Source organism: Mesorhizobium sp. LNHC209A00 (assembly GCF_000502915.1).
Classification (GTDB): domain Bacteria; phylum Pseudomonadota; class Alphaproteobacteria; order Rhizobiales; family Rhizobiaceae; genus Mesorhizobium.
The window spans coordinates 400272-511696 of sequence record NZ_AYWT01000002.1 but is presented as its reverse complement, the minus strand read 5'-3'; the positions used below and the strand labels follow the sequence as shown (position 1 = coordinate 511696).

Below are 111425 nucleotides of genomic sequence, written 5' to 3'. Positions count from 1 at the left end.
GGCCACGGATGCATTGCGTATCAAGGATTTCATGTTCAACCTCCCGTTTTGGTCAGTCGTAGGACTGACCGGACTTGCACAGTAAATTGTCTTGCACACTAAATTGTCTTGCTCACCTGAATTGCCGTCCGCGGCGTGGACGCCCTCCTCCTCAAAGGGGTTCCCCGGCACTGAAAAGAATGACGTCGTTTCCAGCCACGGCCACGGACTTTAGACACTCATTCCCCGTTCGTAAATAGTCCGATTTGTCTGACATATCACATATCTGAGACATGGTTCGCGGAAGTTATATCCGCTCTCCGTCGGGCCGTTCACGGACACCCCCGTCACCAACCGGACCAATGTGGCCGGAGGCGAGGATTGACGGTATAGCGCATCCTTGTATTAGTAAATACTATTAGCAAACGACCGGTGCGGTGGCGCTTGGGTGTCATGCCGAATCGATCTGCCGACGCTGCGATGGCCGATCGTACGCAGCCAAAGCCTTTACGACCTCTGGTTTTGCGAGGGCTCGAGCCTTTGGGACGGGGATGAGCTTCAAGGATGGTAATAATTATCAGTAAGATCGATGCCGGTATGAATCGGAAGCGTCGCCTCATCTTGTCGGCCCGGCGAGCTGAAGCTAGACAGGCTGGGGATTTGGGGGGGATATGAGCGAGACGACGGACCGGGCCATCAGGAAGCTCCGCAAGGCGGCGGCAAAGCCCAAGGGCCGCGTCACCATGACCGATATTGCGAGGGCCGCCGGCTGCTCGCAGGCGACGGTTTCCTTCGTGCTCAACAATTCGCCTGGCATTCGCCTGTCGCGGCAGACGCGGGAGCGGGTGATCGAGGCGGCGCGCGCGCTCGGCTACAGCGCCCCCGCCTTCTCCGCGCTGAAGCCCGTTGCGGCTTTCGAGGGGGCTTTTGATGGCTCGGCCTTCGAGGGAATCGACGGCGTGATCGGCTTCGCCGTCGACCAGCTCGCCACCAGCCCGGAAGCCGTGGTCGCCATCGAAGGCGCGCGCCAGGCCTCGTGGAACGCCGGCAACGTGCTTCTGGTGGCACAGACCATGGGCGACGCCGTAATGGAGCCGCGCGCCATCTCGGCGCTGACCAGGCGCGGCATTTCGGCACTGATCTACATGACCATCTTCACCCGCGAAATCACGGCGCCCGATTTCCTCTACGGCCTCGAGATCCCAGTCATCCTGCTCAACTGCTATACCGCGGACTATGCCTTCCCCGCCGTGGTGCCCTCCGAGATCGCCGGAGCCCAGAGCTCGACCCGACACCTGATCAGCCATGGCCACCGTCGCATCGCCACCATCACGGGCGAACCCTGGATGCAGGCAGCACAGGACCGGCTGAAAGGCTACCGCCGCGCGCTCGCCACCGCCGACATCCCCTTCGACCCGGAACTGGTGGTCGAGGGCGACTGGTCGGCCAGCGCCGGCTACGCCGCGACCGTGACGCTACTGACGCTAAAGGATCGCCCGACCGCGATCTTTTGCCAGAACGACCGCACCGCGATCGGCTGCTACGAAGCCCTTAAGGAAGCCGGACTGCACATTCCCGCCGACATCTCGGTCGTCGGCTATGACGACGAGGAAATCGCCCGGCATTTGTTCCCGCCGCTGACGACGTCGATCCTTCCGCACATGGCCATGGGCCAATGGGCGATCGAGCAGCTGGAAGCGTCTGCGATAGTGGGGCGGGGGCGATATCCAATCACCAAGCTGGAATGCCCGCTGGTGGAGCGCGAGAGCGTGGCGACATTCAAGGGCGTCGCATAAAACACCGGCCCTTCCCCTGTCCTGGGATGCTGGCATCAACCGTACTCCCCCCTATCTTGGCTTCATCCTGATAGAGGTCTAGCCTGGACCCACAGCCAGGGAGGCGCATATGACGTCGAGTTTCACCGTTCATGACGCATCCGGCTATGAGCAGCTCATGGGCCGCTGGAGCCGAAAGCTCGCGCCCAGCTTCATCGGCTTCGCCGGGCTCGCCCCCGGCGAAAAGATCCTCGATGTCGGCTGCGGCACCGGCAGTCTGACGTTCGAACTGGCGAAATCCGCCGAACTCGCGGCGATCGCGGCGATCGACTTTTCGCCTGTCTTCGTCGAGGCGGCAAAGCGGCGCAACACCGATCCGCGCATCGAGATCCAGCAGGCGGACGCCACCGCCTTGCCATTCGCCGACAATGCGTTTGACCGCGCGCTGGCGCTGCTGGTGCTTCACTTCGTGCCGGAAGCCGGCAAGGCGGTTGCCGAAATGCGCCGGGTGACGCGGCCGGGCGGGGTGGTCGCGGCCGTGGTGTGGGACCATCTCGGCGGCATGGCGGGCATGCGCATGATGATCGACACGGTCGCCGCGCTCAGCGAGAGCGGTCGCCAGCTGCGCGGCCGCTATTGCTTCCAGCCGATGATGCAGCCCGGCGAAATGAAGCGGACCTTCATCGAGCAGGGGCTGGCCGATGTTACCGAAACCGAGCTGATGATCCGTATGGATTACCAGGACTTCGCCGATTATTGGGCGCCGATTTCAGCCGGCGAGGGCCCGCTCGGCAAATACATGACCACGCTCGAAGCAGCCGAGCGCGAACGCACCGAGGCTGCCGTCCGCGATGCCTATCAGGCCGGGCGACCGGACGGCCCGAGGTCGTTCGCCAATGTCGCCTGGGCGTGCAGAGGCGTGGCGCCCTGACCGCCCAGAGGGCGAAGCGCCTTTGAACCGCGATCAGGCCTGCCGAGCAACCAGATCGGCATAGCGCTGCAGGTAAAGCGGCCAGCCCTGATCGCCGGCGACGCTGTCGCGCACACCTTCCCAGCCCTGGCCATGGCGCTCCAGGTTGCGGTGCTCGATCTCGACGCGGGTACGCTCAGCCGTTTCGGCGGTGAACCGCACTTCCCACTCGCTGGTCTTGGCCGGGTCGGTCTCGATGCGCCATTGCGGGCTGATGTCCCAGCTCAAGAGCACGCGGTTCGGCGGCTCATAGGCCAGCACGCGCGCCCAGCGGCACTCGCTGCCATCGACGCCGCGGTCATAGACGTGACCGCCGACGCGAGGCTCGAACACCGTCTCGGCGATCTGGGCTGCGAGCAGATTGTGCTCTGGCGGTTTGAAACTGCCGAAATCCTCGGTGAAGACCTTGAAGGCGCGCTCGATCGGCGCCTCGACGACGACGGATTGTTTCACGGAGGCGATGGGAATCCGGGTGTTCATGGTCACTCCTCTGGTGGGGTCTCGACGGCCAGCTTGTAGGTCGCGAGCGTCTTGCTCCAGAACCGGTCGAGCCAGGCGCGCATCTGGCCAAGCCCGTGCGGATCGATATGGTAGACGTTGCTGGCGCCCTTCGGCTCCGCGCGCACCAGCCGCGAATCGCGAAGCACCTTCAGATGCTGCGACACCGCGGACTGCGATACACTGACCTGCCGCGTGACCTCCGCCACCGAGCGCGGCCGCTCCGCTATCAGCTCAAAAATCTGCCTTCGGGTCGGATCGCCCAGGGCGGCAAGCTGTGCGCTATCAACAGTCATGACTTATGATTAGTGTAGACTGATGATTTAGTCAAGCGACGGTGGCTGGCGGCCCGGTGCGGCGGCGAGAAATTTCACCCGAGATAGGGATCGCAGTTCATTCCGGTGGAAGGAGTTGCGCCGAAGGTCGAAACCACGCGGGCATAAAACCGGCCGCGCCGTCTATCCCTTGCGTTCTTCAAGGCTGTTGCCGCCGTCGACCACCAGCAAGGCGCCGTTGATATAGCTGGCGCTCTCGGAGGCCAGGAACACGACCGCCGCAGCGACCTCACCGGGCCGGCCGGCGCGGCCCGGCGGCGCATGCAGGGCCGCTATCCGTTCCGCCTCGCTCGACGCGCCGGTCTCGATCCAGCCGGGCGCCACTGCATTGGCGGTGACCCCGTGGCGCGCCACTTCCAGCGCCAATGTCCGGGTCAGGCCGACCATGCCGGCCTTCGCCGCGGAATAGGCGGCGGTGCCCTGGTAGGAGACCAGCGGCCCGGTCACCGACGCGACGTTGACGATGCGCCCATACCCCGTTTCGACCATCGCCGGCAGAAACGCCCTGGTGACGAGAAACGCCGTCTTCAGGCTGGTCTCGATGCCCCGGTCCCACTCGGCCTCGCTCATCGTTAGGAACGCCTTGTCGACGGACGGCGAGGCCAGCGAGCCCATGCCGGCATTGTTGACCAGGATATCGATAGCGCCGACCTCGGCCCGCAGCCGCCCCACCTGCGCGGCGATGGTGAGATCGGCGACCGCGGCCGTGGCATCGACACCCTCGCCGCGAAGCTCGCCAGCGCGCTCCAGCACCCGCGCGCTGGCGCCGGTCAGGAAAACCGCATGCCCGGCTTGGCCAAACTGGCGCGCAATGGCAAAGCCGATGCCGTCAGCCGCGCCGGCGCCGGTGATCAGGACACGCCTGGTGATGGTTGTGGCGGTTGTGGCCAAGTCTGGCTCCTAGGGAAGGGCGCTGACGCGGTGGGGGCTATGAGGCGTCAATAGGCCCAAACATCCTCGGTTGTTCAGCTTTGATTTTGGCCCTCTCTATCGACCTGGTTCGGCTTTCGCAACGCCTTCAGCAGAGGTCCGCGACGACGGCATTGCCGCGGCCGCGGTGAGAGCCTGCTTGGCAGGCAGCTCCAATTCCGACACAGCTCCGCCCCCCTTGGCGCGTTCTGGCGTTTAGCATTAGCTATTCCTGCTCAGATGCATTCAGGGACAAGGAACACATTCCTTGCCAGTCAAGTGAATTAGCTGAAACTAATCTCCGTCCCTTGCGTTCTTGCCGTCTCGTCTAGTGGCAGGGTGGTGCTTGGCAGGATTCAGAAAATTCCAGTGTCGGCGGTGTCTCGGCGCCGGGAAGGTATTCGACTGCGGAAAATGGTTGGCCTCGAACGGCACTTGTTGCCCGCATGGGGCTCACCGACCGGGCTGCAAAGGTTCTACTATCAGATGCCCGGTATGTCGCGGCAGCGGTCTGCAGGGCCCGGAACTTACACCTCCAACAGATCGGTAGGGACTGCGGCGAGAGAAGGGCGGCAGCCATGTTTCATGGTTCACCATTAACATAGGTGATTTCACCCAAGCAGCCTTCGGTCTTTCCTTGAAAGAGGGCAGAGCGGGCGCGCATCGGGGAGCGCAAAAATGATAGCATTCGGTGGCCGAGCCGGAGGAAGTTTTGAAGCCGCGATGATCGTAGTCATGGTCTTGGCTGCAATAGGAATAATCCTAGTCATAACCACTGAGATTTTCTGAGGCGGTCAAGGTTCGCGGCGTCCGAAAACGCTTTTGTTTATCGGCTTTGAAGGCGAAAGGCGCTGCCGGCGTAACGCCCTTGTTGGCGCAATGAGCACCATGGCCGGCTTGCCGGCCTCTCGCTGCGCGCCGATGATGGCCAAAAGCCCGCCACCTTCGCGGCAGCGGGGCCAGTCCAAACAGATATGAAAACAGTGCACGGCCGAAACGCCGCGCTTGAACTCTACGGGCCGGAGCTACTCTCAAGACCGAGGCGCTCGCCCACCAACCCCTGGGGGGATATCCCGCCCGTCGGCTGCCGGAACCAAAACCGAGATGGGAGATTTCCGGAGACAAAACCCGGAGCAACCATCATGCTGATCGGAGACTTCGACACGGAAACTGTGAAGCGCAGTGCGTTGTACAGAGACGCCAAGCTCGCAATGCTCACCCACCAGGTGCTGTATCGCATGGAGCTTACAGGAACCGCGGCTGGCGGAGTCGAGCACGCGCTGGCAGAGTTTGCTCAAGCCAACCAGGCCGCCTTCGATGCTTCAAGCAGCTCGCTCGCAGCTTTCCTTCATTTGGAACCCAATCAGACCTTGGGAATGTGAACAGCACCTGGCTTGTCGGCGGGCGGTATAGCAGCTTCCGGCTTTCCAGATGCTCCTCAAGCAACCGCTTGCGGAAAGTTGCCTTGGGGCAAGCGAGCCTCGTCTGCCATCACCACTGAGAGCCAGAAGGCGGTTCCAATACAGAGCAGAAGTACACGCAGCGAAGGGAAGTCGGCTGCGTTTGCCCCAACTTGGCTTCGTCAGGCTGTTCCCCCCGGGAAAGATGAGAGCCCGCCACCTTCGGCAGCGGGCTCCTGCGATAGCGGTGCTGTCAGCCGGACGTGGTTGGCCGAATGAGAGCGAAAGGTCCCGGACCTGCCGTGACCTTGGACAGCCGCTGGCGTTTGATGAGAACGGGTTGTTCGTATGTCTTCTTCATCCCTGCTCCTTTGGTGCGGACCTGACTTGCCAATCGCTGTGGGCCCGCCTCACTGGCGGCGAAGCGGGCCCGGCCAAGTCTTGCGAGACCTGACCGGCAGCGAGGGAAGCTGCCGGCATTCGAACCAGCCGAGGAACAGCAGGTTCCCGAATGTCGCATAAAAAGGCCGCCCGCCGGAGCCAGCGCACAGGTCGTGGAAAGGAGGCGATCGGAGTAAGTGGCCGACATGCAGGCTCGAACCACTCCAAAATCCCTTCGGGCCAAAAGTGTTACCCATGTCTCCGGTATGAACCGTAACCCATGTGTCCGGAATGGACCTGCGGAATTTGGCGCACCCGACAGGATTCGAACCTGTGACCTCTGCCTTCGGAGGGCAGCGCTCTATCCAGCTGAGCTACGGGTGCTTTCAGGACGAAGAGCCCGGAAAACGCACCAGCCGGCGAACCGGCAAGTCACGGCTTCTTAGCGGAAGCGGGCGCGGGCTTCAACGGGCAATTGGCGGCGTTGCGAACTTGGCTTGGGTAGCAGAGCGTTCGCCCAATGCGCGGGCACCACCCCTCACTGCTCTACCGGGCTCTTCACCGGCCGCCGCCCCCGCACCGCCCGCTTTGCCTTCTTCGCGCTCGCCAGTTCGTGCATTGCATCCAGCTGCATCTGCTGCATCTCGGCCAGTCGCGTCCATTGCCGCGAGATGAGGTAATCGAGCTTTTCGTGCAGGTGGCGGACTTCCAACTCGGCCTTGAGGTTCACCCGGTAGTCGTTGAAGGAGCGCAGCCGGTCCTTGGCCTCCGTCCGTCTCTGGCTCATCATGATGATCGGCGCCTGGACCGCGGCGATGCAGGAGAGCAGCAGGTTGAGCAGGATGAAGGGGTAGGGATCGAAGGCGCCCGCCATGCCCGCGATCAGGTTGATGCCGATCCACACCAGGAGCACACTGGCGAACGAGATCAGGAACCACCAGCTGCCGCCGAAGGCGGCCATGTTGTCGGAAACCCGGTCGGCGAAGGAGCGGTGCTCCTCGAATTCTTCTTCGCTGTTTTCCGAAATCGTGTCCTGCCGGGCGATCGATTCCACCACCTGGCGGTCGAGCTCGGAGAATTCGCCGTGCTCCTGCTGTAAGAGCTCCTCCATGTAGCGCATGCGGTAGCGGCCGAGCTCCTCGCGGCTGATGCGCGCGCCCTTGGGCAGGTCGGGGTGGTCCGAATGAATGCGATCGGCGAGGCTCGGGCGCAGCGTGTCGATGCGCACAAGGTCGCGCTTGCGGAATTTGCGGCCCGAGATCGCCGACGGCTTCTTCTTCGGCTTCAGCCGCGATGCGCCCGGGCCTGATGGCTCGGAATCCGGCACTTCGGGCGTGTCGAAATGCTCGTCGGAAACCTCGTGCAAATCCTCTTGCGTGGTCGGCGCCTCGAAATACTCGCCGCCGCTGTCGTTCTCATTGTCGGCCGACTTCTGCTCGGATGCCTTGGGTACGGTGCTCATGATGGGCTCCTGCGCTGTAAGTTAGGATACGCTGAGGCGACGGCGCTTATCCACTGTCGGATTCGCAAGCCTATGCCACGTCTTCCGCACGATTGCGTGACAGTCGCAAGATGGTAGCCGGCTGCGAAGTTTCGCGGGCACCAAGGCACGACTTGGGACGGCGGCCGGCCCTTCGCAGGCTCCCTGCCCCTTGGGCGTTCAGACCCTTCAAAAGGTCCACTGGACCTTTTGATCCGCTCAAGGGCGGACCGTGTGTGCACCGTTCGTCGTTCCAAAAGCCAGGCAATTGGCTTTTTGTCCGCTGCGCGGATCACGCCTCACCTCACTGCTGTTCGGCGAACATCAGCCTGGTCTTGGTGTCGGCCATGGTGGGCGACAGGCTGCGCTGGATCAGCGCTTCGACATGGTCGTTGCGCTGGCGGGCGCTGTCGGCGCCCATCACCACCACGATCAGCTGGCGGCCGTCGGCGTCGTAGGAGGTGACGATGTTGAAGCCGGAAGCCCTGATATAGCCTGTCTTGATGCCGTTCACGCCGCGCACGCGGCCGAGCATGTCGTTATGGCCGCGCACCAGCCGGCCGCGAAACATGAAGTCGCTTTCGGAGAAATAATGGAAGTGCTGCGGGAAGCGCCGCTGCAACGACATGCCGAGCACCGCCATGTCGTGGGCGGTCGTCATCTGGCCGTCATCGGGCAGGCCCGATGCGTTGCGGAAGGTGGTGCTGCTCATGCCGAGCTGGCGCGCCTTGGATGTCATCATGGCGGCGAACTGGTCTTCCGAGCCGCCGAGATATTCGCCCACCGCCACGGCCACGTCATTGGCCGATTTGACGACGATGGCGCGGACGGCGGAATCGACGTCGATCGTCTCCCCGCGCCGGAAACGCATCTTGGTCGGCGGCTGCGAGGCGGCGTGGTCCGAAACCGGGATCTGCGTTTCCTTGGTGACGCGGCCGGTCTCCATCGCCTCGAACAGCAGATAGAGCGTCATCATCTTGGTCAGCGAGGCCGGATAACGCTGCGCCGTCGAATTGACCTCGAACAGCTGCTTGCCACTCTTTCCATCGACGACGATGGCCGCGTATTTTTGCGGTGGCGCCGGCACGGCCAGAACGCTGTCGGGCGGGGCCGTGGTCGAGCAGCCGGCCATCAGGGCCGCCAGGGCCAGGACAGCGAGGATTTTCTGGAAGAGCGGAAAGAGACGCGGCAAGGACAAGGGCTGGACTGTTCTGGCGATGCTGTTGCTGAGATAAGGCGAAGCTAACGTAACCCGGCGGGTGCGTCCATTTGGTTAATGCCGGTTAGCCCAGGGAATGTCGAGTGCCGGCGGCCTGTTTCCCCACCCGCCAAGGCGCGGGAGAGGAACCAAGCCTTGCCACCGCCCCGAAATCGCCCGTTTCCTGTCTTTCCTTGCCAAAGCTGCGCCTGCCGTGGGAAGGAGCGTGGCATCCGGCTAGGGGGGCTCGCAAAATGGCTGACATTGGGGCTGGCGCCGCGCCGTCATTGATCAGGGCGTCGCTCAGCCGCACCGGCAAATGGGCCGGCAGCATCGCCTTCATCGGCGGCGCCGTTTCCGACATCCTCAACCCGCTGGCGCCGTTCGCCGCCTATATCGCGCTGGCCGCCTCGATCGCGGCCGTCATCATCGCCATTGCCATCGTGCTCAGGCTCGTGCTGGCGGCCAGGGCACTGCCGGCGCTGGTGTTCGCCACCAGTGCGGCCGCGGTTGCCGGCGGCGTCTACGCCGTGCAGAAGGAGACCAATTCGCAGAACGGCATCATCGCCAGCCTGGTGCCGGCGATCGCGCAACTGCAGCAGTCGACGGGCATCGTCGCCGAAAAGGTGGCTAGGATCGAGCAAACGGTCACGCAAACCCAGAAGACCGTCGAAGAGGTCAAGAAATCGACCGACACGGTTGCCCAGAGAACCGATCAGATCGCCTCCGCCCAGCAGCAGCAAGCTGCCCAAGGCGCCGAGACGCAAAGGACCGTCGAAGCGGTCAAGCAAACGACCGAGACACTCGTAGGCGGCCAGCAGCAGCAAGTGGCCCAGGCCGAAAAGCTTCAGGCGACGACAGAGCAGATCGCCGCCTCGATCGACACGATCGCCAAGGCGTTTGCCACCTTGGCCGCGCAAGGCGGCGCCATCGCCGAGCCGAAGCGGCCGGACGAATTCTACCACAATGCCCGCGTCTACGAGCTCTCGGGCGACATGCTCAACGCGCGGCGCTCCTATCTCGCCTTTGCCGGCTTCGATGTCGACGCCATCGATCCCTATACGCGCTTTGCCACGCTTCTGCGGGTCCAGGACGGCAAGGCCGGCGCTCGCGAGGTGTTCGGCCAACTCGCGGAGAAAGCCAAGGCGCCATCGATTAAGCTCGTCCACCTGCTGCAGTTCGACGATACCCAGCGGCTCGACAAGCTCAACGCCTTCATTGCGACCAATCCGGACTATGCACCGGCCTATTTCATGTTGGCGCAGGAGTTCTCGGAGGATCGGCTCGGCAGCCAGACGCTGGCCGACAAGCGCAGCGAAGCCCAGGCGCTGACCAAATTCGTCTCTTACGAGAAGGATGGCGGGCTGCTCGGATATTTCGTCGACCAGACCCAGCTTGCCGACTGGCTGGACCGCGGCCGCGGCCGGCTGGCGGCCCTTGGCGACGTGCTCGACCCCGCCCGCTTCGCGCCGTCGCTGACGCCGATGCGTTCCAACCAGGGCTGGTCGATGACCATTTCGCTGCCCGAGCCGGCGACCGCGATATCTTGGCGTCTTGGCGGCGCCGGCCCCTTCACCGACACCGGCCTGCTGGCGCTCAACGACCAGCGGACTGGCAAGCCGATGCCCAATCCGAGCTTCGAATTGCCCGACAGCACGGCGCAGACCACGATCGCGATCAAATATCTCGACATCAGGGGGCGCGAGACCGGCCCGTTCGACATAAGCTTCGACCCGGATGCCGCCCTGCAACAGGGCAACAAGCAGATCCTCGACCAGTTCTGGACGTCATGGATCGCCTTCGACGCCAGCGGCAACCATGGGTTGGTCTATTTCACCCAGATGCTGTCCTACCGCTGCGCCATCAAGGAGGTGCATTACAGCCTGAACGGTGCCACGCTCGACAAGATCCTTCCAATGCCGCCCTGCAATGCCAGGGATCCCTACGCCATCCCCGATGATTTCGAGCCCTATTTCAAGGTCACCGAAAGCGTGACCTCGATGTCGGTGCAGGTGACCTATACCGACGGAACGAAATCCCCGGTGCGCGACTACAAGCGGCAATAGGGCTCGCACTTTCCGACGAAGGCCAGCGCAAAACCAATGCAAAATACGCGCCCACGCGCTTGCGCGGTGCGCCGAACCGGTTCTTCTTGGCACCCGTCAGATTCGGGTGAGAGAGCCATGGATACAGTCACGATCAACGCCAAGGGCATTTCGGTTTCGCTGGACCTCACGGTTGGCCACATCGCCGACATGGTCGTCGAGAGCGGCGCGCGCCGGTTGAAGCCGCTACACCGTGCACCCTGGGTCGACGCGGGCGAGACGCTGCCTCCAGACCTGTCGCGGGGCACCGTCCGGCTCTCCGGCGACTTTCTCTGCGCGCCGTTTTCGCGCAGCGATGTCGAGGAGGCACCGCTGCATGGCTGGCCGGCCAACAGCGCCTGGGATGTGGTCGACAGTGGCGCGACGGATAGTGGCTGGCGCGCGGTCTTCCGGCTGCGCCACAAGGTGATGGGCGCCAGCGTCGACAAGATTTTCACGCTGCGCGACGACCATCCTTTCCTCTACCAGGAACATCTGTTTTCCGGCGGGTCCGGCGCGATCTCTGTCGCCCATCACCCGATGACGGCAATGAAAGGTGGCGGCAGGCTGGCTTTCTCGCCGAAGCGGTTTGCCGCCACGCCAGCCGATCCGCTGGAGCCGGACCCCGCGCGCGGCCGCTTCATGCTGGCCTACCCCGGTCGGTCGTCGGACCTCGAGCATTTCCCTGCTGCCGGCGGCGGCACGCTCGATCTGACGGATTACCGTATGGATCACCGGCGCGAGGATTTCCTCACCTTGGTCGAGACCGACCATGGCGGTCCAGGCTGGACCGCGCTGGCTCGCGAGGCCGAGGACGATCTGGTGCTGGTGCTGAAGAACCCGGCCGAACTGCCGGTTACCATGTTGTGGTTCAGCAATGGCGGGCGCGACTACGCGCCGTGGAGCGGCCGCCATCTCGGCGTGCTCGGCATCGAGGATGGGCGCACCGCGGTCGGCCACGCCGCCTCGCTTGGCGACAACTGGCTGAAGCGCGAGGGCGTGGCGACCGCATTCGCGCTTGGCGAGGATCGCGGCGTCTCGTTCCGCCATGTCATCGGTGCGTTGCCCCTGTCGGGTGGCGAGCCCCCGCGCGCGATCACCACCGCGGGTGGCAGCCTCCGGTTGGCTGGCGCGCCGGCATCGGAAGTCCCGTTCGATAGTGAATTTCTTCGTATCGGCCAGCCAGCGGCACGCTGAAGACGAAGCCGTAAGGGACTAATCGCGGTCGCCAGTGCTGACTCCACGACCGGTCGCTCTAAATCGTGCAAATCGCGGTTTGAAATTCAAGCGACCGCCGACAAGATGCGTCAAAATCTTCGGAAGGAGCCGAAAAATGTCCGAAATCGCCCACCTCGCCGCTACCATCTTCAAGCGCGCCGGCAAGGCAAATCGCTTCATCGTCGCCATTGCCGGGCCGCCGGGCGCCGGCAAATCGACACTGTCGGCAAGCCTGCATGACCTTTTGCCGGAAGGCGCGGTGGAGGTCGTGCCCATGGACGGCTTCCACTATGACGACATCGTGCTCGAGCGGCGCGGTCTGCGGGCGCGAAAGGGCGCGCCCGACACATTCGACTTTGGCGGCTTTGAGACGCTTTTGAAGCGCATCCGCGCCGGCGAGGCCGAGATCGCCATTCCGGTGTTCGACCGCGGCATGGAATTGTCGCGCGCCGCCGCGGCGATTGTCGGCGCTGAGACCAAGTTCATCCTGGTGGAAGGCAATTACCTGCTGCTCGACGAGGAGCCGTGGTCGCGGCTGGCGCCGCTGTTCGATTTCTCGATCTTCGTCGACGTGCCGCGCAAGGAGCTCGAACGCCGCCTGATGGAACGCTGGCACGAGCATGGAGATTCCGAGGCGGATGCGCGCGCCTGGATCGCCTCCAACGACATGCCCAACATCGAACGCGTGCTTGCGCGGCGCCGGGCGGCCGACCTGGTGTTTGGTTAAGCCGTTATCCAGATCAACCTGGGTTGATCTGGATTTAACCGTTCAATTTTCAGTATTTTTCGACGGGAACCTTAAGACTTACAACGCGTTATCCCGATCAGGCAATCATGCCAGAAGAGGGATTCCGTCCCATGGCAACAAACGCGAAGAAGCCCACCAGGGGTAAGTCGGCGCAACCGAAGGCGCCGCAGTCGACGGCTGGGGCCGGCCCGGCGATCGCCCAGCGCTCCAAGGATGCGAAGGCCTTCGGCAAGGCGGCCCCGAAAAAAGTCGTGCCGGGGTCGAAAGCGACCGCGCCGAAAGCGGCCGCCAAGCCCGTCCAAGCGAAGAAGCCGGCCATGGCCGGCGGATCGAAAGCTAGCGGCGGCTCAAAGGTTCGCTCCGCGGCCAATGTCGCCGCCGGCGCGGTCGTCGCCACGGCGCGGGGCGTGGCATCCCTTGCCGCCTCCGTGGTCGGCAGGGGCGGACCCAAGGCGAAAGCAAAGTAGGTTGCTCCTTCCCGAGGGCTGATGGGTTCAGCCTCGCGCCGGAATGGTCAGGCCTTTCTGCACCGCCGGCCGCGCCAGGCCGCGCTCCAGCCACGCTGCCAGATTGGCGAAATCGTCGAAGCCGACCAGATCGCGCGCTTCGTAGAAGCCGATCAGGTTGCGCACCCAGCCGAGCAGCGAGATGTCGGCGATGGTGTAGTCATTGTCCATGATCCACTTGCGGCCCTTCAGCCTGACGTCGAGAACGCCGAGCAGGCGCCGTGATTCGTCGCGGTAGCGCTCCAGCGGTCGCTTGTCGGCGATCTCCCGGCCGGCGAATTTGTGGAAGAAGCCGACCTGGCCGAACATCGGCCCAACAGCCGCCATCTGGAAAAAGACCCACTGGATGGTCTCGTAGCGCCGCGCCGCGTCGACAGGCATGAGCAGGCCGGTCTTTTCCGCCAGGTAGAGCAGGATCGCGCCGGATTCGAACAGGCCGATTGGCGCGCCGCCCGGTCCGTCGGGATCAATGATCGCCGGGATCTTGCCATTGGGATTGAGCGACAGGAATTCTGGGGTCCAGCTCTCGTTCTTGCCAATGTTGATCAGATGCGGCTCATAGGGCAGGCCGATTTCCTCCAGCGCGATCGATATCTTCACGCCGTTCGGCGTCGTTGCCGAATAGAGCTGGAGCTGGTCGGGATGCTTGGCCGGCCAACGGCTTGCGATCGGAAAGGCGGACAGGTCTGCCATCGGGAACTCCTGAGCGGGGGATTCGCACCAAGCGGCGCGATATTGGCGGGTCGGCCAAGAACTAGGGCCGCGGCGAGGCCGGATCAATATGGCGGTGACGCTTTCACCATGCACGGACAGTCACCCGATTCGGACCGCGCGAACGGTGGGGATAGCGCGGCCAGGTGGTAACCGCCCGGAGGTCAGATTGCCTTGAAGGCCAGCACCGCGTTGGTGCCGCCAAAGGCAAAGCCGTTGCTGATGGCGGCGCGCACCTTGCGCTCGCGCGCGACATTCGGCGTCACGTCGAGATCGCAGTCGGGATCGGCCTCGCGGTAATTCGCCGTCGGCGGCACGACGCCTTCGCGGATCGCCATGACGCAGGCGATCATCTCCAGCCCGCCCGAGGCGCCGAGGCAATGCGCGTGCATCGACTTGGTCGAGGAGACGGATAGCGCGCGCGCATGGTCGCCGAAGACGCGCTTGATCGCGAGGGTTTCGATCTGGTCGTTGGCCTTGGTGCCGGTGCCGTGTGCGTTTAGGTAGTCGATATCCTCGGGATTGAGCCCGGCATCCGCCAGGCAGAAGCGCATCGCCGCTTCCGGCCCCTCGACGGTCGGCGCGACGATATCGGAAGCATCGGCCGAAAGGCCGGCGCCGGCGATTTCAGCCAAAATGGTGGCGCCGCGTGCCATCGCATGGTCGTAGCTTTCCAGAACCGCCATGCCGGCGCCTTCGCCCAGCACCAGCCCCTGGCGGTCGGCCGAGAACGGCCTGCATGTGTCGGGCGAAAGCACACGCAGCGCCTCCCAGCCCTTCAGCACACCCCACACCAGCGGCGCATCGGTGCCGCCGGCCACCATCACGTCGGCGCGGCCGAGCCTGATCTGGTCGACCGCCGATGCGATGGCATGATTGGCCGACGAACAGGCCGAAGTGACGCCGAACACCGGTCCGCGCAAACCCAGATGCATGCTGACCTGACCGGCGGCGGCGCCCGGCATGACTCTTGGAACGGTGAAGATGCCGGCGCGATTCTTGCCCTCGATCAGGATGGCGCGATAATTCTCCTCGACGGTCTCGAAGCCGCAGACGCCAACACCGACAATGGTTCCCATCCGATAGGTGTTGTCCGCATGCGGGACCAATCCGGACTGCCGCATGGCTTCTTTCGCCGCGAGCACCGCCAGCAGGCTGAAGCGATCCATCGACACCAGTTGCTTGCGCTCGATGCCGTGATCCGGCAGTGCTTTGATCTCGCAGCCGGTCTTGACCTTCAGGTCGTGCAGGAAGGGATTGTCGATCGGGCCGATCGCCGACCGGCCGGCCCGCATCTCGGCCCAGATTGCCTGCGCATCGGTGCCCAATCCGCACAGTCCACCGATGCCGGTAATGACGACGCGCTTCAGCATTCGGTCAGGCTTTTTTCGCGATCAGAGCGCGAACGGCCTCGACCATGTCGCCGACGTTCTTCAGATTGCTCCAGGCATCGACCGTGTTCATCTCGATCTCGATGCCATATTGCTCTTCGAGGTCGAAGATGATCTCGGTCAGCTCCAGCGAATGGATCCCGAGCGCCGTCAATTCGGTTGTGGTGGTGATTTCCTCGCCGCCCGGCTCGGCATGGGCCTTGATCTTCTCGATGATGTCCGCTGCCAGCTGGTCAGCCATTCGGTTTCTTCCCCACTGTGTCGTTTCCCGACGCCAACTGAACGGCGCCTTCTTGTCCTCGATATCAGGCCGCGATCTTCGCCTTATCCCTCCGCCAAGCGTCGCCTGACCGTACCAAGGTGGCTCCCTCTATAGAAACGGAAACGTCATCAAGCAACAAGCTATATGTCGACAAAAGCGCCGCAGTGCTTAACCTGACGGCGTGGATACGATCGAAAATAGCAAGTTTTCAGGTCAGCTGGCCCAGCGCGCGGCTGGCAAGGCGCAGCTTGGTTGCGCCAGCATCGACGGCCGCACGCGGCTGCGGCGCCTCTATCAGGACGGCTCCGCCAAGATAAGGCTGCCATACGTTTCGGCCGGCCCGCTGGAGGCCGTCCTGATCAACACCGCCGGCGGACTGACCGGCGGCGACCGCCTCGGCTGGGAGGTCGATGTCGGCCCGCATGCCAGCGCTGGGATAACGACCCAGGCCTGCGAAAAAGTCTATCGCGCCGCATCGGACCATGCCGAAGTCCGGGTCAGACTGACCGTCGGAGAGAACGGCAGCATCGCCTGGTTGCCGCAGGAAACCATCGTCTTCGATCGCGCCGCCTTTGTCCGTACGTTGGACGTCGAGCTTGCCGCATGGGCCGAGGCGCTGGTGCTGGAAGCGACCGTCTTCGGCCGCCAGGCCATGGGCGAACGTCCCGCACAGGGTACTTTTCGCGACCGCTGGCGTATCCGCAGGGAAGGAACCCTCATCCACGCCGAGGATTTCCGCATCGGACCTGATATCGCCGACATCATGGCCCGTCCGGCGATATCAAATGGCGCGATCGCCGTGGCCACGCTGCTGCTGGTGTCGCCGCGAGCGGAAGCCTTGCTCGATCAGGCTAGGGAGATCATTGGCGATCGGGGTGGTGCCAGCGTCTGGACGGTGAAGACATCTGGCAAGCTTCTTGCGAGGCTTTACGCCGAGGACGGCTACCAGCTGCGCCAGCGGCTGGTCCCGCTCGTTGGATTGCTCAATGGAAAAGCGGGGCTGCCCAAATTATGGTCACTGTGACTGTATCCGCATCATTTCAGGATGACGCATGAACCTGACGCCAAGGGAAAAGGACAAGCTGCTGATCGCCATGGCGGCGATCGTGGCGCGCAAGCGGCTGGAGCGCGGCGTCAAGCTCAATCATCCGGAAGCGATCGCGCTGATCACCGATTTCGTCGTCGAGGGCGCCCGCGATGGCCGCCCGGTGGCCGATCTGATGGAGGCCGGCGCCCATGTCGTCAGCCGCGCCCAGGTGATGGAAGGCATCGCCGAGATGATCCACGACGTACAGGTGGAAGCGACGTTTCCCGACGGCACCAAGCTGGTGACCGTGCACGAACCGATCCGGTGAGGAGAGACAGGCATGCTTGAACTGCGCCCGAACTGTGAGTGCTGCGACAAGGATCTGCCGCCGGAAGCGACGGATGCGCGGATATGCACCTTCGAGTGCACCTTCTGCGCCGGCTGCGTCGAAAACGTGCTTGGTGGCGTCTGCCCGAACTGCGGCGGCAATTTTACGGCGCGGCCGATCCGCCCCGCCGCGATGCTGAAGAAATATCCGGCTTCGACCAAACGCGTGCTCAAGGCCGAGGGCTGCGGCCCCCGCAAGGCCGCGTGACACCGCAAAACGAAAGGCAAGTAAAATGATCCCTGTCAAACGCCTGTGCCTCTCGGCCATCCTGCTCGTGGCGGCGGCGATCCCTGCCTACGCCCATGTCGGCATCGGCACCACCTCCTCCGCAATGGCCGGCTTCACGCATCCGTTGTCGGGCCTCGACCATATGACGGTGATGCTCGCCGTCGGTCTGTGGGCGGCCCTCAAGGGCGGCAAGGCGATCTGGGTCTGGCCGGCGGCGTTCGTCGGCGTCATGTTGGGCGGCGCGGCTCTTGGCATGGCCCATGTGCCGCTGCCCTTCGTCGAGCCGGGTATACTGGCCTCCGTCGTGGCGCTCGGCCTGCTGGTGGCGCTGGCGGTCGATCTGCCCGTTTCGGCCGGTGTCGCCATCATCGGCCTGTTCGCGCTGTTTCACGGCCATGCCCATGGCACGGAAGTGCCCGAAAATGCCGGCGGCCTCGAATATATGGCCGGTTTTGCCGTAGCCACCGTGCTGCTCCATGCCATCGGCATCGCCGTCGGGCTTGGCCTCGGCATGAGGTCACGCGGCGTGGCCCGCATCACGGGCGCCGCCTGCGCGGCGATCGGCGTCGGCCTCGCCTTCGGAATCGTGTGAGGTCCCATGATCCCAGGCGAAATCATCCCCGTTCAAGGCGACATAGAGCTCAACAAGGGTCTGCCGACCATCATCCTGAAAGTGGCCAACAGTGGCGACCGACCGGTCCAGGTCGGCAGCCACTACCATTTCTACGAAACCAATGAGGCGCTGAAATTCGATCGTGAACGGGCGCGCGGCATGCGCCTCGACATAGCCGCCGGCACCGCCACGCGTTTCGAGCCGGGGCAGGAACGGGATGTCACGCTGGTGCCGCTTGGCGGCAAGCGTGAAATCCATGGCTTCCAGCAGAAGGTGATGGGCAAGCTGTGAGGGCTTTTTATGCGTGGCGCGCAGGGCCAGTGGGCGGCTTCAGGGCATGCATGAACGCAAGCTCCGCGCGCGGCTCAGCCCGATGGCTTGGCGGCCGCATAGATGACGATCTTTCCGGGATCATAGAACTCCACGGCGAGAACGTCCTGCGCAAGCACGCGCCGAGAATCGAGAGCATTGAAAAGCAGGGCGTTCGCCTCGATCTCCTTGCGCAACTCGCTGACATCGTCCAGATGCTGCCGAACCTTGTTCTCGATGGCTGGCGGCGGGCCGCCTTCGCTGCGCGCCGCGTCGGTGAGGAACACGATATCGACCTTGTCGAGTTTGGACGTCTTGCGCACCGTGCTGATGTTTTCGCGTGTGCGGTCGATCGCCGAACTGACTTTTCCGATTTCAGCTGTCGCCTTGGCCTCTTCCTGGTTGACTTGCGATCCGACGATGCGGTCGACGGTCTCCGGACTTTTCAGGCCCTGCGCGTTGAGCGCCGCCTGTGGTACACTCGCCGCCAGAAACGCTGCCGCGGCAATGACATGCAACCATCGCGCATGGCATCTGGCATCGGGCAGGGCGTCGAGGGTCATCGTTCGCTTTCGCAGTTTGCTTCAAGAGCTTTGGAACGAAACGCCCCCAGCCCTGTCACGGTTCCCTGTCGGGTTCGGTGGGCGGACCGGATACCGGTCCGCCGCGCCGGTTGGTCAGCTGGCTTTCTTGGTGATCAGGGTCAGCGCGCCGTTCGGCTCCATGCTGGCCGCGACCACCTGGGCCGACGTCATTCCCTTGGCCTGGAGGGCGGATTTCACCTTGGGGGTGGCATCGATCGAACTGCGCAATTTCTGCAGGCCGGCGTCGCCACGCTGCGCGATGACCTGGTTGACCTGCGTCTGGGTGTCCTTCGGCAACTCGCTGATGTCGATCACGTTGACGCTCTGGATCGCCGGCGCGGCCTGCTGACCCCCGGGCGCGGCTGGAGCCGGCGTAGAGGGAGCGGGTTGTTGCGCGGGCTGTTGCTGGGCGCTGGCGGCACCCGCCAGCATCAGGCTGGCGGCGGCTGCAAGAATTGTCGTTTTGCGCATGGATTTTCCTTCCATCGATTTGGCAAACGGTCGTTTTGGGGTGACCCTTCAACCTCAACCGCCAAATGGGTTCAGAAGGTGTCGCCTAACGGGTCGTTGCGTGACCATTGGAGGGCGGCAATGTGCAGCCCGGCTTCAATCACACCGCATTTCGGGAGCAACCGCTGATGGCCAGACTAACGCGTGCCGCCTACGCCCAGATGTATGGCCCGACGGTCGGCGACAGGGTGCGCCTCGCGGACACCGAACTCTTCATCGAGGTCGAGAAGGATTTCACCATCCATGGCGAGGAGGTGAAATTCGGCGGCGGCAAGGTCATTCGCGACGGCATGGGTCAGAGCCAGGTTTCCCGTGCCCAAGGTGCGGTCGACACCGTCATCACCAATGCGCTGGTGATCGATGCCAGCGCCGGCATCTTCAAGGCCGATATAGGCTTGAGGGATGGCCGCATCGCGGCCATCGGCAAGGCCGGCAATCCGGATACGCAGGATGGCGTCACCATCATCATCGGCCCCGGCACGGAAATCATCGCGGGCGAGGGCAAGATCCTGACCCCGGGCGGCTTCGACGCGCATATCCACTTCATCTGCCCGCAGCAGATCGAGGAAGCGCTGATGTCTGGCATCACCACCATGCTCGGCGGCGGGACCGGCCCAGCGCACGGCACGCTGGCCACGACCTGCACACCGGGGCCATGGCACATGGCACGCATGATCCAGTCCTTCGACGCGTTCCCGATGAACATTGGCCTGTCGGGCAAGGGCAATGCCTCGCTGCCGGCCGCTCTCGAGGAGATGGTGCTTGGCGGCGCCTGCTCGCTCAAGCTGCACGAGGACTGGGGCACGACGCCGGCGGCGATAGACTGCTGCCTGTCGGTGGCCGACGATTACGACGTGCAGGTGATGATCCACACCGACACGCTCAACGAGAGCGGCTTTGTCGAGAACACGGTGGCGGCCATCAAGGGCCGCACCATCCATGCCTTCCACACCGAGGGCGCCGGTGGCGGCCATGCGCCTGATATCATCAAGGTCTGCGGCCTGCCCAACGTCATTCCGTCCTCGACAAACCCGACGCGGCCCTACACGGTCAACACATTGGCCGAGCATCTCGATATGCTTATGGTCTGCCACCATCTGTCGCCGTCGATCCCCGAGGACATCGCCTTCGCCGAAAGCCGCATCCGCAAGGAGACCATCGCGGCCGAGGACATCCTGCACGACATCGGCGCCTTCTCGATCATCTCGTCGGACAGCCAGGCCATGGGTCGCGTCGGCGAGGTGGCGATCCGCACCTGGCAGACGGCCGACAAGATGAAGCGCCAGCGCGGGTCATTGCCGCAGGAGACGGGCGACAACGACAATTTCCGCGTCCGCCGCTACATCGCCAAATACACCATCAATCCGGCCATCGCGCATGGCCTGTCGAAGGACATCGGCTCGATCGCGATCGGCAAACGCGCCGATCTGGTGCTGTGGAACCCGGCCTTCTTCGGCGTCAAGCCGGACATGGTGCTGATCGGCGGCATGATCGCGGCCGCCCCGATGGGCGACCCCAATGCCTCGATCCCGACGCCGCAGCCGATGCACTACCGGCCGATGTTCGGCGCCTATGGCAAAGCCCGCACCAATTCGTCGGTGACCTTCGTTTCGAAGGCCGCACTCGAGTCCGGTTTGCACGGCCGGCTCGGTGTCGACAAGCAGTTCGTCGCCGTCGAAAACACGCGCGGCGGCATCGGCAAGCACTCGATGGTGCTCAACGACGCCACGCCGCAAATCGAGGTCGATCCGGAAACCTACGAAGTTCGCGCCGATGGCGAACTCTTGACCTGCGAGCCGGCGACCGTGCTGCCGATGGCGCAAAGGTACTTTCTGTTTTGATCGGAGCGATATGCAGCCCTGAGTGATTCGTTGCGATTTTCGCAAACTGGGGCATGATGTTCCCATGAATAAGATTGATCGCCTTCGAGCATCAACACCGTACGAAACGGACTTCGTGCAATGGTGCGCTGAGCAAAGCCCACTGCTGCGCGAGGGGCGCTTTGCCGAGCTTGGATCGAGAGAATCTGGCTGAGGAGATCGAGAGCTTGGGGAGGGGCGACAGACGGGAAATCCGCAGCAGGACGGAGGTATTGATTGCGCACCTCCTGAAATGGGAATTCCAACCAGCCCACAGATGCCACGGTTGGCAAGCATCGATAACGGAACAGCGTATCTGGATTGGTAATATCATCAAGGACAGCCCAAGCCTTCGCCGCTATCCTTCGCAGGTTTTCGACGAGGCATACCGCGACGCTTTACCTGTGGCGGTAAGAGAGACGGGCTTAAGAAAACCCCATCTCCCGAGCGAACCGCCATTTACAGCCAAACAGGCGCTTGATGGCGATTTTGCCCGGACGGCCCGCTTTCAATGGACAGCTTTCTGCGAGATTAAGCTCGCCGCATTTGCTTGTTAAGGTCGATGGCAAGCGAAATAGCCTCCGCCCACGATATCTTCCCGCATATCCGCATCGTCATGGGCATGGTGATCGGGCTCGGCGTCGCGCGCCTGCTGTCGGGGGTAGCGCGCATCGTCCAGCATCCCGCCCAATACCGGCTCTATACGGTGCATCTGGCCTGTGTCGCTTCGGTGCTGCTGATGCTGGTCCATTTCTGGTGGTGGGAGTTCGGCCTCTATGCCATCGAAACCTGGATCTTCGGAAAGTACCTGTTCATCATTTTCTACGCGATCACCCTGTTCCTGCTCTGCGCGTTGCTGTTTCCGGATTCGATGCTCGACTACACCAGCTACGAGGATTTCTTCTATTCGCGCCGCGCCTGGTTCTTCGGACTGCTGGCGGCAACCTATCTGCTCGACGTGATCGACACGCTATTGAAAGGTCCGGAGCATTTCGCCCGCTTCGGCAACGAATATCTGTTCCGAACGCCGGTCTTCGTAGCACTGTGCATCGTCGCGATCCTGGTGCGTGACCGCCGTTTCCACATCGCCTTCGTCGCGGCCGCTCTGATCTACCAGATATCGTTCATCCCGCGGCTGTTCGACACGATCGTATGACATCAGCCGATGGTCTAGAGTTCCCGGGGAAAGGCAGGGTTCAACGATGTACAAGGCCATTGGATCGCGCGGATCCCGGGTCAGCCGCGTCCTCTGGATGCTCGAGGAACTCGGGCAGCCCTACGAATTCGTCGAGGTCAAGCTGCGCTCTCCGGAAGCCTATGCGCTCAATCCGTCGGGCAAGGTGCCTGTCCTCACCGACGACGAGCTGACGGTGACGGATTCGGCGGCGATCTGTGTCTATCTCGCCGACAAGCACGCAGACAAAGGGATGGGCGCCAATCCCGGTTTCGCTGGCCGCGCCGAAATGGATTCCTGGATGCATTTTGCCCAGAGCGAGTTCGAGGCGCCGCTGTGGAACAAATTGCGACACCGTTTCCTCCTGCCCAGGGACGTGCGGGTCGATGTCGGTCCTGCCGCGGCCTTTGACTTCGCCATGGAGGTCAAGGCGCTGGAGCGCCGGCTCGGCGACAAGCCCTTCGCCCTCGGTGACCGCTTTTCCGCCGTCGACGTGCTGCTAGGCGACATGGGCGGCTGGGCACGTGCCGGCCGTTTCCCGATCGAGTCCGAGCGCGTCAACGCTTATCTCGACCGCGTGCTGGCGCGGCCCGCCCGTGCGCGGGCGCAGGCCAATGCATCGGCCCCAAAATCGGAATCGGTTTTGGGAAAGCACGATGCATAGATTCAAAAGTATTAGAGCGTCCTTTGCGCGTCCAAGAGGACGCGCGGCGCTCTAACGGAGGCTCGACGAAATGAAGCTCAACCTCAACACCGACTTCACTAAATTCCCGCGCGCCGTCTCGGTGCTGACCGCTGGCAGTGCGGGGGCCACGGTACCATCCGGCCGCGCGGTTCTGGCCCATGACGAGCGGCATCTGCGCCGCCGGGCCATCGAACTTGCCGATGGCGGCAAGGTGCTGGTCGACCTGCCCGAACCTGTCGCCTTGAACGACGGCGACCGGCTGGTGCTGGAGAATGGCGGCCATATCGAGATCATCGCGGCACCCGAAGAGGTCTATGACATCCGCGCCCGCGACGCCGTGCATCTCGCCGAACTCGCCTGGCATATCGGCAACCGCCATCTCGCCGCGGGCATCGAGGCGGACCGCATCGTCATCCTGCGCGACCATGTCATCAAGGCCATGCTGGAGGGGCTTGGTGCCACGGTGGACGAGGTTTCCGAACCGTTCAAACCGGTGCGCGGCGCCTATTCCGGCCATGGTGGTGGACATGGACATGATCACGGCCACGATCACAGCCATGCCGAGGCGCATGCCCATAGCCACGGTGAGGCACACTCCCATTCACACAGCGAATCGCATTCCCATTCGCATAGTCATGCCGGCCACCACCATGATCATGACTGACCAGCCGTCCGGCATTGCCCTGCTGCGGCTGATGGCGTGGCTGTCGCCGGCCTTTCCGGTCGGCGGCTTTGCCTACAGCCATGGCCTCGAGCGCGCGGTGCACGATGGGCTGGTGGCCGATGCCGCCGGCCTTGCCGGCTGGCTGGAGACGCTGGTCGAGATGGGCTCGGGCTGGAACGATGCCGTGCTGTTCGCCGAAAGCTGGCGCCGCTCCCGCGAAGGGGGCGATCTGGCCGAGGTTGCCGCACTGGCCGAGGCACAGGCCGGCTCGCGCGAGCGCCACGCCGAGACCATGCTGCAAGGCGCGGCCTTCCTCAAAGCAGCCGCCGCCTGGCCCAATGCCGTGCTGGAGCGCTTGCCGGCGCAATGCGCCTACTGCATCGCCGTCGGGGCTGTCGCCGGCGGCAATGGCATTGCGCTGCACGACGCGCTGTCCGCCTTCCTGCAAGCCTTCTTCTCCAACCTCGTCCAGGCCGCGATCCGGCTCGGCATGATCGGTCAGAACGAGGCGACGACGCTGCTCGCGGGTTTCGAGCCGCTGGCGCTCTCGACCGCTGCCCGCGTGTCCCGCTCGACATTGGACGACCTTGGCGGCTGCGCCTTCGTCTCCGACGTCATGGCGATGAAGCACGAAACCCAGTATTCGCGATTGTTCCGCTCATGATCCTCCTCGCCTTCGTCCTCTCCTTCGTCCTGCTGCTGATCACGGCACTGCATGTCTATTGGGGCATAGGCGGCGTCTGGCCAGGCAGGGACACGGCGTCCTGCGCCCACGCTGTCGTCGGGTTTCGCGGCGTCGACGAAATGCCGACGCCGTTCGCCAGTTTCGCCGTTGCCGCGTGCCTCGGCCTGGCAACGCTGTGGCCGCTGGCGCTCATCGGTTTCTTTGCCTCGCCGTTTCCCAAGCAGGGCCTCGCAGCCACAGCGATGCTGATCGGACTGGTGTTCCTGGGGCGCGGCACTGCCGGTTTCACGCCCTGGTGGCGCCGGCTCGCGCCGCAACAGCCTTTCGCGCGGCTCGATACCAGTCTCTATTCGCCGCTGTGCCTGTTGATCGGGCTCGGCTTCGCCGTTCTTGCCATCATGGAGTTCCCGATATGACACAACCCAACGGCCCACTTCGTGTTGGCATTGGCGGCCCCGTCGGCTCCGGCAAGACGACGCTCACCGAAAAACTCTGCAAGGCGCTGCGCGACGAGTTTTCCATCGCCGTCGTCACCAACGATATCTACACCAGGGAGGACGCCATGATGCTGGCCCGGCTGCAGGCGCTGCCGGAGGACCGCATCGTCGGTGTCGAGACCGGGGGCTGCCCGCACACCGCCATCCGCGAGGATGCCTCGATCAATCTGCAGGCGATCGCCGAGCTCAACCGCAAATTTCCCGACCTCGACATCATCTTCATCGAATCCGGTGGCGACAACCTTGCAGCCACTTTCTCGCCGGATCTTGCGGATCTCACGCTCTACGTCATCTCGGTCTGCCAAGGCGAAGAAATCCCGCGCAAAGGAGGCCCGGCGATCACGCGGTCCGATTTCCTGGTTATCAACAAGAGCGACCTAGCGCCCTATGTGAACGTCAATCTCGATGTCATGGAGAGCGACGCCGGCCGCATGCGCGGCAAGCGACCGTTCGGCTTCACCGATCTTTCGCGCGGCAAGGGCCTGCGGGAGGTGATCGATTTCATCGTCGAGCACGGCGGACTGCGAACCGTTGGCGCCGCAAGCACGGCGGCATAACCGACTTTCTGCACCAAGCGAAAGCGGTTGCGGGCACCAGCGGCGCGCGGCATTCTGGATCAAACCGGAGGATCTTTTACGATGAGCATCGCCCGCCTGCAGAAGGAAACGTTGACCAACCTGCCCTTCTACGAGGAGCGCGTCGACCTCGCCTGCGCCTTCCGCTGGACGGCGCGGCTCAACATGCACGAAGCGGTGGCCAACCATTTCTCGCTGGCGGTCAACGACGACGGCACCAGGTTCCTGATGAACCCGAACCAGGTGCATTTCTCGCGTATCAAGGCGAGTGACCTGATCGAAATCGACGCCAACGACCCCGAGACGCTTTCCGGGCCGAATGCGCCAGACCCGACGGCATGGGGTCTGCACGGCGCCGTCCATCGCAATGTGCCGCACGCGCGCTGCGTCATGCACGTCCACTCGATCCACGCCACCGTGCTGGCCTCGCTTGCCGACTCGACGCTGCCGCCAATCGACCAGAATTCGGCGATGTTCTTCAAGCGTCATGTCGTCGACGCGCATTATGGCGGGCTGGCCTTCGAGGAAGAGGGCGAGCGCTGCTCGCAGCTTCTCGCCGACCCCAAGGTCAAGGTGATGGTGATGGGCAACCATGGCGTGCTGGTCATCGGCGACACCGTCGCCGACGCCTTCAACCGCATGTTCTATTTCGAGCGTGCCGCCGAGACCTATATCAAGGCGCTGTGGACCGGCCGGCCGCTGCGCACCCTGTCCGACGCGATCGCCGAGAAGGCGGCGAGCGAGATGGACGACTATCCCGGTCAGGCCGAACGTCATCTCGCCGAGTTGAAAGCGATCCTCGACGAGCAGGAGCCGGTGTACCGGAACTGAAGGCTACAGTCCGAACTGAGCCCGCAATTCCCCGGCGCTGTTGATGACAACGGCGCCGGGCGGTCCTTCCATCGGCTTTTCAGGCCAGAAGATCGTCGTCATTCCCGCCGCCAGGCCCGCCATGGCGCCCGGCCAGCTGTCGTCGACCGCGACGGCGTGCGCGGGATCGACGTCGGCCAGATAGGCGGCGCGAAGGAAAGGCTCTGCGTGCGGCTTGCCTTCCCGCACATCGTTGCGGCTGATCGTCTTCATGCCGGGGTAGGTCAGCCCGACCATATGCAGATTGGCGTCGACGATCATCCGATCCGAGTTTGAGACCACTGCCTGCTGCACGCCGAGCGCGCGCAACTCCTTGAAGACCTCGATGGCGCCTGGGCGCGGCTTCAGCCCTTCGACTAGCGGCAGGTAATGCTCATATTTGTGAACGATCCATTCGTCGAAGGGCAGTCGCAGGCCGAACTCGTCGCGCATCATTTCGTAGACCGGCCAGGCAGCGACGCCGAGCACGCGCTCATGCAGATCAGCCGGTGGCGTGAGGCCGGCGTTGCGCATCGCTGCGATGAGGGCTGCCTCGTGCAGCGGTTCGCTGTCGACCAGCGTGCCGTCCATGTCCCAGAAAACCGCCTTCGGTGTCATGAAGCGCTCCTTTTTGCGATCCCTTAAAGGGTTTGCGCCGTGAGATAAACCTTTGGCTGCAATTGAACATGCTTCCAGATGGAAAAACGGACCCGCCGCGCTTTCTCCGATAGGAATGCTGGCGGAGAACCACCGCCGCTTCGGTGCAAGCATTTGCTCTTGAGATTGACAATTGCGCAGGCGATCATTCCCTGCGAAACTGATACGACCGCCTGATGATGATCGGCGGTTTCGGGAGGCAGGACGTGAATACCCGGCAGGACAGCGGCAGCAACAGGCTGGACGACGCCGCGCGCGCCGGCTGGCTCTATTATGTTGCCGGCAACACACAGGACCAGATAGCCGCCACGCTCGGCATCTCGAGGCAGACGGCGCAGCGGCTGGTGTCGCTGGCGGTGTCGGAAGGCCTGATCAAGGTCCGCGTCGATCATCCGATCGCCAACTGCCTGGATCTTGCCGCGCGGCTGAAATCGCGCTTTGCGCTCGACCTGGTCGAGGTGGTGCCGAGCGATCCCAATTCATCCTCCACCACCATCGGCATCGCCGAAGCGGCGGCCGCCGAGATCGAGCGGCGGTTGCGGTCCCCGACGCCGATCGTCATGGGCATCGGCACTGGACGCACGCTGAAGGCGGCGATCGAACAATTGCCGCCGATGGAATGCCCGCAGCACAAGGTGGTGTCCTTGACCGGCAACATCTCGCCCGATGGCTCGGCCGCTTTCTACAACGTCATTTTCACCATGGCCGACAGGGTCAAGGCGCGGTCCTTCCCAATGCCGCTGCCGGTCATCGCCTCCTCGCCACAGGAGCGCGAGATGCTGCTCGCCCAGCCGATGATCCAGCCGACACTGGTGCTTGCGGCGGAGGCCGACGTCACCTTCATCGGTATCGGCGACCTTGGCCCGAAGGCGCCGCTCTACGAGGATGGCTTCATCTCCGAAAGCGAACTGAAAGCCTTGCAGAAAGCCGGCGGCGTCGCTGAAATCGTTGGCTGGGTGTTTGATCGCGAGGGCCGCATGATCGACGGCATTACCAATGACCGGGTGTCGTCGGCGGCGCTGCCGTCGCGCGAGAAGTCGCTGGTGATCGCGCTCGCCATGGGCGAGCGCAAGCTGCCCGGCATCATGGCGGCGGTCAACCGACGGCTGGTCAACGGGCTCATCACCGACGAGCGGACGGCGGCCGCCCTGCTGGCCAGCATTTGACGGCTTCGCGATAAAGCCAGCAAGGCTATTGGTGCCGGCCGAAAGGATCGTTGCCATCGAGGAAACCGAGGTCGCGCTGCAGATGCGGCGACAGGTCCCTGATGTCGAGATGCGCCCTTTTTCTGGTCGCGAACCAGCCAAATCCGTCCGCAAGCCACGAAATCCAGCGATGATCGGGAGCGGGAATGCATTTTTGCTGCGCCATGGTCATGATCGTCAACCTTCGTTATCCTGAACCCGAATGACGGGTTGAGGATGAATGTCGGCCTTGCCGGCCGCTTTTGCCAATCGAACGTCGATAACGACCCATAAGGAGGTTTTATGCCTGACCTCAGCGCGCCACAGGTTTCGCAGCTGCCGCCATTGCAGGCGATCCGGGTGTTCGAGGCGGTGGCGCGGCATCTTTCCTTCACCAAGGCCGCCGGGGAGCTCGCCATGACGCAGGCGGCGGTCAGCTATCAGATCAAGGTGCTGGAGGATCGCGTCGGCGCTCCGCTGTTCCTGCGCCGGCCGCGACAGATCGAACTGACCGAAGCCGGCCAGCGCCTGGCGCCGGCGGTCAGCGAGGCCTTTGCCATTCTTAGCCAAGCCTACGCCGCCGCGCGCGGTGGCGCCGACGGGTTGTTGTGCGTCACCACGGTGCTGACCTTTGCCTCGAACTGGCTGGCGCACCATCTGGGCGCATTCCAGATCGCGCATCCGTCCCTTGCCGTGCGGCTCGACACGTCGAGCCGGCTGACCGATTTCGCCCGCGAGGATGTCGACCTCGCCATCCGTTCGGGCGGCGGCAAATGGCCGGGGCTGGAAGCCCACAAGCTGCTCGACGCCGATTTTACGCCGATGCTGAGCCCGAAGCTCGCGGCGAGCATCGGCGGCATCAACGAGCCGGCCGATCTGCTCAAGCTGCCGATCCTCGACCCAAGCGACATCTGGTGGACGCAGTGGTTCGAGGCCGCCGGCGTGCACAGCCACGACCTTGCCAAGCGGCCCGGCAGCAGCATGGGCGCGCAAGCCTACGAAGCCAACGCGGCCATATCGGGCCATGGCGTGGCGATCCTGACTCGGGCGCTGTTCAAGGCCGAACTCGCCGACGGCCGGCTGATCCAGCCATTCGACCTGGTCGGCGACGACGGGCACGCCTACTGGCTGGTCTACCCCGAGGCGCGCCGCAACGTGCCCAAGATCCGCGCCTTCCGCGACTGGCTGCTGGCTGAGATCGCCTGCTGACCGGCACATAAGCTGACGTCAGACCGGGGCATCAAACGATAGCCGTTCGAGAGGCTTTGACCCCGCTGCCTGGACGCCAGCCGCAGCAATCCGAGCGCTGTCGCCGAACCTCCGCCCCATTCGCCGGCCGTGTGCTGCGCTGCAGCATCGAATCCGGCTTGACATAATTAAGACTAAGTGAGTAATTGCTCACAACCAAGGCAAATGCTCAACTTGGTTTATGGGAGGAATTTGATGAAACTTCGCTTGCTCACCCTGGGCTTGTTGTCGGCCAGCACGCTTGCATTCGCCGCACACGCCGAATCCATCACCATCGCCACCGTCAACAATGGCGATATGGTCCGCATGCAGAAGCTGACCGACGACTTCACCAAGGCTAACCCGGACATCCAGCTCAACTGGGTCACGCTCGAAGAGAACGTGCTGCGCGAGCGCGTCACCACCGACATCGCCACCAAGGGTGGCCAGTATGACGTGATGACCATCGGCACCTACGAGGTTCCGATCTGGGCCAAGCAGAGCTGGCTCCTGCCGCTCGACAAGCTCGGCGACGACTATGATGCCAAGGACATCATTCCGGCCATTGCCGGTGGCCTCTCGGTCGATGGCAAGCTCTACGCCGCGCCTTTCTATGGTGAGAGCTCCTTCGTCATGTACCGCAAGGACCTGATGGAAAAGGCCGGCTTCAAAATGCCTGATGCCCCGACCTGGGACTTCATCAAGCAGGCGGCCGACAAGATGACCGATCGCACCAGTGGCGTGAACGGCGTCTGCCTGCGCGGCAAGGCCGGCTGGGGCGAGAACATGGCCTTCCTGACGGCCATGTCGAACTCCTTCGGCGCCCGCTGGTTCGACGAGAACTGGAAGCCGCAGTTCGATCAGCCGGAATGGAAGAAGACGCTGCAGTTCTATGTCGACCTGATGAAGGCCGACGGTCCCGAGGGCGCCTCGTCCAACGGCTTCAACGAAAACCTGGCGCTCTTCCAGCAGGGCAAGTGCGGCATGTGGATCGACGCCACCGTCGCCGCCTCCTTCGTCTCGGACCCGAAGAACTCTACTGTCGCCGACAAGGTCGGCTATGCACTGGCGCCGGATAATGGCTTGGGCAAGCGCGGCAACTGGCTGTGGGCGTGGTCGCTGGCGATCCCGGCCGGCACGCAGAAGGCAGATGCCGCCGAGAAGTTCGTGTCCTGGGCGACCAGCAAGCACTATGCCGAGCTCGTCGCGTCGAAGGAAGGCTGGGCGAACGTGCCTCCAGGCACACGCTCCTCGCTCTATGCCAATCCCGAGTACCAGAAGGCGGCTCCGTTCGCCAAGATGACGCTGGACTCCATCAATGCCGCCGACCCGACGCATCCGACCGTCAAGCCGGTGCCCTATGTCGGCGTGCAGTTTGTCGCCATCCCTGAATTCCAGGGCCTTGGCACCACCGTCGGCCAGCTCTTCTCGGCGGCTCTTGCCGGCCAGTCGAGCGTCGACGATGCGCTGAAGCAGGCCCAGGACGCCGCCACCGCGTCGATGACCGAGGGCGGTTACATCAAGTAAGGCTCCTCCCGGTGCCGAACGCCGGTCACCTCCTTGACCGGCAACGGCCGCCCGAAACCCAGTTCGGGCGGCCGCCTTTCCAGAGCCTGTGAAAATTCAGCCTGATCCTTGAAGGGTGACCGTCATGGCTACTCAGCAGACCCGTTCGCTTGCCCGATTCATGATGGCGCCTTCCGTGGTGCTGCTGTTCGTCTGGATGATCGTGCCGCTGGTCATCACGATCTGGTTCTCCTTCCAGCAGTACAATCCGCTCAACCCGATGCGCGACGGGTTCGTCGGCTTATCCAACTACGCGCTGTTCTACTCCAATCCGGCCTTCCTGCAGTCGATCCTCAACACGCTTGTCCTGGTGGTCAGCGTGCTGCTGATCACGGTGATCGGCGGCATCCTGCTGGCGCTGCTCATCGATCAGCCAATGTGGGGCCAGGGGATCGTGCGCATCCTCGTCATCTCGCCGTTCTTTGTCATGCCGCCGGTGGCCGCATTGGTCTGGAAGAACATGATCATGCATCCGCAATATGGCGTGTTCGCCGACATAGCGCGCTTCTTCGGGGGACAGCCGATCGACTGGTTCGGCCAGCATCCGATGACAGCGATCATCATCATCGTCGCCTGGCAGTGGCTGCCTTTCGCGACATTGATCCTCTTGACCGCGTTGCAGTCGCTCGACGGCGAGCAGAAGGAAGCCGCTGAGATGGACGGGGCCGGCTTCATCAGCCGCTTCATCTATCTGACGCTGCCGCACATGTCGCGGGCGATTACCGTTGTCATCCTGATCCAGACGATTTTCCTGCTGTCGGTCTACGCCGAGATCCTGGTCACCACCAATGGCGGTCCTGGATACGCCTCCACCAACCTGCCCTTCCTCGTCTACCAGAAGGCGTTGCTGGAATTCAAAATCGGCCAGGCATCCGCGGGCGGCGTGATCGCCGTCATTCTCGCCAACATCGTCGCCTTCTTCGCCATGCGCGCCGTCGGCAAGAATCTGGACAAATAAGGGAGGATACGATGGCACGCTCAGTCACCACCCAGCACAAGACAATCGCGACAATTGCCGCCTGGGCCGTCGCGCTGCTGATCTTCTTCCCGATCCTCTATACGATCATCACCTCGTTCAAGTCGGAACAGGAAGCGATCCAGGGCTTCAACCTGATCCCGTCCGGGACCTTCGAGAGCTATGCCGAAGTCCAGGCGCAGAGCGGCTATTTCAAGTTCTTCCTGAACTCGGTGCTGCTTTCGGTCGGCTCGACCATCCTGGCGCTGTTGGTCGCCATTCCGGCGGCCTGGTCGATGGCGTTTTCGCCGACCAAGCGGACCAAGGACATATTGATGTGGATGCTGTCCACCAAGATGATGCCGGCGGTCGCCGTGCTGTTCCCGATCTACTTGATCTTCCGCAATCTCGGCCTGCTGGACTCGCGCATCGGCCTGATGATCATGCTGATGCTGATCAACCTGCCGATCGTGGTCTGGATGCTCTACACCTACTTCCGAGAAATCCCGGGCGAAATCCTGGAAGCCTCGCGTATGGACGGCGCATCCTTATGGGGTGAAATCTGGTACGTGCTGACGCCGATGGCGGTGCCGGGCATCGCCTCGACGATGCTGCTCAACATCATCCTGGCTTGGAACGAGGCGTTCTGGACGATCCGGCTGACCACCACGGAAGCCGCACCGCTCACCGCCTTCATCAGCTCCTTCTCCAGCCCGCAAGGCTTGTTCTGGGCCAAGCTTTCGGCCGCCTCGACGCTGGCCATCGCGCCGATCCTGATCATGGGCTGGTTCAGCCAGAAGCAGCTGGTGCGCGGCCTGACATTTGGCGCGGTGAAGTGACGGAAATTGCCTGAAGCAATCGGCGAAAAACAGCCCTCGGGGAGGAAACCATGGGAAACATCACGCTCAAGAACGTCTCCAAGTCCTTTGGTTCGACGTCCATCATCCCCGGCCTCGACCTGGTGATCGAAAACGGCGAGTTCGTCGTTTTCGTCGGCCCGTCGGGTTGCGGCAAGTCCACGCTACTCAGGCTGATCGCCGGACTTGAGGACACCAGCGGCGGCACCATCAACATCGATGGCCGCGACGTCACCGGCGAGGCGCCAGCCAAGCGCAAGCTTGCCATGGTGTTCCAGTCCTATGCGCTCTACCCGCATATGACGGTGGCCAAGAACATCGCCTTCCCGCTGAAGATGGCGGGCGAGGACCAGGCGACCATCGACAGGAAGGTGAAGGACGCGGCGCGCGTGCTCAACCTCACCAATTACCTCGAACGCCGTCCCGGCCAGCTCTCCGGCGGCCAGCGCCAGCGCGTCGCCATCGGCCGCGCCATTGTGCGCCAACCCTCGGCCTTCCTGTTCGATGAGCCGCTGTCCAACCTCGACGCGGCACTGCGCGGCACCATGCGGCTGGAGATCAGCGAACTGCACCATCAGCTCAAGACCACGATGATCTACGTGACCCACGACCAGGTCGAGGCCATGACCATGGCCGACAAGATCGTCGTGCTCAACGCCGGCAACATCGAGCAGGTCGGCTCGCCGATGGAGCTCTACAAGACGCCGAAGAACCTGTTCGTCGCCGGCTTCATAGGCTCGCCCAAGATGAATCTGATCGAAGGCGCGCCGGCTGGCAAATATACCGCCAAGACCATCGGCATCCGGCCCGAACATATGCAGATCTCGACCACGGCGGGCGACTGGAAGGCGACGGTCGGCGTTGCCGAGCATCTGGGCTCCGACACGTTCCTGCACGTTCAAGCCGACGGCGTCGGGCCGCTGACGGTGCGTGCCGACGGCGAACTGGCGGTTCGCCATGGCGACACCATCTATCTCACCCCTGACCAAGCCAAGTTGCATCGCTTCGGCGCTGACGGCAAGGCGATGGCCCAGTGAGGATGGGCCAGTGAGGATGGGCCAATGAGGATGGGCCGGTGAGGATAGGACAGTGAGGCTGCAAGGCAAATCGGCGCTGATCACGGGATCGGCGCGAGGCATCGGCAGGGCTTTCGCCGAAGCCTATGTGCGCGAGGGCGCCACTGTCGCGATCGCCGATATCAACCTTGAAGCCGCGCAGAAGACGGCCGCCGCGATCGGCGACAATGCCTATCCCGTGAAACTCGACGTCACCGATCAGGCATCCATCGATGCCGCGGTGAAGGCGGTGGAGGACAAGGCGGGCGGTCTCGACATCCTGATCAACAACGCCGCTCTGTTCGACCTGGCGCCGATCGTGGAGATATCTCGGGCGAGCCATGAAAAGCTTTTCTCCGTCAATGTCGCTGGCACGCTGTTCATGCTGCAGGCAGCCGCCCGGTCGATGATCGCGCGGGGCAAGGGCGGCAGGATCATCAATATGGCAAGCCAGGCCGGGCGTCGCGGCGAGCCGCTGGTCGCGGTCTATTGTGCCACCAAGGCCGCGGTCATCTCCCTGACCCAGTCGGCCGGGCTCGATCTGATCAAGCACCGCATCAACGTCAACGGCATCGCGCCCGGCGTCGTCGACAGCGATATGTGGGACGAGGTCGATGCCTTGTTCGCCAAATACGAGAACCGGCCGAAGGGCGAGAAAAAGCGGCTGGTCGGCGAAGGCGTGCCTTACGGCCGCATGGGCAAGCCGGAAGACCTGGCCGGCATGGCCGTGTTCCTCGCCAGTGACGAGGCCGAATACATCGTTGCCCAGACCTACAATGTCGATGGCGGCCAATGGATGAGTTGAAAAGAACGATTTGAGGGGGACGGCGCCTCTTTCTTTCCTCCGGAGAAGGCGCCGCGGGGGCGGGTGAGGGGCCGCATGCTGGAACACCAGGTGCGGCCCCTCACCCTCGCCCTCCCGAAGGAGGCGAAACAGTCGGGCTGCAAATCGGCCAAAGGGTAAAGCAGATGACCGTGAAACTTTCTTCCTCGAGCCTCGCCGGGCTTCCGCCCAAGGTCGCAGGTCCGAACTATGACCGCTCGGCGCTGAAAGCCGGCATCGTGCATTTCGGTGTCGGCAATTTTCACCGCTCGCACCAGGCCGTCTATCTCGACGACCTGTTCGGTCAGGGCATCGGTCATGATTGGGCGCTGGTCGGCGCCGGCGTGTTCGACGGCGAGAAGATCGGCCGCGGCAAGCTTGAAGAGCAGGACTGGCTGACCACCGTGGTCGAGCAGGACGAGGGCCATATGAGCGCCCGCGTCACCGGCGCGATGATCGATTTCCTGATGCCGGGCGATGCCGGCGCCATCATCGATCGGCTGGCCGACCCGGCGATCAGGATCGTTTCGCTGACCATCACCGAAGGCGGCTATTTCATCGACCCGGCTTCCGGCGTCTTCAACCCGACCCATCCCGACATCGTCGCGGACGCGCAGCCGGGCGCCACACCAAAGACTGTGTTCGGCATCATCCTGGCCGGGCTGGTGCGACGCCGCGAGGATGGTATCGTGCCGTTCACCGTGATGTCCTGCGACAACATTCCCCACAACGGCCATGTCACGTCGGATGGCGTGATCGGCCTTGCCCGCCTGATCGACGAGGATCTGGCGAACTGGGTCAGCGACAAGGTCGCCTTCCCGAACGCCATGGTCGACCGCATTACGCCGGCAACCAGCGACCGCGAGCGCAAGATCCTCGCCGACGATTTCGGCCTCGAGGACAATTGGCCGGTGTTCTGCGAGCCGTTCCGGCAATGGGTGCTGGAAGACCATTTCACCGATGGCCGCCCGGCGCTGGAAAAGGTCGGCGTGCAGTTCGTCAAGGACGTCGCCCCTTATGAGCTGATGAAGATCCGCATCCTCAATGGCGGCCACGCCACCATCGCCTATCCGGCCGGGCTGATGGACATCCACTTCGTCCATGAAGCGATGCAGGAGCCGCTGGTGCGCGGGTTCCTCGACAAGCTCGAGCACGACGAGATTATCCCGACCGTGCCGCCGGTGCCGGACACGGTGCTGGAAGACTATTACCAGCTTATCGAGAAGCGCTTCTCCAATCCCAAGATCGGCGACACGGTGCGCCGGCTCTGCCTCGACGGGTCCAATCGCCAGCCGAAATTCATCATCCCGACCATCGCCGACCGCCTGAAGGCCGGCAAAGGCGTTGCCGGACTGGCGCTGGAATCGGCCCTTTGGTGCCGTTACTGTTTCGGCACGACGGACAGCGGCGCCGTCATCGAGCCCAACGACCCCAGCTGGGACCGGCTGAAGGCAACGGCGAAGGCGGCAAAGGACGCGCCCGCCGCGTGGCTTGCGATGGACGATATCTATGGCGATGTCGGCCGCGCCGCCGCCTTCGTCGAGGCCTTCGCCCACGCGCTCAACGTGCTCTGGGCCAATGGCACGCGCACCACGCTGACGCGCTATCTCGCCAGCAAGCTCTGAGAGCCAGCCGGCATCATGACGCCTGAACTGGTCATCTTCGACTGCGACGGCGTGCTGGTCGACAGCGAGGCGCTCTCCGTTTCGGCGCTGCTCGGCATGATCGAACTCGCGGGCGGCAGTCTCGGCGAGGACGCTGCCTACGAGCATTTCCTAGGCAAGAGCATGAAAAGCGTGCGCGAGATCCTCAGCCGCGACTTCGGCCTGGAGATCACCGATCAGCATCTCACCGCCATGCGTGTCGACCTCATGCGAAAGTTTCGCGAGGAGCTGAAGCCGATCCCCGGCGTCAAGGAGATGCTGTCGAACCTCGGCCTGCCGTACTGCGTCGCCTCTTCCGGCACGCTGGAACGCATTCGTTACGCGCTCGATGTCACCGGTCTGCTGACGCTGATGGAGCCACATCTGTTCAGCGCGGCCATGGTTGCCAAGGGAAAGCCGGCGCCCGACCTGTTCCTCCACGCCGCCGCGACTATGCGAGCCCATCCGCGCGGATGTCTCGTCATCGAGGACAGCCCGGCCGGTGTCGCCGCCGCACGCGCGGCAGGCATGCGCGTCCTTGCCTTTACCGGCGGCGCGCACGCCGGCAATCCGGGATTGAAAGCGCGGCTTGCGTCGACCGAACCGGACTTTATATTCGCTGACATGCTGCAATTGCCCGATCTGATTGCAGGCCTGGGAGCGAGAGTTAGAGCATCTTGACGAAACAGTTTGTCTGCGCGGTCGATGTCGGCACCGGGAGCGCTCGCGCGGGCATTCTCGACGCCAGTGGCGCCTTGCTCGGCCGTGCCGAGCGGCCGATCGCCATGAACCAGCCGAAGCCCGATCATGCCGAGCACGATTCGCGCGATATCTGGACCGCCGTCTGCACAGCCGTGCGTGCAGCGCGGGAAAAAGCCGGCGTCGCAGCCGGGGATATTGCCGGTATTTCCTTCGATGCCACCTGTTCTCTGGTCGTGCGGGACAGGCAAGGCGGCCAGCTCAGTGTGTCGACGAGCGGCGATAAGCGCTGGGACACCATTGTCTGGCTCGACCACCGCGCCATCGCCGAGGCCGACGAATGCACGGCGAGCGGCCACGAGGTGCTGAACTATATCGGCGGCGTCATGTCGCCCGAGATGGCGACGCCGAAGCTGATGTGGCTGAAGCGAAATCTACCGAAGACATGGAATGAAGCCGGCTATCTGTTCGACCTGGCCGATTTCCTGACCTGGCAGGCAACGGGCTCGCTGGCCCGCTCGCAATGCACGCTGACAGCGAAGTGGACTTATCTGGCGCACCAGGACATCGCATGGCAGCGCGACTTCTTCGAACTCGTCGGCCTCGACGATCTTTTTGACCATGGCAATCTGCCCGAAAAGGCAAGCCCGGTTGGCGTCGATATCGGCCCGTTGACAGCGCAGGCAGCGGCGGAACTCGGCCTGACCGAGAACTGCCGCGTCGGCGCAGGCGTCATCGACGCCTATGCCGGGGCGCTTGGCGTGCTCGGCGGCTTTGCCGGCGACGACCAGAATATTGGCCGCCATCTGGCGCTGATCGCAGGCACATCCTCCTGCGTCATGGCGATGTCGCCCGACCCGCAGCCTTTCGCCGGCGTATGGGGCCCTTACTACGGCGCCGCGCTGCCGAAGCTGTGGTTGTCGGAGGGTGGCCAGTCGGCGACCGGGGCGCTGCTCGACCATATCATCCGCTGGCACGGCGCCGGCGGCGAGCCGAACGCGGCCATGCATGCCAGGATCGCCGCGCGCGTCGCCGAACTGCGCGCCGCCGAGGGCGAGAACCTTGCCCCCCGATTACACGTGCTCCCGGATTTCCACGGCAACCGCTCGCCTCTCGCCGACCCGCACGCCGTCGGCGTCGTCAGCGGGCTGACGCTGGATTCGTCTTTCGACAGCCTGTGCAAGCTCTACTGGCGCACCGCCGTCGGCATCGCGCTCGGCGTGCGCCATGTGCTGGAGGCGCTGAACGAGAACGGCTACCTGATCGACACGCTGCACGTCACCGGCGGCCACACCAAGAACCCGCTCTTGATGGAGCTCTATGCCGACGCCACCGGCTGTACGGTCGTCGAGCCGCTGGCCGACGAGGCAGTGCTGCTCGGCACCGGCATGGTGGCGGCGACCGCCGCCGGGCTGTTCCCCGATCTCAACGCCGCCTGCCTTNCTGCCTTGCCATGCAGCAGGGCGGCAAGACACGCGCCGCCAACCCGGCGGCCGGCGCCCGCTTCGATCGCGACTACCGCATTTTCCTGGAAATGCACCGGCAGCGGCAGGTGCTCGACGCCATCCGGTAGGTTTTGGCGCTCTATTGCTTGCGCAGGGACGCGCCCGATGTCGCGTCGAACAGGTGGATCGCTTCCTCCTCGAACGCATAGCGGACGGGAGCATGCAGCACAGGGCATTCGCGTGCCGGAACCAGAGCGCTGATCTCCTTGCCGCCGGAGCCGAAGGTCACCAGCGCGTCATTGCCATGGAATTCGATGAGATCGGCAGTGCCTTGCAATATGCCGGCGGCGCCGGCGCCGGCCGTCTTCAGGTCCGGCGGGCGGATGCCCAGCACGGCGCGACCGCCCGGCTGGAGATGAAAGCCCGCCCCGTCTATCGAAAGCACCGTTCCAGCGCCGGTCAACGTCCAGCCGTTGCCGGCCCGGGCGGCCGTCACATCGACAAAATTCATGTTCGGCGTGCCGATGAAGCCGGCCACGAAAATATTGCCCGGCCGCCGGTAGATTTCCGCTGGCGAGCCGATCTGCTCGATGACGCCGTCCTTGAGCAGCACGATGCGGTCGGCGAGCGTCATCGCCTCCAGCTGGTCATGGGTGACATAGACGGTTGTGGTCTTCAGCGATTGGTGCAGCCGCGCGATCTCGACGCGCATATGGTTGCGCAATTTGGCGTCGAGATTGGACAAGGGCTCGTCGAACAGGAACACCTTGGGCGTCTTGATCATGGCTCGGGCGATCGCCACGCGCTGCTGCTGGCCGCCGGAAAGTTCGGCCGGCTTGCGGCCGAGATAGGGATCGAGCCCCAGCGTCCTAGACACTGCTTCTACCCGCTTGCGGATCTCGGCCGCCGGCACCTTCTGGCGCCGCAGCCCGAAGGCGATGTTGTCGAAGATCGTCATGTGCGGATAGAGCGCGTAGTTCTGGAACACCATGGCGATGCCGCGATCCCCCGGATCGAGGTCGTTGACCACCTTGCCTCCGATCGAAACCTCGCCGCCGCTGATGTCCTCCAGACCCGCCAGCATCCTGAGCAAGGTCGACTTGCCGCAGCCGGACGGGCCGAGGAAGACGACAAATTCGTGCTCTTCAATGCTGAGGTTGAGATCGCGGATGACCGTGGTGGCGCCATAGGCCTTGTCGACATGGGAGCAAACGATCGCGGACATTGTCAGCCCTTTTCGCCTGTAAGCAGGATCTGCAGCTTGACGTCCTGCGGGTTGCCTTCGGCGGCCCGTTCGAACGCCTGGATGCTGTCGGCGAAATCATAGGTGCCGGTGATCAGGGGCTTGAGGTCGACCTTGCCGGAGGCGATGAGTTGCAGGGCGCGGTCGAAGATGTTGGCATAGCGGAACACCGTCTCGATGCGCACTTCCTTCGAGATCGCCGCCGGCACGTTGAGGGTCACCGGCTCTACCGGCAGCCCGACCAGCACCACCGCGCCACCTGGCCTCACGACATCGAACAGGTCGGCGAAAGCCTTGGGGCTGCCGCTCGCCTCGAAGACGATGTCGGCGCCCCAATTGTCGGTCGCGGCCGCGACGGCATCGACCAGCGACTGCTCGCCGATGTTGACCGGCACGATGCCGGCATATTGCGCTGCGATCTTCAGCTTGGGCGCGGAAAAATCGGAAATCAGCACTTTCGAACAGCCGCCGGCAAGGGCGGCAAGCGCGATCATGATGCCGATCGGGCCGCAGCCGACGACGACGGCGACATCGCCCGGAACGATCCGGGCGCGGCTTGCAGCCTGCATGCCGATGGCGAAGGGCTCGACCATGGCGCCCTCGGCGAAGGAGACATTGTCGGGCAGCCTGTAGGTGAAAGCCGCCGGGTGCACCGCATAGGGAGCAAGAATGCCATGCACCGGCGGCGTCGCCCAGAAGGTAACGTCAGGGTCGACATTGTAGATGCCGAGTTTTGTCGCGCGCGACGACAGGTTCGGCACGCCGGGCTCCATGCAGACGCGGTCGCCGACCTTCAGACTCCTGACATTGGGGCCGACCTCGACGATTGTGCCGGCGGCCTCGTGGCCGAGCACCATCGGCGCCCGCACGACATAGCTGCCGATGGCGCCATGCGTATAATAGTGCACGTCGCTGCCGCAGACGCCGACCGTGTGGATGGCGATCCTGACATCGTCGGGTCCGACATCGAGTGGCAACGCGATCTCGCGCAGCGACAGTTCGCCTTTTTTCTCAAGTACCAAAGCCCGCATCGGGTCGTCCTCACTTCAAGTCTTTTTTTGCCGGAAAACGGAATTCAGGAAACCGCTGAGCACGCCGAGGAAAAGCAGCGGCGGCAGCGACAGGAGCACGACCGAGGCGTTCAAGATTCCCCACGGCACGTTCATGCCTTGCTGGGAGAGTTCGGACGCGACGATCGGCAAGGTCTTTGCGTTGGAACTCGACAGCATCAGCGCGATCAGGAACTCGTTCCAGACCAGCACGAAGCTGAAGGCAACCGCGCCGATCAGCGAACGGGCAGCCACGGGTAGCGCGATCCGCCAGAACACCGCGTAAGCGCCGTAACCATCGACGAAGGCGGCTTCCTCGATTTCTTTCGGCACGGCCTGAAAGGCCGGAATGGCCAGCCACATGATCACCGAGATGGTGAGCAGGGAATAGGTGACGATCAAAGCCGGCAAAGTGTCGTAGAGGCCGATTTGCAGCCAGATCACCATCAGCGGGATCGCCACCGCCACCGGCGGCAGGAAACGCAGCGACAGCACGAAGAACTGGATGTCGCCGGCCCAGCGGTTGGGATAGCGCGCTACGGCGTAGGCCGCGGGCAGGCCAAGCACGACGCCCATCAGCACGGCCGTGCCGCAAGCGATGACCGAATTGTAGAGGCCGGTGATGACGCTGTCGCGGCCAAGGATGTAGCTGATATTGGCAAGCGTCGGCGTGAACACAAGGCGGGGAACGCGGGTGATGATGTCGACGCTGTTCTTCAGTGAATTGAGCGCCGTCCACAGCAGCGGGAACACGGCCAGAAATCCGGCGAAGGCCAGGACGGCCTTGGCGATGATGCGACCGGCCTTCATGCCTGCACCCGCTTCCACAGCATGGTGAAGGTGATGACCGTGGCGATCATCATCAGCACGGCCATGGCCGAGGCGTAGGAGACCTTGCCGGACTCGATGAAGCCTTGCGAGAAGGCGTACATGTCGAGCGTTTCGGTCGCCACGCCGGGGCCGCCGCGGGTCATCACATAGATGAGGTCGAAGGAGCGCAGCGACTCGATCATCTTGACGAACATAAGGCTGATCAGCGGCGCCTTCAGCATCGGCAAGGTGACGTAGGCGTGGATCTGCCAGCGCCGGGCATGGTCGAGCCTGGCCGCCTCGATCGGCTGCGGCGGCAAGGTCTCCAGCAGCTTGAGCACGATGACGGCGAAGAACAGGCCCCATTGCCAGACATCGACCGAGGCGACGGCGAACAGCGCCGTCGCGGGCTTGGACAGCGGGTCGAAGATCAGCCCGCCGGTTAGCAGCCGGTAGGGGTAGGTGGCGATTCCGTAGAGCGGATGGTAGGCGAACTTCCACACGAAGGCGGCCGAGACGCGCGGCAGCAGCACCGGGATGATGAACAGCAGGCAGTAAAGATTGCGCAGGCGCGGCGACGCGACCTCGAACATCAACACGCCCAGCCCAATGGCCACTGCCATTGTCGCCACGACGGTGACGATCTCCCACTTCACCGACACCCAGACGGCGTTGACGAAGCGGCGGTCGGAGAATAGATCCAAAAAGTTCGAGAACCAGACCCAGGAATAGGCCGTCGAGCTCAGCTCGCGGTTCTGCAGGGCGATGATGACCGCGTAGAGCGTCGGCACCATCGACAGGACCAGCAGAATGACCAGTGTCGGCACGACAAAGGCGACCGGCAGGGATGAACGTCGAGGCATTGGTCTCAGGCCTTGCTGTGTCTTTGATATCTGGACGTGACTGGTGGGCCCTCCTGCGACGCACAGGATCCAGCAGTCCCGAGACTGCCGCGAACCGCGCGCCGCAAGAGGGAGGGACCTACTTCTTCACCAGCTCATTGGCATAGGCCTCGAGCTCGTTGAGGCTGCCCTTGACGTCGGTGCGCGTGCCGGCGATCAATTCCTCGAGGATGATGCCCCAGCGGTCGCCGAGATCCGGCCAGCGTGGGTCCTGCCAGAAGTTCACCGCCGTCACCTTGCCGGTTTCGGCAAGCGCCTGGCCGAGATCGGCGCCGTAGATATCGGCGAACTCCTTGCTGGACAGGATGCTGGTGCGGTTCAGCTCACCGAATTGGTGGGCGTCGAGCCGGCGCTTCTCGTTTTCCTTCGACGTCGCCCAAGCGATGAACAGGCCGGCGCATTTCTTCGAAGCGTCGTCGGCATTGGCTTTTGCCGCGATGGCAAGGCCATGGCCGTAACCGCCGCCGGGGAGTGGCGAGGGCGGCGGCAGGAAGCCGATCTTACCGACCACTTGCGAGGTTTTCGGGTCGACCGCCATGCCCGAAAGCGGCGTCGATTCGACGAGGATCGCGACCTGGCCCGACAGGAAGGCGCCGGTCGATTCGTCCCAGCTGCCGGTCTGCGTGCCGGGTGCCGAATCCTTGAACAGCTTCAGATAGGTCTCGGTCGCCTTGACCGCGGCCTCGGAATTGAAGGCCGGCTTGTCGCCATCGAACCACTTGCCGCCATAGGCCTTGAAGAACGGCATCCAGCGCCAGACATTGGCGCCCGAGCCGCGTGCGCCGCGCAACGCGATGCCATACATGCCCTTGTCGGCATTGGTCAGCTTCGGCACGTCGGCGATCAGCTCGTCCAGCGTCTTGGGCGGCTGGATGCCGGCGGCCTCCAGCACGTCCTTGCGGTAGACCATCAGGTCGCCGCCGCCGGTCAGCGGCGCGAACCAGACCTTGCCGTCATAGGTGGCAACCTTCTGGCGGCCTGGGTCGAAGTCGGCATAGTCGTAGTCAGCCGGATAAAAATCGGTCAGCGGCACGATCCACTTCGACGAGGCGAAAAGCGCCACATTCGCTTCATCGACATAGTAGACGTTGTAGTTGCCGACTGTGGACGCGTCCGCGCGCGACTTGGCGCGGCGATCGTTCTCGTTAAGATAATCAATCTTGAAGCCCGCGCCGGAGAGCTTCTCGAACTCGGCCTTTGAGTCCTCCAGAAGCGTCAGGCCGTCGCGTGGCTGCGCCAGCACCTTGACCGGTGCCGAACAGACCGGCGCCTGCGCCAAGGCTAGGGTTGAAACGGTAGCGGAAAGCACGAAAGCTGCGCCAAGGCTGGCAGCGAGCCGAACTGGTTTCATGATCTTTTCTCCTCCAGGAATACGTGGCGGGAAACGCAGGTCCTCGGGTTGCGCGATCCTCACCATCGCCCGAACGACATGCCACCCATCGCCAAAATGCGCGGTTGCGATGGGCCAAGCTAGAAGCCCCGTTGCAGCAGACCTGTACTTTTATGCATTGTGCAGCGCAAAAATCGGCGTCCACATACGGGGCGCGTCACACGAGTATCGATCTGGTCCAAAATGGTGATTCAGGATGCGCTTATGCGCGCATCGCCAGACGCTGCCGCGACAGCTTGCGATAGGATGTCGGCGTCATCTTGTGCTTGCGCAGGAAGGCGCGGTTGAAGTTGGAGATGTTCATGTAGCCGACCTGGAAACAGATGTCGGTGATCGGCACATCGGTGTCGGCCAGCAGCTTGCACGCCTGCCATAGCCTGAGCTTGGCAAGATGGTCGCTGAACGAATTGCCGGTGTTCTTCTGGAAGAACCGCGAGAAGGTGCTTTCGCTCATGCCGGCCAGCTCGGCCACGTCAGGCAGCTTCAGGTCCTCGGCGAAATGTTGGAACAGATAGGTCAGGGTGCGCTGGATGATGTCGAGCGAGGCGGCGTCGAGAACCGGCTGGAAGTTCGGTGATGACAACAGCTCATACTCATCGGTCCGGGCCAGCAGGTCGACCAGTTCGAGGAACAGGCAGAACCGGGCCAGCCCATGCACCGTACCCATCCGCTCCATCAGCGCGGCGCCTTCAAGCGCGGTCCCGCCGTGGAAGACCATGCCGCGCAGCGACCGTTCCAGGAACGGCTCCAGTTCGCGCAATTCCGGCAGCATGTCAGCCGATCCACGCAGCCGCTCGGGATCGAATTGCAGCACGATGTCGCGACCCTCGATCAACTCGCCTGGCTGCACCGCGGTGACCCAGTCATGCGGCAGGCCGCCACCGACGATGGTGAGGTAGCCCGGCCCGAACTCGCCAATATGGTCGCCGACCAGGACCACGCCGGAGGATTTCCGCAGCAGGTGGATCTCGTATTCCGGGTGGAAGTTCCAGACATTGCGCTCCCAGGGATAGTCGTCCAGCCGCCACAGGAAACTGTCGCTCACCTCGGTGACGATATGCTCGAAGGAAGGCGCCGTGCGCGGGATCGCGGCCGTGTTCTTTCTGGGTTTGAACGCCATCCTGCCTCCCACATTCGCCGTTGCCGAGTTTTTATCCGTAGCAGCCCGGGCCGGCAAGGGAGCGAGGCGACGCCTCCCGGCAATGGCGCTGGCTCAATCTGTTCTCGCGCCCCCTCCCTTGCCTTCATGTCGCATTTCGTTCAAGAGACGGCGCAAACGCCGCGAAACCGAAGGTTTTGCCGTTTGCAATGCGGCTTCCGGCTCTTTGCCGACGCGCCGCAACCTTGAAAGAGCAGGACAATGTCCGCGATCGAAGCCGGCGCTCGCGCGCCGGAAAATCTTTGGCGTCAGGAAATCAGGGCGACGCTGGCGCTGGCCTGGCCGATGGTGCTGACCAATCTCGGCCAGACGGCGATGACCGCCACCGACGTCATGATGATGGGCCGCCTCGGCGCGGACACGCTGGCCAGCGGCGCGCTGGGCGCCAACCTGTATTTCATGCCGCTGATCTTCGGCCTCGGCCTGATGCTGGCGACTTCGCCGATGATCGCCACCGAGCTTGGCCGCCGCCGCTATTCCGTGCGTGACCTGCGCCGCACCGTGCGCCAGGGCCTGTGGCTTGCGATCCTGATCTCGGTCCCGATCTGGCTCGTGCTGTGGCAAGGCGAGGCCATCCTGCTGGCCATGGGCCAGGAGCCGGCGCTGGCGCGTCAGGCCGGCATTTACCTGCGCTGGCTGGAGTGGGCGGTGCTGCCCTTCTACGGCTACATCGTGCTGCGTTCGTTCATCTCGGCGCTGGAGAGGCCGGGCTGGGCGTTGGTCATCGTCTTCGTCGCCGTGGCTTTCAATGTGTTCGCCAACTGGGTGTTCATGTTTGGCAATCTCGGTGTTCCGGCCATGGGCATCGCCGGCTCGGGCCTTGCCACCTCGCTGTCCAGCACGCTGATGTTCGCCGGCATGGCTGTCGTGGTGATGTGGGAGAAAAAATTCCGGCGCTATCACCTGTTCGGCCGCTTCTGGCGATCCGACTGGCCGCGCTTCAAGGGCCTGCTGCGGCTCGGCCTGCCGATCGCCGGCATCCTTGCTTTCGAGGTGACGATCTTCAATGCCGCCGCCCTGCTGATGGGCCTGATCGACGCGGATTCGCTGGCCGCGCACGCCATCGCCATCCAGATCGCCTCGATTTCCTTCATGGTGCCGCTCGGCCTCAACCAGGCGGTGACGGTGCGGGTCGGGCTTGCCCATGGCGCCGGCAATCCAGAAGGTGTGTCGCGTGCCGGCTGGACCGCCTTCGTCATCGGCGTTTCCTTCATGGCGCTGATGGGGCTGGTGATGGTGCTTTGGCCGCATCTCCTGATCAGCGCCTTCATCGACCTTGGCAATCCTGCCAATGCCAGGGTGATCGCGCTTGCCGTTTCGTTCCTGGTTTTCGCCGCCCTGTTCCAGGTCTTCGACGGCGCGCAGGCGGTGGCTGCCGGCATGCTGCGCGGCCTGCACGACACCAAGGTCCCGATGATCTATGCCGCGATCGGCTATTGGGGCGTCGGCCTGCCGCTCGGCGTGCTGCTCGCCTTCCATTTCGGCTTCCGCGGCGTCGGCATCTGGATCGGCCTGTCTTCGGGGCTGGCCGTGGTGGCGGCGCTGCTTCTGGCCCGCTGGCTGCGGCGCGACCGCATCGTTCCGTCAGGCGCGTTCGGACATTGATCCAGGTGGCCGGTTGCCAGCCTGCCGTCATGTCCTAAAATTGCCGCTCACTAACCGGCGCCTTCAGATCGGCCCACGGACGCCCGCTAAGAGATAGGCCCTGAGCGGAAACGTTTCCACCAAGAGACAAACGACCGAGGAGAATTATCATGAAGGCAATTGTGGTGACGGACCAGGCTGCGGGAACGGCCGGGATGAAGCTGGTGGAGCGGCCTGAGCCGCGGCCAGCGATAAACGATGTCGTCGTTCAGGTTCATGCTTCGGGATTCGTCCCGACCGAGCTGGCATGGCCCTCCACCTGGACCGACCGCCGCGGCCTTGACCGAACACCGTCGATCCTTGGGCACGAGCTGGCCGGAGTTGTCATCGCACTCGGCTACGGCACAACGGGACTGTCGGTAGGTCAGAGAGTGTTCGGCCTCGCCGACTGGCATCGCGATGGAACGCTCGCGGAGTATGTAGCCATGGAAGCACGCAACCTAGCGCCGCTGCCGGGCGACGTCGACTTCACGGTGGGCGCGAGCCTGCCGATCTCGGGTCTCACCGCGTGGCAGGGACTCTTCCACCATGGCCGCCTTCAGGCGGGGCAGAGCGTCCTCGCGCACGGTGCGGCCGGCGCGGTCGGGTCGATGGTGACGCAACTTGCACGAGAGGCCGGCGCCTATGTCATCGGCACTGGACGCGCCTCCGACCGTCAGACGGTGCTCGACTTTGGCGCGAATGAGTTCGTCGACCTCGAGAACGACGCCCTCGAAGATGTGGGCGAAGTCGCTCTCGTATTCGATGTGATCGGCGGGGAAATCGGCAAGCGGTCCGCCGGCCTGATCCGAGCCGGAGGAACACTGGTGTCCGTCGTCGGACCGACAGAGGCGCGGCCTGCCGACGGCTTGGCGGTCGACTTCGTTGTCGAGTCCGATCGTGCCCAACTGAGCGAGATCGTCCAGCGGGTGCGGGACGGACGACTGCGGACAAACATTGGCAACGTTTCGACCCTCAACGACGCCGTAGCCGCATTCAACCCTACCGAGCGACGCACTGGGAAGACGATCATCCGCGTTCGTCCGTGATTTGAAATGGCGAAGAGGCAAGAGTCCTCCTCCGGCCGCTGAAGCATCCAGCATGATCGAATGGTCTCAATGGGCATCCGAACGGTAAACACCGGGAGTTTGCGGTCGCCGTCGAGGTTGCTCCACGCAACATGCTCTCGGCTCAGCGAGCCGCCGCTCGTTGTTCGAGCCGCCGCGCATACTGCGTCAGCGGAAAGCATAGGGCGAAAAAGATCAGCGCCACCAGCCCATAGACCTTGAACGGTTCGAAGGTAGCGTTGTTGATGGCGTTGGAGGTTCGCACCAATTCCTCGAAGCCGATGATCGAGGTCAGCGCGGTCGACTTGATCAGCTGCACCAGGAAACCGACCGTTGGCGCGCGGGTGATCGCGAACGCCTGCGGCAGGATGATCAGCCTGAGCTCCTGCAGATAGTGCAGGCCGAGGCTGGCGCCGGCATCCCATTGGCCCAATGGCAGCGCATCGACGCCAGAGCGCCAGATTTCGGCCAGATAGGCGCTGGCGAAGAAGGTGAGGCCGAGCACCGCCGCCGTCCACGGCTCGATACGCAGGCCGAGCATCGGCAGGCCGAAGAACATCAGGAACAGCTGCATCAGCAACGGCGTTCCCTGGAACAAGGCGATGTAACCGCAGGCAACGCGCCGGCTCCATTTATTCTCTGAGATCCTCAGGAACAGCACCGCCATTCCGACCAGCGCGCCGCCGACGAAGGCGGCCAGCGACAAAAGTACGGTCCAGCGCGCGGCAAGCAGAAGGTTGCGCACGATGTCCCAGAGGGTGAACTCGATCATGACACCCCAGCTCCGAGCGCGCGGCGGCCGCCTGCAACCAGCAGCCGCCGCAAGGCCATCGACATCAAGAGATAGACCAGCGTCACGACGAAATACGTCTCGAAAGAACGGAAGGTGCGCGCTTGCAGCATGTCGGCCTCATAGGTCAGCTCGCGTACAGCGATCTGCGACACCACGGCTGATTCCAGCATCATGATGACGATCTGGCTGGTCAGCGCGGGGTAGATGATCTTGAGCGCCTGCGGCAGCACGATCTTGATGAACAGCTGGCGCGGCCTCAGCCCGAGCGCCAGGGCTGCTTCCGTCTGCCCGTGCGGCACCGCGTCAAGGCCAGCGCCGACGATCTCGATCGTGTAGGCGGCCATGTTGAGCGTCATCGCCAACATGGCGGCCAGGATCGGATCGAGCCTGATGCCGAGGCTCGGCAGGCCGAAGAAGATGAAGAACAGCTGCACCAGGAACGGCGTGTTGCGCATCACCTCGACATACCAGCCGATGGCCCGGCGCAGCAGCGCCGGGCCGCTTCGCCGCCCGGCGGCACCGAGGATGCTGAGCAGCGTGCCCGCAAGCGTGGTGACGGCGATCAAAAGGATCGTCGTCGCCGCGCCGTGCGCGATGTCGCCCACGGCACCTGGAAGCCAGCCGAAGGCCACGTCGACTCAATCCTTGAGGTTGTCGGGGTTCAGCGGCGTCTTCAGCCAGGCCTTCGAGCTTTCGTCCAGCTTGCCGTCGGCCAGCATCTTGGCAATGGCGTCGTTGACCGCCTTCTTCAGGGCGTCCTCGTTCTTGTTGAGGCCGATATGCGACGGCGAGGTCAGAAGCTGGAACTTCTGCTCCGGCTTCAGCGCATCCTGCTTGGCCAGCACCTGCGCGCCGACATCGTTGCCGACGACCATCAGCTGGGTCTGGCCGGAGATGAAGGCCTGGATCACCGAATTGTAGTTATCGAAACGCTTGATGTCCGCCGAGGCCGGTGCTGCTTCGGTTAGCGAGGTGTCTTCCAGCGTGCCGCGATTGACGGCGATCGACTTGCCGGCAAGATCTTCCTTGCCTTTGACTGGCATTGCCGCCGGACCGATCACCGCGATGTAATAGGGCGCGTAGGCAGCGGCGAAGTCGATGACCTGCTCGCGCTCTTTCGAGTAGCCGACGCTCATCAGGATGTCGACGCGATGGTCGTTCAAATAGGGGATGCGGTTCTGGCCGGTGACGGCAACGGTGTTGAGCTTCACCTTGAGCGTGTCGGCGATGTACTGCGCCACATCCATGTCATAGCCCTTGAGGCTCATGTCGGCACTGGCTGAGGAGAAGGGCGGGAAATCGGCGAAGACGCCGACATTGATGGTGCCGGCCTTGGTGATGTCGGCCAGCGCGTCGGCATTGGCGGCTTGCGGGGCGAAGCCCGCTAACCCCAGGAGCAGAACGGCGGCGATGGATGATTTGAGGTGGATTGTCATTGTCATTCCCCTTCTGGAAGCTTTTGATTGTTTGGGTCGGGCGCCGGCTCCAGTGCGGCGGCCGCCTTTCTTTGTCAGGCTCCCTTGCCTGATACTGCCGGGCTGAACACCATCAGGCTCAGGATCTCGAACAGCACCTGCGCGCCGGCGTGCGCGGTGTTGGTGGTGGCGTCATATTGCGGCGCCACCTCGACGACATCGCCGCCGACAATGTTGAGGCCTTTGAAGCCGCGCAGCAGTTCGAGCACTTCGCGCGTCGTCAGGCCGCCGACTTCCGGCGTGCCGGTGCCCGGTGCGAAGGCCGGATCGACGCTGTCGATGTCGAAGGAGACATAGGTCGGCCCGTCGCCGACTATTCTGCGCGCCTTCTCGATGATGGCGGGAATGCCGAGACCNAGACGTGTGCTCTTCCGATCTCCTCGGCATGGACAACGGTCATGCCGGACTCGTAGGTGAACTCCCACAGATATTCGGCCGAGCCGCGGATGCCGATCTGGATGGTACGCGTCGGATCGAGCACGCCGTCCAGCACCGCGTTGCGAAACGGGCCGCCATGGTGGAATTTGGTCAGGTCGAACAGGCCGCTGGTATCGCAATGGGCATCGATGTGGATCAGCCCGACCGGCGCCTTCTTGCCGACCGCCTTCAGGATCGGGTGGGTGATCGAATGGTCGCCGCCGACCGACAACGGGATGACCCCGGCGTCGACGATCTGGTTGATGCGCCGCTCGATATCCTCATGGCTGGTCTCCAGCCGGTAGCGGCTCTGGAACGGAACGTCGCCGATGTCGGCGACCCTGAGTTCATGCGTCGGCGCGCATTCCAGCACGTGATTGTAGGGGCCGATGCGCTCGATCGCCCGCAAGGCGCGCGGCCCGAAGCGCGAGCCCGGCCGGTTGGTGACGCCGAGATCCATCGGCACGCCCGTTATCGCCACCTGCAGATCGCCGAAGTCCGGATTGTCAGCCGATATTTCGCGGTAGGGCGCGGCAAGGAAGGTCGGGATGCCGGAATAGGGCGCCAGCCGCGTGCCGCTCTTGGAAAAGATTTTGTCGGCGACCTTGCGGAATTTCGGGTCGAACATCTCGCCGCCATGGCTTTCGCCATATTTGCGACGCAGCGCATCGAGCTTGCCGCGATCATATCCCATATCCGCTCCTCCTCGGCTGATGCAGTCGTGCCGGCGGTGACCTCGGGCGAACCGACCGTCATCCGGCCGGGCCGTTGTCCCGCCGGCTGGCTGCAGATTTCACGTCTTGATGTTGTCTTGGGGTAAAGTGTCCGGCAGCCGCTTTGAAAAAGCAATTGATATTGTTAGGGTGGCTCCTGTGAGAAAAGCTCACAATAAAGCCGAGCATTCATGGCCAAGCGCCTGCCACCTCTCAACCCGCTGCGCGCCTTCGAGGCCACGGCCCGCCATGCCTCGCTGACCAAGGCGGCGAGCGAACTGAATGTCACGCACGGAGCCGTCAGCCACCAGATCAAGGCGCTAGAGCAATCGCTTGGGGTCAAGCTGTTCGAGCGCGTCGGCCAGCGGGTCAAGCTGACCCCGCATGGCGCCGAACTTTTGCCGGCGGTATCGGTCGCCTTCGACGGCATCGCCGCCGCCACCCAACGTCTGACGCGGCCGGCAAGCAGCGGCGCGCTGTCGGTGTCCTGCGTGCCGGCCTTGCTGCTCTTGTGGATGACGCCGAGGCTGGGCAGCTTCACCGCGCAATATCCTGACATCCAGCTGACGCTCATTCCCTCCAACGATCCCAGGGATATCCGGGCGCCGCATATCGATGTCTGCGTGCATTATGGCGATGGCAGCTGGACCGATTGCTGGATGCGCAAATGGTCGGGCCTGGAGCTGTTCCCGGTGGTCAGCCCGACGCTGATCAACAACCGGCCGATCCGCAATGTTCGCGACCTCGCCGACCATGTCTTGCTGCATGGCGACGATGGCCGCGAGTGGCACACCTGGCTGGCCGCCGCCGACGCGCTGGAGCTGGAGCGCGGCCGGCGCCATCATCTCGGCGATGCACGCATGACGACGGAAGCCGCCGTCCATGGCCACGGCGTGGCGCTGGGCGACTCGGTGACGGCAAGCGCCCTGCTGGCCAGGGGAATGCTGGTCGCGCCGTTCAGCCTGTCGGTGCCGGCGGTCGACGATTTCTATGTCGTTTGCCGCAACGAAATGCGGGCGACGCCGATCGTGCAGGTGTTCATCGACTGGCTGTTCGCCGAGAAGGCCGGGGATGACGGCCGCGCCGACGCTCCGGTCGCGGGCCGCCTCGTCACCCGCCGCAAACGTCCCGCGCTCAAGGTGATGGGCGGCAAACCCTCGTAGCCGCACGCAGGGCGTTCTTTTTGTCGGGCCAGCCTGAAAGCGGGCAGCGTTTTTGCGAATTCGATGCTATGAGGCCTGTCGCGATTGTGGTTGGCAGGCAGCGAAGGCGGTGACGAGATATGGCCAGGACCGATATTGCGCGGCGCGTCTATAACCACACCTGGAAGCTCGACCCGATCGTGCGCAGTTTGCTCGACACCGACTTCTACAAGCTTTTGATGCTGCAGATGATCTGGGGCATGTACCCCAAGGTCGACACCACCTTCTCACTGATCAACCGCACCACCTCGGTGCGGCTCGCCGACGAGATTGATGAGGGCGAGCTGCGCGAACAGCTCGACCATGCCCGCACCTTGCGCTTCTCAAAGAAGGAGATGATCTGGCTCGGCGGCAACAATTTCTACGGCCGCAAGCAGATTTTCGAGCCGGAGTTCCTCGCCTGGCTGGAAGGCTTCCGGCTGCCCGGCTATGAGCTTTCCAAGCGTGACGGCCAATACGAGCTCTCTTTCTCCGGCCCCTGGATGTACACCACGCTTTGGGAGATCCCGGCGCTCGCCATCATCAATGAATTGCGTTCGCGTGCCGCTTTGCGATCGTTCGGGCCTTTTACGCTCGACGTGCTCTATGCCCGCGCCAAGGCCAAGATGTGGGCCAAGACCGAACGGCTGAAGGCGCTGCCCGGCATCCGCATCTCGGATTTCGGTACCCGCCGGCGCCATTCCTTCCTGTGGCAGCGCTGGTGCGTCGAGGCGCTCAAGGAAGGCATCGGCGAAGCCTTCACCGGCACCTCCAACGTGCTGCTGGCCATGGACAACGATCTCGAAGCGCTCGGCACCAACGCGCATGAACTGCCGATGGTGTTCGCGGCCCTCGCCAATTCGGAAAAAGAGCTGAAGCAGTCGCCCTACAAGGTGCTGCAGGACTGGCAGCGCTACTATGGCGGCAATCTCTTGATCGTGCTGCCCGATGCCTTCGGCACCGCCTCGTTCCTGCGCGACGCGCCGGACTGGGTCGCCGACTGGACCGGCTTCCGCCCCGACAGCGCGCCGCCGATCGAGGGCGGCGAAAAAATCATCGATTGGTGGCGCGAGAAGGGCAAGGACCCCAGGCAGAAGCTGCTGATCTTTTCCGACGGCCTCGAGGTCGAGACCATCGAGGAGACCTACCGTCATTTCAAGGGCAAGGTGCGCATGTCTTTCGGCTGGGGCACAAATCTGACCAACGACTTCGAAGGTTGCGCGCCGACGCAGACCAACAGCCTCGACGCCATATCGCTGGTCTGCAAGGTCACCGAAGCCAATGGAAGGCCGGCGGTGAAGCTGTCCGACAATCCGGCCAAGGCGACGGGCGATCTCAAGGAGATCGAGCGGTATTTGAGGATTTTTGGGCAAAAGGATCGCGTGGAGCAACTCGTCAAGGTTTGAGGGATGGGCGGACTCTTGGACAGTTCGAGTTCCGCCGTAGAACGCCTCCGTCTGCCGTTTGCCTTGTCGTTCTCGGCCTTGTGGCTCGTCTCCCCCACTCCCGCCTTCGCCCACGCCTCCGACCGTGGCCACGTCCTGCTCCTCCCCACCGGCTACTACATTATCGGCGGCGCCTTTGCCGTCGCCGCCAGTTTCCTTGTCTTGGCATTGCTGCCGCCCGACACCGTCGACCGTTTCTGGCGCCGACGCCTACCGCTATTCGCCTTCGGTGACAGCGTCCGCGCCGCCATCAGCCTGATCTCATTTGCCGGCTTTGCAATTCTCCTGGCCGCTGGCGTCCTCGGCAGCCGCGACCCGCTCTCCAACCCGCTGCCACTGGTGATCTGGACGCTGCTATGGGCCGGCCTGACACTGCTGCAAGGCGTGTTCGGCGATCTCTGGTCGTGGCTCAACCCTTGGTACGGCCCATGGCGGCTGCTGTCGCGGCTGATCGGCGGAAGCGATGACGGGTTCAGGCCACTTCCGCAATGGTTTGGCTGCTGGCCGGCCGTTATCCTGTTTCTAGCCTTCGCCTGGTTCGAACTCGTCTATCCCGCTCCTGACGATGCGGCGCGGCTGGCCTTTGCCGCCGGCCTCTACTGGCTGTTCACCCTGCTGGCCGCGCTGGTGTTCGGTTACGACAAATGGAGCCGCAGCGGCGAATTCCTCGGCCTGGTCTTTTCGATGGCGGCGCGTTTCGCGCCGATCGAGCGCGGGGACAAAGGCCGTCTTGCGCTGTGCTGGCCGGGCGCCAAACTGCTTCAGGCCGAGCCGCTGCCCGCCAGCGGCATCGCCTTCCTGCTGCTTGCTTTGTCCTCGGTCTCCTTCGACGGCCTGTCGAAGACTTTCTTCTGGCTCGGCCTGTTCGGCATCAACCCGCTCGAATTTCCGGGCCGCACGGCCGTGATCGGCAGTGGGACGCTCGGGCTCGTTGTGACATTCGCGTTGCTCGCGGCGGTGTTCCTGCTTGCCGTCGTGCTCGGCCAGCGTCTTGCCCGCGGCGACAAGCCTTTCGCCCAGGCAGCGGGCATGCTGGTGTGGTCGATCGTGCCGATCGCGCTCGCCTACCATGTCGCGCATTATCTGACGGCGCTGCTCGTCGACGGCCAATATGCGCTGGCCTCCCTGTCCGATCCCTTCGCGCTTGGCTGGAACCTGTTCGGCACCGCCGACATGCAGGTCGAGGCCGGCATCGTCGCCGGCGCGGCGTCGGCATGGTGGCTGTGGAATGTCCAGGCGGGCGCCATCATCCTTGGCCATGTGCTCGCTGTCCTCGTCGCGCACGGCTTTGCCTGGCGCCTGCATCCCCAGCCTGCCCGCGCCGCGCTCAGTCAGTTTCCGCTCACCGTGTTGATGATCGCCTACACCATTTTCGGTCTCTGGCTGCTTGCCACGCCGACAGTCGGATGAGACAAGCCATCTCCTGTGAGCCATGCCCCACGGAAAGCTCGCTTGCCAGACCAAGGCTTTGGTGATTTAGTTTGTACACATGCAATTTTGCATCCTCTTGCCGAGGATGTTCGAGCCGCCTTATCGTTGGTCAAAACACAAAAACAGGGGAACGAACGTGACTGACAAGAACGGATTTTTCGATCTCTCCAAAACCACACTCACCCGCCGTACCACGCTGAAGGGCCTCGCCGCCGGCGCTGGCCTCGCCATGGCGCCCGGCTTCGTCCGCTATTCCCAGGCACAGAGTTCGGCGCCGATCAAGATCGGCTTCCAGTCGCACCGTACCGGCATTGGCGCCGCCTACGGCCGCTGGTACGAGAAGACGACCGCCGCCGCGATCAAGGCGATCAATGCCGCCGGCGGCATCAATGGCCGCCAGGTCGAGGTGATCATCGAGGATGACGGCACCGATCCCGGCCGCGGCGCCGAAGTGGTCGGGAAGTTCGCCACCCAGCACAAAACCGACATCGTCTTCGGTACGCTGTTCTCGCATGTCGTCATTGGATCGGCGCCTGCCGCCGGCGAAAACAAGATGCCCTACTTCGTCGTCAGCGAAGGTCACCACGTCGCCTCGACCAAGCTCAACCGTTATGTCTTCCAGCCCGGCATCACCGACGTGAAGAGCCAAATCCAGTCGATGGCGCCATGGATCGCGGCCAATGCCGGCAAGAAGGTGACGCAGATATTCCCCGATTTCGCCTTCGGCTATGACCATCGCGACTACCTGCCGCCGGCGCTGAAGGCGCAAGGCGCCGAGGTGATCGCGCAGATCGCCATTCCGCCGACGGAATCGTCCTTCACCAAGTACTTTCCGCAGATCCCGCCCGAGACCGAGGTGATCTACCACGTCATGGTCGGCCCGGCGGTGCTCACCTTCGTCAAGGAACTCGGCGAGTTCTACGGTTCCAACCGGCCGCAACTCTTCGGCTTCATCGATTCGCTGGAAGCTGTCGACATCAACAGCCCCGGCCTCGAATTCCTCGACGGCAGCCATTTCTGGGAAGGTTCGCCGCGCTACGCCCAGTCCGACGACACCGAAGCGCAGAAGGCCTATCGGGCCGCTGTCGGCATCGACGACAACGGCGCCGCCGTCGGCGACGCCAAGGACGTCTCCACCGCCGCGCACATGTTCGGCTGCTGGGAAACGCTCTACGTCGTCAAGAAGGCGATGGAAGACGCCGGCTACAAGGGGCCGGAAGACCGCGCCAAACTGGTCGAGGCGACCGAGGCGCTGAAGGAATTCGCCGAAGGCCCGGAGCATCCGCAGGGTCCAAAAACCTTCAACGGCAAGATCCACCAGTGCTTTGGCATCCAGAACATCTCCAAGGTCGAGGGCGGCAAGCTGAAGGTCGTGCACAAGACCAAGATCGAGGACGGGCTTTACGAGGCCGAAGGGGATTACACGACGCAGGCGCTGTGAACTCATTCCAGCCAGCGTGAGCGCCAGGCCACCTCCCTCTACCCTGCCGGGCCGGGCAGGGCAGAGGGAGGCGCTTCGCGCCACCTATCGGGCGTGTAATCGATGCACTTCGGACCCCACCTTCTCCTCGCAACCCTTGAAGGCCTCGTCACCTCGGCCGTGCTGGCGCTGACGGCGCTGGGATTGTCGCTGGTGTTCGGCGTCATGCGTGTCGTCAACGTCGCCCATGGCGAGTTCTTCATGCTGGGCGCCGTGCTTGCCTGGGCGATCACATCGGCAATTGGCGGCCATCCGGCTCTTGGCTTCCTGGCGGCGCTGGTTATCGCGCCGCTGATCGTCGGCGCCATCGCGCTGGTCGCCGAACGGCTGGTGCTGCGCCGGCTCAACTACAATCCGGAAGCCACCATCGTCGCCACCATCGGCATGCTCTACATCATCCAGCAGCTGGCGCTGACCTTCTATGGCCCCGAAGCGCGGCCCGTGGAGCCGCCATTCAGCTATCGCATCCTTCTGCCGTGGTTCGGCTATTCCGGCTACAAGCTGTCGATCATCGCCGCATCCGCTCTTCTGCTGATCGCGACATGGCTGGTGCTGACGCGCACCAGGATCGGCCTTGTCATGCGTGCCACGCAGTATGACAGCGAGACGGCGCAGGCCTTCGGTATCCCGGTCGGCCGCGTCTATGGCGGCGTCTTCGCGCTCGGCGCCATGCTGGCGGCGATCGCCGCGGTGCTGATCGTGCCCATCAGCCAGGCGCACTACCTGATGGGGCAGGATCCGCTGCTCTTGTCCTTCATCGTCGTCATCATCGGCGGCCTAGGCTCGTTGCGCGGCACGGTCGTCGCCGCCGTGCTGATCGGCCTCTCCGACGGCATCATATCGATGTTCTTCTCGCCGACGCTGGCCAAGATCATCGCCACGCTGCTGGTCGCCATGGTGCTGGTGTTCCGGCCGCAAGGCCTGTTCGGGACGACATCGCGATGAGCGAAGCTTCGCCGGCAAAGGCCTATGCGCTGCATCTCGGCGTGATTGCCCTGCTCTTCATGCTGAGCTTCCTCTTGCCTGGCTATTACCACGGCCTGCTCGCCCGCATCATGGTGCTGGCGGTCTTCGCCATGGGCTACAACATGCTGTTCGGCTATGTCGGCCTGCTCAGCCTCGGCCATGCGATGTTCTTTGGCGCCGGGCTTTATGGCGCCGGCCTTGCCGTCATCCAGCTCGGCTGGAGCGTGCCACTGGCGTTCATCGCCGGCATCGCCTGCGGCGCGGCGTTGGGGCTGGTGATCGGCCTCCTGGCGCTGCGCACCACGGGCGTCGCCTTCATGATCGTCACCATGATGTTCGCGCAGGTGTTTTATCTGGCCATCCTCTATTTCGCGACCTGGACCGGCGGCGATCAGGGTCAGGTGGTGCCGCAATCGGCGCGTGTTCTCAATCTCGGCGCCACCTCGCTCGATCTCACCAACCCGACCGTACGCTACATGACGGCGCTCGGCTTGTTTTCGCTCGTGCTGCTGATCACGCTTGCTGTCGTCCGGTCCAGATACGGTCGCGTGCTGATCGCGATCCGGGAGAATGAGGAACGCACCAAGATGCTGGGCTACGACACCTTCTCCGACAAGCTTGCCGCCGTTGTCGTCTCCGGCACGATCTGCGCGGCGTCCGGCGCCGCCTACGCACTGCTGTTCGGCTATGTCGGGTCGAGTTTCGCCTCGGTACAGTATTCGATCCTGCCGCTGCTGTGGGTGCTGCTCGGCGGTGCGGCCACAACGCTTGGACCACTGATCGGCACGGTGTTCATGTACTATGTCATCGACGTCACCAGCGGCTACACGTCGGCCTACCTGCTGATCGTCGGCATAGCACTCATTCTGCTGGTGCTGTTTTTCCCGAAAGGCATTCTCGGCACCATCCGCCAGCGCTGGCTCGGATGGCTGCCATGACGCCGCTGCTGACCACGAAGGGCCTGTCGCGCAGCTTTGGCGGCCTGCATGCGGTCGACAATGTCGATTTCACCCTGATGCCGGGCGAGATCCGCGCCGTCATCGGTCCGAACGGCGCCGGCAAGACAACCTTCGTCAGTCTGATCAGCGGCCGCATCCAGCCGTCTTCGGGCGCGATCGTCTTCGACGGCGCCGATATCACCAGCCAGCCGGCCTATATCAGGGTGCGCCAGGGAATCGCCTATACGTTCCAGATCACCAGCGTCTTCGCCAATCTCAGCGCCTACGACAATGTCGCGTTGCCCGTGCAACGGACCCTGAGCGATGGGCGCTCGAAAGGCGCGGTGGGCGCGGGCGTCATGTCGGCCCTCGAACGCACGGGCCTGGCCGACCGCGCCCATATGCCGGCCGGTCAGTTGTCATATGGTCACCAGCGCCTGCTGGAGGTGGCGATGGGCTTGGCGCTCAAGCCGCGGCTGCTGATCCTCGACGAGCCGACGCAGGGGCTCGCCGACAGCGAGATCGACAATTTCATCGCGCTGGTGCGCGACATCGCCAAAGGCGCGACCGTGCTGCTGATCGAGCACAACATGCCGGTCGTGATGCAGCTTGCCGACCGCATCACCGTCTTCAACGCCGGCAGGATCCTGGCCGAGGGCACACCCGAAGCCATCCGCGAGAACGCGGCGGTTCAGGAAGCCTATCTGGGAACGGCACCATGACTGAGGCGAGCAAGGCCGAATCGCTGACGATTTCCGGGCTCGATTGCTTCTATGGCGAGGTCCAGGTGCTCTATGGGCTCGACCTGGTGCTGAACAAGGGAGAGGTGCTGTGCCTGTTCGGCCGCAACGGCGCCGGCAAGACGACGACGCTGAAGGCGATCATGGGCCTGGTTCCGGTGCGTGCCGGCTCGATCAGGCTCGCAGGGCAGGAATTGACCGGCCTGCCGGCGCATGAAGTGCCGAAGGCTGGTGTCGCCTACGTGCCACAGGGCAGGCGGCTGTTCGCCGAGATGACGGTNTGATGCCGTCGATGATCGCCAAGATCCGCGAGACGGTGTCGAAGCTGCGCGAGATGGAGGTCTCCACCATCCTGGTCGAGCAGCGGGTCGATGCCGTGCTGTCGGTCGCCGATCGTGTCTGCTTTATTGAAAACGGCCGCAACCGCGAGACGGTCGATGTCGAGGCCCTGCGCGTCGACCCGTCCGCGGTCCGGCGCTATGTCGGCGTGGGTTGATCAACCGAAAAACAGAAAACCCGCGACCAAGAAGGTCGGGACCAGCACCAGCCCGGACCACAGCATATACCCAAAGAAGCCCGGCATCTTGACGCCGCGATGCCTGGCAATGGCATAGACCATGAAGTTCGGCGCGTTGCCGATATAGGTGTTGGCGCCCATGAACACGGCGCCGGCCGAGATCGCGGCAAGTGTCGAGGCGAACTCCGTCATCAGGTGGCGGGGATCGCCGCCCGCCAGCTCGAAAAACACCAGATAGGTCGGTGCATTGTCGAGGAAGGACGACAATGCACCGGTCAGCCAGAAATAGGCGAGGTCGTTGGGCGTGCCTTGCGCCGACGTGACGAGCGCGACCAGCGGCGCCAGCGCACCGTTGTGGCCGGCCCTCAAAATGGCGACGACCGGGACGATGCAGATGAAGATGCCGGCGAACAATTTGGCCACTTCCGCGATCGGACTCCAGTTGAAGCCGTTCGCCTCGCGGTGGCTCTTGTAGGAGAGCGGAAGCGATAGCAGGGCCAGCGCGAGGATGATCACGTCGCGGACCAGGTTCTGCAGTTCGAGACCGACGCCGAACACGGAAAAACTCACGCCCGGCTTCCACGCCGCCGACAGCAGGATGGCGCCGATCACACCGGCCAGCAGCTGGAGGTTGGCGAGGCCGCGCAGGCGCACCTTCGTATCGGGTGTCGGATCCTTGATCTTCGGTGCGCCAGCCTCGCGCCGGTGCAGGATGAGGTCGATCGCCAGGAACGCCGCCAGCACGACGAGGCCAACGAACAGCGTCTCTCGGTAGAGGTTGGTGGTCGTCCAGAAGAAATCGACGCCGCGCAGGAAGCCGACGAACAGCGGGGGGTCGCCGAGCGGCGTCAGCGAGCCGCCGATGTTGGACACCAGGAAAATGAAGAAGATGACGACATGGGCATTGAAAGGCCTGTTGTCGTTGGCGCGCAGGATCGGCCGGATCAGGATCATCGAGGCGCCGGTCGTGCCGATCACCGAGGCCAGCAGCGCCCCGACGATCAGCAGCCCGGCATTGACCAGCGGTGTGCCGTGGATGTTGCCGGCAAGCAGGATGCCGCCTGAAATCGTGTAAAGCGCAAACAGCAGGACAATGAACGACATGTATTCCGTGAGCAGCGCGTGCAGAACTGCCTCGGTTGCCGCGGGAGCACCGAAGGCAATCGCGAGCGGCACGATCACCAGCGCCGCCCACAAGCCCGCGATCTTACCATAGTGATGTTCCCATACATGGTGGAACAGCAGCGGCCCGGTCGCGATCGACAACAGCAGCCCGGCAAAAGGCAGCGCCCACCAGAAAGACATGGCGGCGCCGGGCAGGCCGTGCTCTTCGGCCGCGAAGGCCTGTGATGGAAACAGCATCGCGACGACGATCGCGCTGCCCGCCCCGGTCGCTATCGGCAAGTATCCCCTTCTGCCCGCCACGAGTCAGCCCGATGTGTGATCTTCGAGCGTCACGCCGGCATCGCGCATCTTCGCCAGCATTGTCTCGATCGATCCGTTGAGATCGATGCCACGGCAGGCATCGAGCCTGACCGTGGTTCTAAACCCTAGTTTGACCGCGTCCAGCGCCGAGAACGCGACGCAGAAATCGGTCGCCAGGCCGACCAGGGTCAGTGTGTCGATGCCGCGCTCCCGCAGATAGCCGGCGAGCCCCGTGGGCGTCGCGTGATCATTCTCGAAGAAGGCGGAATAGCTGTCGATGGCGGGGCGAAAGCCCTTGCGGATGACGAGTTCGGCCTTGGTCCAGGCAAGGCCGGAGTGGAAATCCGAGCCGAGACTGCCCTGGATGCAATGGTCCGGCCACAGCGTCTGCGGACCATAGGGCATCTCGATCGTCGAATAGGGCTGCGACCCCGGGTGGCTGGAGGCAAAACTGGAATGGCCGGCCGGGTGCCAGTCCTGTGTTAGCACGACATGGTCTGTTCGCCGGATCATGTCATTGACCAGCGGCACGATCTCGTCGCCGCCCGCAACGGCCAGCGCGCCGCCCGGACAAAAGTCGTTCTGCAGGTCGATGACTACGAGCGCTTCGGCCATGGGCTTCCTTCCTGTCAGGCTGGGGTCGGGCTTCGAACGAGGCACCCGGCGAAAGAAAAAGCCGCTGGCGCGACTGGAGGAGAAACTTGACCAGATGGCGGGCCGCGTCAACCTCCAGCGGCATAACAAATGCGTGGCGATGCCAGCCAGACGGGTGCCGGCGCAAACTCTGGCTTTGACAATTTCCGCCGTCTTGATATCATTTGCATACGAATGAATTTACCGGTCAAAGCCGGTAAAGACCATCTCTGGGCAAGCGCCTTGGGAGGGCCAATTTCGGGGAAGGCCTACCTTATCGGGAAGGCCCACCTGTCGGGAAGGAAAGCGTGATCCGTTACGCGAAACCCACCACGGTCGACGAAGCACTCGCGCTGCTTGGCGGGGACGCTTGGCGTATCCTTTCGGGTGGCACGGATTTCTATCCGGCGCAGGGCAGCAAACCATTTCGTGACAATGTCCTCGACATCAACGGCCTGACAGCGCTACGCGGCATCGCCGAGACCGGCAGCCACTGGATCATCGGCGCGCGCACGACATGGGCCGACATCATCCGCCATCCCTTGCCACCGGCCTTCGCGGCGCTGAAACAGGCCGCGCGGGAAGTGGGTTCACCACAAATCCAGAACGTCGCCTCCGTCGCCGGCAATCTCTGCAACGCCTCGCCGGCCGCCGACGGTGTGCCGGGGCTGCTGGTCCTTGATGCCGAGGTCGAGCTGCGCTCGGCGACGGCGACGCGCCATCTGCCCTTGTCGGCGTTCATCCTCGGCAATCGCCGTACGGCTTTGCGGCCTGGCGAGATGCTGACGGCCATCCACGTGCCGAAACCCGCCGGCACATCGGCCTTCGTCAAGCTCGGGGCGCGGCGCTATCTCGTTATTTCCATTGCCATGGTGGCGGTGCGTCTGGCTGGCGAGAATGGCACTGTCGCGCAGGCGGCCGTCGCCGTCGGCTCGTGTTCCGCCGTGGCGAGGCGGCTTGCCGGTGTCGAGGCGGCGCTGCTCGGGCTTCCCCTGGACGCCGGGCTTGTTGCCGCGGTCCGGTCGGCGCCGATGGCTGAACTGCAGCCGATCGCCGATGTGCGCGGCAGCGCCGAATACAGGCTCGACGCGGTGCGCGAGATCGTTGCGCGCGCCGCGCTTGAGGCCGCGCGCAAGCCCTCGGACGACAAGGTGGCCTGATGAGCATGGATCGCGCCGATATCGCCTTCGCGGTCAATGGCGCCGCCGTTTCGGTCAACGTGCCACCGCTGCGCCGGCTGTCCTCGGTGCTGCGTGACGAATTGCGGCTGACCGGCACAAAGGTCGGCTGCGACGCTGGCGACTGCGGCGCCTGCACGGTGCTGGTCGACGGCGATCCCGTCTGCGCCTGCCTGATGTCGACGGCCTCCGCTGCCGGCACTATGGTGACGACGGTCGAGGGCCTCGCCAATGGTCACCTGTCGGCGCTGCAAGCCTCGTTTCTGGCGCATGGCGCCGCGCAATGCGGCATCTGCACGCCGGCGCTGCTGGTCGCGGCGTCAGCGCTGCTGGACACGAAACCCAGGCCGAGCGAGACCGAGGTGCAGGATGCGTTGGGCGGTATCCTCTGCCGCTGCACCGGTTACCGGAAGATCATCACCGCGGTGATGGAGGCTTCCCTCCAGACCGCGAGCCTGGACTTCCGTCTGCCTCGGTCCGGCCACGCCATCGGTGCGTCGCCGGTAAGGCTCGACGGTGTGCCAAAGGTGACCGGTGCCGAGAAATTCGGCGGCGATTCCTTCCCAGCCGATGCGCTTGCGGTGCTGGTGATCCGCTCGCCGCATCATCATGCCGGCTTCGCCTTCGGCGACATCGATGGCTGGGCAAGCAGCCATCCCGGTATCATGGGCGTTTTCACGGCCGCCGATATCCCGGGAAAAAACTGCTTCGGCGTTATCGGCCCGTTCGCCGACCAGCCGGCGTTGGCCGAGGGCTTTGCCCGGCTTCGCGGCGAGGCTGTCGCGCTGGTCGCCGGCGAGCGCGAGGCGATCCTCGATCTGGATCTGTCGGATTTCCCTGTCCGCTGGACCGAACTGCCGCATGTGCTCCAGCCAGGCGATGCGCAGGCCGAAGGTGCGGCGCTGATCCATGAGAACCGCCCGGCCAATTTGCTGACCAAGGGCTTCGTCGAACGCGGCGATCCCGAGTCGGCACTTGCCAACTCGGCCTTTACCGTCAGCGGCACGATCGACACCTCCTATGTCGAGCACGCCTATATCGAACCGGAAGCCGGCTATGCATATCTCGACGGCGACACGCTCGTCGTCGTCGCCTGCACGCAGGCGCCTTACATGGATCGTGACGACACGGCGAAAGTGCTCGGCCTTGCCGTCGACAAGGTGCGCATCGTGCCGACCGCGACCGGCGGTGGCTTCGGCTCCAAGCTCGACGTTTCCCTGCAGCCGCTGATCGGCCTTGTCGCGCTGAAGACCGGGCGGCCCGCGGCCCTTGCCTACACCCGCAACGAATCCATGATGTCGACCACGAAGCGCCATCCGGCACGGATGAGAGCCACCGTCGGCGCAGATGCCGAAGGCCATGTCATAGGCATGATCTTCGAAGGCGATTTCAACACCGGCGCCTATGCGAGCTGGGGGCCGACGGTCGCTAACCGCGTGCCGGTGCATGCCTCCGGCCCTTATTTCACGCCGAATTACCGCGCCGAGGGCCGCGCCATCCACACAAATGGGCCGATTGCCGGTGCCTTCCGTGGCTTCGGCGTGCCGCAGGCGACGATCATGCAAGAGACGCTCTATGACGAGCTCGCCGGCAAACTCGGCATGGATCGGCTGGATTTTCGCCTGAAGAACTGCCTTCGGAACGGATCCGAAACGGTTACCGGGCAGCTCCTGGACTCCGGCGTCGGCATTGCCGAATGCCTCGAAGCGTTGCGGCCGCCTTGGGCGCGGGCGACAGCCGATGCCGATGCTTTCAACAGCGCCAATCTGGATAGAAAACGCGGCGTCGGCGTCGCTTCGTGCTGGTATGGCTGCGGCAACACCTCGCTGCCCAATCCGTCGACCATCCGGGTCGGTATAGCGGCTGACGGCGCGGTTATCCTGCATCAGGGCGCGGTCGATATCGGCCAAGGATCCAACACCGTCATCACGCAGATCTGCGCCGACGCACTCGGCCTGCCGCTGGAAAAATTCAAACTGAAGAGCGCCGATACGGCGATCAGTCCCGACGCCGGCAAGACCTCGGCCTCGCGCCAGACCTTCGTCACCGGCAAGGCGGCCGAGAAGGCAGGACGCGCCCTGCGCGAAAAGATCCTGCGCTTTGCCAATGTCTCGGACAAGGCTTCGCTTGAACTGGATGGCTCGGCGATCGTCATCCGCGAAGGCGAGGCGACACGAAGCATCGATCTTGACGCGCTCGACGTGGATGCGGACGGCTTCGTCTTCCGTGCCGAGGAGACCTATGACCCGCCAACACTGCCGCTCGATGCCAAGGGCCAGGGCAAACCCTATGCGGTCTATGGCTATGGCGCGCAGATCGCCGAACTTGAGGTCGACCTCAGGCTTGGCACGGTCAAGCTGATCAGGATCATCGCCGCGCACGACGTCGGCAAGGCGATCAACCCGCTGCTGGTCGAGGGCCAGATCGAGGGCGGTATCGCGCAAGGCATCGGCATGGCGCTGATGGAAGAATACATTCCCGGCCGCACCGAGAATTTGCATGACTATCTCATCCCGACCATCGGCGACGTGCCGCCGATCGAGACCATCCTTGTCGAGGTGCCCGATCCCGAAGGGCCGTTCGGCGCCAAGGGCCTGGGCGAGCACGTGCTGATCCCGACGGCGCCGGCAATCCTCAATGCCATTCGTCACGCCACCGGCGTGCTGGTCACCAAGGTGCCGGCAACGCCCAGCCGCATCCTGGCGGCCATCCGCGAGAAGGAGGCACGCGCATGAGCGAGCTTGCCGAGCGTTTCGAAACCCATGATCCCGGCGAGAAGCTGGTGGCGGAAAAGATCCGCTGCGACGCCTGTCCGGTCATGTGCTACATCGCTGACGGACGCACCGGCGCCTGCGACCGCTATGGCAATGTCGCGGGCCGCATCGTGCGCATGGACCCGCTGACCATCCTCGACCACGCTGCCGAGACCGGGGCTGCCATGGTGCCCTTTGTCGCCGAGGGCGAGCAGTGGGATGGCGAACTCATCAACACCGGCCGCCGCTTCGTCACGGCAATCGGCGCCGGCACAACCTATCCCGACTACAAGCCCGCTCCCTTCATCGTCAGCCAGGAGGTGGAAGGCGTCGATCTCGTCACCGTGGTGACCGAAGGCATCTTCTCCTATTGCGGCGTCAAGGTGAAGATCGATACCGACCGTCATATCGGACCCGAAACAGCTATTGTGCGGGCTGAGGGCGAAGCCATCGGCCATGTCACGACGGGAGAATATGGCTCGCAGATGCTGTCGCTGGGCGGCGTGCATCATCTGACCGGCGGCTCCAAGGCGGAAGGCCGCGCCACTTGCGATGCCCTGCTCAACCTGTGCAACAGCAAACCGGTGGAACTCACCATCGACGGCGGCGCCACGGTCATCGTCCAAGCCGGCAAACCGCCCGTCATTGACGGCAAGCAGGAACACCGCATGCGCGTCGGCTGCGGTTCGGCCACCATCGGCATGTTCGCCACGCAATGGCGCGGGCTGGTCGACGAGGTGGTGGTGGTCGACGACCACATCACCGGCGTCGTTTCCGAACACCAGGCCGGCAAGGTGTTGGGCTGGCAGGATACCGGCATCAAGATCGTCGGCCGCCGCTCGACACCGGGCCGCTATTTCAAGGTCTCCGAGCCCGGCCTCGGCTGGGGTGGCACCTCCATCTCAGATCCGCTGTCGATCCTCGGTGAATGGAACGCGAAGAAGGGCGCGCGCCCGGGCCTGTCGCTGCTGATGGTTTCGACCACCGGTGAGCAGTTCGCCTATTACGAGCTCGACGACGACTTGAAACCGGTCGAACAACCGTTTCCGGAGCGGCTGCAAAAATCGGTCAACCTGATCGAGGACAATTGCGAGCCGGCTTTGTGCACCGTGCTGTTCATCGGCGGCGCCGGCGGGTCACTGCGTGCCGGCGTCACCGAAAACCCGGTCAATCTCACCCGTTCCGTGCAAGGCCTGAAAACCTACGTCACGGTCGGCGGCGCGCCGGTCTATGTCTGGCCGGGCGGCGGCATCACGCTGATGGTCGATGTCACCAGGGTTCCGCCAGGCGCCTTCGGCTATGTGCCGACGCCGGCGCTGGTGGCCCCGATCGAGTTCACGCTGCGTCGCGACGACTATGTCAGGCTAGGCGGCTACGAGGCCGAAATCCGCAGCGTCGCGGATATTGTCGCCAAGGGCGGCGAATACCTCAATCCCCGGCGCGGCACCGGTGCCGTGGCCAGCAATCCATGGCCGCCGCTGGCGCAGTTGCGCCGCGCGGGCTCGGATGGGGCCGGCTGATGGAAGGCCCGCAAGCGCATTGGCTGCAGGACGGCAAGCGGCTGCATCTCAACCATGGGCCGATCGACCTGATCGTCGAGGCCTTTGGCGAGGCTGACGAGTGTCGCGCCGCCTATGCGCAAGCCGTCGCCCGCTTCCAAACGATCCTGATCGAGTTGGTCGAGGAGCTTCCCGAGCTGCGCCTCCCGGCATTTTTCTTGGCGCCGCGAACCTTCGCCGGCCCGACGGCGCGTCGCATGGAAGCAGCCGTCATTCCCCTGGCGGAATGCTTCATCACGCCGATGGCCGCCGTCGCCGGATCGGTAGCCGACGAAATGCTTGCCGCGCTGCTTGCCGGCCGCAAGCTCGACCGCGCCTACGTCAACAATGGCGGCGACAGCGCCCTCCATCTCGACAAGGCTACGTCGATTGGCTTGGCGGTCGCCGGTACCGGCAACGGCATGGCCGACCGGATCACGATCCGCGCGCAGGATGGCGTGCGTGGTGTCGCAACCAGCGGCTGGCGTGGCCGCTCCTTCTCGCTTGGCATCGCCGATGCCGTCACCGTGCTCGCGCGCACCGGCGCCGAGGCCGACGCGGCGGCGACGCTTATCGCCAACGCCGTCGACCTGCCCGGCAATCCCGCCATCAGGCGCACTCCCGCACGCGACCTGTCGCCCGACAGCGATCTTGGCGCGCGGCTGGTGACACAAGGCGTCGGCACGCTTGCCTCTGGCGAGGTGGCGCGGGCGCTGGACAATGGCCTCGCCGTCGCCGAAGATTTTCGCCGGCGCGGCCTGATTGCCGCATCGGCGCTGTTTCTCGGCGGGGAGGTCCGTATCAGTGGCTCCGTTGCACTCGGCCCGCCCAACAAGCATGAACCGGAGGAAGTTGCCCATGCCTGAGTTTCCGATCCGCAAGATCGCGGTGCTGAGCGAAGAAATTTTTCACGACGGCGGACCGGCCGCTGCGGTGCCGCGCCGGCGCGCCGCCGCCATGGCAGTGGTCAAGAACCCTTTCGCCGGGCGCTATGTCGAGGAACTGCAGAGCGCCATGGACGATCTGAAGCCGCTCGGCCTGCTACTCGCCGACCGCTTGATCGCGGCGCTCGGCGGCGACGTGAAACAGATCGACGGCTACGGCAAGGGCGCCGTTGTCGGCAGCGCAGGCGAGCTGGAACACGGCGCGCTGTGGCATGTACCCGGCGGTTACGCGATGCGCGAGCGGCTGGGCGATGCCAAGGCGATCGTGCCTTCGGCCAAGAAGGTCGGCGCCTTCGGATCAAAGCTCGACGTGCCGCTCGGCCACATCAACGCCGCCTATGTGCGCAGCCATTTCGACGCAATGGAAGTCGGCATCAGCGACGGCCCGCGTCCTGACGAGATCCTGTTCTGCCTCGCCATGACCTGCGGCCCGCGCATCCACAACCGCATGGGTGGCCTCGCCGCGGATGACATAAAAGCCTGGGACGGGCTGCGGTGAGCGGCGAGGACAACCTGCTCAAGCTGGTCGAGGCCGAAGAGGCCGACGATCACGACTACCTCCTGCAGGAACAGGTCGGCTTCATCCTGCGCAAGGCGCACCAGCGCCATGTCTCGATTTTCGCCGCCCGTATCGCCGATCTGACGCCGCCGCAATTCGCCGCACTGGCCAAGCTGCGCGATGTCGGCGAGACCTCGCAGAACCAGCTTGGCACGTTGATCGCCATGGATGCCGCGACGGTGAAGGGCGTCATCGACCGGCTGAAGGCGCGCGGCCTTGTCGAGCTTTCCAGGCATGAGGTCGACAAAAGGCGCCTGCTGGTCAATCTGACGGCCGAGGGCCGCGACGCGATCGAGCGGCTGATCCCGCTTGCCCGGGAAATCACACAGGAAACGCTTGCGCCGCTCACGAACAAGGAAATCGCCACCTTCATGAAGCTGCTGGCGAAGCTGGCGTAGATCGGCCGGCGGCGAGGTCCTTTCCTCTCCCCCGTCGATCGGGGGAGAGGAAGGTGCCAAGCTGTCCCTCGGACCAAGAACATGGACCTTGGGCCGGCGCTTATCTGCGGCGAAAACTCACAGACCGTTGTCCTTCAGCACCTGGGCGGCGTTTTCCTTGGTGATCTTCTGCGTCGGCAAGGTGATGGTCTTTTCCACCTTCTCGCCGTTGAGGAACTTGATCGCCTGGCGCAAGCCTTCCGCGCCCGGGGTGACATAGGTGAAAGTCGCCGTCAGCTCGCCCTTGTTCACCATCTGCACGCCTTCGTTGGGCAGGCCATCGATGCCGATGAACTTGATGTCCTTCTCGCGGCCGACATCCTTGGCGGCGAGATAGGCGCCGTAGGCCATCGGGTCGTTGTGGCCGTAGACGAGATCGATCTTCTCGTTGGTCTTCAGCGCGTTGGCCATCAGATTGTAGGCCTGGTCCTGCTTCCAGTCGCCCGATTGCTGGTCGAGCAAATATTTGATGCCCGGTTCCTTGTCGGTGAATTCATGGAAGCCGTCATGGCGGTCATGCGCCGGCTGGGTGCCCATGCCGCCCCAGATCTCGACGACATTGCCTGCTGCCTTGCCCTTGCCACCGAGCAGTTCGACGGCGTATTCGCCGGCCGCCCGCCCGATCAGGGCATTGTCGCCGCCGACGAACTGCGTGTAGTCCTTGGTGTCGACATTGCGGTCGAGCACGAAGACCGGGATCTTGGCGTCGATCGCCTGCTGCACGACGCCGGTCAGGCCGGCGGATTCTTTCGGCGAGACCAGCAGCGCGTCGACTTCCTGGCGGATCAGGTTCTCGACGTCGGCGACCTGTTTCTCAGTCTTGTCCTCGCCGTCGGTGATGATCAGCTCGACCTCCGGATGCTTGGCGGCCTCGGCAATGATGTCCTTGTTGAACTGGGCGCGCCAGGGCTCGATGGTGGTCACCTGCGAGAAGCCGATCTTCCACTTCTTGTCCTGGGCGAAGGCATGGCCGGTGGAGAGCAGTGCCGTGGTGGTCAGCAATGCCGCGCCGAGTGCAGCAAGCTTCAGCATGTCACGTCGTTTCATTTCTTGTTTCCTCCGAGATTGAGAGACGGTGTCTCTTGCGACGGCCGTTTTGCGGCGGCCGTTTCCTTGTGCGCTGCTCCGGGCAGGCGCAGATAGGCCATGAGATCGCCGGCATTGCGCTCCTGCACGAGCACGGTGCCGATGATGATCATCCCCTTCAGCACCAGCTGAAGGTTCGAATTGATGTTGTGGAGCTGCAATATGTTGGACAGCAGCCCGAAGATCAGCACGCCGCAGAAGGTGCCTATCAGGCTGCCGCGTCCGCCCATCAGGCTGGTGCCGCCGATGACCACGGCCGCGATGGCGTCGAGTTCCAGCCCGGCGCCGGCATCCGGCTTGCCTTGCCGGTACTGCGCCACGTAGAGCACCGCTGCGATCCCGGCGAGCAGGCCTGATATGGCATAGGTGGCGATCTTGACCCGGCCGGCGGCGATGCCGGAGAGCCTGGCCGCCTCCTCGTTGCCGCCGATCGCATAGACATAGCGGCCGAACGGCGTGAAGCGCAGGACCGCGCCATAAATGACGATGGCGCCGAGGAAGAACAGGCCGGGCATCGGGATGACGCCGAACACCAGCGAGCGCAGCATCTCGAAATCGGCGGTTGCGTTGGAACCGGTATAGACCGGCAGCACGGCATTGTTCTGGCCAGCGGTGAGCCGGGCGATGCCGAGCGCCGTCACCATCATCGCCAGCGTGACGATGAACGGCTGCAGCCGACCGCCGACGATGATGAAACCGTTGATGGCGCCGAACAGCAGGCCGACGCAGGGCGCCACCAGCAGCACGCCGAGAACGCCGAATTTGGGCTCGATCTGCGGCAGCAGGTACCACAACGAAAGACAGCACAGGACGACGCCGACGGTTGCCGGCGTGACCAGGCCGCGAACGGTGTCCAGCCTGACATCGCGAACGGCGGCATCCGCCCCGGCGCGGGACTTCTCCACATTGAGGAAGATGAAGCGCGTGATGACGAAGCCGAGGCACAGCGCGACCAGGGCGACGGTCGGCACGCCCAGCACGACGCCGGGCGTCACGCCCGGAACCGTCAGCAGCATGGCGCACACCACCGAGCAGATGGCCATCAGCGAACCGACGGAAAGGTCGATGCCGCCGGTTATAATGACAGCCGTCATGCCGGTGGCGATCAGCCCGGTGGTCGACACTTGCCGCAGCACGTCGAGCAGATTGCCGTAGGAGAGGAAGATGTTGTTGCCTTTGGAGCTGACCGGCGAGCCCAGCACGCCAATCAGGAAGATGGCGATCAGGCCCCAGTAGAGCTTGGTGCGGGATAGGAGTTTCAGTGCGGTCATGCGGCGGGTCTCGATAGGGTCCGGCGCGGTGCCGCGAGGCGCATGATGGCCTCCTCGCTCGCCGCGTCGCGCGAAAGGATGCCTGTCTGGCGGCCGTCGGACATGACCAGGATGCGGTCGGAAAGATGCAGCAATTCCGGCAGCTCGGAGCTGATGACGGCTATGGCTAGGCCCTCTCGCGCCAGCCGGAAGATGAGGTCGTAGATCTCGCGTTTGGCGCCGACATCGATGCCGCGCGTCGGCTCGTCGAGCAACAGCACCCTAGGCCTGGTCGCCAGCCACTTGCCGATGACGACCTTCTGCTGGTTGCCGCCCGACAGCGTGCCCGCGGGCTGGTCGATATCCCGGCAGCGGATGCCGAGGGCCTTGACCGCCTGCCGCGTCAGCCCCTGCTCTCCGGCCAGCGAGCGAATGCCGAAGCGCGCCAGCGCGCCGACCAGGGGCAGCGCCACATTGTCCGATATCGAGGCCTGCAGGTGCAGGCCTTGCGTCTTGCGGTCCTCGGTCACCAGCGCGATGCCGAGGCGTCTTGCATCGCGCGGCGAGCGGATATCCACCGGCTGGCCATCGAGCCGGATCTCGCCGCCGGCACGGCCATCGCTCGAGCCGAAGATCGCTTCCATGATCTCGGTGCGGCCTGAGCCCAGCAACCCGCCAATGCCGAGGATTTCTCCGGCGGCCACATCGAAGCTGACGCCGCCGATCACCTGCCGCCAGCCTTGGCGGTCGGGCTTCGACAGCGACAGGTCGCTGACCGAAAGCACGGTCCTGCCGCCAGGGTCCCGCTCACCTTGGGAGGATGCGAGCAGGTCCCGTCCGACCATCGCCGAAATGATGGCGTTTTCGTCGAGTTCGGCCATCGGCCGCGTCAGCACATGGCGTCCGTCGCGGAAGACGGTGACGCGACCGGCCAGATGCATCACCTCGTCGATGCGGTGCGAAATGTAGACGATGGCGACGCCGCTATCGGCAAGCTGGCCGATGATGCGGAACAGCCGCTGGCATTCGGCCGGCGACAAGGCCGAGGTCGGCTCGTCCATGATCAGGATGCGCGCCGACATCGACAGCGCCTTGGCGATTTCGACCAGTTGCTGTTCGCCGACACGCAAGGCGCCGACGCGAGCGTCCGGATCGAGTTCGATGCCGAGCCGCCGCAGGAGGGCGCTTGCCGCGCGGCTGCTCGCCTTGCGGTCGACGATCAGCCCGGCGATCAGCTTCTCACGGCCAAGAAAGATGTTGTCGGCGACGCTGAGCTCCGGCACCAGGTTGAGTTCCTGGTGGATGATGGCAATGCCGGCATCCTCGGCGTCGCGCACGCCGGCGAAGCCGACCGGCCGGCCATCAACGCTGACCGTGCCTTCATAGCCGGTATAGACGCCGGAGAGGATCTTCATCAGTGTCGATTTGCCGGCACCGTTCTCGCCCATCAGGGCGTGGACTTCGCCGCGTCGCAGTTCGAAGCCGACATCGACGAGCGCGGTGATGCCGCCAAAGCTCTTTGAAATATGCTCGGCGCTCAGAACGATGTCCGGCCGATCCGATGCCGCATTGCGCTTCGAAGAAGGGGAACTGCTCTCTTGCATGACAATGGCGGCCTCCCTTCCGTCGTCGTCAACTCTAGGCAAACGCTAATCTAAACGTTTCGATAGTGTCAAGCCGATATCAGGTGCCAGAAGTTTGATGCATTTCGATTCTTGCTTAAAAAGAGAGGATTCCGTAGGTATTGGCGGCAAAGGGGTGACGAAACGTTTCGAAAATGACTGCGTCAGGGCGAAAAAAACACCGCAAATCCACCGCGCCCACCATGCTCCACGTGGCTGAAGCGGCGCGTGTTTCGGTCGCCACCGTGTCGGCGCTGATCAATGGTACGGCGACCGTCAGCCCGGAGCTCAGCCAGCGTATCGAACAGGCAATCCGCGATATCGGCTACAAGCGCAACGCCATCGCCCGCAGCCTGAAGATGGGCACGACCCGCACCATCGGCCTGACCGTCCCGCACATCACCAATCCGTTCTTCACCGCCGTCGTTTCGGTGATCCAGCAGGCCTTCGACCGTGCCGGCTATGCCGTCATGCTGTGCTGCACCGACGAGGATTTGAACACCCAGGACGACCAGATCAGGCTGCTGCTCGACCGCATGGTCGACGGGCTCATCGTGGCCCGCGTCGGTGACGGTGCGATCCTCGAGCGGATCGTCGTCGACGCCAATGTGCCGGTCGTGTTGCTGGACCGCCTGTGCGAGGGCGTCGACACCGACGCCGTGGTTCTCGACAACCAGCGCGCGGTGTTCGATGCCATCACCTATCTGATCGATCTCGGCCATCGGCGGATCGGCTACATTACCGGCACCTCGGATATTTCACCCATGCATGACCGGATGACCGGATATTGCGAGGCGCTCCAGGCCGCCGGCTTGCCGGTGGCCGAGGAGCTGGTTCGCTCCGGCAATTTCCACGAGATCGACGGCTACAACGCGACCATGCAGCTGCTGTCGCTGCACGACCGGCCAAGCGCCATCTTCTCGGCCAACAACCCGATGGTGATCGGCACGATGAAGGCGATCCGCGACATCGGCCTGTCCTGTCCGGAGGACATTTCTGTAGCCTGCTTCGACGATTTTCCCTGGTCCGACGTGTTCCAGCCGCAACTGACGACGGTGGCGCAGCCGGTTCAGGCGATCGGCGAACAGGCGGCCAATCTGCTGCTCGACCGTCTCGCCGGCAACAGGGACGCGCCGCCGCGCAAGCTCGTCCTCAAGGGCCGTTTGATGATCCGCAATTCATGCCGCCCGCTTGGGGCGGTGGTGCAGAGCTTGAGTGCCTGAGCATGACGCCGAAAGGGTGAAGCGGTTTTCGGGTAATTGATCAGGGCGTGAAGACACCGGAACACAGTTCCTGCAGCTTCGAAAACACGCCTTTGCCGCCGGTGATAATTTGTGTCCCGCTCTGCAACACCGTCTTCGGATCCGCCTTCAGGATCGTGCCGCCGGCCTCCTCGATCAGCAGCATGCCGGCGAGGCAGTCCCAAGGGTTCATGTGTTCCTCCACATAGCCAAGCAGCCGGCCCGAGGCGACATAGGCAAGCATCAGCGCGCCTGACGCGTTGCGGAAGAAGACGCCGCCCTCGGCCAGGATCTTCTTGATCAGCACGGCGATGTTCTCGGCTTCGGCCCGGTTTGAGAAGCCGGTGCCCACCGAGCCCTCTTCCAGGCTGGTGGCCGCACTCGTCTTGATCGGCCTGCCGTTGACAAAGGCGCCGCCGCCCAGCCTTCCGTGGAAGGTCTCGCCGGTCGCGGGCTCGTGAATGACGCCGACGATCGTCTCGCCATCCCTTGCGCAAGCGATCACCACGCACCAGGCCGGAATGCCGCGTACGAAATTGGCGGTGCCGTCGATGGGGTCTATGACCCAGGCATGGCCGGTCGAGCCGGCCACCGAGGCGTGCTCCTCGCCGATAATGCCGTCTTGCGGATAGTCGGCGGCGATTGCAGCGCGGATGAACAGCTCGACCTCGCGGTCGGCCTGCGAGACCAGGTCCTGATGGCCTTTGCTCTCGATGGTCAGGCTGTCGAGATCGCGGAAATATTTCAGGCCGAGTTCGCCGGCGCGCCGCGCCAGGTCGATGGCAAACTGCTCGCGTCTGTCGAGATCATGGGGCAAGGCAAGGCTCGCTGCTGCAAAGGATACCCCGCACTTAGCAGAGCATCGACGTCGGCAAAAGCTCTAGGCCGCCTGTTCAAGCCGCTTGCGACAACGATCTGTGCGCCTCCGCCAAAATCTCGAAGGAGCGCACGCGAGCGGCGTGGTCTGATATCTGCGCTGTGATCATCAGCTCGTCGGCGCCGGTGCGCCGCACGAACGCATCGATGCCTTGCCGGACTGTTTCCGGTGAGCCGACGACGGCGCAGGACAGCGCCTGGCTGAGCATGGACTTAGCCATGGGGTCGAGATCCCGGTCATAGTTCTCGACCGGTGGCGGCAATTTTCCCGGCCTGCCGGTGCGCAGATTGACGAAGGCCTGCTGCAGCGAGGAGAACAGCAGCCGCGCCTCGGCGTCGGTGGGTGCCGCAAAGACGTTGAGGCCGAGCATGACATGCGGCTTTTCGAGCTGCTCCGACGGCTGGAAGCGCGAGCGGTAGATGTCCAGCGCATGATCGAGTTCCGCCGGCGCGAAATGCGAGGCGAAAGCGTAGGGCAGGCCGAGCATGGCGGCGAGTTGCGCGCCGTAGATGCTGGACCCAAGAATCCAGATCGGCACCGTCTGGCCCTCGCCGGGCACGGCGCGCAGACGCTGGCCTTCCTCTGCCGGCAGGAAATAGCCCATCAGCTCGACGACATCCTGCGGGAAATTGTCGGCGCCGGCCTCGAGATTGCGGCGCAGCGCGCGCGCCGTGTTCATGTCGGTGCCGGGAGCGCGACCGAGGCCAAGGTCGATGCGGCCGGGAAACAGGGCGGCGAGCGTGCCGAATTGCTCGGCGATCACCAGCGGCGCATGGTTGGGCAGCATGATGCCGCCGGCGCCGACACGGATGGTTTTGGTGCCGCCGGCGACATGGGCGATGACGACCGATGTGGCCGCACTGGCGATGCCTGGCATGTTGTGATGTTCGGCCAGCCAGTAGCGTTTGTAGCCGAGCCGCTCGGCGTGGCGGGCGAGATCGAGCGAATTGGCGAGCGATTGCGAGGCATCGCTGCCTTCGACGATCGGCGACAGGTCGAGAACGGACAGTTCGGTCATATACTGGTCTCCACGATCTTCTTCTCGCGCACCCGGGCCTCGAAGGCCTTGCGGTCGGGAATGGTGATGCCGAGTTGGCCTTCCAGCGTGTCGGCAAGTTCGGCGGCGGTGGCGATCTGCTTCTGCTCGGTGCGGCCATCGATGTGATGGATCGACAGGCGATTCCCCCGCAAGCCGTAGCGCCGGTCGGGCGCGGCGCGGGCCGCTATGACGGAGGTGAGGAAATGCGATGCTGGGTTGGTCGACAGGAAGTAATTGGTGACGGAATAGTCGACCTCATAGTTCGGCTGCAGGTCGAAGCGATACAGCGAGCGCCAGTCGCCGCCGATCGAGGCCTGCAGGCGAAAATGATCGCCGGCCTCGACAATGCGGAATGTCTCGTGCGGCGTTTTTTGTTCGCGGCCGGGCTCCAGCAGCAGAGGCGCCGTAAGCGTCAGGCCGCCGAATCCGACGTCGGCGATATAGGTGTGGCCGTCGAGCTCAACGCGCAAAAGCATGTGGCTACGCGCCGTGATGGCGTCGTCGCTCTGACCCCAAAGCACACGCGCGGCAAGGCCGCCGACCTTGAAGCCGAGCGCCTTCAACGCGTGCAAGAGGAGGAGATTGTGCTCGAAGCAATAGCCGCCACGCCCACCAAGGACGATCTTGCCCTGCAGCGAGGCGGCATCCAATCGGACCGGCCGTCCCAGAAACGGATCCATATTCTCGAACGGGATCGCCTGCGGATGCAGGAAATGGAGCGTCTTTAGCGTGTCGAGCGAAGCTTCCGTGGAACCGGCGTGGCCGATCCGGGCGAAATAGGCTTCGAGGTCGAAGGGAACGTCGTTCATCGGGAAGGCACCGGGCACTGATCGGCCGGATATAGGCATTCGATCCCGCCGTCGCAAACCGTGCGCCGGTTATCCGGCTGCCGCGACGTCCTGCTCGTCGGCTTCGTCCTCAACGACCGCCGTGTGTTGTGCGGCGAGAAAATTGCCGACGTGACTGAGGCTCTCGAAATGATCGCAGAACACCTTGACGACGACCAGCAGCGGCACCGCCATCAACGCGCCGACAAAGCCCCACAGCCATGACCAGAATGCGATGGCGATGAAGATCGCAACGGCGTTGATCTCGAGCCGCCGCCCGACCACCATCGGCGTCACGAACTGGCCTTCGATGATGTCGCACAAAACCAGGAAGGCAGGCGCCAACAGCGCATAGGCGATCGTGTCGAAGGTGATGAGCGCGATGACGGTGACCAGGACAAGCGTGATCATGGCCCCGACATAGGGCAGGAAATTGAGCAGGGCGGCCGCCGCGCCCCAGACCAAGGGATTGGGCATGCCGAGAGCCCACAGGCCGAGGCCGATGACCGTGCCGAGGCCGGTGTTGATGATGGTGACGGTGAGGAGATAGTGCGAGATTTCCCGCTCGACGTCGTAGACGACGCGCAGCGCCCGCTTCTTCTCGGTGAGGCTGGCGAAGGACTGGATGATCTTCTCATAGAACATCGTACCCGAGGCGAGCAGGAACAGCGACAGCACGAAGATGATCGTCAGGCTTGTTCCAGCCGACAGGATGTTGCTCGCCGCCGACGAGAAGAAGCCGGACTGCGCTACCGCGACCTTTTGCACGCCCGGTTCCTGCGTTGTCTCGGTGAGCCCTTCGATCTGGTGCGCAATGTCCATGATCCTCTCGAGAGGCCGTCGCAGCTGCGCCAACCGCTCGGTCAGCTGCTGGCCGATGGACGATGTGTTGTTGATGAGATCGATAATGGGCCCACTGAGCACATAGCCGGCGCTCGCGAAGACGAAGATGGACACAAGCACCAGAAGCGTCGCCGAAACCACTTCGGGAATGCCGCGCTTGCGCAGCAGTCTTACGATCGGGGTCAGCGTCAGCGCCAGCAGGAAGGCCAGGATGACCGGCATAAAAAAAGCGCGCGCGAAATAGAGCGCATAGACGGTCATGAACAGGAAGATACCGATGAGCAACGAGCGCATCAGGCGCGTATCGGCACGCGCCGCCACACGCGACTCTTCAGCTTCGGCAACGCCTGCGCCCAAAGCGGCGGGTTCGGCCTTCATCGCGATCCCCTCGGCGGGCACATCACAACTGATGCAATCCGCAGACGGAAACGCCAGCGCTGCTTCAAGGTTCCGTTAGCCGGCACTGATGGCGTGGCCGCCGTCGAGCGGGGGCGCCGTCAAGATAGCTCAAACCGTCGGCTCGGCTGCGAGCGTTCCACGATTACATGCCGTGTAATTGAGTCCGGGCAGGCGACGGGCCTAGTACGGGAGCAGGCCTTCGCAACCCAAGGGCTCGCAAGGCCGGCGCGGCGAGGATGTCGCCGGCTCGGTTACGCCCTACCCCTGAAAGAGGACATCACGATGCAAAGATTTACCCTTCAAACAGCCGAGTCGGCGCCGGAGAAATCCAGGCCCGCGTTGAAGGCGCTCGAGGAGAAGTTTGGCTTTCTTCCGAACGTCATGGCGACGATGGCCAACAATCCGGTTCTCCTCAACGGTTTCGTCAGCAGCTTCGGCAGTTTCCACGGCGGGAGCTTCGACGAGATCGAAAAGCAGGTGCTGCTGCTGACCAACGCGGTCACCATCAAATGCCCCTGGACCGTCGCCGCGCATTCGACATTCGCCATCGAGGATGGGATTGCGGAAAGCGAAGTCAAGGCGATCCGGGATGGCAGGTTGCCGACGGACCCGAAATATGCGGCACTCTCGGCCCTGACGAGGGCACTGATCGAAAACAAGGGAAATGTGAGTGACGCGGACATCGATGCGTTTACTTCGGCGGGCTATTCGGAAGCCCAGATCCTGGAAGTGGTAACCGGTGTCGGCGTCTCCACCATGGCGGCAACCACCACCAACATGGCCGGCACGCCGATCGAAGAGCGCTTCCAGCCGCAGGCATGGTCTCCCGCCGCCGTGATTGCCGCCTGACCCGATCGACGGCGCATGGATCTTCTGGTGCATGCGCCGTCAAGCGATGCGTTATCGCATGGCGTGTATCGTTCGAGGGACTGCGAGGACAGCGGGATATGAGGATCAATTCCAGAACGGCCATGACACCCGACCTGGGCACGCTCTTGCGTTACTGGCGCGATGTGCGTGGCAGAAGTCAGCTTGATCTATCCCTCGATACGGGCATTTCGCAAAGACAGATCAGCTTCATCGAAAGCGGACGCAGCGTTCCCGGCCGTGAGACCTTGATGGCGATCGCCGGGGTGCTCGATGTCCCTTTGCGCGAGCGCAATGCCCTGCTTTTGGCGGCAGGCTACGCGCCGATGTTCCCCGAAGGCGCCTGGAACTCCATGGAAATGAAGAGCGTCACCGATGCCCTGACGCGCATCCTGCGCCAGCATGAACCCTATCCGGCGCTGGTCATGGACCGGTACTGGAATGTGCTGATGACCAACGAAGCCGCACCGCTCTTCTTCGGCTGTTTCCGCGACATGGCCGCTCGGGAAAGGCCGCGCAACATGCTTCACCTCATGTTCGATCCCGAAGGCATGCGCCCGTTCGTCGCCAATTGGCCTGATGTGGCGCGGAGCCTGTTCGAGCGGGTCTATCGCGAATCCATTGGCCGCGTCGTCGACGAAAAGACCAGGGAGTTGCTGACGGCGTTGCTCGCCTACCCGGACGTGAACAGCGATTGGAAAAATCCGGTGGCGATCGGCTTCATGCCGGTCATTCCGCTTGGCTTCATCAAGGACGGTCGCCGCCTGGACTACTTTTCGATGGTCACCACGGTCGGCACCCCCCAAACCGTCGCCGCCCAGGAACTGCGCATCGAGTGTATGTTCCCAGCCGACGAGGCGACCGAAATCCATCATGCCGCGATGATGGATGCGGCAGCGCATGGGATAACGCTATAAGCCTGCCCACCGCGAGCGGATGGAATGAGGCCCTGTTCTCGCGGGCCTCATCACGTTCACGCGACAGGCGCCGCCACGGGCGGGGCGGCCTTCGCCGTTTCCTTGCGCACCATCGGCGCCACCTTGGTGCCGTAGAGCTCGATCGCCTTCATGATCTTGGCGTGCGGCATGGTGCCGATCGCCATCTGCAGCAGGAAGCGGTCGTTACCGAACACCCTGTGCTGGGTCACGATCTTTTCCGCCACCTGCTCCGGATTGCCGACGAACAGCGCGCCGTCCGGACCACGCGACTGGTCGAAATGCGCACGCGATGTCGGACCCCAGCCGCGCTCACGGCCGATGCGGTTCATCACTTCGGCCTGGGGGCCGTAGAAGTCGTCCGCCGCCTGCTCGGTCGTCTTGGCGATGAAGCCATGCACGTTGATGCTTGTGGCCAACCCTGCCGGATCGCTGCCGGCGCGCTTGGCGGCCTCACGGTAGAGGTCGAACAGCGGCGCGAATCGCGCCGGTTCGCCCCCGATGATGGCAAGCGCCAGCGGCAGGCCGAGCGCGCCCGCCCGAGCGGCCGATTGCGGCGTTCCGCCAATGGCGATCCAGACCGGCAGCCTGTCCTGGAAGGGCCTGGGATAGACACCGCGATCGTTGATCGGCGCGCGCAGATTGCCCGACCAGGTAACCTTCACCTGATCGCGGATGGTCAGCAGCAGGTCGAGTTTTTCGGCGAACAATTCGTCATAGTCTTCGAGATTGTAGCCGAACAGCGGGAAGGATTCGATGAACGAACCTCGCCCGGCCATGATCTCGGCGCGGCCGCCCGACAAAAGGTCGAGCGTGGAAAACTGCTGGAAAACGCGCACCGGATCGTCGGAGGACAATACGGTCACCGCACTGGTCAGCTTGATGCGCTTCGAATGCTCCGCCGCTGCGGCCAAAGCCACGACCGGTGCCGAGGCGGCATAGTCCGGCCGATGGTGTTCGCCGAGGCCGAAGACGTCGAGCCCGACCTGGTCGGCGAGTTCGATCTCCTCGATCAGGTTGCGCAGCCGCTCATGCGGGCCGATGGCGCCCGGACCCGGCTGCGGGCTGACGTCGGCGAAGGTGTAGAGACCGAGTTCCGTTAAGTGTCATCCTGCTNGAGCATGATGTCGTCCGAAAACCGCTTCATCCTTTCGGCATCATCCTTCAGAGGTAACGACGCGTCTGTCGCGCCGCCAGAGGCTGGCTGGTGAACAGTGCATGTCGATTTCGGCGGAAAATGCGTCTCCCGGGTGCAACATCCCGGAATTTCATGGCTGGCATACCGTTTTGGCGCTTGAACTCCCGGTTTTCGCGCGTATGTAAGCGTCGCGAATAGACTTCAAGGAAGTGGACTTGGCTATCTACAGGGAAAAAGACATTTTCGAGCGGCGCAACGCCGCGACCGAGGCAAAGAAGGCGCTTCTGGAGCGCTTCAAGTCAAAGCCGGCAGCAGACGATCCCGCGGTGCTCGCACGACAGGCCGAACGCAAGGCGATCCTTGCGGCTCGTGAGATACGCGAGGCCGAGAAGGCCAAGCTGAAGCAGGAAAAGCTGGCACGCGAGGCGATTGAGAAAGCCGAGCGTGAGGCAGCAGCCGAAGCTGCGCGCATTGCCGCCGAAGAGGCCGCGCAAGCCGATGCCAAGCTTCGGGAAGCTGAAGAGAACGAGCGTATCTCTCGTTTGCTTGCCGACGAAGCCGAGCGCAAGGCAAAGCGCGACGCACGTTATGCGGCTCGCAAGCAGCGCACCGGCAGGACACCGCCCGGCTTTACGGGTCGCTAAGAGCGCACTCGTGTCGATCGATGATCAATGGGGACGCGCCGAGGCGCGGCCCTTTTTCGCGTTTGTCGTGTTGCCCACGGGAAGCCTCCCTGCATCCAGGGATGTCGATTCATGGATGTGATCTCGGTCGAGATAATCAGCCGGTGGACAGGGCCGTTCAGGCCGCGAATTTCAGCCCCATAATACCGCAGACGATCAAAGCGATGCAGCCGAGCCTGATCGCCGTCGCGGGCTCGCCCAGCAGCCAGATGCCGAGCAGCGCCGTGCCGACGGTGCCGATACCGGTCCACAGCGCATAGGCGGTGCCGACAGGCAGCGTCTTCAGCGCCAGGCCAAGCAAGGTCAAACTGACGATCATGGACGCGATCGTGAGCACGGTCGGAACAAACCTGGTGAAGCCGTCGGTGTATTTGAGCCCGATCGCCCAGCCGATTTCGAACAGGCCTGCGAAGAACAGAAGAATCCATGACATCGGAACGCTCCATCCAGAACATCCGGCCGAAAGGTCCTCGAATGCTCAATCACACAATGGGCGGGCCGTCCCAGCCGGATTTCGGGAAATGCGAGGTCGTCCCCGCATCGTCGCTATAGGGCGTCTGAACGCCCAATCAACAACTCACCGGCGGCATGTCGGACGCCGCCGGCGAAATCCATGCATGCTTTGCGATATCTACTTTTCCTTGATCCTCATCGCCTTGACCGGCGGCGCCTTCAGGGCCGGAGCGGCTACAGGCTTCTTGGCGTCTTTCTTTGGTTTGCGGGCTTCCTTGCCTGCCTTCATCGCACCTTTAGCCATGATTCGTTCCTCCAGTTGCGGGAAGCGGAGTGAAACAAGACAAAGGCCGGACTGCAAGAGGCGAGTGCCTGCTGCCGGCGCCGGCAGGCCGCTTTCAACCGATTTCTAATTTGCTCGTAAACCCCGGCTGTCCATGCCATGCTTGTCTTCGCACTGCAGCATCGACCCGTGCACCGCCGGGTGATCGTCAGGCAGGCCGGTCAGGACGACAATGCGGATCCATATCGGCTGTGAGATGAGCTTCGACTTTCCCCAGGAAACGCCGCTCATCGCAATGCTCAATGTCCACTATTCCCGCGCCTCCGATCTTGAGCGCCCGGATTTCCTGACCTCCAACCCGCCAGTGCCGATCGAGAGTTATCGCGACAGCTTCGGCAACTGGTGCAACCGGCTCGTCGCCCCGCCCGGGCGTTTCACTTTCGGTACGGATGCGGTAATCCGCGACTACGGCACATTCGAGATGCGCGAGTTGATGGCGTGGCAGCACGAGGTGCGCGACCTGCCGGCTGAAACGCTACTGTTCCTGCTGCCCAGCCGGTTTTGCGAAAGCGACCTCTTGGCAAGCGAGGCATGGCGGCTGTTCGGCCACATGCCATCAGGCATCCCGCGCGTGCAGGCGGTGTGCGATTTCGTCCACAACCACATCGTCTTCGACTACGGCAACGCACGAGTGACGCGCACCGCCGCGGAAGCCTGGCGCGAACGGAGCGGCGTGTGCCGCGATTTCGCGCATCTTGCCGTCACATTCTGCCGGGCACTCAATATCCCGACGCGCTATTGCACAGGCTACATCAGCGACATAGGCATGCCGAAGCCTTGGGCGAGCATGGACTTCTGCGCCTGGATGGAGGTCTATCTCGGCGGCCGCTGGCACGCTTTCGATCCGCGCAACAACGCGCCACGCATCGGCCGTATCCTGATCGCCTCCGGCCGCGACGCGGCGGATGTGCCGCTGACCCACATTTTCGGGCCAGGGTTGCTTACGGGCTTCAAGGTGTGGACCGACGAGGTCCAGGAATAGCTGGCCTTCCCGCCAGCCGGTTTCGAACACATTGAACGGCCCGACGATTGGCGCGTTGTGGTGGCTGTGCAACTCCGCGGCAGAGCCGCTACACTGTCTCGAAGAGGATAGAAGCTGCATGGCAGGGCACGGCGGCTCCAGAACGGTCATCTACGCGGCGCTCGCCGGCAATCTCGCCATAGCGCTGACCAAATTCGCCGCAGCCTTTTTCACCGGCAGTTCGGCCATGCTGTCGGAAGGCGTGCATTCGCTGGTCGATACAGGCAATGGCGGCCTGCTGCTCTACGGCATGCACCGGGCGGCACGCCCCGCGGACAGCTCGCACCCGCTCGGCCATGGCCGTGAACTCTATTTTTGGAGCTTCATCGTCGCCCTTCTGGTCTTCGCGCTGGGCGCCGGCGTGTCGTTCTACGAGGGCATCATCCACATCATGGCGCCAGAGCCGGTCGCCAACGCTAAAGTGAACTACATCGTTCTCGGCCTGTCCTTCGTGTTCGAAGGCAGCTCCTGGCTGGTGGCGCTGAAGGAATTCCGCAAGCAGAAGGGCAAGCTCGGCTGGCTGCAAGCTGTGCAATCGAGCAAGGATCCGAGCGTCTATACGGTGCTGTTCGAAGACAGTGCGGCCCTTCTCGGCCTGGCCGTCGCCTTTGCCGGCATATTGGCGGCGGAGATTTTCGAGATGCCCGAGCTCGACGGCGCCGCCTCGATCGGCATCGCGCTTATCCTCGGCACGACGGCAATCTTCCTGGCGCGTGAAAGCAAGGGCCTGCTCATCGGCGAGCCGGCCTCACCCGAGGTGCAGAGGAAGGTGCTGGCGATCGTCCAGCAGGATCCGGCGGTGCAGCGGGCGAACGGTGTGCTGACGGTGCATATGGGCCCGGAAGAAATCGTTGCCGGCCTGAGCATCGAATTCGAGGACCATTTGTCGGCGCCGGAGATCGAGGCCTGTGTCGAGCGCATCGAGGCGCGGTTGAAAAAAGAGATGCCTGAGATCTCGCGGCTGTTCGTCAAGCCGCAGACGTCAGGCACCTGGGAAAAGCGGCGCAAGCTGATCGAATCCGCGTCCGGATAGAATTCGAGTACGAACTTTTCCGACATCGCAGTCCACTTTTGGGGATTCTGGCCTCTGGACCAGCGCCCCGCCGTTGCCTCGTGTCCCCGTGCCGCTAAAATCAGCCGATCGATGTTGGAGGAATGACGATGAAGATCGACGGCGGCTGCCATTGTGGCGCCATCACCTATGAGGCGGAGGTCGACCCGGAAAAGACTTCGATCTGCCATTGTACCGATTGCCAGCAACTGACCGGTACGGCATTTCGCGTCACCGTTCCAGCGACAGGGGATCATTACCGGATCACCAGCGGCGAACCGAAAATCTACATCAAGACCGTGGCGAGCGGTGCCAAGCGAACGCAGGCTTTTTGTGCCGACTGCGGCTCGCATCTTTATGCGACATCGGTCGGCGACGGTCCGAAGGTCTATGGGATCAGGGTCGGACCTCGCGGCAGCGCCAGGACCTGGTCCCGAGACACCAGAAATGGCATCGCTCGGCGCTGCACTGGCTTCCGGAATTCGAGGGTATGACGACGGTCGAAGAGCAGTAGCGTTCAGTCGTCGCCTTCGACGACCCTCAACCTCAACTGCCCGGTCTTAGAATCGGCAACGCGCGGTGCGGCCTCCACCTTGGTGGTGCCGCCGCGCGGGGCGTCGGGCTCGCCTTCTCCGAATTCCAGCGCCTCGATCTTCTGGCCACGCTTGGTCACTTTCGAGGTCGAGACGAGTATGTCTTCGATGTCCTTGGCCGACTGGCCGAAATGGCCCTGCAATTTGCGCACGCGCTCGTCGACACGCTGGACGTCTTCCATCAGCCTGATGACTTCGCCCTGGATCAGATGCGCCTGCTCCCGCATGCGTGCATCCTTGAGGATCGCCTGGATGACCTGGATCGACAGCATCAAGAGCGAAGGCGAGACGATGATGACGCGGGCACGGTGCGCCTTCTGGACAACCGCTTCGAAGTTCTCGTGTATTTCGGCGAATACCGATTCCGACGGCACGAACATGAAGGCTGTGTCCTGGGTTTCGCCCTGGAGCAGGTATTTTTCCGAAATGTCTCGGATATGGACCTCGATATCGCGGCGAAAGGCCTGGGCCGCGACCTTCTGCAGGTCGGCGTTATCGGCGGCCCGGATCGCATTCCACGCTTCCAGCGGAAATTTGGCGTCGATGGCTAGCGACGGCGCCCCGTTCGGCATTTTCACCAGGCAGTCCGGCCGGCTGCCGTTCGACAGCGTCGCCTGGAATTCGTAGGCGCCGTGAGGTAGGCCGTCGGCGACGATCGCCTCCATGCGCGACTGGCCGAAAGCGCCGCGCGTCTGCTTGTTGGAGAGGATCGCCTGCAACTGCACGACCTGGCCGGCCAGCGACTGGATGTTGCCCTGCGCTGTGTCGATGATCGCCAGCCGCTCCTGCAGTTTCGCGAGGCTCTCATGAGTGGACTTGGTCTGCTCGGTCATGGTCTGGCCGATGCGGCCGGTCATGGCGTCGAGCCGCTGGCCGATGGACTGCGTCAATTCGGCTTGACGGGCGCCGAACACTTCGGCGATGGCGCCCATGCGGCCCTGCATCTCGGCCTGGGATTGGAGAATGCCGGCCATCCGCGCCTCGGCGTCGCGGGCATGGTCGGCGGCCTCCGCGGCGGCGGCCGCGCGCGCCTTGGCCGACCGCCACAGCGCAACGACGAGCGTCACGAACAAGCCGAGAAACAGCAACGCGCCGAAGGCCAGCGCGTGGCCAAGCGTGATTGTCGAGGCGCCGAGCCGTGCGACGGGCTCCGAAAGGATGGTGCTCAGATCATTCATGTGGACAGCATAGCCGATTCGGCGGTCTGGCACAGATCAAAACGTGAACGACGCGCAGGCGAACCGGTTGACGCCTTTCTATTGAGGTCTTAGGTGAAACGCCATGCCGATCAAGCCGCTTATCATTCTCCCCGATCCCATCCTGCGCCAGGTCTCCAAGCCGGTGGAGCGCGTCGACGCGCCCTTGCGCAAACTGGCCGACGATATGCTGGCGACCATGTATGACGCACCCGGCATTGGGCTGGCGGCAATCCAGGTCGGCGAGCCGCTGCGGATGCTGGTGATCGATCTCGCCAAGGAAGACGAAACCCCGGCGCCACACGTCTTCATCAACCCGGAAATTCTCGAAAGCGCCGACGCGCGCTCCGTCTACGAGGAAGGCTGCCTGTCGATCCCGGATTACTATGCCGAGGTCGAGCGCCCGGCTTCGGTGCGGGTCAAATATCTCGACCGCGACGGCAAGCTGCAGGAGATCGAGGCCGAAGGGCTGATGGCAACCTGCCTGCAGCACGAGATCGACCATCTCAACGGTGTGCTGTTCATCGACCACATCTCGAAGCTGAAGCGCGACATGGTGGTGAAGAAGTTCAAGAAGCTCGCCAGGGATAAGGCGCCGGGCAAGCTGGTGGGGTAGGGCAATGCCCCTTCGCGTCATCTTCATGGGCACGCCGGAGTTTTCGGTGCCGACGCTGCGCGCCATCGCCGAGGCCGGCCACGAGATTTCAGCCGTCTACACGCAGCCGCCGCGCGCCGCCGGCCGGCGCGGGCTGGAACTGACGCCGTCGCCGGTGCAGCGCGAGGCCGGGCGGCTTGGCATCGAGGCGCGCACACCGACCTCGTTGAAGAGCGAGGCCGAGCAGGCCGCTTTTGCCGACCTGGGCGCCGATATCGCCGTGGTCGTCGCTTATGGATTGCTGTTGCCCAAGGCAGTTCTGGAGGCGCCCCGGCTTGGCTGCGTCAACGGCCACGCATCGCTTTTGCCGCGCTGGCGTGGCGCCGCGCCCATCCAGCGCGCCATCATGGCTGGAGACACGCAGACCGGCATGATGGTGATGCGCATGGAGGCGGGGCTGGATACCGGTCCGGTCGGATTGGTTGAAAAATGCGCCATCGGCCCCGATATGACAGGCGGCGATCTGCATGATCGGTTGATGAGTGTCGGCGCTGCCCTGATGGTGGAAGCGTTGGCGCGGCTGGAACAGAACACCTTGGCATTTACCGCGCAGGCGGCCGAAGGGGTGACTTACGCCAGGAAAATCGATAAGTCCGAGACGCGCGTGGAGTGGACACGGCCCGCGGCCGAGGTTCACAACCATATTCGTGGCCTGTCGCCCTTTCCCGGCGCCTGGTCCGAGATTGAAATTGGCGGCCGCATGGAACGGCTGAAACTGCTTCGCTCGACGCTATCCGAAGGCGTGTCGCCTTCGGAAGATTTGGGCGAGTCGGGAGGAATTCTCGATGACCGGCTGACGGTCGCCTGCGGAAAAGGCGCGGTCAGGCTGGTCGAAGTTCAACGTGCGGGCGGAAAGCCCGCCGCCGCGTCGGAATTCCTGCGCGGAGCCAAGATCGAAAAAGGACTGAAATTCTCATGAGCATGATGTCGATACGCGCGGCGACGCCGCGGGACCGCGAGGCCATTCGCCTCGTCGAGGAACACGCTTTCGGCCAGCAGACGGAGGCCGGCCTGGTCGACGCGTTGGTGACCGGCGGTGACGCCGTCGTCGAACTGGTGGCGGAAGAAGACGGCCAGGTCGTTGGCCACATCCTGTTTTCGCGGCTGTTCGTGCGCCACGGCGGCAAGAGCTTTGCCGCCGTGGCGCTTGCCCCGCTGGCGGTGGAGCCGTCCTTTCACGGCTCCGGCATCGGCGGCGCGTTGATCCGGGAGGCCCATATCCGGCTCAAGGAGGCTGGCGAGACGCTGGCCGTCGTGCTGGGCGACCCGGCCTATTACGGCCGTTTCGGCTACAGCCATGCCCGTGCCGGGAAGTTCGAGAGCGAATACCAAGGCGAGGCGCTGCAGGCGCTGGCCTGGGGCGACGCTCCTGAAGCCGGCAGGCTGGTCTACGCTTCCGCCTTCACCGCTCTCGCCGCCTAGGCGAGAGCGTCGCCGTCCCGGAATGCCGCGTTTTCGCCTCGATATCGAATATGACGGCAGCCTGTTTGCCGGCTGGCAGCATCAGGCCGACCAGCCTTCGGTGCAGCAGGCGATCGAGCAGGCGATCGAGAATTTCTGCGGCGAGGCGGTCCGGCTGCGCGCCGCCGGCCGCACCGATGCCGGCGTGCATGCGAGCGCGCAGGTGGCGCATGTCGACCTTGCCAAGGCGTGGCCCGACGACAAGGTGCGCGATGCCGTCAATGCACACCTGCAGGCGGCCGGTGCGCGCATCGTCATCCTGAAGGCCACGATCGTCCCGGATGATTTCGATGCCCGTTTCTCCGCCATCGGTCGGCACTATCTCTACCGCATCCTCAATCGGCGGGCGCCCTCGGCGCTGGAGAAGGGTAAGGTATGGTGGGTGCCGAAGCGGCTCGATGCCGCCGCCATGCACGAGGCGGCGAAGCTCCTGCTCGGCCGACACGACTTCACCACCTTCCGCTCGACGCAGTGCCAGGCCACCAGCCCGATCAGAACATTGGAGCGGCTCGACGTGAGCCGAACGGGCGATGATCTCATCGAGGTGAGGGCATCGGCACGATCCTTTCTGCACAACCAGGTGCGCTCGATGGTCGGCTCGCTGAAGCGGGTCGGCGACGGCGGCTGGACATCGGGCGACCTCAAGGCGGCGTTGGAAGCGCGAGACCGCGCAGCCTGCGGCCAGGTAGCGCCGCCCGACGGGCTTTTTCTCATCGGCGTCGATTATCCGGGGTAGAACCCTGGTTCTATCCAGGATAAAGCCCGGAAAGGCTCTGGGCCCCGACATCGTCGGGCACGGAGATGCCAAGCAGCATCTGCAGTCCGAACAGCACCAGCAGCGAAGCGACGAACATGCCGACGAAAACGGCGGTGCCGAAGGCAGCGCCCCTGCCGATCGTCGCGTTGGTCATGCGCCAGGTCAGCACCATCGACAGGGAAAATAATAGCAGCGACACAAGGCTCGAGACTTGGCTTGTCGAGGACAGGAAGAGCCTGATCAGCGCCGAAGGCAGCATCAGCCAGGCGGTGATCGCCGAGGCCCAGTTGCTGGCGACGACATAGTGGACGAAGCGCCCGCCGATGCCGGCGCGCCGCGCCACCAAGGCGAGCGCCACCAGCGGCAGCACCCAGGAGCCGATATCGACCGTCGCCAGTCGCACCAGCATGCTGAAGCGGCCGGCGAAGGCATCGGGATCGCCGATCTCGTTGGCGATGCCGACCCAGCCGACGATCAGCGCCGGTGCCGCGACGATGATGGCGAAGAACGAATTCCAGAAGCCGTCGGCCGTCAGGTCGAGCAGGCGCAGGCCGTCGGCCTTGCCGAGCATCAGCCGCCAGGCGCCGGTCAGCGAAGCTTGGGTTTCGTCCGCCGAAAGCATGCTGATCAGCCCTGTCCGAACCAGTCGTCGATGAAGCGCTGGTAGATCCGCGTCAGCGTTTCCAGATCGGCGATGGCCACGCGCTCGTCCACCATGTGCATGGTCTTGCCGACCAGGCCGAATTCGACCACCGGGCAATAGTCCTTGATAAAGCGCGCATCCGATGTGCCGCCGGAGGTGGATAGCGCCGGCTTTTTGCCGACCACCGCCTTGACCGAGCCGCTCAACGTCTCGACTAGCCTGTCGTCGCGGGTCAGGAAGACATGGCTCGGCCGGTCGCGCCAGACCAGCTCATAGTCGACTGGGGTCTTCTTGCCCGGCCGGTATTTCTTGCGCCCAGCCGCCTGATCGAGGCGGTTGTGGATTTCCGCCTGGACCGTCTCGGCCGTCCAGCTGTCGTTGAAGCGGATGTTGAAGGTGGCGGTTGCCTTGGCGGGAATGACATTGGTGGCCGGGTTGCCGACATCGATGGAGGTCACCTCGAGGTTGGTCGGCTGGAAATCCTTGGTTCCCTTGTCGAAGGCGGGATGCAGCAAGGCGTCCACCAGGCTCATCAGGCCCCGCACCGGATTGTCGGCAAGCTGCGGATAAGCGGCATGGCCCTGGCGGCCATTGACGGCGATGCTACCCGACATCGAGCCGCGCCGGCCGATCTTGACCATGTCGCCGAGCGTGTCCGGATTGGTCGGCTCGCCGACGATCGAGGCGTCCCATTTCTCGCCTTTGGACGCGGCCCATTCGAGCAGCTTGACCGTGCCGTTGATGGCCGGCCCTTCCTCGTCGCCGGTAATCAGCAGCGAGACCGAGCCCTTCGGGCCACCATTCGCCTCGACGTTGCGCGCCACCGCGGCAATGAAGCAAGCAATGCCGCCCTTCATGTCGACCGCGCCACGGCCATACATTTCGCCATTGGCGATGTCGGCGGCGAAAGGCGGATGCGTCCAGGCGGCTTCGTCGCCGACCGGCACCACGTCGGTATGACCCGCGAACATCAGATGCGGGCCATTGCCGGAGCGCCGTGCATAGAGGTTCTCGATGTCGGGCGTGCCGTCTTCGGAGAACACCGGCCGATCGACCAGGAAGCCGAGCGGCTTCAGCATCGCCTCCAGCGCGCTCAGTGCGCCGCCTTCGGCAGGTGTCACCGAGGCACAGCGGATGAGAGAGGCAAGGTTTGCGGCGGGGTCAGTAGGCAGCGTCATGGCAAAAGCGATAGTCGAAAGCGAATGGCCTGTCACGGCCAGACATAGGGCCAAGCCAATGGCCGACGATACCGCCGACATTATGGTTTTCATGTCGTATAGTTCTGGCTGACGCGGAGTAAGAGATGGCAAACGGCGAAAAGAGGATCGTCATTGCCGGCGCCGGCAGCATTGGCTGTTATGTCGGCGGCTGCCTGGCGCTCGCCGGGCGGCAGGTTGTCTTGTTTGCCAGGCCGCGCATCGAGGCATCGCTGTGGCAGGGCGGATTGCGCGTCAGCGACCTCGAGGGTCGCGATCGCCTGATCAAGCCGGCAGAGCTTGCCGTCACCACCGATCCGGCCGCGGCCTTGCCAGGGGCCGATGTGATCCTGGTCACCGTCAAGAGTGGCGCGACGTTGGAAATGGCGGCACTCATCAAGGCCCATGCCCGTCCCGATGCCGTGGTGGTGAGCCTTCAGAACGGCGTCGACAACGCCGACAGGCTCCGCGCGGCACTTGGCCCGCGAACGGTGCTGGCTGGCATGGTGCCGTTCAATGTCGTGCAATCAGCCGATGGAGAGCTGCCGCTGCGCGTCCACCGCGCCAGCGACGGCAAGGTGAAGGTTGAAGACGGCGATGCCCGCCTTGCGCACCTTCTCGACGCTGAAGGCCTGGCTGTCGAAACGCATGGTGATATGAAGGCCGTGCTGTGGGGCAAGCTTCTGATGAACCTGAACAATGCGCTGGTGGCGCTGTCAGGCCTGCCGCTGGCAACCGAACTTGCTGACCGGCGCTGGCGGCTGATCCTGGCCAGCCAGATCGACGAGGCCTTGCTGGCGATGACGGCCTCCGGCATCGAGCCGGCCCGGATCGCCGGCCTGCGCCCGACGCTGCTGCCGAAGGTGCTCAGGTTGCCCGACTGGCTGTTCAAGCTCCTGGCTCGGCGCATGCTGGCGATCGATCCCGAGGCGCGCTCGTCGATGTGGGACGATCTGCAGCGTGGCCGGTCGACAGAAATCGACGACTTGCAGGGCGCCGTTTTGCGGCTCGCTGAAAAAGCCGGTACGCCGGCGCCGACGGTCCAGCTTATCAAGGCGCTGGTGCGCGCGGCGGAAGCCGAGCGGCTTGGCTCGCCGGACCTGGTGCCGGAGAAGGTTGTGGCGCCGCCGGCCGGCCGTCGATCAACGTGATCTTCTGCCAGATCTTGCGCGACAGGTTGGACGCCAGGTTCTCGATGTCGTTGACGCCGGCTATGACGACAGCGTCATTGACGGATTGGGCGAACAGCGCCGCGATCTTGCCGGTGATCGACAGCATTTCGGAGCAATAGTCGAGATAGCGCGCAAGATCCGCGGCATTGGTGAGACGGGCCGGCGAATGCGCCGTCGGCTTGAAGCTGGCCGACAGCGCCGCCGGATCCTTGGTCAACTGGTGCATGTCGATGACGTGGATCAGTGATCTGAGGCCATGCAACTGGCGAAACACCTGCTTGCGCTTGATGCGCTCCTCGGTGCGGATCAGGGCGAGGAAGCCGAGCACGGCGAGGATGATCATGTTGATCGTGGCTTCGATGCCTTGCACCGACTGCACCGCGTCGTCGGCTTGCGAGATGTGAATGAGCGGCAGGATGGTGCCAACGAACAGGAAGATCAGCGCGCCCCCGATGACGGCGGCGACGATGATGCCACGCAGCCACCAGATCGGCGCTTCCAGGGTCTTCGCGGCCTTGGCCAGATCGCGAGACAGCGAGACAAGTTCGGCGGCGACGCCGCGCAACCCGGCCTCCGGGAAACGGTCGGCCACACGCCCTTCCAGCCGCTCGGCGGTTTCGATGATCAGTTTCGGATCAAGCGTGCGGTAGCGCATGGCGAGATATCCGATCGGCCCCCTAGAGCATGATGCCGAAAAGTTTGGAGCGGCTTTCCGACGACGTCATGCTCTATTTCTTTGATTCTGCCGGCTCGTTGGTGCGCTGGCCATAGCGGTTGGGTCCAGGCTGCCCTGGAAACAGGCACAACACAAGGAAGGCGACGATCGAGACGACCGGCACGAACAGGATCAGCGCGGCAATGCCCGGCCTGTCGAGGTCGTGCAGCCGCTTCACCGCCAGCGCAATGTTCGACCACAGCGAGGCGATGAAGGCGATGAAGAAGATGAACGACCACATGTTGCTCTCGGCCGAACCCTCCGGCACCAGCGTGAAGCGGTATAGCGGGAATGCCTGGATGATGGCGACGAGCAACCCGCCGAGAAAATAGGCCGCGCGGCTGACGCGGCCCGAGGTCTTGAAGAAAAGCCAGTTGAGATCCGATCTTTCAGGCAAGCGGGTCCGATCCATATTGATTGGCACCCCTGGTGCCTTCGAGAATGCCGAGTTCGACCAGCAGCCAGATGCCGCCGATGACGGGTACGAGGCCGATCAGCGTCCACCAGCCCGACTTGTTGCGGTCGTGCCAGCGTTTGGCATAGAGGGCAATCGCGAAATAGATCGATGCCAGCGCGAAGAGGATGCCTATGATGCCGATCTGGGCACCGCTGGCCGTGGTGAAACGCGTGCCGAGGATCGCATCGAGAATGAAAGCAATAACGCCGATAACGATGAATACGCCGATGCCAGCCCAGAACTTACCCCGGTTGATGCGGCCATCAAAGCTTGTGAGCAGATATTTCCAGTCCATGTCACCCCTCCAGTTGAACCAGCGCGACCGATTGTCGCGCCGGCGGAAGGTGCGCCTGCCCGGCGGAAAGATCAATCGCGCAGCAATTCGTTGATAGACGTTTTGGACCGGGTCTTGGCGTCGACTCGCTTGACGATGACGGCGCAGTAGAGACCTGGGCCCGGCTCGTTGTTTGGAAATGCCTTGCCCGGCAGCGAGCCGGCGACGACCACGGAATTCGGCGGCACCTCGCCATAGAAGATCTCGCCGGTGGCGCGGTCGACGATCTTGGTCGACTGGCCGATGAAGACGCCCATGCCGAGCACCGAGCCTTCGCGCACGATGCAGCCCTCGACCACTTCGGACCGCGCCCCGATGAAGCAATTGTCCTCGATGATGGTGGGGCCGGCCTGCATCGGCTCCAGCACGCCGCCGATGCCGACGCCGCCCGAAAGGTGGACGTTCTTGCCGATCTGGGCGCAGGAGCCGACCGAGGCCCAGGTGTCGACCATGGTGCCGCTATCGACATAGGCGCCGACATTGACGAAGGACGGCATCAAAACCGCGCCCGGCGCAACATAGGCCGAACGGCGCACGATCGACGACGGCACGGCGCGGAAGCCCGCCTTCTCGAAATCGACGGCGCCCCAGCCGTCGAACTTGGACGCCACCTTGTCCCACCACACGGCCTCGCCGGGGCCGCCCTTGATGATCTCCATCGGATTGAGCCGGAAAGAGAGCAGCACCGCCTTCTTCAGCCACTGATTGACATGCCACTTGCCGTCGGCCTGCCGCTCGGCGACGCGGGCGGTGCCGCGGTCGAGCAGGTCGAGTGCCGACTGGATGGCGTCGCGCACCTCGCCGCGGGTCGCGGTCGAAATGGCGTCGCGTTCCTCGAAGGCCCTGTCGATGGTCCTTTCGAGGCTCGCCAGATCGGGCTTCGACATGAATTTGCTCCATTACCAAGCTGTTAAGGGGTGCGCCTTAACCTATTTAGAAGTCGCGCGGACCCCCCGGCAGGCTTTGCCTGCCTGAGTCTTTGCACTAGCAGGTTCTTGTCGCAAAACCGCCAGACACTTTTGCGGAACCTGCTTATGTTAAGGCTCAATGGGGGTCAATCGCGACTGCGTCACGGGACGACGCAAGTGAAGGAATGGACGGGTGGATTCGATGACTCCCATGGAAAAGGCGGGATGGACGCCGTTGCCGCATTCGGATGAGGATCTGGAGCGGTCGAAAAGCGTGCCGGACACGCCGCAAACTCGGGCCGAGACCTACCGCCTGGCTTGGAACGATCCCGACTTCATGACCCGGCGCGAGCTGCGCGCCGTCAGGCTGCAACTGGAACTGCTGAAGCCGGAAATGATCCTCGCCGAGCGCGGCATTCGTTCGACCGTGATCCTGTTCGGCGGCGCGCGCCTGCCGGAGCCCGGCGGCGAGGCCTGGGCGGCCAAGAACGAGACGCAGAAGAAGAACCTCGAGGAGAACAGCAAATATTATGAGGAGGCGCGCAAATTCGCCCGCCTGTGTTCGCAGCAGTCGGCCACGTCATATTATCGCGAATACGTGGTGGTAACCGGTGGCGGTCCGGGCGTCATGGAAGCGGGAAACCGCGGCGCCGATGATGTCGGCGCGCCGTCGATCGGACTCAACATCGTGCTGCCGCACGAGCAGGCGCCGAACCCCTATGTGACGCCGGAGCTCTGTTTCAACTTCCACTATTTCGCCATCCGCAAGATGCACTTCGTCATGCGCGCCAAGGCCGTGGCGGTGTTTCCCGGCGGCTTCGGCACCATGGACGAGTTCTTCGAGACGCTGACGCTGATCCAGACCGGACGCATGGAGCGCGTGCCGGTGATCCTATTCGGCAAGTCCTTCTGGAAACGTGCGATCAACCTCGACTTCCTCGCCGAGCAGGGCACGATCAGCCCCGGCGACCAGGACATCATCGATTTCGTCGACACAGCCGACGAAGCCTGGGGCATCATCAGCAGGTTCTACAAGCTAGGGAGTGAGTGAGTAGGGGATGGTGAGTAGTGGGGAGCGAAAGATGTCTCCCCCACTACTCACTACTCACTATTCCCGTCAAAAATTCCGCGAGATCGTCGGTGACGTAGTCGACGTCGTCTTCCTGCGCCGGGTCGCGTTCCCAGATTTCCGAGAAGGTCGGCTCGAAATTGCGCGGCACCACGAGAACCGTGGTCATGCCCAGGGACTTCGGCACGGCCAGGTTGCGGGCGAGGTCCTCGAACATCACCGCATTGTGGCCGGTGACGGCGTGCAGTTCGGCGAACTTCTCGTAGGTCTGGCGCGCCGGCTTGGGATTGAGGCCGGCAGCGACGATATCGAAAATATCGTCGAAATGGTCGAGGATGCCAAGTTGGCGCGCCGTGCGTTCGGCATGCCTGCGGTCGCCATTGGTGAAGATGAACTTACGGCCGGGAAGCTGGCGGATGGCGGTGCCGAGAACGGGATCGGGCACCAGCCACGAATAGTCGATGTCATGGACCTTCTCCAGAAAGTCGTCGGGATCGATGCCGTGGCGCGTCATCAGCCCGTTCAGCGTCGTGCCGTATTCGCGATAGAGCTCCTTCTGCAGCTTGCGCGCCTCCTCGCGCGGCAGCGCCAGCAATTCCCCGACATAGGCGGTCATCTTGACGTCGATCTGCGAGAACAGATTCGAATGATGCGGGTAGAGCGTGTTGTCGAGGTCGAACACCCAGTCGGTGACATGGGCGAAGCGGGCGGGATCCGGAAGCGTGGTCATGCGCTCCTTATGGCATGAAACAGGGCTTCTGAAAGGGACTTTATCCACAACTTCTGCGCGTCGAGAGTGGCGGAAATGGCCTGACGATTCAAATTTTAGCCATCCCCGAAAGGTCGCCTTCAGGGCTTGCTGGCACAGAGACAAGTCCTGTGTGGAGCCCGCGATGAACAGCATTATTCTCAAATCCGCCGCCGTCGCTTTCGCCTCCGTCGCTGCTTCGCTCCTGCTGACATTGATCATCGTCCCAGCCATGGGATTCCCGATAACGCGCACGATCTGGCTGACGTCGACAGTCTGTCCGCTGGTCCTTGCCTGGACGGCATGCGCCGGCACGTTCTGGCAGAGCGACAGGTTGAAAAATGCCCATCGCGAATTGGCCCGTGCCCACGCCCAACTCGCCGCGGCGCACCGCCGCCTGGCGGAAAAGGCGAGCCGCGACGACATGACCGGCATGCTCAACCGGGAAAGCTTCTTTGCCGCACTTGACGGTTCCCGGCGCAAGTCCGACCGTGGCGCGCTGCTGATCATAGACGCCGATCATTTCAAGAAGATCAATGACAGTTTTGGTCACCTGACCGGGGACGAGGCGCTGCTGTTGATCGCCAGCGCCATCGAGCGCGGCGTGCGCAGCGGCGATGTGCTCGGCCGGATCGGCGGCGAGGAGTTCGGCGCGTTTCTGACCGGAGCCACGGAACAGGAGGCCAAGCGAGTTGCCGAACGGATCCGTCGCGAGGTCGAGCTGATCCGCTTCCGGCCTGTCGATGAGCGAACCATTCCTTTGACCGTCAGCATCGGCGGCACCGTCTGTGGCGAGGACGTCACCGTATCGGACCTGATGCGCGCCGCCGACCGGCGCCTCTACCAGGCCAAACATGCGGGCCGCAACCTGACGATCCTCGATACGGACATTTCAGCGGCCGCGTGAGCCGACCGGCACAACCGGCCTGTTAAGGAATTGCTAACGCTGTTTGCATTCGGTTGTGCCGCTTCACTGCCTTGAGGCCGGCCTTGGCACGATACTGGCCTCTGTGAAGATGCGTGTGCCGTTCAAGGAATGTCATGCGCATCGAAGCCCCCTATCCGAGAGACCTGCCATGAGTTTCTTCCTCAAGAAAATGCCACGCCGCATGATCGTGCAGGCGCTGATCGCCCTGCCTGCCCTGTCCCTGTTCCGCAAGCTGCCCGAGGCCGACGCGGCCTATGGCGGTCCATTGCGGGTCGAACCATCACGGGCCGACCCGAATGAGATCGTCGAGATCAATGGCTGGATCCTGAAGCGGAGTGACCTGGCATGATCTTCGACAGCTACGAGGCGTATCGCGCCGCTAATTTCGCGCCAAAGGTCTGTATCCTTGGTTCCGGCCCCGCCGGCACCACGATCGCCAGGAAACTTGGCGCGGCCGGCATCCCGGTCGTGGTGCTGGAAGCCGGCTCGCGGGAATTCAGCGACGAGTCGCAGGATTTCTACCGCGGCACCACGGTCGGCGATTTCTACTTCAATCTCGATATCACGCGGTTGCGGTTCATGGGCGGCAGCTCCAACCATTGGGCCGGCTGGTGCCGTGTACTCGACAAGCTGGATTTCGAGCCGAAGGCCTGGGCGCAGGATACGGGCTGGCCGATCCGCCTTACCGACATCGAGCCCTATCTGCCGGAAGTGCGCGATATTCTCGACCTTCCCGAATTCCGGCTGGATGTGCCAATCTCGGACGACATACGCTGGGTGCAGCTGATCAAGAGCCCGGCGGTGGGCTTTGCCGAAAAATACGCCGACGAACTGGATAAGAGCCAGAACATCGCGGTCGTGCTCAACACCTATGCCACCGAGCTCGCCGGCGACGGCAAGCGCGTGACCGGCGCCAGATTATGGTCCAACGGCCAGGATGCCGGCGCCTTCAGCGCGGACTATTTCATCGCCTGCACCGGCGGGCTGGAGAATTCGCGGCTGCTTCTGTGGTCGAACCAGCGGTCCAACGGCGGTGTCGTGCCCAATGCGGCGGCGCTTGGCCGCTACTGGATGGAACATCCGACCTTCGAGGGCGGCAATGCCATCCTGGCCAACTATGGCGAGTTCGAGGTCGATGCCGTCAACGAGGCCTTCTTCTCACCGACACTCGCCGCGATGGAGCGGCTGCGGATCATGAATTTCGGCATCCGGCTGATCGAAACGCCCTATCCGGGGGTCAAGAGCCTGATCGCCGATCTCGCCTGCACGGCGCCCAACATGGCCGAGTGGATGTCCTCCAAGCTCAGCCAGAATCTGCGCTGCGCGGCCCAGCTTTACGTCGCTTGGGAGCAAGCGCCATTGGCGTCCAACCATATTGAGCTGTCAAAGACCGATGTCGACCACGCCGGCGTGCCGCGCATCGAGTTGCACTGGAAGAAGTCGGACCTGGAGCGCCGTACCGTTCTCGAAGGGCTCAGGCTGTTCGGCACGACGCTGATCGAGAAGAATCTCGGCCGCGTGCGCATCGCCGACTGGATCAGCAATGGTGGCGATTATCCGACGAATGACGAGACGGCGGGCCACCATCACATGGGCGGCGCGCGCATGGGCACCGATGTCACCAGGAGCGTGGTCGACGCCAACTGCAAGGTGCACGGCATGGACAACCTCTATGTCGGCGGCTCCGCGGTGTTCTGCACATCCGGTCAAGCCAACCCGACGACGACGATCACCGCGCTGGCCTGCCGGCTGGGCGAACATCTGAGCAAGGTGGTCGCCGTCTGAGTGGCCTGGGTAAAACTTGACCGCGACGTTGAAGCCTCCCCCGGCGCCGATGACGGCGCCGGATGAGTTCGGCATGCTCAAAAACCGTAGATGGCGATGCGCACCAGCACTGCCGCGGCGGCCAGCGCCACGAGCAGGATCCCGAGGCCGATGGGCGAACCCCATCCATACCATTCCATCGCCAGCTTGGCGTATTTGAACTCATCCTCGTGCGAGAGAGGGGGACGTTGTTGAATCACGCTCATTTTTCACTCCTTGCCGGCGGCCGGCCCTTGCCTTGTCCAGGCTGCGGCCGCATATTGCTGTAACGGTCTAAATGTTAGACAAATTGATAGTTAGATGATCGAAGTAAATTCGTCAAGCAAGAATCGCAACGAAATCACGGCCGCGATCGGCCTTGCCGTCATGCAATGGCAGGACGCGACACAGGCCTATGACGAGGCGGTCGGGGCAAGACTCGGCCTCAACATGGCCGAGCGCCACTGTATCGGACTGCTCCATGGCGGCCCGCAATCCGCGGGCGCGGTCGCCACCGCGACCGGGCTGACGCCGGCCGCGGTGACGGCGCTGATCGACCGGCTGGAGGCGCGCGGCCTGCTGACGCGCACGCGCAGTCTCGAGGACAGGCGCAAGGTGGTGATCGAAGCGACCGAGGCGACGCGGGAGCTGTCGGCGCGCTATTACGGCGCCATCGCCAAGGAGGGCGAAAAAGTGATCGCCACCTTCAGCGACGCCGAGCTCGCGACCATCTCGCGCTTCGTCAACGCCGCGCTCGACCTGCAGCGCGCCCAGCTCGAGCGGCTGAAGGCCGAAGGGCCGGACGCCCGCGGGCTATAGGCGGGTGCCATGTGTTCGCGGCTTTCCTGCACACGTCGGCAGGGGAATGGAACTATTTCGGCTGAACCCCATAGGTGACAAGAAACGCCTCCACCGAGGCATCCGCATGCCGTTCAAGTTCGGCCTTGGAACGCCCGTTGCTTCCCGTGAACATAGCTTCATTCATGGGAATCCAGAGAAGCATTCCAAACAGATGGCTGGCTGCCAGATGGGGGTCACTGGTTCGCATCAGGCCTCGATTGGTGAGCTTTTCAAAGCAGGACGCCGTCGAGGCAAGCATGCGCTCAAAACCGTTGTCGTACCAGCTGCGACCAAGCTGCGGCATTCGATCCGCGTTGGCGATGATCAGGCGCCGCAGCTTCAACAGCTCCTCATCCATCAGCATCGTTATCAAACGCCGAGCAAGCTGCTGCAGGCCACCCTGCATGAATTTCGCCTCGGAAAGCAGTGTCGTCACGGACTCGATGACGTCGTTGACTTGGGTAGCGGTTGATAGAACGACTTCGGCGAAAAGTGTCTCCTTGTCCTTGAAATGCTTGTAGACGGTCTGCTTGGAAGCTCCCGCCCTGGTGGCGATTTCCTCCATGCTGGTGCCATCATAGCCCTTGCCGATGAACGCCGCCGTGGCCGCCTGGATGATTTCACGATCCTTGCGGGCCGACCTAGTCTCACCGTCGATCTCCATGGGCCTCCCTTGACCAGTACTAGACGGTACCGTTCCCGCATGATAGTCACCGTTATAGTACTAGACTGGCTAGTACCCGTCAACGAAAGCAGGGCTTGAATCGATGAGCAAAATGATCTTCCTCAATCTGCCGGTGCGCGATCTTCAGGCAGCGACCAACTTCTATCTCGCGATCGGAGGCACACTGAGCCCGCAGTTCTCGAACGACCAGGCCAGCTCGATCATGTTCTCGGACTCCATCGGTGTCATGCTGCTGACGCACGAGCATTACGGTCAGTTCACAGCGCGGCGGATCGGCGACCCCAAACGTGAGAGCCAGATGCTGATCGCCCTCACCACGGACAGCAAGGACGAGGTCAATGCATTGATCGAGAAGGGCGTGGCGGCAGGCGGCCGCGCTGATCCCAATCCGGCCCAGGATCTCGGTTTCATGTTCAACCGCCACATCGAAGATCCAGACGGCAACGTCTGGGAATTCCTGTGGATGAACCCCGCCGCCATGCAATAACCTGTCGGGATCAAAGCGTCTAAAGCGCGTCGCCCTGACAGGGATTCATGCGACGCGCTTTAGGTACTTGAACCGCACTCTCACTTTACGCAATTCCGGATGCAAAACCGCTCCACACTTTCCGGAAATTGTCCCGGAGACGGCCAATCACGCCTGCCGTTCCGATCGGCCGAAGCGCCGTTCGAGATAGGCCTGGCCGAATTCCAGTGCGATCGACAGGATCCAGTAGATCATCGACGCGGTGATCAGCATCTCGATGTGGCGGAACTCCGTCTGGCCCATGGTGCGGGCGAGATACATGATCTCCCAGACGCCGACGACCGACACCAGCGAGGAATCCTTCAGCATGGCGATGAACTGGTTGCCGGTCGGCGGGATGATGACGCGCATGGCCTGTGGCAGGATGACCAGCGCCATGGTCTGGCCGGGGCTCAGGCCGAGCGCCGTGGCGCCTTCGCTTTGGCCGCGCGGGATGCTTTCGATGCCGGCGCGGAAGATCTCGGTCATGTAGGCGCCATAACACAGCGACAGGGCCACGATGCCGGCCGGCACCGCGCCGATCACATAGCCGACCTGCGGCAGGCCGAGATAGATGATGTAGATCTGCATCAGCAACGGCAGGCCGCGAAACAGCGACGTGTAGAAGGTGGCCAGCCCGTAAACGATGCCGTTGCCGGTCAGTTTGGCGATGGCCCCGACAAGCGCGATGGTCGTTGCGATCAGAATCGAGATCGCCGAAATGTAAAGCGTCGTGGTGACGCCCTGGGTGATCAGGAAGCCGACCTTCCTGGCAATGAAGGCAAAGGAGAGGTCGAAGGAATAGAAGAACAGCATCAGCAGCGCGAACAGCTCGATCCAGACGCCAGCGATCTGCTGGCGTCGGGGCAGCAGCAGCAGCAGCTTGCAATTCACCAGAACCAGGAGCGCGATCAACACGGCCGAGAGGGCGCGCGACAAGGCTGGATTGGCCTGCAACCAGTCGGATGCAAGCGGCATCACCGAGCCGATCCAGCTCGACTTGATGCCCATGGCGTAGAGGGCCGCGGCCAGCAGCGCGGGAAAAAGCGCGGCCGCCGCGTGGCGGGCGAGGCCTGGATGGGAGAGCATCAGCCTGCCGATCATGCCGTCACCTTGTCCTTGGTGGTGGCGCGGCGTTCCCGCCACCAGTCCTGCGTCTGCAATTTCCAGTAGGTGAGCTGCGCGGCAGCCAGGCCACCGGCGCCGCCGGCCCAGCTCAGTCCGAATGGCGCGAACTGCCGATACCGGTCCGAAGCGCCCAGAATGCCCTCGGCGACTACTTTTCCGGCAATCGCCGTGGTGTTGAGGCCATGGCCACCGAAAGCGGTGCAGTACCAGACGCCTGATTGCATCTCCCCGACCTGGGGCATCAGATGCCGGGCATAGGACATTAGACCAGACCAGGCCAATTCGGTCTTGAGGCCGGCAAGCTGCGGGTAGGTGCCGACCATTTCACGGCGCAATTCGCGCGCCAGCGCGTCGGCGGAAGCGGCACGCGTGGTGATGCGCCCGCCCCACAAAAGGCGATTGCCACTCTCGACCAGACGATAATAGTCGCCGGCCCGCCTGTTGTCGCCGACGGCATCCGTGGTGGCGATGGCTTGCGCGATGAGGCGGGGAGCCACCTCGGAAACCATCACATAGGTCGCGATGGGCAGAAAGGCGCGGTAGAGCTGGCCGAACACCGGGCCGGTATAGCCGCCGGTCGCGAGCACGATCTGGGGCGCCCGAAGCGTGCCCTGCCTCATGCGCAGCATCTTTTGCGGTCCCGACAGGTCGCATTGGACGACCTCCGAACTCTCATGGATATTGCCGCCCAGCCGCTCGATCTCGTCGGCCAGGCAACGCAGATAGTTGAGCGGATGGATGTGAAAGGCGTTCGGGTCGCGCAGGCCTTGGTGGTAGCGAGCCGATTTCAGCACCGCGCGCACGTCTTCGCCGCGCAGATATTGAAGCTCGTAACCGTGGTCGCGGGCCATCTGGTCGGCATAGGCCTTCAGCGCATCGCCGCCGTCGTAGCGCAAGACGCTGAGCAGGCCGGCACGCGGCTGGGCGGCCGATATTCCGAGCGCCTCGATAGTGTCGCGCACGAATTCCATGCCTTCGATCGACAGCCGGTGCAGGTCGCGCGCTGCCTCTCCGCCGACACGTGCGGCGATAGTGTCGCCGCCGGTGGCGAAGCCGGGTGTGACGAAGCCGCCATTGCGTCCCGAAGCGCCGAAACCGACGACCTGGGCTTCCAGCACGACGACGTGCAGTCCGGCGCGCGCCAGCTGCAGCGCTGTCGTCAGTCCGGCCAATCCGGCGCCGACGACGGCCACGTCACATCGCGCCTCGCCTTCGAGCGGGGGCCGCGTCTTCGGGTCGGTCAGGGTGCGGGCGTAATAGGTGTCCGGATAGGCCATCGACAACTTTGCGGTGAGGGGCATTCATGAGGTGGGGTGACGCCCGCCGGCTGCCGAGGGGGCAGCCGGCGGCATGACTTATTTGGCGCTGTAGTCCTTGCCGTACCACTTCGTGGTCAGCGCGGCGAGCGTGCCGTCCGTCTTCATTTCGGTGATGATGCCCCCGACTTTCGCGGTCCACTTGGGATCCTTCTTCTCGGCGATGACGACGAGCGGCTCGCGGAAGGCGTACTCGCCTTCCAGGATCTTCACGGGATAGCCGTTCTTGATGGCGTTCTGCGCCGTCTGTTCCGGCGCGATCACGGCATTCAGGCGCACGCCGTCGCCAAGCCGCAGGTCATCGAAGGGAAGCATGGAATCCGCGTAGGTGCGGATCTCGCCCGGCTCGAGCTTGTATTCGATGGGAGCCAGACCAGGCGCGTCGATTTCGAGCTTGCGGCGGATGAAATCCTCCGAGGTGGTGGCTGTTTCGACGCCGATGATCTTGCCGTTGAGATCGGCGACCGACTTCGCGCCGCTGTCCTTGTGCAGGACGTAGACGTAGGGGCTGTAATAATAGATGCCGACAAAGTCGATCACCTTGGAGCGGGCCTTTGTCGGCGTGACCGATCCGACGCCAAGGTCGTAGCGTCCCTGCCAGCGCCCGCCGGTCAACGTCGCCCAGTCGGGCGTTTCGAACGAGACGTCGACACCAAGCCGCTTGCCGATCTCGCGCGAGACATCGATGTCGAAACCGGCGAGTTCGTTGCTGTCGTTGAGAAAGCTCTGTGGCGGCCAGGCCGCGTTGGTGGCGATGACCATCGCCTTTTTCGACGTGACGCGGTCCAGGGTTTCACCGGCGATGGCTGCCGTCGTGATGGCGAATGTCGCGGCGGCAAGAACGGCGAAATTGAGCAGCTTTTTCATAGTTATCCCTCCCTTGTGGTTGAACTGATAGGTTGAGTGGCCGACGTCGAACCTTAGCGCTTCAGCGACGGGTTCAACCGAATCGGTTTCGGACGTTGCCCATCACAGCCAAAGCTGATTCCCCCTGATGGGACCGGCGTTTGTGACCCCAGACAGTCAGGTCGCAAAAAGAAGGGTTCCACCCGGCGAAATGCGGGATAATGGCGATCGCGCAGTCATTGCGTCCCTTGAGACGACAAAGTGCCGGATATGTTGGCCTTGTTCCGTTCGCCGCTTCCAGTATTGCGGATTGTCGCGAGGGCTGTTCAGCCGATAGGATCGCGCGGTGGTTAGTAAGCGGATCGAGCGAGAGGTTTTGTTGGTGGAATTGACCGAGAAGGATCGTCAGTTGCTCGCGCTGATGCAGAAGAACGCGCGTGAGCCGGTCGCGTCACTGGCACGACAGCTCGGCGTGTCGCGGACAGCGCTGCAGGAGCGGATCCAGAAGCTGGAGGCCGGCGGCATCATCGAAGGCTATACCGTGCGGCTGGCCAAGACGGTGGCCCAGAACGCCGTCCACTGTTTCACCCTCGCCGCCCTGAACAACAAGAGCTATCCAGACGTCTCCAGAAGGATCAAGGCGATGCCCTCCATCCAGGCGGTCTATGCCATAACCGGTGAATGGGATCTGATCATCCACCTTGCCGCCGAGACGCTCGAGAAGCTGAACCGGGAGGTGAATGCCCTGAATGAAATCAGCGGCGTCGTCAAAACCGCTTCCCACGTGGTGATGGAGACGAAGTTCAACCGGACCATCTACGCATTGTAGGACATGGCGATGCCCCGGCGGCGAAGGAGAACTCGGCCAGCCGGGACGTTGTGCCCATGCCGCTGAAACTACACCTTCGCAGGGTCGAGCGCCGGCTGGCCCTTGCGGCGCGCGACGATCACTTCGAAATCCGCCGTCTGGAAGGCATCGCGCAAGGCGTCGAAGGACGGCAGCACGAAATAGGCGCGCTGGAACTTGTCGATCTCGTAGCCGGTGCGCATCACCGTTTCCAGGTCGAACGGCACATGGTGGGCGTCGTTGCTCTGGACGGCGAACTGCAACTCGGTGAACGACGACATCAGGCCGGCGCCAAACGCCTTCAGCGGCTGGCCGTTCTCCTGAATCAGGCCATATTCGGCCGTGTACCAGTAGAGCCGGGTAATCATCTCGTCGCCGCCCAGCGCAATGATGTCGCCGGCCTTCTTGCCATACATCTGCATGAAATTGGCAAACACCGGTTGCGACAGGACCGGTACATGGCCGAAGAAGTCATGGAACATGTCCGGCTCGACGATATAGTCGAGTTCCTGCGTGGTCCGCAGCCAGTTGGTGACCGGGAAGCGGCGGTTGGCGAGGTGGTCGAAGAAAGGTGCCGCAGGAATGAGGCCCGGCACGGCGACGATTTCCCAACCGGTCAGCTTACGCAGCTTGGTGCTGACGTCCTCGAAATCGGGGATGCGGTCGAGAAGGCCGAGCTTCTCGACGCCGTCGAGATAGGAGTGATGGGCGAGCTTTTGCGTCAGCTTGGTCTGGCGGTCGCACAGCGTGCGCCACACCGCCTGCTCCTCGGTCGAATAGTCATAAGCCTGCCCCACGGTGAAATCCGCGCGGCACACCGAATAGTCGCCGCGCAATCCTTGCGCCGCGCAGTCGCGGGCGTATTCGGCAACGCTCATCGTCGTCATGGGTTTTCTCCTCGCACAGCATCAATGGTTGACTGCCACAAGGCTAACCCGATCTGTCGAGGCAAATTGGCTTTGATGATGGCTCCCTCGCCATATTCGAGATAACATTCACTCGCAGTTCGCGTAGGAGGAGTGAAATTGCCTCAATTCGACGATTTTGAGATCAAGATGCTGGATGTCCTGCAACGCAACGGCCGTAAACCCGTTTCCGAGCTGGCGCAGGAGGTCGGCCTCTCCACCACGCCCTGCGCGCGGCGCTTCGAGGCCCTGCAGGAAGCCGGCATCATCAAGGGCTTTGCCGCGGTGATCAGCCGCCGCGCCGTCGGCCTGATGGTCGAGGTATTCATCCAGGTGCGCCTCGTCAGTCACAGCGACGGCTCGCCTGAGAACTTCATTGCAGCCGTTCAGCGCATGGATGAGGTGTCGTCGTGCTGGACGATGACCGGCGACCACGACTTTTTGCTGCATGTCATGGTGCCCTCGGTCGACGAGCTCAACGCCTTCGTCATGCATCGGCTGATGCGGCTCGACGGCGTGCGCGACGTCCACACGCAGCTGGTGCTGCAGAACATCAAGGGACCCGGGCACGTGCCGCTCGCGCATCTCAGGCGGTGATGCGCATCCGCGTTTCTGCGGAAAAGCTGCCCGCAAACTGCTGAACCGGCCCCTTCGGCGACCAGCTCTGGAACCAGCATGCACGGACCATCCCTCCCGAGGTCCGCCATGAAAATCGTCCTGATCAATCCGCCACACACCGCCATCGGCAGCGGCGTGCCCGACGATCACTTGCCGCCGCTTGGCCTGCTGGCGATCGGCGGCCCGCTGCTCGACGCCGGTCATCAAGTGCGGCTCGTCGATGCCGAGTTCGGGCCGATGCCGCTCGCCTCGGTTGTCTCGGAAGCCCTGAAGGACTGTCCCGACTTCGTTCTGATCGGCCATTCCGGCTCGACCTCGGCACATCCGACCGCCTTGTTGATCGCCGGGATGATCAAGGCGCGCGCGCCGGCGACGATCATCCTCTATGGCGGCGTCTTTCCCACCTATCACTGGCGCGACATCTTGGCGTCAACCGACGCCTTCGACTTCATCGTGCGCGGCGAGGGCGAGGCGACCGTGGTGGCGCTGGTCGAGGCGCTGGAGATGCGCCAGCCGCCGGCAAGCGTGGCCGGCATCGCCTGTCGCGACGATCTTAACCGTCCCTTCGCCACGCAAGCGGCGACGACCATCGCCGACCTCGACGCCTACCGCGTCGGCTGGGAGCTGATCGACCACCGCAGATACAGCTACTGGGGAGGCAAGCGTGCGGTGGTCATGCAGTTTTCGCGCGGCTGTCCGCATCTGTGCAATTATTGCGGCCAGCGCGGCTTCTGGACCCGCTGGCGGCATCGCGACCCAGTCAAGTTCGCCAAGGAGATCGCCTGGCTGCACCGCGAGCATGACGTCGAACTGATCAACCTGGCGGATGAAAATCCGACGGTTTCTAAAAAGGCCTGGCGCGCCTTTCTCGAAGCGTTGATTGCCGAGAACGTGCCGGTGCTGATCGTCGGCTCGACTCGCGCCGACGACATCGTGCGCGATGCCGACATGCTACACCTCTACCGCCGAGCCGGTGTCATCCGCTGGCTGCTCGGCATGGAAAACACCGACGAGCAGACGCTGCAATTGATCCGCAAGGGCGGCAGTACCTCGTCCGATCGTGAAGCGATACGGCTGCTGCGGACGCACGGCATCCTGTCCATGGCGACCTGGGTGGCCGGCTTCGAGGATGAGGGACTTCGCGATCTGTGGCGCGGCTTTCGCCAGCTCCTCGCCTACGACCCCGACCAGATCCAGGCGCTCTATGTGACGCCGCATCGCTGGACGCCGTTTTTCAGGATCGCGCGGGAGCGCAAGGTCATCCAGAGGGATGCTCGCCTGTGGGATTACAAGCACCAGGTGCTGCACATGACCCGGCTGAAGCCGTGGATGCTGTTCTTCTCGGTCAAGCTGATTGAGCTCGCCGTGCAGTCGAGGCCGAAGGCGCTGGCGCGCATCCTGTTCCACCCCGATCCCGAGCAGCGGCATTCGATGCGCTGGTATATGCGGATGGGCCGCCGCGTCTGGTTCCGGGAGGTCTGGGGTTTTCTGGTGACCGACCGCCGGGTGAAAGGCGGCCCGACGCTCGCCGAATTCTGGGGCGCACCGCAGGACACCGAGGAGGAATCGATGGCTTTCGGGCGGCCGGTTACAAAGCCGGCCTTCCCGCGGCCGTAAATCGCGGCCTGCCAGGCAGAAGATTAGCCGGCTGACAAGCAGCATTATGGCACGATCAGTGTGCCGGCGCCGTGTTCGGTGAACAGTTCGAGCAGCACCGAATGCGGCGTCTTGCCGTTGAGGATGACGACGCCTTCAACCCCGCGCTCGATCGCCTCGATGCAGGTCTCTACCTTGGGGATCATGCCGCCGGAAACCGTGCCGTCCTTGATCAGCGCCTTGGCCTCGGCGACCGTCAGCTCGTCGATCAGCTTCTTGTCCTTGTCGAGCACGCCCGGCACGTCGGTGAGGAACAGCAGGCGCGAGGCCTTGCATGCGCCTGCGATGGCGCCGGCGAAAGTGTCGGCGTTGATGTTGTAGGTATGGCCGTCGCGGCCGGGTGCGACCGGCGCCAGCACGGGGATCATTTCGGAGCGCGCCAGAAGGTCGAGTAGCGTGCGGTCGACCTCGACCGGCTCGCCGACGAAGCCGAGATCGAGCACGCGCTCGATGTTGGAGTCGGGGTCGATCATCGTCTTGCGCGCCTTTTCGGCGAACACCATGTTGCCGTCCTTGCCGCACAGGCCGATCGCCCATTCGCCCTCGGCGTTGATCAGCGCGACGATTTCCTTGTTGATCGACCCGGCCAGCACCATCTCGACGATCTCGACCGTCTTTTGGTCGGTGACGCGCAGGCCGCCCTCGAACTTGGATTCGATGCCCATCTTGGCCAGCATGGCGCCAATCTGCGGTCCGCCGCCATGGACGACGATCGGGTTGACGCCGGACTGCTTGAGCAGCGCGATGTCGCGCGCGAAGGCCTTGCCGAGTTCGAGATCGCCCATGGCATGGCCGCCATACTTCACCACGACCGTCTTGTGCTCGTAGCGCTGCATGTAGGGCAGCGCGCGCGACAAGAGGGCTGCCTGCATTTCGGCGGTGGCGGCGACGTCCGTCATCGGCGTGGTTCCCTGGATGATAGCTAAAGACGGCGGCGTCTTAGCGGGAATTGACGCGAGCCGCAAATGGCATTGCTGTCATAGTCGGTTCACGGTGTCGTCATTGTGACGGCACCATCAACGGCGCCCGCCGCGTCAGCCAGCCCGAGATTTTCTCCATCTGCGCGGCGAGCGACAAAAGTGTTTCCTCGTCGCCCGGCCGACCGGCGGCCTGGATGCCGAGCGGCAGGCCGGCGTCCGTGACATGGACGGGCAGCGCGATCGACGGCTGGCCGCTGACATTGTGGATCGCCGGCCAATGCGTGAACCAAAGGCTCTTGTCCATTAACTGGCCGAACAGCGGTTTGATCTTGAGCAGCGCGGTAAGGTGAAGCTTGTCCAGCAGGTTTTCGATCAGTTCGTCGGCGCCTTTCGGATCCATGGCGCCGCAGGCAAGCGGCGGGTGCGCGATGATAGGCATCAGCACCGCGTCATAGCGCGCGGTCTCCGTGATCAGTTGCCGCGAGGTGGCATGCAGACGCTGCAGGCCGGCATAGGTTTCGCCGGCCGAGACCATCTCGCCCAACCGGCCGAGCACGCGCGTGGCGCGCTCGATATCGCCCGTCACGGAGCGGCCGACGCGCAGCGCTTCACCGCGCAACGAGCCGGCGACGGCGGAAGCGACCGTCGTGCAGAAATCGGCGAAGAAATCGCGGCCGATAAAGGGCAGATCGATGTCCTCGACCGAGTGGCCGCCCTCCCGGGCGAGCGCCACGGCAATGTCGAGCGCCTTCAGCGTTTCGGCCGAAATCGGCAGGCCTAGCGGCGACTTGCGGTACACCGCCAGCCTGAGCTTGCCGGGATCCCGTGCGGCAGCGGCAGTGAACGTGTCCTTTGGCGGCCGCGCGGCATAAGGCGCGAGCGTATCGGGACCATGGGTGAGGTCGAGCAGCAGCGCGCAGTCGCGCACCGAGCGGGTGACGGCGTGATCGACGACCATGCCGTACCAGCTTTCGCTCACCAGCGGGGATAGCGGGACACGGCCGCGCGAGGTCTTGAGGCCGACAAGGCCGCTGCAGGCCGAAGGCACGCGGATCGAGCCGCCGCCATCCGACGCATGCGCCACCGGCACGACGCCGGCGGCGACCAGCGCCGCCGAACCGCCCGACGAGCCGCCGGTGGTGTGGCCGGCATTCCAGGGATTGCGGGTGACGCCAAAGGCCTTGGATTCCGTCATCAGCCGCAGCCCGTGCTCGGGTGACGTCGAGGTGACGATCGGAATCAACCCGGCGGCGAGATAGCGCTCGGTCATCACCGAGTTGAAATCGGGCACCCAGGCCGGAATGCGGCTGCCGCCATGCGAGGGCACGCCGTTGATGGCGATGCCGAGATCCTTGATGGCGAAGGGGACCCCGGCCAGCGGCAGCGAATGGTCGATGCTCTTTGCCCGCATCCGTGCCGTCTCATAGAGCGGCTCGGCCG

General features: G+C 63.6%; 115 protein-coding genes, 1 tRNA gene and 4 pseudogenes (2 of these 120 cut by a window edge). 68 read left to right on the top strand and 52 right to left on the bottom strand.

The genetic code is table 11. The annotated features are described in order from the left end of the window. Positions 1 to 33, bottom strand: partial view of a sugar-binding protein gene (locus X739_RS160125; RefSeq protein WP_023772181.1) — the start only. It extends 930 nt beyond the left edge of the window; the window shows 33 of its 963 coding nt (coding positions 1-33); it begins with the start codon at positions 31 to 33; its stop codon lies beyond the left edge, outside the window. Positions 34 to 650: 617 nt separating this feature from the next. On the opposite strand from X739_RS160125, the gene X739_RS160130 reads away from it, so the two are divergent. Both X739_RS160130 and X739_RS160135 read left to right on the top strand, forming a co-directional pair. Then, on the top strand, positions 651 to 1775 hold the full coding sequence (locus X739_RS160130) for a LacI family DNA-binding transcriptional regulator (protein ID WP_023793170.1): 1125 nt from the start codon (positions 651 to 653) through the stop codon (positions 1773 to 1775). Positions 1776 to 1884: 109 nt separating this feature from the next. After that, the gene (locus tag X739_RS160135) at positions 1885 to 2685 is read left to right on the top strand and encodes a class I SAM-dependent methyltransferase (RefSeq protein WP_023772183.1); all 801 of its coding nucleotides are present in this window, start codon (positions 1885 to 1887) and stop codon (positions 2683 to 2685) included. Between the two features lie 33 nt (positions 2686 to 2718). Here the strand turns inward: X739_RS160135 and X739_RS160140 are convergent, their stop codons facing one another. The 3 genes from X739_RS160140 to X739_RS160150 form a co-directional block, all read right to left on the bottom strand. Continuing rightward, positions 2719 to 3204 (bottom strand): SRPBCC family protein, encoded by a 486-nt coding sequence (locus X739_RS160140; RefSeq protein WP_023781872.1) that lies wholly within the window; start codon positions 3202 to 3204, stop codon positions 2719 to 2721. 2 nt (positions 3205 to 3206) lie between these two features. Beyond that, positions 3207 to 3518, bottom strand: coding sequence for a metalloregulator ArsR/SmtB family transcription factor (locus tag X739_RS160145; RefSeq protein WP_023772185.1), 312 nt, complete (start codon positions 3516 to 3518; stop codon positions 3207 to 3209). 162 nt (positions 3519 to 3680) lie between these two features. After that, a complete protein-coding gene (locus tag X739_RS160150) occupies positions 3681 to 4448 on the bottom strand; it encodes an SDR family NAD(P)-dependent oxidoreductase (protein WP_051410563.1) in 768 nt (255 codons plus the stop codon). 1160 nt (positions 4449 to 5608) lie between these two features. Between X739_RS160150 and X739_RS160155 the strand changes: the two genes are divergently transcribed. Then, entirely contained in the window at positions 5609 to 5848 is a 240-nt protein-coding gene (locus X739_RS160155; RefSeq protein WP_023793165.1) for a hypothetical protein, read from the top strand. A gap of 706 nt (positions 5849 to 6554) precedes the next feature. On the opposite strand, the gene X739_RS160160 is transcribed toward X739_RS160155, so the two are convergent. The 3 genes from X739_RS160160 to X739_RS160170 all read right to left on the bottom strand — a co-directional run bounded on the left by X739_RS160160 (position 6555) and on the right by X739_RS160170 (position 8925). Next, positions 6555 to 6631 (bottom strand) — tRNA-Arg (locus X739_RS160160). A 154-nt stretch (positions 6632 to 6785) separates the two neighbouring features. Then, on the bottom strand, positions 6786 to 7709 hold the full coding sequence (locus X739_RS160165) for a DUF1003 domain-containing protein (RefSeq protein ID WP_015314520.1): 924 nt from the start codon (positions 7707 to 7709) through the stop codon (positions 6786 to 6788). A gap of 322 nt (positions 7710 to 8031) precedes the next feature. Beyond that, positions 8032 to 8925, bottom strand: coding sequence for a D-alanyl-D-alanine carboxypeptidase family protein (locus X739_RS160170; RefSeq protein WP_023793162.1), 894 nt, complete (start codon positions 8923 to 8925; stop codon positions 8032 to 8034). A 254-nt stretch (positions 8926 to 9179) separates the two neighbouring features. Here X739_RS160170 and X739_RS160175 point away from each other — a divergent pair, with 254 nt between their 5' ends. From X739_RS160175 to X739_RS160190, 4 genes are all read left to right on the top strand, one after another. Then, positions 9180 to 10991 carry a hypothetical protein gene (locus X739_RS160175; RefSeq protein ID WP_023793161.1) on the top strand — a complete coding sequence of 604 codons (1812 nt, stop codon included), beginning with the start codon at positions 9180 to 9182 and terminating at the stop codon, positions 10989 to 10991. 117 nt (positions 10992 to 11108) lie between these two features. Further along, positions 11109 to 12206 carry a hypothetical protein gene (locus X739_RS160180; RefSeq protein ID WP_023793160.1) on the top strand — a complete coding sequence of 366 codons (1098 nt, stop codon included), beginning with the start codon at positions 11109 to 11111 and terminating at the stop codon, positions 12204 to 12206. Between the two features lie 136 nt (positions 12207 to 12342). Further along, positions 12343 to 12954 (top strand): nucleoside triphosphate hydrolase, encoded by a 612-nt coding sequence (locus X739_RS160185; protein WP_023772191.1) that lies wholly within the window; start codon positions 12343 to 12345, stop codon positions 12952 to 12954. A 131-nt stretch (positions 12955 to 13085) separates the two neighbouring features. Further along, positions 13086 to 13442 carry a hypothetical protein gene (locus tag X739_RS160190; protein ID WP_023793159.1) on the top strand — a complete coding sequence of 119 codons (357 nt, stop codon included), beginning with the start codon at positions 13086 to 13088 and terminating at the stop codon, positions 13440 to 13442. Positions 13443 to 13469: 27 nt separating this feature from the next. Here the strand turns inward: X739_RS160190 and X739_RS160195 are convergent, their stop codons facing one another. The 3 genes from X739_RS160195 to X739_RS160205 all read right to left on the bottom strand — a co-directional run bounded on the left by X739_RS160195 (position 13470) and on the right by X739_RS160205 (position 15824). Then, positions 13470 to 14174, bottom strand: a complete 705-nt coding sequence (locus X739_RS160195) for a glutathione S-transferase N-terminal domain-containing protein (protein WP_023772193.1) — start codon at positions 14172 to 14174, stop codon at positions 13470 to 13472. A 182-nt stretch (positions 14175 to 14356) separates the two neighbouring features. Continuing rightward, positions 14357 to 15565, bottom strand: a complete 1209-nt coding sequence (locus tag X739_RS160200) for a beta-ketoacyl-[acyl-carrier-protein] synthase family protein (protein WP_023772194.1) — start codon at positions 15563 to 15565, stop codon at positions 14357 to 14359. A gap of 4 nt (positions 15566 to 15569) precedes the next feature. Further along, positions 15570 to 15824: an acyl carrier protein gene (locus X739_RS160205; RefSeq protein ID WP_015314512.1), complete on the bottom strand. Its 255-nt coding sequence runs from the start codon at positions 15822 to 15824 to the stop codon at positions 15570 to 15572. 202 nt (positions 15825 to 16026) lie between these two features. Here X739_RS160205 and X739_RS160210 point away from each other — a divergent pair, with 202 nt between their 5' ends. From X739_RS160210 to X739_RS160230, 5 genes are read left to right on the top strand one after another with little or no spacing between them, the layout of a single operon-like run. Continuing rightward, on the top strand, positions 16027 to 16869 hold the full coding sequence (locus X739_RS160210) for an urease accessory protein UreD (RefSeq protein ID WP_023793158.1): 843 nt from the start codon (positions 16027 to 16029) through the stop codon (positions 16867 to 16869). A gap of 28 nt (positions 16870 to 16897) precedes the next feature. Then, on the top strand, positions 16898 to 17200 hold the full coding sequence (locus X739_RS160215) for an urease subunit gamma (RefSeq protein ID WP_023772196.1): 303 nt from the start codon (positions 16898 to 16900) through the stop codon (positions 17198 to 17200). Between the two features lie 12 nt (positions 17201 to 17212). Continuing rightward, complete coding sequence (locus X739_RS160220; RefSeq protein WP_023781864.1) at positions 17213 to 17467, top strand: DUF1272 domain-containing protein; 255 nt, start codon at positions 17213 to 17215, stop codon at positions 17465 to 17467. Between the two features lie 25 nt (positions 17468 to 17492). After that, a complete protein-coding gene (locus tag X739_RS160225; protein WP_023772198.1) occupies positions 17493 to 18080 on the top strand; it encodes a HupE/UreJ family protein in 588 nt (195 codons plus the stop codon). A gap of 6 nt (positions 18081 to 18086) precedes the next feature. Then, positions 18087 to 18392: an urease subunit beta gene (locus tag X739_RS160230; RefSeq protein WP_023781862.1), complete on the top strand. Its 306-nt coding sequence runs from the start codon at positions 18087 to 18089 to the stop codon at positions 18390 to 18392. Between the two features lie 74 nt (positions 18393 to 18466). On the opposite strand, the gene X739_RS160235 is transcribed toward X739_RS160230, so the two are convergent. Together X739_RS160235 and X739_RS160240 are read right to left on the bottom strand one after the other, a co-directional pair. Then, the gene (locus X739_RS160235; RefSeq protein ID WP_023793157.1) at positions 18467 to 18973 is read right to left on the bottom strand and encodes a hypothetical protein; all 507 of its coding nucleotides are present in this window, start codon (positions 18971 to 18973) and stop codon (positions 18467 to 18469) included. Between the two features lie 114 nt (positions 18974 to 19087). Then, positions 19088 to 19465 carry a hypothetical protein gene (locus tag X739_RS160240; RefSeq protein WP_023793156.1) on the bottom strand — a complete coding sequence of 126 codons (378 nt, stop codon included), beginning with the start codon at positions 19463 to 19465 and terminating at the stop codon, positions 19088 to 19090. Positions 19466 to 19629: 164 nt separating this feature from the next. Here X739_RS160240 and ureC point away from each other — a divergent pair, with 164 nt between their 5' ends. From ureC to X739_RS160280, 9 genes are all read left to right on the top strand, one after another. After that, complete coding sequence (ureC, locus tag X739_RS160245; RefSeq protein WP_023772202.1) at positions 19630 to 21345, top strand: urease subunit alpha; 1716 nt, start codon at positions 19630 to 19632, stop codon at positions 21343 to 21345. 74 nt (positions 21346 to 21419) lie between these two features. Then, positions 21420 to 21920: a DUF29 domain-containing protein gene (locus X739_RS01000000165830; protein WP_348625746.1), complete on the top strand. Its 501-nt coding sequence runs from the start codon at positions 21420 to 21422 to the stop codon at positions 21918 to 21920. A 5-nt stretch (positions 21921 to 21925) separates the two neighbouring features. Beyond that, a complete protein-coding gene (locus X739_RS160250) occupies positions 21926 to 22519 on the top strand; it encodes a hypothetical protein (RefSeq protein ID WP_023772203.1) in 594 nt (197 codons plus the stop codon). 46 nt (positions 22520 to 22565) lie between these two features. Further along, positions 22566 to 23201 (top strand): glutathione S-transferase family protein, encoded by a 636-nt coding sequence (locus tag X739_RS160255; RefSeq protein ID WP_023793155.1) that lies wholly within the window; start codon positions 22566 to 22568, stop codon positions 23199 to 23201. Between the two features lie 70 nt (positions 23202 to 23271). Beyond that, positions 23272 to 23886 (top strand): urease accessory protein UreE, encoded by a 615-nt coding sequence (locus X739_RS160260; RefSeq protein ID WP_023793154.1) that lies wholly within the window; start codon positions 23272 to 23274, stop codon positions 23884 to 23886. Further along, the gene (locus X739_RS160265) at positions 23879 to 24550 is read left to right on the top strand and encodes an urease accessory protein UreF (protein WP_023793153.1); all 672 of its coding nucleotides are present in this window, start codon (positions 23879 to 23881) and stop codon (positions 24548 to 24550) included. The genes X739_RS160260 and X739_RS160265 overlap by 8 nt, the downstream gene beginning before the upstream one ends. Continuing rightward, the gene (locus X739_RS160270; protein WP_023793152.1) at positions 24547 to 24987 is read left to right on the top strand and encodes a DUF3995 domain-containing protein; all 441 of its coding nucleotides are present in this window, start codon (positions 24547 to 24549) and stop codon (positions 24985 to 24987) included. The genes X739_RS160265 and X739_RS160270 overlap by 4 nt, the downstream gene beginning before the upstream one ends. Further along, positions 24984 to 25625, top strand: coding sequence for an urease accessory protein UreG (ureG, locus tag X739_RS160275; RefSeq protein WP_023781856.1), 642 nt, complete (start codon positions 24984 to 24986; stop codon positions 25623 to 25625). Before X739_RS160270 ends, ureG begins: the two co-directional genes overlap by 4 nt. A gap of 81 nt (positions 25626 to 25706) precedes the next feature. Then, positions 25707 to 26474 carry a class II aldolase and adducin N-terminal domain-containing protein gene (locus tag X739_RS160280; protein ID WP_023781855.1) on the top strand — a complete coding sequence of 256 codons (768 nt, stop codon included), beginning with the start codon at positions 25707 to 25709 and terminating at the stop codon, positions 26472 to 26474. A 3-nt stretch (positions 26475 to 26477) separates the two neighbouring features. Here X739_RS160280 and X739_RS160285 read toward each other — a convergent pair whose 3' ends face one another. After that, complete coding sequence (locus X739_RS160285; protein WP_023772210.1) at positions 26478 to 27110, bottom strand: HAD family phosphatase; 633 nt, start codon at positions 27108 to 27110, stop codon at positions 26478 to 26480. Between the two features lie 245 nt (positions 27111 to 27355). Here X739_RS160285 and X739_RS160290 point away from each other — a divergent pair, with 245 nt between their 5' ends. Next, positions 27356 to 28315 carry a sugar-binding transcriptional regulator gene (locus X739_RS160290; protein ID WP_023772211.1) on the top strand — a complete coding sequence of 320 codons (960 nt, stop codon included), beginning with the start codon at positions 27356 to 27358 and terminating at the stop codon, positions 28313 to 28315. Between the two features lie 25 nt (positions 28316 to 28340). Here X739_RS160290 and X739_RS160295 read toward each other — a convergent pair whose 3' ends face one another. Then, on the bottom strand, positions 28341 to 28526 hold the full coding sequence (locus tag X739_RS160295; RefSeq protein ID WP_023793151.1) for a hypothetical protein: 186 nt from the start codon (positions 28524 to 28526) through the stop codon (positions 28341 to 28343). Positions 28527 to 28636: 110 nt separating this feature from the next. Here X739_RS160295 and gcvA (X739_RS160300) point away from each other — a divergent pair, with 110 nt between their 5' ends. The 9 genes and pseudogenes from gcvA (X739_RS160300) (at position 28637) to X739_RS01000000165825 (ending at position 38731) form a co-directional block, all read left to right on the top strand. Beyond that, the gene (gcvA, locus tag X739_RS160300) at positions 28637 to 29542 is read left to right on the top strand and encodes a transcriptional regulator GcvA (protein WP_023781853.1); all 906 of its coding nucleotides are present in this window, start codon (positions 28637 to 28639) and stop codon (positions 29540 to 29542) included. A gap of 234 nt (positions 29543 to 29776) precedes the next feature. After that, a complete protein-coding gene (locus X739_RS160305; RefSeq protein WP_023793150.1) occupies positions 29777 to 31087 on the top strand; it encodes a sugar ABC transporter substrate-binding protein in 1311 nt (436 codons plus the stop codon). A 124-nt stretch (positions 31088 to 31211) separates the two neighbouring features. Further along, positions 31212 to 32084: a sugar ABC transporter permease gene (locus X739_RS160310; protein ID WP_023772215.1), complete on the top strand. Its 873-nt coding sequence runs from the start codon at positions 31212 to 31214 to the stop codon at positions 32082 to 32084. Positions 32085 to 32095: 11 nt separating this feature from the next. Further along, a complete protein-coding gene (locus X739_RS160315) occupies positions 32096 to 32920 on the top strand; it encodes a carbohydrate ABC transporter permease (RefSeq protein WP_023772216.1) in 825 nt (274 codons plus the stop codon). 50 nt (positions 32921 to 32970) lie between these two features. Beyond that, a complete protein-coding gene (locus X739_RS160320) occupies positions 32971 to 33975 on the top strand; it encodes an ABC transporter ATP-binding protein (protein WP_023772217.1) in 1005 nt (334 codons plus the stop codon). A gap of 52 nt (positions 33976 to 34027) precedes the next feature. Next, on the top strand, positions 34028 to 34798 hold the full coding sequence (locus tag X739_RS160325; protein WP_023793149.1) for an L-iditol 2-dehydrogenase: 771 nt from the start codon (positions 34028 to 34030) through the stop codon (positions 34796 to 34798). Between the two features lie 164 nt (positions 34799 to 34962). Beyond that, a complete protein-coding gene (locus X739_RS160330) occupies positions 34963 to 36441 on the top strand; it encodes a mannitol dehydrogenase family protein (RefSeq protein WP_023793148.1) in 1479 nt (492 codons plus the stop codon). 15 nt (positions 36442 to 36456) lie between these two features. Further along, the gene (locus X739_RS160335) at positions 36457 to 37140 is read left to right on the top strand and encodes an HAD-IA family hydrolase (RefSeq protein ID WP_023772220.1); all 684 of its coding nucleotides are present in this window, start codon (positions 36457 to 36459) and stop codon (positions 37138 to 37140) included. After that, positions 37137 to 38731: pseudogene (locus X739_RS01000000165825) on the top strand (FGGY-family carbohydrate kinase). Before X739_RS160335 ends, X739_RS01000000165825 begins: the two are co-directional and overlap by 4 nt. An 11-nt stretch (positions 38732 to 38742) precedes the next feature. Here the strand turns inward: X739_RS01000000165825 and ugpC are convergent. The 6 genes from ugpC to X739_RS160365 all read right to left on the bottom strand — a co-directional run bounded on the left by ugpC (position 38743) and on the right by X739_RS160365 (position 45117). Next, positions 38743 to 39828: a sn-glycerol-3-phosphate ABC transporter ATP-binding protein UgpC gene (gene ugpC, locus X739_RS160340; protein ID WP_023793144.1), complete on the bottom strand. Its 1086-nt coding sequence runs from the start codon at positions 39826 to 39828 to the stop codon at positions 38743 to 38745. A gap of 2 nt (positions 39829 to 39830) precedes the next feature. After that, positions 39831 to 40877, bottom strand: a complete 1047-nt coding sequence (locus X739_RS160345; protein WP_023772224.1) for an NAD(P)-dependent alcohol dehydrogenase — start codon at positions 40875 to 40877, stop codon at positions 39831 to 39833. A 15-nt stretch (positions 40878 to 40892) separates the two neighbouring features. Continuing rightward, positions 40893 to 41705: a carbohydrate ABC transporter permease gene (locus X739_RS160350; protein WP_023772225.1), complete on the bottom strand. Its 813-nt coding sequence runs from the start codon at positions 41703 to 41705 to the stop codon at positions 40893 to 40895. Continuing rightward, entirely contained in the window at positions 41702 to 42568 is an 867-nt protein-coding gene (locus tag X739_RS160355; protein WP_023772226.1) for a sugar ABC transporter permease, read from the bottom strand. The genes X739_RS160350 and X739_RS160355 overlap by 4 nt, the downstream gene beginning before the upstream one ends. Before the next feature lie 118 nt (positions 42569 to 42686). Further along, entirely contained in the window at positions 42687 to 43958 is a 1272-nt protein-coding gene (locus X739_RS160360) for an extracellular solute-binding protein (protein WP_023772227.1), read from the bottom strand. A gap of 241 nt (positions 43959 to 44199) precedes the next feature. Beyond that, positions 44200 to 45117, bottom strand: coding sequence for an AraC family transcriptional regulator (locus X739_RS160365; RefSeq protein WP_023772228.1), 918 nt, complete (start codon positions 45115 to 45117; stop codon positions 44200 to 44202). A 240-nt stretch (positions 45118 to 45357) separates the two neighbouring features. On the opposite strand from X739_RS160365, the gene X739_RS160370 reads away from it, so the two are divergent. Next, positions 45358 to 46761 (top strand): MATE family efflux transporter, encoded by a 1404-nt coding sequence (locus X739_RS160370; RefSeq protein ID WP_023772229.1) that lies wholly within the window; start codon positions 45358 to 45360, stop codon positions 46759 to 46761. 149 nt (positions 46762 to 46910) lie between these two features. Then, positions 46911 to 47828: an NADP-dependent oxidoreductase gene (locus X739_RS160375; protein WP_023772230.1), complete on the top strand. Its 918-nt coding sequence runs from the start codon at positions 46911 to 46913 to the stop codon at positions 47826 to 47828. A gap of 142 nt (positions 47829 to 47970) precedes the next feature. Here the strand turns inward: X739_RS160375 and X739_RS160380 are convergent, their stop codons facing one another. From X739_RS160380 to speB, 4 genes and pseudogenes are all read right to left on the bottom strand, one after another. Further along, the gene (locus X739_RS160380; RefSeq protein WP_023772231.1) at positions 47971 to 48618 is read right to left on the bottom strand and encodes an amino acid ABC transporter permease; all 648 of its coding nucleotides are present in this window, start codon (positions 48616 to 48618) and stop codon (positions 47971 to 47973) included. Further along, complete coding sequence (locus X739_RS160385; protein WP_023772232.1) at positions 48615 to 49271, bottom strand: amino acid ABC transporter permease; 657 nt, start codon at positions 49269 to 49271, stop codon at positions 48615 to 48617. Before X739_RS160385 ends, X739_RS160380 begins: the two co-directional genes overlap by 4 nt. Positions 49272 to 49277: 6 nt before the next feature. After that, the gene (locus X739_RS160390; RefSeq protein ID WP_031240273.1) at positions 49278 to 50081 is read right to left on the bottom strand and encodes a transporter substrate-binding domain-containing protein; all 804 of its coding nucleotides are present in this window, start codon (positions 50079 to 50081) and stop codon (positions 49278 to 49280) included. 68 nt (positions 50082 to 50149) lie between these two features. Beyond that, positions 50150 to 51225, bottom strand: a pseudogene (gene speB / locus X739_RS01000000165820) (agmatinase). Between the two features lie 210 nt (positions 51226 to 51435). Between speB and gcvA (X739_RS160395) the strand changes: the two are divergent. The 8 genes and pseudogenes from gcvA (X739_RS160395) (at position 51436) to X739_RS01000000165815 (ending at position 59921) form a co-directional block, all read left to right on the top strand. Next, positions 51436 to 52407 carry a transcriptional regulator GcvA gene (gene gcvA, locus X739_RS160395; protein ID WP_023772235.1) on the top strand — a complete coding sequence of 324 codons (972 nt, stop codon included), beginning with the start codon at positions 51436 to 51438 and terminating at the stop codon, positions 52405 to 52407. A gap of 119 nt (positions 52408 to 52526) precedes the next feature. Continuing rightward, complete coding sequence (pncB, locus tag X739_RS160400; RefSeq protein WP_023772236.1) at positions 52527 to 53831, top strand: nicotinate phosphoribosyltransferase; 1305 nt, start codon at positions 52527 to 52529, stop codon at positions 53829 to 53831. Positions 53832 to 53834: 3 nt separating this feature from the next. After that, positions 53835 to 55280 carry a hypothetical protein gene (locus X739_RS160405; RefSeq protein WP_023772237.1) on the top strand — a complete coding sequence of 482 codons (1446 nt, stop codon included), beginning with the start codon at positions 53835 to 53837 and terminating at the stop codon, positions 55278 to 55280. Positions 55281 to 55437: 157 nt separating this feature from the next. After that, a complete protein-coding gene (locus tag X739_RS160410) occupies positions 55438 to 56742 on the top strand; it encodes an ABC transporter substrate-binding protein (protein ID WP_023793143.1) in 1305 nt (434 codons plus the stop codon). 102 nt (positions 56743 to 56844) lie between these two features. After that, positions 56845 to 57726: a branched-chain amino acid ABC transporter permease gene (locus X739_RS160415; protein WP_023772239.1), complete on the top strand. Its 882-nt coding sequence runs from the start codon at positions 56845 to 56847 to the stop codon at positions 57724 to 57726. Continuing rightward, positions 57723 to 58685, top strand: a complete 963-nt coding sequence (locus tag X739_RS160420) for a branched-chain amino acid ABC transporter permease (protein ID WP_023772240.1) — start codon at positions 57723 to 57725, stop codon at positions 58683 to 58685. Before X739_RS160415 ends, X739_RS160420 begins: the two co-directional genes overlap by 4 nt. Further along, the gene (locus X739_RS160425) at positions 58682 to 59407 is read left to right on the top strand and encodes an ABC transporter ATP-binding protein (RefSeq protein WP_023772241.1); all 726 of its coding nucleotides are present in this window, start codon (positions 58682 to 58684) and stop codon (positions 59405 to 59407) included. The genes X739_RS160420 and X739_RS160425 overlap by 4 nt, the downstream gene beginning before the upstream one ends. Further along, a pseudogene (locus X739_RS01000000165815) lies at positions 59404 to 59921 on the top strand (ATP-binding cassette domain-containing protein). The gene X739_RS160425 and the pseudogene X739_RS01000000165815 overlap by 4 nt, the downstream one beginning before the upstream one ends. Here X739_RS01000000165815 and X739_RS160430 read toward each other — a convergent pair. Both X739_RS160430 and pncA read right to left on the bottom strand, forming a co-directional pair. Further along, positions 59922 to 61304 carry a sodium:proton antiporter gene (locus tag X739_RS160430; protein ID WP_032924137.1) on the bottom strand — a complete coding sequence of 461 codons (1383 nt, stop codon included), beginning with the start codon at positions 61302 to 61304 and terminating at the stop codon, positions 59922 to 59924. A 66-nt stretch (positions 61305 to 61370) separates the two neighbouring features. Continuing rightward, positions 61371 to 61982: a bifunctional nicotinamidase/pyrazinamidase gene (gene pncA, locus X739_RS160435; protein ID WP_023772244.1), complete on the bottom strand. Its 612-nt coding sequence runs from the start codon at positions 61980 to 61982 to the stop codon at positions 61371 to 61373. A 326-nt stretch (positions 61983 to 62308) separates the two neighbouring features. Here pncA and X739_RS160445 point away from each other — a divergent pair, with 326 nt between their 5' ends. Genes X739_RS160445 through X739_RS160470 form a run of 6 tightly spaced genes read left to right on the top strand, consistent with a single transcriptional unit; the run spans position 62309 to position 69370 of the window. Beyond that, on the top strand, positions 62309 to 63160 hold the full coding sequence (locus X739_RS160445) for a xanthine dehydrogenase family protein subunit M (RefSeq protein ID WP_023772247.1): 852 nt from the start codon (positions 62309 to 62311) through the stop codon (positions 63158 to 63160). After that, entirely contained in the window at positions 63160 to 65913 is a 2754-nt protein-coding gene (locus X739_RS160450; RefSeq protein WP_023793141.1) for a molybdopterin-dependent oxidoreductase, read from the top strand. Before X739_RS160445 ends, X739_RS160450 begins: the two co-directional genes overlap by 1 nt. Then, positions 65910 to 67451: a hypothetical protein gene (locus X739_RS160455; RefSeq protein ID WP_023793140.1), complete on the top strand. Its 1542-nt coding sequence runs from the start codon at positions 65910 to 65912 to the stop codon at positions 67449 to 67451. Before X739_RS160450 ends, X739_RS160455 begins: the two co-directional genes overlap by 4 nt. Then, entirely contained in the window at positions 67451 to 68335 is an 885-nt protein-coding gene (locus X739_RS160460) for a thiamine biosynthesis protein ApbE (RefSeq protein ID WP_023772250.1), read from the top strand. Before X739_RS160455 ends, X739_RS160460 begins: the two co-directional genes overlap by 1 nt. Beyond that, entirely contained in the window at positions 68328 to 68912 is a 585-nt protein-coding gene (locus X739_RS160465) for an amino acid synthesis family protein (protein WP_023772251.1), read from the top strand. The genes X739_RS160460 and X739_RS160465 overlap by 8 nt, the downstream gene beginning before the upstream one ends. Next, complete coding sequence (locus X739_RS160470; RefSeq protein WP_023781829.1) at positions 68909 to 69370, top strand: MarR family transcriptional regulator; 462 nt, start codon at positions 68909 to 68911, stop codon at positions 69368 to 69370. Before X739_RS160465 ends, X739_RS160470 begins: the two co-directional genes overlap by 4 nt. Before the next feature lie 117 nt (positions 69371 to 69487). Here X739_RS160470 and X739_RS160475 read toward each other — a convergent pair whose 3' ends face one another. The 3 genes from X739_RS160475 to X739_RS160485 are packed head-to-tail and all read right to left on the bottom strand — an operon-like array spanning position 69488 to position 73349. Then, a complete protein-coding gene (locus X739_RS160475) occupies positions 69488 to 70456 on the bottom strand; it encodes a substrate-binding domain-containing protein (protein WP_023772253.1) in 969 nt (322 codons plus the stop codon). Further along, positions 70453 to 71766, bottom strand: a complete 1314-nt coding sequence (locus X739_RS160480) for an ABC transporter permease (protein ID WP_023772254.1) — start codon at positions 71764 to 71766, stop codon at positions 70453 to 70455. Before X739_RS160480 ends, X739_RS160475 begins: the two co-directional genes overlap by 4 nt. Further along, positions 71763 to 73349: a sugar ABC transporter ATP-binding protein gene (locus X739_RS160485; protein ID WP_023793139.1), complete on the bottom strand. Its 1587-nt coding sequence runs from the start codon at positions 73347 to 73349 to the stop codon at positions 71763 to 71765. The genes X739_RS160480 and X739_RS160485 overlap by 4 nt, the downstream gene beginning before the upstream one ends. A gap of 221 nt (positions 73350 to 73570) precedes the next feature. Here X739_RS160485 and X739_RS160490 point away from each other — a divergent pair, with 221 nt between their 5' ends. Then, positions 73571 to 74590, top strand: a complete 1020-nt coding sequence (locus X739_RS160490) for a LacI family DNA-binding transcriptional regulator (protein WP_023772256.1) — start codon at positions 73571 to 73573, stop codon at positions 74588 to 74590. Between the two features lie 40 nt (positions 74591 to 74630). On the opposite strand, the gene X739_RS160495 is transcribed toward X739_RS160490, so the two are convergent. The 4 genes from X739_RS160495 to X739_RS160510 all read right to left on the bottom strand — a co-directional run bounded on the left by X739_RS160495 (position 74631) and on the right by X739_RS160510 (position 78572). Further along, on the bottom strand, positions 74631 to 75425 hold the full coding sequence (locus X739_RS160495) for an inositol monophosphatase family protein (protein WP_023772257.1): 795 nt from the start codon (positions 75423 to 75425) through the stop codon (positions 74631 to 74633). A gap of 76 nt (positions 75426 to 75501) precedes the next feature. Next, a complete protein-coding gene (locus tag X739_RS160500; protein WP_023793138.1) occupies positions 75502 to 76503 on the bottom strand; it encodes an LLM class flavin-dependent oxidoreductase in 1002 nt (333 codons plus the stop codon). Beyond that, entirely contained in the window at positions 76500 to 77333 is an 834-nt protein-coding gene (locus X739_RS160505) for an arylamine N-acetyltransferase (protein WP_023793137.1), read from the bottom strand. Before X739_RS160505 ends, X739_RS160500 begins: the two co-directional genes overlap by 4 nt. A 69-nt stretch (positions 77334 to 77402) precedes the next feature. Further along, positions 77403 to 78572: an AI-2E family transporter gene (locus X739_RS160510; RefSeq protein WP_023793136.1), complete on the bottom strand. Its 1170-nt coding sequence runs from the start codon at positions 78570 to 78572 to the stop codon at positions 77403 to 77405. A gap of 93 nt (positions 78573 to 78665) precedes the next feature. Between X739_RS160510 and X739_RS160515 the strand changes: the two genes are divergently transcribed. Both X739_RS160515 and X739_RS160520 read left to right on the top strand, forming a co-directional pair. After that, positions 78666 to 79442 carry a carboxymuconolactone decarboxylase family protein gene (locus X739_RS160515; RefSeq protein WP_245273783.1) on the top strand — a complete coding sequence of 259 codons (777 nt, stop codon included), beginning with the start codon at positions 78666 to 78668 and terminating at the stop codon, positions 79440 to 79442. A gap of 98 nt (positions 79443 to 79540) precedes the next feature. Then, the gene (locus X739_RS160520) at positions 79541 to 80377 is read left to right on the top strand and encodes a helix-turn-helix transcriptional regulator (protein ID WP_023793134.1); all 837 of its coding nucleotides are present in this window, start codon (positions 79541 to 79543) and stop codon (positions 80375 to 80377) included. A gap of 56 nt (positions 80378 to 80433) precedes the next feature. Here X739_RS160520 and X739_RS0133805 read toward each other — a convergent pair whose 3' ends face one another. After that, positions 80434 to 81438, bottom strand: coding sequence for an LLM class flavin-dependent oxidoreductase (locus tag X739_RS0133805; RefSeq protein WP_051410562.1), 1005 nt, complete (start codon positions 81436 to 81438; stop codon positions 80434 to 80436). Positions 81439 to 81748: 310 nt separating this feature from the next. Here X739_RS0133805 and X739_RS160525 point away from each other — a divergent pair, with 310 nt between their 5' ends. Then, complete coding sequence (locus X739_RS160525) at positions 81749 to 82177, top strand: DUF6481 family protein (protein ID WP_023772265.1); 429 nt, start codon at positions 81749 to 81751, stop codon at positions 82175 to 82177. Between the two features lie 157 nt (positions 82178 to 82334). On the opposite strand, the gene sugE is transcribed toward X739_RS160525, so the two are convergent. Next, the gene (gene sugE / locus X739_RS160530; protein WP_023793131.1) at positions 82335 to 82649 is read right to left on the bottom strand and encodes a quaternary ammonium compound efflux SMR transporter SugE; all 315 of its coding nucleotides are present in this window, start codon (positions 82647 to 82649) and stop codon (positions 82335 to 82337) included. Positions 82650 to 82847: 198 nt separating this feature from the next. Beyond that, positions 82848 to 82973 (bottom strand): hypothetical protein, encoded by a 126-nt coding sequence (locus tag X739_RS1000000171120; RefSeq protein WP_023772267.1) that lies wholly within the window; start codon positions 82971 to 82973, stop codon positions 82848 to 82850. A 211-nt stretch (positions 82974 to 83184) separates the two neighbouring features. Here X739_RS1000000171120 and X739_RS160535 point away from each other — a divergent pair, with 211 nt between their 5' ends. From X739_RS160535 to X739_RS01000000165810, 3 genes and pseudogenes are all read left to right on the top strand, one after another. After that, positions 83185 to 83994: a transglutaminase family protein gene (locus X739_RS160535; protein WP_023772269.1), complete on the top strand. Its 810-nt coding sequence runs from the start codon at positions 83185 to 83187 to the stop codon at positions 83992 to 83994. Positions 83995 to 84112: 118 nt separating this feature from the next. Next, positions 84113 to 85066 carry a cation diffusion facilitator family transporter gene (locus tag X739_RS160540; protein ID WP_023793130.1) on the top strand — a complete coding sequence of 318 codons (954 nt, stop codon included), beginning with the start codon at positions 84113 to 84115 and terminating at the stop codon, positions 85064 to 85066. A gap of 128 nt (positions 85067 to 85194) precedes the next feature. Next, positions 85195 to 85598, top strand: a pseudogene (locus X739_RS01000000165810) (GFA family protein). A 3-nt stretch (positions 85599 to 85601) separates the two neighbouring features. Here the strand turns inward: X739_RS01000000165810 and X739_RS160545 are convergent. Continuing rightward, positions 85602 to 86855: a DNA recombination protein RmuC gene (locus X739_RS160545; protein ID WP_023793129.1), complete on the bottom strand. Its 1254-nt coding sequence runs from the start codon at positions 86853 to 86855 to the stop codon at positions 85602 to 85604. 103 nt (positions 86856 to 86958) lie between these two features. Here X739_RS160545 and def point away from each other — a divergent pair, with 103 nt between their 5' ends. Genes def through truA form a run of 4 tightly spaced genes read left to right on the top strand, consistent with a single transcriptional unit; the run spans position 86959 to position 89725 of the window. After that, positions 86959 to 87489, top strand: coding sequence for a peptide deformylase (def, locus tag X739_RS160550; protein ID WP_023772273.1), 531 nt, complete (start codon positions 86959 to 86961; stop codon positions 87487 to 87489). Between the two features lie 4 nt (positions 87490 to 87493). Beyond that, complete coding sequence (gene fmt, locus X739_RS160555; RefSeq protein WP_023793128.1) at positions 87494 to 88447, top strand: methionyl-tRNA formyltransferase; 954 nt, start codon at positions 87494 to 87496, stop codon at positions 88445 to 88447. Continuing rightward, a complete protein-coding gene (locus X739_RS160560) occupies positions 88444 to 88950 on the top strand; it encodes an N-acetyltransferase (RefSeq protein WP_023772275.1) in 507 nt (168 codons plus the stop codon). Before fmt ends, X739_RS160560 begins: the two co-directional genes overlap by 4 nt. A gap of 22 nt (positions 88951 to 88972) precedes the next feature. Further along, positions 88973 to 89725 (top strand): tRNA pseudouridine(38-40) synthase TruA, encoded by a 753-nt coding sequence (gene truA, locus X739_RS160565; RefSeq protein ID WP_023772276.1) that lies wholly within the window; start codon positions 88973 to 88975, stop codon positions 89723 to 89725. Between the two features lie 10 nt (positions 89726 to 89735). On the opposite strand, the gene X739_RS160570 is transcribed toward truA, so the two are convergent. Continuing rightward, complete coding sequence (locus tag X739_RS160570) at positions 89736 to 90368, bottom strand: hypothetical protein (protein ID WP_023772277.1); 633 nt, start codon at positions 90366 to 90368, stop codon at positions 89736 to 89738. A gap of 5 nt (positions 90369 to 90373) precedes the next feature. After that, entirely contained in the window at positions 90374 to 91567 is a 1194-nt protein-coding gene (gene dapE, locus X739_RS160575; RefSeq protein WP_023793127.1) for a succinyl-diaminopimelate desuccinylase, read from the bottom strand. 125 nt (positions 91568 to 91692) lie between these two features. Between dapE and X739_RS160580 the strand changes: the two genes are divergently transcribed. Continuing rightward, positions 91693 to 92736 (top strand): 2-dehydropantoate 2-reductase, encoded by a 1044-nt coding sequence (locus tag X739_RS160580; protein ID WP_023793126.1) that lies wholly within the window; start codon positions 91693 to 91695, stop codon positions 92734 to 92736. Here X739_RS160580 and X739_RS160585 read toward each other — a convergent pair. The 4 genes from X739_RS160585 to dapD form a co-directional block, all read right to left on the bottom strand. Beyond that, positions 92636 to 93412 (bottom strand): hypothetical protein, encoded by a 777-nt coding sequence (locus tag X739_RS160585; RefSeq protein WP_023793125.1) that lies wholly within the window; start codon positions 93410 to 93412, stop codon positions 92636 to 92638. The genes X739_RS160580 and X739_RS160585 overlap by 101 nt on opposite strands. Positions 93413 to 93485: 73 nt before the next feature. After that, positions 93486 to 93869, bottom strand: a complete 384-nt coding sequence (locus X739_RS160590; RefSeq protein ID WP_023793124.1) for a DUF805 domain-containing protein — start codon at positions 93867 to 93869, stop codon at positions 93486 to 93488. Then, the gene (locus X739_RS160595) at positions 93862 to 94224 is read right to left on the bottom strand and encodes a DUF805 domain-containing protein (RefSeq protein WP_023772282.1); all 363 of its coding nucleotides are present in this window, start codon (positions 94222 to 94224) and stop codon (positions 93862 to 93864) included. Before X739_RS160595 ends, X739_RS160590 begins: the two co-directional genes overlap by 8 nt. A gap of 71 nt (positions 94225 to 94295) precedes the next feature. After that, positions 94296 to 95150 (bottom strand): 2,3,4,5-tetrahydropyridine-2,6-dicarboxylate N-succinyltransferase, encoded by an 855-nt coding sequence (gene dapD, locus X739_RS160600; RefSeq protein WP_023772283.1) that lies wholly within the window; start codon positions 95148 to 95150, stop codon positions 94296 to 94298. A 223-nt stretch (positions 95151 to 95373) separates the two neighbouring features. Between dapD and X739_RS160605 the strand changes: the two genes are divergently transcribed. After that, positions 95374 to 96222 (top strand): LOG family protein, encoded by an 849-nt coding sequence (locus tag X739_RS160605; RefSeq protein WP_023793123.1) that lies wholly within the window; start codon positions 95374 to 95376, stop codon positions 96220 to 96222. A 43-nt stretch (positions 96223 to 96265) separates the two neighbouring features. Here X739_RS160605 and X739_RS160610 read toward each other — a convergent pair whose 3' ends face one another. Further along, the gene (locus tag X739_RS160610) at positions 96266 to 96970 is read right to left on the bottom strand and encodes a pyrimidine 5'-nucleotidase (RefSeq protein WP_015314425.1); all 705 of its coding nucleotides are present in this window, start codon (positions 96968 to 96970) and stop codon (positions 96266 to 96268) included. Between the two features lie 163 nt (positions 96971 to 97133). Between X739_RS160610 and X739_RS160615 the strand changes: the two genes are divergently transcribed. The 3 genes from X739_RS160615 (at position 97134) to X739_RS160625 (ending at position 99701) form a co-directional block, all read left to right on the top strand. Further along, positions 97134 to 97895 carry a GGDEF domain-containing protein gene (locus tag X739_RS160615; RefSeq protein WP_023772285.1) on the top strand — a complete coding sequence of 254 codons (762 nt, stop codon included), beginning with the start codon at positions 97134 to 97136 and terminating at the stop codon, positions 97893 to 97895. A 169-nt stretch (positions 97896 to 98064) separates the two neighbouring features. Beyond that, the gene (locus tag X739_RS160620) at positions 98065 to 98265 is read left to right on the top strand and encodes a hypothetical protein (protein WP_023781811.1); all 201 of its coding nucleotides are present in this window, start codon (positions 98065 to 98067) and stop codon (positions 98263 to 98265) included. Further along, positions 98262 to 99701: a GMC family oxidoreductase gene (locus X739_RS160625; RefSeq protein ID WP_023793122.1), complete on the top strand. Its 1440-nt coding sequence runs from the start codon at positions 98262 to 98264 to the stop codon at positions 99699 to 99701. The genes X739_RS160620 and X739_RS160625 overlap by 4 nt, the downstream gene beginning before the upstream one ends. Positions 99702 to 99778: 77 nt before the next feature. Here the strand turns inward: X739_RS160625 and X739_RS1000000169910 are convergent, their stop codons facing one another. Beyond that, positions 99779 to 99946 (bottom strand): hypothetical protein, encoded by a 168-nt coding sequence (locus X739_RS1000000169910; protein WP_023772288.1) that lies wholly within the window; start codon positions 99944 to 99946, stop codon positions 99779 to 99781. Positions 99947 to 100040: 94 nt separating this feature from the next. On the opposite strand from X739_RS1000000169910, the gene X739_RS160630 reads away from it, so the two are divergent. Beyond that, a complete protein-coding gene (locus X739_RS160630; RefSeq protein ID WP_023781809.1) occupies positions 100041 to 100538 on the top strand; it encodes a MarR family transcriptional regulator in 498 nt (165 codons plus the stop codon). A 52-nt stretch (positions 100539 to 100590) separates the two neighbouring features. On the opposite strand, the gene X739_RS160635 is transcribed toward X739_RS160630, so the two are convergent. Beyond that, complete coding sequence (locus X739_RS160635) at positions 100591 to 101223, bottom strand: TetR/AcrR family transcriptional regulator (protein WP_023793121.1); 633 nt, start codon at positions 101221 to 101223, stop codon at positions 100591 to 100593. Positions 101224 to 101326: 103 nt separating this feature from the next. On the opposite strand from X739_RS160635, the gene X739_RS160640 reads away from it, so the two are divergent. Next, entirely contained in the window at positions 101327 to 101731 is a 405-nt protein-coding gene (locus tag X739_RS160640) for a VOC family protein (RefSeq protein WP_023793120.1), read from the top strand. Positions 101732 to 101878: 147 nt separating this feature from the next. Here the strand turns inward: X739_RS160640 and X739_RS160645 are convergent, their stop codons facing one another. The 3 genes from X739_RS160645 to X739_RS160655 all read right to left on the bottom strand — a co-directional run bounded on the left by X739_RS160645 (position 101879) and on the right by X739_RS160655 (position 105060). After that, entirely contained in the window at positions 101879 to 102853 is a 975-nt protein-coding gene (locus tag X739_RS160645) for an amino acid ABC transporter permease (protein ID WP_023772292.1), read from the bottom strand. Beyond that, on the bottom strand, positions 102850 to 104154 hold the full coding sequence (locus X739_RS160650; protein WP_023793119.1) for an FAD-binding oxidoreductase: 1305 nt from the start codon (positions 104152 to 104154) through the stop codon (positions 102850 to 102852). Before X739_RS160650 ends, X739_RS160645 begins: the two co-directional genes overlap by 4 nt. 78 nt (positions 104155 to 104232) lie before the next feature. Next, positions 104233 to 105060, bottom strand: coding sequence for a transporter substrate-binding domain-containing protein (locus X739_RS160655; RefSeq protein ID WP_023793118.1), 828 nt, complete (start codon positions 105058 to 105060; stop codon positions 104233 to 104235). A gap of 361 nt (positions 105061 to 105421) precedes the next feature. Between X739_RS160655 and X739_RS160660 the strand changes: the two genes are divergently transcribed. Further along, positions 105422 to 105868, top strand: a complete 447-nt coding sequence (locus X739_RS160660; RefSeq protein ID WP_210161497.1) for an Lrp/AsnC family transcriptional regulator — start codon at positions 105422 to 105424, stop codon at positions 105866 to 105868. A gap of 68 nt (positions 105869 to 105936) precedes the next feature. Here X739_RS160660 and phhA read toward each other — a convergent pair whose 3' ends face one another. Next, complete coding sequence (phhA, locus tag X739_RS160665) at positions 105937 to 106773, bottom strand: phenylalanine 4-monooxygenase (RefSeq protein ID WP_023793117.1); 837 nt, start codon at positions 106771 to 106773, stop codon at positions 105937 to 105939. Positions 106774 to 106911: 138 nt separating this feature from the next. Here phhA and X739_RS160670 point away from each other — a divergent pair, with 138 nt between their 5' ends. Further along, a complete protein-coding gene (locus tag X739_RS160670; protein ID WP_023793116.1) occupies positions 106912 to 107388 on the top strand; it encodes an Lrp/AsnC family transcriptional regulator in 477 nt (158 codons plus the stop codon). 108 nt (positions 107389 to 107496) lie between these two features. Beyond that, positions 107497 to 109026 (top strand): magnesium-protoporphyrin IX monomethyl ester anaerobic oxidative cyclase, encoded by a 1530-nt coding sequence (gene bchE / locus X739_RS160675; RefSeq protein ID WP_023793115.1) that lies wholly within the window; start codon positions 107497 to 107499, stop codon positions 109024 to 109026. A gap of 44 nt (positions 109027 to 109070) precedes the next feature. On the opposite strand, the gene argB is transcribed toward bchE, so the two are convergent. Both argB and X739_RS160685 read right to left on the bottom strand, forming a co-directional pair. Beyond that, positions 109071 to 109964: an acetylglutamate kinase gene (argB, locus tag X739_RS160680; protein ID WP_023772298.1), complete on the bottom strand. Its 894-nt coding sequence runs from the start codon at positions 109962 to 109964 to the stop codon at positions 109071 to 109073. 100 nt (positions 109965 to 110064) lie between these two features. Then, positions 110065 to 111425 carry the 3' portion of an amidase gene (locus tag X739_RS160685; RefSeq protein WP_023772299.1) on the bottom strand. Its footprint extends 139 nt past the window's final position, so 1361 of the gene's 1500 nt are visible here — the last part of the coding sequence; its start codon lies beyond the right edge, outside the window; its stop codon occupies positions 110065 to 110067.

Excerpts from the sequence above, each read along its gene's own strand:
- X739_RS160130 (WP_023793170.1), top strand. The coding sequence starts at position 651 with ATGAGCGAGACGACGGACCGGGCCATCAGGAAGCTCCGCAAGGCGGCG.
- X739_RS160135 (WP_023772183.1), top strand. The coding sequence starts at position 1,885 with ATGACGTCGAGTTTCACCGTTCATGACGCATCCGGCTATGAGCAGCTC.
- X739_RS160140 (WP_023781872.1), bottom strand. The coding sequence starts at position 3,204 with ATGAACACCCGGATTCCCATCGCCTCCGTGAAACAATCCGTCGTCGTC.
- X739_RS160145 (WP_023772185.1), bottom strand. The coding sequence starts at position 3,518 with ATGACTGTTGATAGCGCACAGCTTGCCGCCCTGGGCGATCCGACCCGA.
- X739_RS160155 (WP_023793165.1), top strand. The coding sequence starts at position 5,609 with ATGCTGATCGGAGACTTCGACACGGAAACTGTGAAGCGCAGTGCGTTG.
- X739_RS160165 (WP_015314520.1), bottom strand. The coding sequence starts at position 7,709 with ATGAGCACCGTACCCAAGGCATCCGAGCAGAAGTCGGCCGACAATGAG.
- X739_RS160175 (WP_023793161.1), top strand. The coding sequence starts at position 9,180 with ATGGCTGACATTGGGGCTGGCGCCGCGCCGTCATTGATCAGGGCGTCG.
- X739_RS160180 (WP_023793160.1), top strand. The coding sequence starts at position 11,109 with ATGGATACAGTCACGATCAACGCCAAGGGCATTTCGGTTTCGCTGGAC.
- X739_RS160185 (WP_023772191.1), top strand. The coding sequence starts at position 12,343 with ATGTCCGAAATCGCCCACCTCGCCGCTACCATCTTCAAGCGCGCCGGC.
- X739_RS160190 (WP_023793159.1), top strand. The coding sequence starts at position 13,086 with ATGGCAACAAACGCGAAGAAGCCCACCAGGGGTAAGTCGGCGCAACCG.
- X739_RS160195 (WP_023772193.1), bottom strand. The coding sequence starts at position 14,174 with ATGGCAGACCTGTCCGCCTTTCCGATCGCAAGCCGTTGGCCGGCCAAG.
- X739_RS160200 (WP_023772194.1), bottom strand. The coding sequence starts at position 15,565 with ATGCTGAAGCGCGTCGTCATTACCGGCATCGGTGGACTGTGCGGATTG.
- X739_RS160205 (WP_015314512.1), bottom strand. The coding sequence starts at position 15,824 with ATGGCTGACCAGCTGGCAGCGGACATCATCGAGAAGATCAAGGCCCAT.
- X739_RS160215 (WP_023772196.1), top strand. The coding sequence starts at position 16,898 with ATGAACCTGACGCCAAGGGAAAAGGACAAGCTGCTGATCGCCATGGCG.
- X739_RS160220 (WP_023781864.1), top strand. The coding sequence starts at position 17,213 with ATGCTTGAACTGCGCCCGAACTGTGAGTGCTGCGACAAGGATCTGCCG.
- X739_RS160225 (WP_023772198.1), top strand. The coding sequence starts at position 17,493 with ATGATCCCTGTCAAACGCCTGTGCCTCTCGGCCATCCTGCTCGTGGCG.
- X739_RS160230 (WP_023781862.1), top strand. The coding sequence starts at position 18,087 with ATGATCCCAGGCGAAATCATCCCCGTTCAAGGCGACATAGAGCTCAAC.
- X739_RS160235 (WP_023793157.1), bottom strand. The coding sequence starts at position 18,973 with ATGACCCTCGACGCCCTGCCCGATGCCAGATGCCATGCGCGATGGTTG.
- X739_RS160240 (WP_023793156.1), bottom strand. The coding sequence starts at position 19,465 with ATGCGCAAAACGACAATTCTTGCAGCCGCCGCCAGCCTGATGCTGGCG.
- X739_RS160250 (WP_023772203.1), top strand. The coding sequence starts at position 21,926 with ATGGCAAGCGAAATAGCCTCCGCCCACGATATCTTCCCGCATATCCGC.
- X739_RS160255 (WP_023793155.1), top strand. The coding sequence starts at position 22,566 with ATGTACAAGGCCATTGGATCGCGCGGATCCCGGGTCAGCCGCGTCCTC.
- X739_RS160260 (WP_023793154.1), top strand. The coding sequence starts at position 23,272 with ATGAAGCTCAACCTCAACACCGACTTCACTAAATTCCCGCGCGCCGTC.
- X739_RS160265 (WP_023793153.1), top strand. The coding sequence starts at position 23,879 with ATGACTGACCAGCCGTCCGGCATTGCCCTGCTGCGGCTGATGGCGTGG.
- X739_RS160270 (WP_023793152.1), top strand. The coding sequence starts at position 24,547 with ATGATCCTCCTCGCCTTCGTCCTCTCCTTCGTCCTGCTGCTGATCACG.
- ureG (WP_023781856.1), top strand. The coding sequence starts at position 24,984 with ATGACACAACCCAACGGCCCACTTCGTGTTGGCATTGGCGGCCCCGTC.
- X739_RS160280 (WP_023781855.1), top strand. The coding sequence starts at position 25,707 with ATGAGCATCGCCCGCCTGCAGAAGGAAACGTTGACCAACCTGCCCTTC.
- X739_RS160285 (WP_023772210.1), bottom strand. The coding sequence starts at position 27,110 with ATGACACCGAAGGCGGTTTTCTGGGACATGGACGGCACGCTGGTCGAC.
- X739_RS160295 (WP_023793151.1), bottom strand. The coding sequence starts at position 28,526 with ATGACCATGGCGCAGCAAAAATGCATTCCCGCTCCCGATCATCGCTGG.
- gcvA (WP_023781853.1), top strand. The coding sequence starts at position 28,637 with ATGCCTGACCTCAGCGCGCCACAGGTTTCGCAGCTGCCGCCATTGCAG.
- X739_RS160305 (WP_023793150.1), top strand. The coding sequence starts at position 29,777 with ATGAAACTTCGCTTGCTCACCCTGGGCTTGTTGTCGGCCAGCACGCTT.
- X739_RS160310 (WP_023772215.1), top strand. The coding sequence starts at position 31,212 with ATGGCTACTCAGCAGACCCGTTCGCTTGCCCGATTCATGATGGCGCCT.
- X739_RS160315 (WP_023772216.1), top strand. The coding sequence starts at position 32,096 with ATGGCACGCTCAGTCACCACCCAGCACAAGACAATCGCGACAATTGCC.
- X739_RS160320 (WP_023772217.1), top strand. The coding sequence starts at position 32,971 with ATGGGAAACATCACGCTCAAGAACGTCTCCAAGTCCTTTGGTTCGACG.
- X739_RS160330 (WP_023793148.1), top strand. The coding sequence starts at position 34,963 with ATGACCGTGAAACTTTCTTCCTCGAGCCTCGCCGGGCTTCCGCCCAAG.
- X739_RS160335 (WP_023772220.1), top strand. The coding sequence starts at position 36,457 with ATGACGCCTGAACTGGTCATCTTCGACTGCGACGGCGTGCTGGTCGAC.
- ugpC (WP_023793144.1), bottom strand. The coding sequence starts at position 39,828 with ATGTCCGCGATCGTTTGCTCCCATGTCGACAAGGCCTATGGCGCCACC.
- X739_RS160345 (WP_023772224.1), bottom strand. The coding sequence starts at position 40,877 with ATGCGGGCTTTGGTACTTGAGAAAAAAGGCGAACTGTCGCTGCGCGAG.
- X739_RS160350 (WP_023772225.1), bottom strand. The coding sequence starts at position 41,705 with ATGAAGGCCGGTCGCATCATCGCCAAGGCCGTCCTGGCCTTCGCCGGA.
- X739_RS160355 (WP_023772226.1), bottom strand. The coding sequence starts at position 42,568 with ATGCCTCGACGTTCATCCCTGCCGGTCGCCTTTGTCGTGCCGACACTG.
- X739_RS160360 (WP_023772227.1), bottom strand. The coding sequence starts at position 43,958 with ATGAAACCAGTTCGGCTCGCTGCCAGCCTTGGCGCAGCTTTCGTGCTT.
- X739_RS160365 (WP_023772228.1), bottom strand. The coding sequence starts at position 45,117 with ATGGCGTTCAAACCCAGAAAGAACACGGCCGCGATCCCGCGCACGGCG.
- X739_RS160370 (WP_023772229.1), top strand. The coding sequence starts at position 45,358 with ATGTCCGCGATCGAAGCCGGCGCTCGCGCGCCGGAAAATCTTTGGCGT.
- X739_RS160375 (WP_023772230.1), top strand. The coding sequence starts at position 46,911 with ATGAAGGCAATTGTGGTGACGGACCAGGCTGCGGGAACGGCCGGGATG.
- X739_RS160380 (WP_023772231.1), bottom strand. The coding sequence starts at position 48,618 with ATGATCGAGTTCACCCTCTGGGACATCGTGCGCAACCTTCTGCTTGCC.
- X739_RS160390 (WP_031240273.1), bottom strand. The coding sequence starts at position 50,081 with ATGACAATGACAATCCACCTCAAATCATCCATCGCCGCCGTTCTGCTC.
- gcvA (WP_023772235.1), top strand. The coding sequence starts at position 51,436 with ATGGCCAAGCGCCTGCCACCTCTCAACCCGCTGCGCGCCTTCGAGGCC.
- pncB (WP_023772236.1), top strand. The coding sequence starts at position 52,527 with ATGGCCAGGACCGATATTGCGCGGCGCGTCTATAACCACACCTGGAAG.
- X739_RS160405 (WP_023772237.1), top strand. The coding sequence starts at position 53,835 with ATGGGCGGACTCTTGGACAGTTCGAGTTCCGCCGTAGAACGCCTCCGT.
- X739_RS160415 (WP_023772239.1), top strand. The coding sequence starts at position 56,845 with ATGCACTTCGGACCCCACCTTCTCCTCGCAACCCTTGAAGGCCTCGTC.
- X739_RS160420 (WP_023772240.1), top strand. The coding sequence starts at position 57,723 with ATGAGCGAAGCTTCGCCGGCAAAGGCCTATGCGCTGCATCTCGGCGTG.
- X739_RS160425 (WP_023772241.1), top strand. The coding sequence starts at position 58,682 with ATGACGCCGCTGCTGACCACGAAGGGCCTGTCGCGCAGCTTTGGCGGC.
- X739_RS160430 (WP_032924137.1), bottom strand. The coding sequence starts at position 61,304 with ATGCTGTTTCCATCACAGGCCTTCGCGGCCGAAGAGCACGGCCTGCCC.
- pncA (WP_023772244.1), bottom strand. The coding sequence starts at position 61,982 with ATGGCCGAAGCGCTCGTAGTCATCGACCTGCAGAACGACTTTTGTCCG.
- X739_RS160450 (WP_023793141.1), top strand. The coding sequence starts at position 63,160 with ATGAGCATGGATCGCGCCGATATCGCCTTCGCGGTCAATGGCGCCGCC.
- X739_RS160455 (WP_023793140.1), top strand. The coding sequence starts at position 65,910 with ATGAGCGAGCTTGCCGAGCGTTTCGAAACCCATGATCCCGGCGAGAAG.
- X739_RS160460 (WP_023772250.1), top strand. The coding sequence starts at position 67,451 with ATGGAAGGCCCGCAAGCGCATTGGCTGCAGGACGGCAAGCGGCTGCAT.
- X739_RS160465 (WP_023772251.1), top strand. The coding sequence starts at position 68,328 with ATGCCTGAGTTTCCGATCCGCAAGATCGCGGTGCTGAGCGAAGAAATT.
- X739_RS160475 (WP_023772253.1), bottom strand. The coding sequence starts at position 70,456 with ATGAAACGACGTGACATGCTGAAGCTTGCTGCACTCGGCGCGGCATTG.
- X739_RS160480 (WP_023772254.1), bottom strand. The coding sequence starts at position 71,766 with ATGACCGCACTGAAACTCCTATCCCGCACCAAGCTCTACTGGGGCCTG.
- X739_RS160485 (WP_023793139.1), bottom strand. The coding sequence starts at position 73,349 with ATGCAAGAGAGCAGTTCCCCTTCTTCGAAGCGCAATGCGGCATCGGAT.
- X739_RS160490 (WP_023772256.1), top strand. The coding sequence starts at position 73,571 with ATGCTCCACGTGGCTGAAGCGGCGCGTGTTTCGGTCGCCACCGTGTCG.
- X739_RS160500 (WP_023793138.1), bottom strand. The coding sequence starts at position 76,503 with ATGACCGAACTGTCCGTTCTCGACCTGTCGCCGATCGTCGAAGGCAGC.
- X739_RS160505 (WP_023793137.1), bottom strand. The coding sequence starts at position 77,333 with ATGAACGACGTTCCCTTCGACCTCGAAGCCTATTTCGCCCGGATCGGC.
- X739_RS160510 (WP_023793136.1), bottom strand. The coding sequence starts at position 78,572 with ATGAAGGCCGAACCCGCCGCTTTGGGCGCAGGCGTTGCCGAAGCTGAA.
- X739_RS160520 (WP_023793134.1), top strand. The coding sequence starts at position 79,541 with ATGAGGATCAATTCCAGAACGGCCATGACACCCGACCTGGGCACGCTC.
- sugE (WP_023793131.1), bottom strand. The coding sequence starts at position 82,649 with ATGTCATGGATTCTTCTGTTCTTCGCAGGCCTGTTCGAAATCGGCTGG.
- X739_RS1000000171120 (WP_023772267.1), bottom strand. The coding sequence starts at position 82,973 with ATGGCTAAAGGTGCGATGAAGGCAGGCAAGGAAGCCCGCAAACCAAAG.
- X739_RS160535 (WP_023772269.1), top strand. The coding sequence starts at position 83,185 with ATGCGGATCCATATCGGCTGTGAGATGAGCTTCGACTTTCCCCAGGAA.
- X739_RS160540 (WP_023793130.1), top strand. The coding sequence starts at position 84,113 with ATGGCAGGGCACGGCGGCTCCAGAACGGTCATCTACGCGGCGCTCGCC.
- X739_RS160545 (WP_023793129.1), bottom strand. The coding sequence starts at position 86,855 with ATGAATGATCTGAGCACCATCCTTTCGGAGCCCGTCGCACGGCTCGGC.
- def (WP_023772273.1), top strand. The coding sequence starts at position 86,959 with ATGCCGATCAAGCCGCTTATCATTCTCCCCGATCCCATCCTGCGCCAG.
- fmt (WP_023793128.1), top strand. The coding sequence starts at position 87,494 with ATGCCCCTTCGCGTCATCTTCATGGGCACGCCGGAGTTTTCGGTGCCG.
- X739_RS160560 (WP_023772275.1), top strand. The coding sequence starts at position 88,444 with ATGAGCATGATGTCGATACGCGCGGCGACGCCGCGGGACCGCGAGGCC.
- truA (WP_023772276.1), top strand. The coding sequence starts at position 88,973 with ATGCCGCGTTTTCGCCTCGATATCGAATATGACGGCAGCCTGTTTGCC.
- X739_RS160570 (WP_023772277.1), bottom strand. The coding sequence starts at position 90,368 with ATGCTTTCGGCGGACGAAACCCAAGCTTCGCTGACCGGCGCCTGGCGG.
- dapE (WP_023793127.1), bottom strand. The coding sequence starts at position 91,567 with ATGACGCTGCCTACTGACCCCGCCGCAAACCTTGCCTCTCTCATCCGC.
- X739_RS160580 (WP_023793126.1), top strand. The coding sequence starts at position 91,693 with ATGGCAAACGGCGAAAAGAGGATCGTCATTGCCGGCGCCGGCAGCATT.
- X739_RS160585 (WP_023793125.1), bottom strand. The coding sequence starts at position 93,412 with ATGCGCTACCGCACGCTTGATCCGAAACTGATCATCGAAACCGCCGAG.
- X739_RS160595 (WP_023772282.1), bottom strand. The coding sequence starts at position 94,224 with ATGGACTGGAAATATCTGCTCACAAGCTTTGATGGCCGCATCAACCGG.
- dapD (WP_023772283.1), bottom strand. The coding sequence starts at position 95,150 with ATGTCGAAGCCCGATCTGGCGAGCCTCGAAAGGACCATCGACAGGGCC.
- X739_RS160605 (WP_023793123.1), top strand. The coding sequence starts at position 95,374 with ATGACTCCCATGGAAAAGGCGGGATGGACGCCGTTGCCGCATTCGGAT.
- X739_RS160610 (WP_015314425.1), bottom strand. The coding sequence starts at position 96,970 with ATGACCACGCTTCCGGATCCCGCCCGCTTCGCCCATGTCACCGACTGG.
- X739_RS160615 (WP_023772285.1), top strand. The coding sequence starts at position 97,134 with ATGAACAGCATTATTCTCAAATCCGCCGCCGTCGCTTTCGCCTCCGTC.
- X739_RS160620 (WP_023781811.1), top strand. The coding sequence starts at position 98,065 with ATGAGTTTCTTCCTCAAGAAAATGCCACGCCGCATGATCGTGCAGGCG.
- X739_RS160625 (WP_023793122.1), top strand. The coding sequence starts at position 98,262 with ATGATCTTCGACAGCTACGAGGCGTATCGCGCCGCTAATTTCGCGCCA.
- X739_RS1000000169910 (WP_023772288.1), bottom strand. The coding sequence starts at position 99,946 with ATGAGCGTGATTCAACAACGTCCCCCTCTCTCGCACGAGGATGAGTTC.
- X739_RS160630 (WP_023781809.1), top strand. The coding sequence starts at position 100,041 with ATGATCGAAGTAAATTCGTCAAGCAAGAATCGCAACGAAATCACGGCC.
- X739_RS160635 (WP_023793121.1), bottom strand. The coding sequence starts at position 101,223 with ATGGAGATCGACGGTGAGACTAGGTCGGCCCGCAAGGATCGTGAAATC.
- X739_RS160640 (WP_023793120.1), top strand. The coding sequence starts at position 101,327 with ATGAGCAAAATGATCTTCCTCAATCTGCCGGTGCGCGATCTTCAGGCA.
- X739_RS160645 (WP_023772292.1), bottom strand. The coding sequence starts at position 102,853 with ATGATCGGCAGGCTGATGCTCTCCCATCCAGGCCTCGCCCGCCACGCG.
- X739_RS160650 (WP_023793119.1), bottom strand. The coding sequence starts at position 104,154 with ATGGCCTATCCGGACACCTATTACGCCCGCACCCTGACCGACCCGAAG.
- X739_RS160655 (WP_023793118.1), bottom strand. The coding sequence starts at position 105,060 with ATGAAAAAGCTGCTCAATTTCGCCGTTCTTGCCGCCGCGACATTCGCC.
- phhA (WP_023793117.1), bottom strand. The coding sequence starts at position 106,773 with ATGACGACGATGAGCGTTGCCGAATACGCCCGCGACTGCGCGGCGCAA.
- bchE (WP_023793115.1), top strand. The coding sequence starts at position 107,497 with ATGAAAATCGTCCTGATCAATCCGCCACACACCGCCATCGGCAGCGGC.
- argB (WP_023772298.1), bottom strand. The coding sequence starts at position 109,964 with ATGACGGACGTCGCCGCCACCGCCGAAATGCAGGCAGCCCTCTTGTCG.